The following is a 115343-nucleotide window of genomic DNA, read 5'->3' as shown; positions in this document are numbered from 1 at the left end:
CGGCCTCGGTGCTGGCCGCCTTCGTGATCTTCCTCTATCTGCTGACCGGCTCCTGGACGGCCTGGTTCGCCGCCCAGGAGTCCGGCTGGGCGCGCGGCTTCACCTGGCCCTGGCAGTCCTTCCTCAACACGCTGCCGGCGATCGAGCCGGGGGCGTACGCCGATCATCCGGGCTGGGCCGAGGTGTTCCGATTCGAGATGGCCTCGATGGCGCTCGGGGTCGTGGTCACCGTCTGGTGCCTGGTCCGGCGACTCTGGGCCGAGGCCAGCTGGGTCGCCGTCCAGGTGCTGGCGTTCTCGATGTCGTACTGGTTCTTCTCGGTCAATCGCGCCGTGCTGCTGTGGTTCCCGCTCTGGCTGATGGTGGCGAGCTGGGGCACCTGGCAGCCGCGCCGGGCGGCCCTGGCGATCATGCACAGGGTGCTGGTGGTGACCGCGTTCACGCTGTCGGTGTTGATCATGCTCTGGTGGTGCTGGCTGTTCTTCACCGGCCATTGGGCCAGCTGACGGTCAGGGCAGCAGCACCCACCGGCCGCGGGCACCGCCCTTGGCCAGCCACCGGTGCGCGGTACCGGCCTCGGCCAGCGGCAGCGTGCCGGCGACCCGGACCGAGAGCGTGCCGGCGGCGGCGAGCCGGAGCACCTCGGCCAGGTCGGCCGAGTCCGCCGCGACGCGAACGGCTTCGACCGTGATCGGCCGGTCCGTCGTGGGCAGCGCGGCCGGCGTCAGGCTGGCGTACGTCCCGCCGTCGCGGACCGCGGCCAGCGCGGCGTCGTTCAGCACGGCCGCGTCCAGCACCGCGTCGAAGGCGCCGTCCTCGATCGTGGTGACCGCCTCCGCCGCACCGGCGCCGAGCAGGAACTCGCGGTCCTCGGCCCGGGCGAGACCGGTCACCCGCCAGCCCTGCGCGGCCGCAAGCGGCACCGCATAGCCGCCGACGGCACCGGCGGCCCCGGTGATCAACAACCGGTCCCCGGCCGAGCGGTCGAGCTGGCGGAGCGCCTGGAGGGCCGTGGTCGCGTTCAGCGGGAAGGTGGCCGCGGCGACCGGGCCGAGCCCGTCCGGGACCGGGGCGACGGAGGTGGCCGGCAGCACCAGCTGCTCGGCGTACGTCCCGATCGGGACATCGAGCTTGTCCAGCAGCCCGGCCACCAGCTGCCCGGGCTCGATCCCGGCCACCCCGGGACCGACCCGGTCGACGACGCCGGCCACGTCCCAGCCCAGGCCGACCTGGTCCCCGGTGATCCAGCCGGCGCGGTGGAAGAAGCCGACCCGGGTGTCCAGGTCGACCGGATTGACGCCGGCGGCCAGGACCCGGAGCCGGACCTCGCCGGGCCCCGGCTCCGGCGGGTCCAGCTCGATCAGCTGCAGGGCATCGACGTCGCCGGGTTCGGTGATCACAACGGCCTTCATGGTCTTCCTTTCGTGGGGTTGACGGACTTCAGTGTGGCCACGTAACTTCCCATGGGGAAGTAGGCACCTGAAAGTGCGTAAGTGGGAAGGAAGTGAGCCCGATGGCGACCCGGACCGCCCTACAGCGACGGCGCGAGGCGAAGATCGCCTACGACGCGTACCTCGCCGAGTGCCCCAGCCGGCGCCTGCTGGACAGCCTGAGCAGCAAGTGGGTGACCCTGGTGGTCAGCGCGCTGAGTGAGGGCGATCTGCGCTACTCCGGGCTGTCCCAGCGGCTGGTCGGGGTCAGCCAGAAGATGCTCACCCAGACGCTGCGCACCTTGGAGCGGGACGGCATGATCACCCGCCGGGTGACGGCGGCGGTCCCGGTCCGGGTGGACTACTCGCTGACCCCGCTGGGCCGCTCGCTGGCGGTCCTGGTCAGTCAGTTCAAGGTCTGGGCGGAGGCCCACATGGACCAGGTGGACAGGGCCCAGCGGACGTACGACCGCCGAAGCCGCCGACTAGACTCGCAGGCGTGACGCCGAACTGGATTGATCTTGACGGACTGGTGAACCTGCGTGATGTCGGAGGGATCAGTACCGACGACGGGGACAAGATCAAGACCGGTCGCCTGCTCCGATCCGACAACCTGCAGTCGTTGACCGAGGACGACATCGCCGCTCTGCTCCGGTACGGGCTGACCGACGTGATCGATCTGCGCTCGACGCACGAGGTGGACTCGGAGGGTCCGGGCCCGTTGACCGGACGGGACGACGTGCGGATCCACCACCACTCGATGTTCCGCGAGAGCGACCCGGAGGTCAGCAGCGACCAGCCGCACGAGAAGGTCGAGGCGGCGCCCGCCGAGGCGCTGCCCTGGATCGACCTGGAGCCGAGCGTCCAGGTCTCCGACGCCTCCGCCTCGTTCTACCTGTCCTACCTGGTCGACCGGCCCGACTCGGTGCTCGCCTCCCTGCGCGACATCGCGGAGGCGCCCGGCGCCGCGCTGGTGCACTGCGCCGCCGGCAAGGACCGGACCGGCACCGTCGTCGCGCTCGCCCTGTCCGTCGCCGGCGCCAACCGCGCCCAGATCATCGCCGACTACGCGGCCAGCACGGAGAAGGTCCCCGAGATCGTGGACCGGTTGCGCCGGTCGAAGACGTACGCGGCGAATCTGGAGGGCCGCCCCCTGTCCTCCCACCACACCAGGCCCGAGACGATGGAACACGTGCTGGCCTTCCTGGACCGACAGCATGGCGGCGTGCTGCCGTACCTGACGTCGATCGGGTGGACCGACGCCGACACAGAACGCCTGCGCGCCAAGCTCCTCAACGACTGATCAGGAAGGCGCAGCCTGGGCCACGAAGGTGCTGACGATGTAGATCACCTGGTCCAGGAAGGTGAACCCCGTCGGGGTCACGGCGAAGGCGGATTCCCGAGCGCAACTGACCGCCCGGTCGTTCGAGGGATTCGGCAGTTCGGTGGTGGAGATGTTCCAGATCACCACGGCGAACACGGCACATATCAATCCTGCCCGAGCCCAACCCGGCAGAGCGAGCCTCCTGATCGGTCGCACCAGGATGAAAGACGTGGCGATCAGGAGCGCTCCCGAGGTCACCTTGCCGCCGCCGAGCAACACGATTCCGCTCAATCCGGTGAGGACGATCCCGGTCCACGCCGCGATCTTCTTGACGGTTTCCATCAGGGCCTTCTCCTTGTTCGGTCCGTCGTCCAAGCGCGTGGTCATCGACGGTCCCGAACACGGATTCGCTGTTGGCAGCGGACGACGCCGGTGCAGCCACGCTGCTGCCCCCGACCGGCCGATGGACGATCAGAGTGTGGACTCCGAGGGTGCCGGGCCTGCTTGTGAACCATGCGGGACCTGCTTGTGAATCGCCTGTGAGTCCCGGCGGCTCCTGGCCAGCCCGGCAACGGGTGTGAATTCTCGCCGGTCAGTCGCGGTGGAAATTCACCCAAGTCCGCTGAGCACGAGTGGGTAGCCGGTAGGCGTCCGGCAGCGGGTCAAAGGCGTCAGGACTCCCCACGGCTGTTCACATGGCAATGGCGAGAGGTCGGCGCTGACCTCCGGGTCGATCGTGATCTGGAGTCCGGCACGATCCAACTTGTGGCTGATCTGACGGCACGTCGGAGGTCGGTGAATCGGGTTCGGTAAGAACTTCAAGATCAACAACGGTCGGTGAGCCCTGACCTTCATCGACGGCAACCTGTCGAGTCGTGGCGTTCAGCAACACCAGCTTGCGTTGTGACTCTGGACCCCCTCATCCGGGCCGGTGATCACCGCTATCACTGTGCTCCGCGGTGCAACCACGCCTCGCCGGCAAAGATCGATGACCCCGTACAGCATCTTCGCCACGTACACCCATTCGAAGGGTGTTCCATGATGATCTTCGAACTGGTCGACGAACTCCATCAACTCAGGCGTCCTTCTGCCGAAACCACCGAAGTGAAACCCGGTCTCAATGTCCCAATTCTCGAATGCGGTGCCAAAGGCGACTTCTTGCAGACGCCGAACCTCGTCGCGAAGGAAGTCCCCGCCCTTCAACGCGGAAAAGCCCAAGGCCCGGGAGCCCGGGGGTAGCCCGGCTGCCATGCCAGCGAGCGTGCCGCCGGTACCGCAGGGGGTACAGATCAGGTCGAACGGTTCCTCGATCTCTCGGGTGATCTCCGCGCAGTTGCGGACGGCGAGGGCGTTGGTCCCGCCTTCGGGCACGAGGTAGAAGTCGCCGAACTCCCGATGAAGTTGATCAAGGACCTTGGGTGATCCCTTGTCTCGGTAGGTCTGGCGATCCAGGTAGACAAGGTGCATCCCTCGGGCGACGGCAAAGGTGAGGGTCGGGTTCAGAGGCTGGTGCTCTTCGCCGCGGACGGCACCGACCGTCTGCAGACCGACCAAGTGACCAGCAGCCGCGACGGCTCGAAGGTGATTCGAGTAGGCCCCGCCGAACGTCAAGAGCGTGTCATGTCCGCCCGCAAGGGCCGCCTCAAGATTGGGCTGCAGCTTCCTCCACTTGTTGCCCGAAAGCTGAGGATGGATTCGATCGTCCCGCTTCAAGATCAAACGCGTACCCAACCGGTCCAGTTCAGCCGACCGGACAACCTCAAGCGGCGAGGGCATCCGAACGCCCAACTGAGCTGCGAGATCGTCGGCCACAGGGCCAAGGATGCCAGTGCCGCGACGCGTGATGAACTTCGCCGTTCAGTCGCAACGAAGTTCACCCGCGACCCGCTGGCTCGCCCCTTCGCAGGACCGCCAGCACGGCGATCGGTACCAGGAGGAGGGTCAGGGCGCCGGACAGGGCGAGGCCTCCGGCCACGCCGGCAACCTCGACCAAGGGGCCGCCGAGGGACAGGCCGAGCGGCGCGGCGACCACGGAGCCGGTGGTCCACAGGGTCACCACCTGCTGCTGCTCGTCCGGCTCCAGGCCCGACTGCAGGAAGCTGTACGCGACCGGGGTGAACGGGGCCCAGACCAGGCCGCCGAGCCCGAACACGACCAGGGCCAGGGGCAGCGAGCCGACGAACGCGAGGGCGATCGGGCAGAGGGCCCAGAGGGCGATGATCACGATCAGCAGCCGGCGTTGCGGTAGCCGGCGGAGCTGGTTGACCAGCGCGGCCCCGATCAGCGCCCCGACGCCGAGCGCGCCCCAGAGCAGGCCGAGCGCGGAGGGGTCGGCGGCCAGCCGGTCCCGGACCAGCAGCGGCAGCGCGATCTCGATCGGCATGTAGAGCAGATTGAAGAAGAACACGACCACCAGCAGCCGGGCGGCCGCCGGGCGCCGTCGCAGAATCCGCCAGCCCGACCTGGGCCGCACGGTGTCCACGGGGTCGGGCTGCGGCGGGCGGATCGAGCGGGGGACGAAGATGATCACCGCGGCCAGCAGCACCAGCGCTCCGGCCGCGTCGGCCAGCAGGGCGTACCCGGGTGCGGTGGTCGTCGCGATCACGCCGCCGAGCACCGGGCCGACGATGTAGAGGGCGAAGCTGGAGTTCAGCCCGAGCAGCCCGTTGGCGGCGAACCGACCGGACTCGCCGGCCAGTTCGGTGGCGAGCAGCCGCCGGCTGGACGCCGCGGCCATCCGGAACACGGCACCGACCAGCAGCCCGCCGATCAGCACCGGCAGGGTCAGTCGGCCCGTGATTCCCAGCAGGCCCAGCGTCGCGAACGTCAAGGACCGGAGCACGCAGTCGGCGATCAGCAGCAGCCTCGGCGGCAGCCGGACCCGGCCCAGCCCGATCGCCAGCGCCAACACGGTGGACAGCACGAACGGCGCCGCCTCCACCAGCCCGATCGCGATCGCCCGCGGCAACGAGCCGTGGATGGCGAGGGTCTGGATCGGCATCGCGACGATGATCATCCCGGTGCCGACCCCGGCCAGCAGGTCGCCCAGCAGCAGGCCGGCCACCCGGCGGTCCCGCAGCACCTCCCGGTACGAGAGGTTGGCCGGCGCCTCCATCGTGCTCATGGCACCGAAATCTAGATTCGTCCGATCCCCGCAGGCTTCTTCGAACCTGATCGATCAGGTTCCGAGAGGGTCAGCTGCAGGTGAACGTGACGCCGTCGACCTTGTGCACGCCCGGGCCGAGCTCGTTGCACTTGGCGACGACGTTGCCGAGGTTCACGCCGCCGATGCTCCAGCCGACGGTCGCCAGGATGCCGACGATGATCCCGATTAGCGCCGGGATGTTGGTGAAGCCGGCCTTCCTCGACTTGAGGAACGCGATGATGCTGATCACCAGTCCGACGATGGCGCAGAAGAACGCCAGGATCAGACCGACGATGCCCATCACCATGGCCGGGTCCTTGGCCGGGGGCTGCGCGGCGTACTGCGGAGGAGGTGGTTGCGTCACGCGGCACAGACTGGCACACAACGGTGCCGCACCGGGGGATGTCGGCGGTCAGGCCTCGACGATCTGGTCGACGGTCGCCGTGGTCAGCCGCAACTCCACCGGCACCTCCTCGCCGACGGCCGGCGGGGTCTCCTTGGCGGGCAGGAAGACCAGGCTGGACTGCATGTGCGGCGGTTCCAGGAACCAGCGCTTCTTCCCGTTCACGGTGTACGGGCTCAGGGCGCGACCGGCCGCCGCGAGGGAGCCGGTGGCCACCGAGACCGCGCGCTGCCGGACCGAGGTCGCCGGGGTCGGCGCCTCCATCCCGATCCCGTGCGAGGTGCCGCCGGCGATCACCAGGATCCAACCGTCGGCCCAGACCGGGCGCTGGCGGTAGCCGGCCCGCTGGCCGCGCTTGACCCGGTGCACGTCGAGCACGGTCGCGGTCGAGGTCCGGCTGGACGGGTCGCCGAGCCAGAGCCGGGTGCCCAGCCGGAGCCGGGTCGGCACCGCGGCCGCTCCGGCGCCGCCGAGCTGGCGGGCCACCGCGGCGACGTCCTCGGCCGGCAGGTGGGAGAACCAGAGCGGGCCTTGGGCCGCCTCCAGCGCGGTCCGGCCGAGCCGCTCCGCCTCCGCGTACCTTCCCTCGTCGAGCATCGGCAGGTGAATGGTCCAGCCCTCGAACCGGATGTGTTCCAGCAGCGGCCGGACCCGGCGCAGCTCGTCCGGGAAGATCCCGTGCCGGCACATCGAGGTGAGCACCTCGAGCAGCACCCGGGGATCGCGGTTCAGGTCGGTCAGCGCCTCCAGGTCGGCCACCCGGGACACCGTGGTGATGATCCGCGGGTCGCCGGCCAGCTCGGTCGCCAGCTCGTCGTCCGGCCGCCACGGCGTCAAGATCACGATGTCGCCGCCGAACACGTCGTGCACCTCGGCCACCTCGACGGCGGTGCCGACGGCGATCGTGTCCACCCCGATCGTCTCTTCCGCCTCGGCGGCGAGCCGGCGCAGCCCGTACCCGTAACCGTTGCCCTTGGCGACCGGCACCAGGCCGGGCGTGGCACCGGCCACCGTCTGCAGATGCATCCGCCAGCGAGCCGCGTCCAGACGCAGCGTAAGTCCCGTCACGGCGATCAGGTTACCTGCGCCGTTTCAGGTACAGGTCGAAAGCCTTGTACAGCACGGGATTGAGTGGCAGATCCCACTCGCCCAGATACTCCACCGCGTCGCCGCCGGTGCCGACCTTGAACTGGATCAGGCCGAGATGCGGGTCGTCGGCGTCCACGCTCTCGGTGATCCCGCGGAGGTCGTACACGGTCGCTCCGGCGATCATCGCGTCCGTGATCATGCGCCACTGGATCGCATTGGAGCCGCGGACGTCGCGCTTGGCCGTCGAGCTTGCCCCGTACGAATACCAGGCATGATCACCGACCCGGACCCAGGTCGTCGCGGCGACCAGGTCGCCCTGGTGCTCGGCCAGGTAGAGCCGGATCCGGTCCGGGTCCTCGGCCAGCAGCGCGTCGAACATGGTCCGGAAGTACGACAGCGGCCGCGGCCCGAAATGATCACGCTCCGCCGTCTCCACGTACAAGGTGTGGAAGGCGGGCAGGTCGTCCACGGTGCCCTGCCGGACCGTCACGCCGAGCTTGTCGGCCTTCTTGATGTTGCGCCGCCAGAGCTGGTTCATCCCCTTCAGCACCTCATCGGTGGTGCGGTCGGCGATCGGCAGTTGGAACACGTACTGCGGCTGGCCGGCGGCGAAACCCTGCTCGGAGTCCGGCGGCCGCCAGCCGAGGCTGCGCAGCTGGTTCCGGGTCCGGGTCGCGGCGTGGTTGACCACGTCCGGCGACGCCTGGCTGAGCCGGGCCAGCTTCGGGTCGGCAATCGCCGCCTTGACCGTCTCGGTGTGCCAGCGGCGGGCGACCAGCGGACAGCCGATCCGGATCCCGAACGCCTTCTGCCGGCGGAGGTGGTCGGCCAGCGGGGTCAGCCAGGCGCCGATGTCGTCGGACTCCCAGTCGATCACCGGGCCCTCCGGCAGGTACGCCAGGTAGCGCTTGATCCGGGGCAGCTGGCGATACAGCACCAGCCCGGCCCCGATCTGCTTGCCGCCCTCGTCGAACCAGCCCAGCGACTCGCCCCGCCACTCGGATTTGACCCGTGCCCACGCCGGAGTCTGCAGAAAGCTCACGCTGGGCTGCTCGCGGTTGAACGCGACATGCTCCTCGGTCGTGATGGTGCGCACGGTGATGGCCACGGGGAAAGACCATACTGGCGTTCGTCGTTCCCGCCGAACCGTTCCGGCGACTGTCTTGCCGGTACGAGACTCAGGGCGCCGGTGGCAGCGGGGCGAGCGAGGACCCGAGCACCAGGCCGACCCAGGGCAGCACCAGCGCGGCGGCCAGCGCGATGACGGCGATCAGCAGCGGAACGCGGGACCCGCCCGTGGCCGACGGGCGGCTCCGGACCACGGCGACGACGGCCAGCACGATCGCGATCAGGATCGCGATCACGCAGAGCACGGTGAGAGCGATCCAGCGGATCCCGGAGTCGACGTCCCAGCCGTCCGCGTACGCGGCCGTACGGACATAGCCGCCGACGCCGACCAGCACCGCGACCCCGACGGAGACGATCAGCGCGATCCAGGAGAACCGGCGCCGGCCCGGCTGCTCGGCCGGCTGGTCCTCGAACGGGTTCCCGGCCGGACGGCCCGGTCCCGCGGGCGCCGGGTCGTCGCCGAAGTCGAACGGTCGCGGCGAGCCGGCCGGGTCGTGGCTCATGCCGTCACCCTAGTCACCTCACCAGCCCCACTACCCCAAGTTTCCTGTCGCAATACCAGAGAAGCTTCTGGGGTAGAGCGCCAGTTTTTCACGTAACGTGAAAAACTGACCGGCCGCCAGGAACCGGGCCCACGGGCTTTCCCGACTCGGGTAGCTTTTCACCCTGACGACAGACGGTTGGAGGTGGCGGAGTGCCTGACCCCGACCCGTGGGATTTCTCCGAGTTCGCCGATCCGGATCCTCGCCAGCCTCGGCGGCCGGACGGCTCCGGCGCGGGCGACCAGCGCGGCTCCGGCCTGTTCGGCCCGGGCGGCCAGGACAACGCTGGTGGCGCACCGTCGAATGACCCGTTCGGCGGGAGCGGGGATCAGGGCGGCCTCGCCGGGGCCGACTGGACCGGCTCCGGGACCGTCGGGGTCGCGGCGCTGGAGATCGCCCGGCCGCCGCTGCCGTACCTCGGGCTCGCCGCCGGAATCTCGCTGGTCGCGCTGCTGCTGGCCGCGCTGCTCGGTGCCATCCCGGGGCTGGCGATCACCGCCTGGGTGCTGGCCGGGCCGGTCGCGATCGGCGTGCTGGCGTACTTCATCAAGGCCGATACCGCGGAACGGGCCCGGCCGGTGTACGCGGCGCCGGGCTGGGTGCGGCCGGCCTATGTCGCGGCGCTGGTGCTGTGCGGCGTGGCCGTGGTCGTCGCGGCGCTGCGGATCGCGTTCTGGGTGGGCCGCCTGTGACCAGGATCCGCCGCCGGACCCGCAGGCTGCTGCTGGGCACGCTCGCGTACGCGCTCGCCGTGGTGGGGCTGGTGCTGCTGCCGGCGACGCCCGCGGCGGCGAAGGAGAAGTCGGCGATCGAGGTCTTCGGCGGCTGCCTGATGTCGCAGAAGAAGGGCGACCTGGTGCTGCTGATCGACGAGTCGGGCAGCCTGAAGACGACCGACCCGGACGGCGCCCGGGTGACCGCGGCCGGCTACCTGCTGAACCAGCTCGAGGCGTTCACCGGCAAGGGAAAGGTCGCGCTGGACGTGGCGGTCGCCGGATTCGCGTCCGACTACAACGAGGTCGGCGACTGGACCCGGCTGGCCGGCGACGGCACCCGTACCCTCACCTCGGCGCTGGACTCGTTCCGGGACCGCAACTCCGGCTACGAGACTGACTACTGGAACGGCCTGAACGGCGCCCGGCAGGCACTCGCCGCGCGGACCGCGAAGGACCCGGACCGATGCCAGGCGATCGTCTGGTTCACCGACGGCACCCTCGACCTCGATCTGCGCCGCACCGCCGAGGACCGGGAACGCTACGGCGAGCACAAGCCGTACGCGCCCGACCTCGACCTGGACACCGAGGACCGGGTCCGGGAGGCCGAGGCGACCGCCCGGCGCGACCTGTGCCGGCCCGGCGGGCTGGCCGACCAGCTGCGCGGCAACCGGGTCACCCTGTTCGCGATCGGGCTGCGTGGGGCGGACGCGAAGGCCTCCGACTTCGACACCATGCGGTCCATCGCGACCGGTGCCTCCGGCGACGAGACCTGCGGCAGGATCACCGAACCGCCGCCGGGCGAGTTCACCCTGGCCAGCAACATCGACGACCTGCTGTTCGCGTTCGACCGGCTGCGCGACCCATCCAGCGAGCCGACCCAGACCGAGGCCGGCGTCTGCCAGGGCGAGGTCTGCCGGCAGCGGCACGCGTTCGTGCTGGACAACTCGCTCAACTCGGTGCACATCCTCGGCTCGGCGAACGTCGACGGGCTGACCGTCGTCCTGGTCCGGCCGGACGGGAAGTTGATCACGCTGGAGCGCGGCGACCCGGGCCGGACCACCGAGACGGAGTCCGGTGGCGTCAAGATCAACTACAGCTGGCAGTCCAACCGTACGGTGAGCATCGACCTGACCCGGCCCGGCAACGCCGACTGGACCGGGCAGTGGGCGGTCGTGTTCGTCGATCCGCAGGCGAAGTCGCCGAAGGCCAGGTCGCGCACCAACATCCAGGTCTCCGGCGACATCTTCCCGGCCTGGCCGGACGCGAAGAAGACCGAGCTGCGGGCCGGCGAAACGATCAAGAACGTCAAGTTCGGGCTGGCCGATGCCGACGGCAAGGCGATCGACCCGGGCTCCCTGTTGGGTACGGCGAACTTCGGCGCGGTGCTGACCGTGCCGGGCGGCAAGCAGATCGTGCTGGCCGACCAGGCGAACGCCGGCGAGATCGCGGCGCCGCGGACGATCGACCTGACCAAGGTGACCCCGGGCCGGGCCACCCTGCGGCTCGGCGTCGCGATCACCACGGCCGCGACGGTCGACGCGAGCGGCAAGCGGGTGGCCGGCACCCAGCTCGCCCCGCGGGTAATCGAGATCCCGGTCACGATCGCCCCGGAGAAGGGCTTTCCGGTGCCCGCCGGCAAGATCAACTTCGGCTCGGCCGAGGGGCCGGCCGACCTGACCGCAACCCTGCCGGTGACCGGACCCGGCTGCGTCTGGGTGGAAGCGGACGGCTCGCCGGAGATCCAGTCCGGGCCGGACACGATCGGCGCGGTCAAGATCACGTCCAGCAACGACGGGTCCCGGAACTGCCTCTGGATCGACGAGGGTCGGACGGCCGAACTGCCGCTCCGGCTGACCACGGCTGAAGGCGGCAACGGCAGTCTCAACGGCGCGGTGACGATCAAGCTGTCGCCGGACCGCGAGCCGGGCCGGATCCTGGATGTCAAGATCGACTTCACCGCCGACCTGCACCGGCCGCTGAATCCGATCAACTTCGCCGCCGCGCTGATCGCGGCGCTGATCCTCGGCCCGGGCATCCCGCTCGGCCTGCTCTACCTGGCCAAGTGGCTGACCGCGACGATCCCGAGCCGGGCCCTGCTGGCCCGGCGGATCCCGATCACCGTGGAGGCCGGGCCGACCGGCGGCCGGGTGCTCCGCGACGGCGGCCCGTTCCGGCTCACCGAGGCCGACTTCACCGACATGGTGCGGCTGTCCAACTCCGGGTCCCGGACCGCGGAGGCCGACGGCGCGACCCTGCGTACGACGATCGGCCGGTCGCCGTTCGGGGCCGGCTTCGTCGTGGTCACCTCGCCCGGCCTGATCGGCGCCTCGTCCACCGACCCGAACCCGTACGGTCCCGGCCGGGACGCCCGGCTGCCGCTCGCCGTGCACAACACCTGGGTGGTGCAGCACGACCCCGCCGGACCGCCCGACCGGGCCGAGTTGTTGATCTTCATCGGTGCCGATCTGACCCCGGACCGGTTGCAGGCGATGGCCGAGGAGATCGACCGCAAGGTGCCCGACCTGGTGACCCGGCTGCACGCCGCCGGCACCGCGCCGGACGCACCGCCGCCGGTGCCCGCGGGACCGTTCGACGGGCCGGCTGCGCCGGCCCCGGCCGCGAATCCGTTCCAAGATCAACAACCGCCGCCGGGCCCGCACCACGATCAGCCCGGTCAAGATCAACAACGGCCGGCCGCGCCGCCTCGGCAAGATCAGCCGGCGCCGCCGCAGCGGGCGGGCGAGAACGACTGGTCGTTCGATTTCGACGACCTCGACGACGACGGGTCCGGCACCGGACGGCGGGCCTGACCTCGCCGTGACCAACGGCCCTGGCGCTCCGGGGCGGCGGGAGTAAAGTTCGGCCTACCACATCTCACCGTAGGCGGGGCGCGTATGGCGGGGATCATTGGACGGACTGAGGAACTGGCGGCCCTGGATGCCGCCCTGAACAGCATCGACGAGGGGCCGTCGGTGCTCGCCGTGGTCGGGGATCCGGGCATCGGAAAATCCCGGTTGCTGGCCGAGTTGCGACTCCGGGCCGAGCGGCGCGGGCTGCTGGCGCTGACCGGCTCGGCCGGCGAGTTCGAGCAGTCGCTGCCGTACGGCGTCTTCGTCGAGGCTCTGGACGATCATGTTGCGAGCCTGCCGCGGGCCGAGTTCGACCCGCTCGGGCCGGACCGGCTGGCCCGCTGTGGCGCCGTCCTGCCGTCGCTGGCCGAGCACACCGAGAGCACGGCCGCGCCGGGTGCCCGCTACCGGCTGCACCGGGCGATCGGTGCCCTGCTCGGCCTGCTGGCCGGCGAACGCGGGCTGTTGTTGATCTTGGACGACCTGCACTGGGCCGACGCGGCGTCGCTGGAACTGCTCGACCTGCTCTGCCGGCATCCGCCGGCCGGGCCACTGCTGTTGGCGGCCGCCTACCGGCCGCGCCAGGCGAGCAATCGGTTGGTCGGGATCCTGGCCCGCGGCTCGACCCGGATCAGCCCTACACCGCTGACGCGGGCCGAGGTGGCCGAGCTGGTCGACGAGGATGCCGAAGAGCTGCACCAGGCCAGCGGCGGCAACCCGTTCTATCTGCTCGCGCTGGCCGGTGCCGACCGGCTCGACCCGACGGCCCGGCCCAGCGGAGCCGGACTTCCGCCCGCCGTCGAGGCCGCCTTGCTGGCCGAGCTGGACCGGGCCCGGCCGGCCGCCCGGCGGCTCGCTCAGGCCGCCGCGATCGCCGGCGACCCCTTCGACTTCGAGGTCGCCGCCGCGGCGGCCGGGGAACCCGCCGAGGACCTGCTCGGCCGGCTGGACGAACTGGTCGCGCTGGACCTGGTCCGGGTCACCGAGGGAGCGCGCCGGTTCACCTTCCGGCATCCGCTGGTCCGGCAGTTGATCTACCGCTCGGCACCGGAGGGGTTCCGGCTGCTGGCGCACGAGCGGGCCGCCGCCGCGCTGCAGCGACAGGGCGCCGCGGTGTCCGCCCTGGCCCACCACGTCGAACTGTCCGCCGGCGCCGGTGACCTGCCGGCGATCGACATCCTGACCCGGGCCGCGGAGGAGGCGCTGCCCAAGGCGCCGAGCACGGCGGCCCATTGGTTCGGTACGGCGCTGCGCCTGCTCCCGCACGGCGCGGCCGAACAGCACCGGCGGGTCGCGCTCTCGCTGGCCCGGGCCCGGGCCCTGATCGTCTCGGCCGACGTGATCTCGGCTGCCGAGCTGCTCGACCAGGTGCTCGCCGGGCTGCCGGCCGAGCCGTCGCCGCAGCGATTGGAAGCGCTCGCGCTCTACGCGCTGGTGGCACCGATGCTGGTGTCGGGCCGGGCGCTCGGGCTGCTGCACCGCGAACTGGACCAGCTGCCGGACGACGACAGCCAGGCCGCGGCACGGCTCAAGGTCGCACTGGCGCTGGTGGAGACGAACGCCGGCGCCTTCCGCGGCCGGGAGCTCGCCCTCGAGGCGTATACCACCGCGTGCCGGCACGGCGACCTGCTGCTCCAGGCCGAGTCGGCCGGGCTGCTCGCGGTCCGCGCCGCCGGCCGCGGCGAGACCGAGACCGCTCGGCGCTGGTACGGCGTCGCGACCAGCCTGGTCGACCGCCTGTACGACACCGAGGTCACCTCCGGCATCGACGTACTGCCCGCGCTGGCCTGGGCGGCGCTGCTGCTGGACCGCTACGACGACTGCCTCCGCTATGCCGACCGGTCGGTCGAGGTGGCCCGGGCCGGCGGCCAGGGTTACGTGCTGACGTACCTGCTGAACAGCCGGACCGTCGCGCTGCGGGTGCTCGGCCGGCTGGCCGACGCGGCGGCCGCCGCCGAGACCGCCTCGGACGCGATGGAACTGTCGCCGGACGAGGGGATGCGGGCCACGGTCTGGTGCCAACGCTGCTGGATCGCTGTCTGGCAAGGGAATCTGGACGCCGCCCTGGAGAGCGGGCTGGGCGCGGTCCGGGCCGGCAACCTGGCCGGCGGGCAGGCGCGGCCGCTGGCCGAGGCCGGGCTCTACGTGGCCCGGCAGGCGGCTGGCCAGCCGGACGCGATCGAACGGTTCCTGGCCGCGGTCGGCGGGCCGGAGGCACCGGACCTCGACGTCCTGAACCGGACCACGCTCTACGACTACCTGACCGCCGGCGAGATCGAGCGCGGACAGCTCAAGGCCGCCGACGGCTGGGCCAGCCGGGCCGAGGAGATCTGCCCGGCCGGGCTGCCGCGCCGGTTCGGCCATGCCCTGCTGGCCCGGGCCCGGGTACTGCTGGCCCGGGGCGAGGCGGCGGGGGCGGTCGAGCGGTCGCTGGAGGCCGCCGCGGCCTTCGAGTCGGCCGCGGCCCGCTACGAAGTCGCGCTGGCGAACCTGGTCGGCGGCCGGGCGTACGAGCTGCTGGGGGACCGGCCCCGGGCGGTCGCTGCGCTCGACTTCACCCGGCAGCAGGCGGCCGAGTTCGGTGCCCGCCGACTCGAAGCCGAGGCGGTACGGGAGCTGCGCCGGCTGGGCCGCCGGGTGACCACCGGGACCGCCGCGGACGCCCAGGGCAGCGGGCTGACCAAGCGCGAACGCCAGGTCGCCGAACTGGTCGCGCGCGGCCTGACCAGCCGACTGATCGCGGAGCAACTGTTCCTCAGCCCGCGCACCGTCGACACCCATCTGGCCAACATCTACGCCAAGCTGCAGGTCTCCTCCCGAGCCGCCCTGGCCACCCTCTGGGCCCGCGCCCCCACCAAGTCCGACGTCGGACAGCGTGACGGGCTTGTGTCATGAGTGCAGGGCCGCTCGCGCCCGGGATCGATCCCTGTCCGATCTCGTCACGCGATGCCGCCCTTGTCAGAACTGGAGGCCCAGATCGCGTTGCCGGGGTAGCGGGCGGTGTAGCCGAGGGCCAGTACGGCGGCCAGGGCGTCGGTCAGGGTGCCGCAGCTCGCGACACCGGCCGCGTTCGTGACGGCGCTGCAGCGGACGGTGCTGCCGACCAGGAAGTTGATCTTGCGGCCGGCCAGCGGCTCGCCCTCGGCCCGGTCGGTCAGGGTGGCCCGGAAGGCCGGTAGCAGGCGGAGCAGCACCGGCCGGGCGTCGATCGCGGTCGGGTACGGCGTTCCCGGGGTCATCGCCAGCGACGCCGACACCTCGGAGCCGGTTTCGAAGGTCATGATCACGGCCGAGTCGTTGTCGCCGTCGGTGTTCACGCACTCGGAGTCGGGGGTGCTGATGTCGTATTGATCCCAGACCTCGTACGCACCGAACTCGGCGTAGATCGCGTCCGGCCAGCAGACGTACTGCATCGACTCGACGCCCCCGGTCGCCGTCACGGCGGTAGCCAGGGCCGGCGAGGGGCCGGCGACGTTGTCCTCGTTGTCGACCACGGCGATCCGGGTGGTGTCCGTGAGCAACTTCTCGTTGTTGATCACCGGCGCGTACGGGCTGAACTGGCTGGTGGCGGTCAGCTGTTGTAGCGCCGGGCCGTCGTCCGCGCCGGTCGCGACGTCCCAGATGTACTGCACCTGGAGCTCATCGGCCCGTTCCGGATCAACCGTCGTCGTGACCTCGACTCGCGTGTCCGCCTGGGTCTTGCCGACCACCTCGACCCGCTGGCTGATGGTGCCGAACCAGATGCTCGACCAGTAGCTGACGTAACCCGAATCCAGGGTCTCGGTGTACCAGTAGTACTCGTCCAATGACCGCTCGGTGGCGTGGGTGATCAACTGACCCTGCACCCAGTCGGTGATCTCGCCGTCGTCCGTGGACTGTCTGACGATCATGTAGCTGGTGCCGGGCACACCATCGCCGAAGAGGACGTTGAGCCCTTCCCCGGCCGGGTTGTCCGGGCCGGTGAGAACGGTGAACGTGCCGGGCGCCAGTCCACGTTCGCGCTCGACATGCACTCGGTAGATCCCGTTGCCGGTGCCCTCGTCGGCCGCGAGCGTTCGGGCCCGCGGCTGCAGGACGCGCTGCTTGAGCTGCTCATGCGGGCGCTCCTCGGCCACCGCGGTTGGCGCGCCCAGCAGCGATGCGACGAGCGCTGCGGCAACGGCGGTGATCAACAGTTTGCGCATCGTTGTCCCCATTCGATTCGACCCCTTGCGCCTTGCTCAAGGCGGGGAGCTGGATTAGAGCTGTACGGTGTCGGCATAGACGAGTCGGCGATCATCACCCAGCTCCGGCACCTCGAACTCCTTGATCACCAGCCGGAACGGCTGACTCCCCCGCGGCGCGGGGAGGGTGACGTTGCCGGACCAGGTGCCGGGTGAACCCCCCGCCGTCAGTGGGATCGGGTTGCCGACCGTGGTCCAGGCCAGCTCCCCGGACAGGGCCGGGTTCGCGGTCTGGACCAGGGCCTCGACCCGCGCCGGCTTCGTGTAGCCGCTCTTGGGCGCGTAGGCCCTGCCGCCGGCCACCGTGACAGCGAGCTGGCTGGCCGTGGCCGGACCGGTCACGGTCAGCGTCCGGTCCGGATTCAGTTGGGCGAACTGGGCCAGCGCGACCGTGGACAGTTCGACCTTCGAGATCGATCTTGGCTGATAGCGGGCCAGAGCGAGCCGGATGAACGGCATGTAGGCCGGCGTCGCGGTCAGCGTGATGTCGGCGAACCACAGCCGGCGCTGCTTGTCGTAATGCACCTCGTGCGGCGCGACGGCGACGAACTGATCCCGCAGAGTTTGATCACTGTCGGCTTCGGCGAGGATGATCTTGGTCTTCGGCCGCTGGGCCAGCGGGAAGTCGCTGACCAGCGGCACGGTTTGCAGCGGCTCGGCCGGTGATTGGGTCGCGAACGCGGGGTCGAGACCCCAGGTGGTGACGTAGCGGCCGAGCCGGTCGAACAGCTGCTGCCGCGCCGTCGGATCGGCCGGCGGCAGCTGCCGCAACAAGACCACCGCAAGCTGCTCCCCGACGCCGGAGGAGTACCACGGCCGGTGGAGGAACACTCGCAGCCCATGACCGAGGCGTTTGCTGGTGATCGTGTCGCCGGACTTGGTGTTCTGCCAGCCGAACGTCGGCAGCAGGTAGGCGATCTCCGGAATCCGTGGCCGCGCCGAGCTGGGGATGTCGACCACCGCGGCCGGCTTGGTCTCCGTGCTGGATCGGGTGATCGGCGGTGCCACGAACGCGACCTCGACCGTGCCGCCGGTGAACGCGTCGGTCGGCCGCACCGTGCCGGCGGCGTAGTCGATCGTGTAGTCGACGTTGCGGGCGTAGGTCTTCCTCGGCCCGTCGGTCGAGGTGATCACGTCCGACCCGGGCACGATGCCGGCGGTGGAGATCTTGGTGTCGGTGCCGGCGGTCAGGGTCGTGCGCTTGCGTTCGGTGAAGTACTCGGCGAACCGCGTGCTGGCGATCAGCTCGTAGTTGATCACGCGCCGCAAGGTGTCGTGCAGCTCATGCTGTTGATCAAGAACTACCGGGCCCGCATCGTCCTCCCGTGGATCGAGCTTCACGTCGAAGGCATGATCACTGCCCGTGATCTCTCGGGGTCCCGGCTCGCTGAGCAGATCGACCGGCTCCGTCCAGCGCGCCACCAAGTCGATCTTGCTCGTGCTGGGACGGTCGGCAGTGATCTTGTCGGTGATCTTGGCAAACGTGTCACCGATCCTGCGGACCGCGACCGGCTTGGTGAACGCCGGCGGCGTGTTCGGCTGCCGGACCGCGTGCACCAGGCTGAGCGTCCGATAGGGGGTCAGCTGCCAGAGCCGGCCCTTCGTCGCCAAGGATTCAAGCTCCGCGATCCGCTCCTCGGAGTAGTCATGATCGGCCGCGTACTCCATCAGCCAGTTCCACAGCCCGAGCAGCTCCCGGTCGCCCGCGTCGATCCGGCAGCTGTACCGCACGGTGGCGGCGCGTCCCTTGGGCAGCCGGACGGTGAGCAGGCGCGAGCTCGCCGCCCAGGTCGGCGCCCCGGTGCCCTCGAGCAGCCGGAGCCGGAACGGGCGGGCGTCCGGCCAGCGGTGCAGCAGCGCGAAGTCGAAGTCGACCGTGACGACGTCGTCGGTGCCGGGCAGGCCGGCGAAGGCGGCGCCCCGGGCCAGCACGTCGGGCAGATAGGGAACCTTGAGCTGGTCGGTGTCGTAGTACCGCAGGTCGTGGCCGCTCGGATCGGGTTCGCCCCGGTCGGCCAGCGTTGCCGGATCCCGTTCCTTGATCAATGCGTACGCGGCCTTGCTCATCGAACTGGGGTTGAGGATGTTCGGATTGGTGTCGAACATGCCGTGCTGCTCCGCGGTCAGCTGGGCGGTCTTGTTGGGCACGACGTGGCGTTGCGAGTCGGACTTGGCGGCCGTGTCGTAGTTGCTGCGGATCACCATCAGTTCGGGCGACTCACCCTCGGTGCGGGGTCTGCGGAGCAGCAGATTCGGCGGGGCGACCGGCTCGAACCGGTGATACCTGACGGCCTCGGTCGCGGCCGTGAAGTCGTCGTCGGCGAAGTCGCCGAGATTTCGGCTGTTGCCGGCGATGTCGACCGCTCGCGCCCTCAGTCGGTACGTTCGGCCGTACCGCAGCTTCGGCAGCGATCCCTTGGTCGCGGTGAACGACGTCTTCAGCTTGAACCGTTCATCGGGGTCGCTGTCCGGTCCGGCCAGCTCGGAGTCGTCGTCGCCGGCGGTGCCGAGTCCCGGACGCGGTGCGACCAGGCTGTAACCGACCCAGCGAGCCATCGACTCGTGCAGATAGACGGTGTCGTCGTCGCTCTGCTCGGTGTGCGCGGATTCGATCATGCCCTCGTCATCGAGCGTGATCGTGACGTCGTCGAAGGTGTAGCTACCCTTGCGCCGGCAGAGGCTGTGCCATGTCCCGGTCGCGTCGTCCCAGACGTCCAGCCGATAACCACGCAGCAGGTCCTCGGCGTGCAACGGCTCGTCGGCCAGCGCCCTGGTCTGCAGCCGGGACTGCATTCCGGCCACCTTGCCCAACGTCTGGTACAAGATCTTGGCCTTGTCGGTCCGGTGCAACGCAAGGCCGGTGGCCTCGGTGGACGGTGGCGCCAGCGGCTCGGGCGAGTTTCTGGGCGTCGCCTGAACGGACTGGGCGAAGCCGAGCACCTTGTTGGCGATCGCGTCGGAGTCGATCTCGACCAGTTGGAAGGGCGGTTCGTCGAGCCGGAGCAGGCCATCGGAGATCACCGAGTCGGGTGCGGGCGCGGCGCTGCAGCGATCGGCGCTGATCTCGCACAGCGTTGTGGTGTAATCGTCGTTCGGACCGGCGCCCGCCCAGTCGGCCCGGACCCGAACCGCCACCGGGGTGGCTGGCAGGCCAGCCGGGAGCGGGATCGAGATGTCGCGGACCAGGCCGAGCCTGCGCAACACGGCTGGATACGCGCCGAGATGTCCGACGACGGAGTGGAAGTCCAGTTGGTCGCCCGGGTCGGCGAGGACTCGCACCTTGGGCGGGGTCTGACCCGCGTGGTTGTCCGCCCGGCGGCGTCGGTGGAACTGCTCGACGAGCAGGAAATTGACGGCCGCCGCGCTGTAGGTGGTGCCGTCGATCGTCAGCTCGCCGCCGAGGAAGTAGCCGTGCTGATCAAGTTCGGTCCGGATCCGGTTGCGGATCTTCTCCTTGTCGCCCGGCAACAGGGCCACCCGGTGCAGGTCGAGCACGCCGAACGGAAACCCGCCGCCGTTCTGGGGCGCCAGCCCGTCGCCGCCCGGCTCCTCGTAGGCGTAATAGCCGGGCGGATCGGTGGTGAAGCGTGCCCCGGCGATCTGGTACTGCTGCTTGATGAAGGTACGCACCGCGCCGGTCGGCGCCGACCGTACCTTGGGCACGCCGGCCGCCGCCAGCGCTTGCACGCTCACCGCGTCCGGTGCGTCCACCGGCGTCGAGGGCGGAAACAGCTTCGCCCACAGGTCGGGCCGGCGGTCCGGTCCCTCGGCCCGGGCCTCGATTTCGGCGCCCCCATCGAGGGTGATGAAGAACTTCACGTTCTGCTCCGGCCAGGACATCCAGTGCTCGAAGTCGGCCAGTGTCGCCCCGCCGGTCAATCGCGGCCGGACGAAGATCGAAAAGTGGACGCGACCGGCCCCGGCGCCCTTCGGAACGACGGTCCAGACCACGTTCTGGTCAGCCATGTCTCCCCCTAGCCCGCGAATGCTTCGACGTAGTCGTTCCAGTCGGCTTGGCTCATCAGGTCGCCGAACTCGTGCCGTCCCGCTGCGGCCAATGCGCGCGCCGCGGTGCCGCCCGGCCCGGCGAACTTCTTCCGTACCTCCAGCTCGACGGTCTTGGAGAAGAAGAGGACCTCGACGGTGACCCTGAGGATCGCGATCCCTTCCACCGAGTTGTCGGCGGACTGATACTGCAGCGCCAGGTAGAACTCGGCGGTGATGGTGATCAGACCCAGCACGCTGAGCTTGCCGACCGCTCGCAGGTAGCCGGCGAGCGTGACCTCGTCGTTCTTGGTGGTCTCGTTGTACTCCAGCTTGAAATAGATGCCGGCCATCACCGAGAGGCTGCCGCTGGCGATCACGATGTTCAGCGCGAGGACGCCGCCGAACTCGATCGCCGCTTCGAGCTTGCGCAGTCGTTCGGTGCTGAGTTCGAGGGTGAGATAGCCGCCGCCGCCGAAAATGAACACCGAGACCAGGAATCGGTTCTCCGGGCTGCAGAAGCCGAACCGGCCGATCACCGGTGAGCCGTCGAACGGCAGGGTCAGTCCGGCCGAGAAGCTCATGTTCTGCAGTGAGAACACACCGACCGCGACCGACGGGATCTCCAAGGTGTAGCCGACGCTGACCCCGCTGGGCTGCAGATCGATGCTCGGACCGCCCAGGGAGGCGAGGTACTCCTGCAGGGTGTTGATGAAACTCAGCGGTCCCTTGAACCGCACCTGATCGATCTCGGGATCGAACGTGGGCTTGGCGTCGCCGCGCTGTTCGAACGCGAACCGCTTGAAGCTCAGTGCGATGAAGTCGAGCAGGGCGTGGCCGGGTTCGATCAGGTTGAGCGTGAAGTCGCGCAGCTCGCCCTGGATCACCGAGGTGCTCTCGCCGCCGAAGACGGTACGGAACTCGCCGTGCAGGCGCATCGTCGCGTGCGTCCCGTCCGCACCGTACGGGACCAGGGAGAGGACGTGCTCCGGTTCCTGAGGCGGTGCCGGCCTCTGGTCGGGACCGAACACGCGCGGCGCCCAGTCGAGGGTGGTGAGCGTTGCCGTCGGCGGCGCGTTGTCGCCGTTGCCGTACTCCAGCGTGGTGATGATCGTCGGCCCGCCGCCGCCCTGAGCCAGCGGAAGGCTCTGGATGATGTCCCGCAGTTTGATTCCGCCGAGCAGTTGGGCCGACTCGGGAAAGAAGTCCTTGGGATCGAAGGTCCCGTTCGCCAGGTCGCTGATCGCGCCGACGCTGCCGGACAGCGGACCGAAGGTACGAGACAGGGCGCCGACCTGGAGGTCCGGCAAGGCGACGCCGCCGACCTTGTCACCCGTCGGGTTGGCCGAGGTTCCGCCGAAGGAGACGCTGACCTCCCGGGGGAATTCGGGCAGCGGGTTCGTGGCGTCCTCGAGATGCTTGATCACCTTGCCGAGCGCCGTGAGCTCCCACTGCACCCGGGCGAAGGTGTCCGCCTGATTGGCGGCGGCCGCCTTGGCGGCGGAGGTCGTGGTGAACTGCGGGTCGTAGCCGATGTAGGTGGCCTGGTCGAAGAACTGTTCACCCTGACCGGTGACGGCTTCGATCGCCGCCAGTCGCACCCTGGCCGCGAGCATCGCCGGATAGAAGTTCGGCAGATCCCGCTGGTCGAGCTCGGCTGCGGCGGCCTGTCCGGTGTAGGCGCCGAGGTAGAGCCTGGTGATCGGGTAGGCCGTATCGCCGGGCTGCCGTGGTTCGGCGAAGGCGATCTTCTCACCGGACATGATCACCGTGCGGCGCGCGTTGAGCTTCTTCTCGGCGTCGGTCGGGCTGGACTTGCCGAACGTCTCGTAGTCGGCGTACCTCTGGATCAGGTCGGTCAGGACCGCGTGATCGACTGCTTCCTTCGTGTCGAGGTAGGCCAGCGACGCGTTGAACTTCACCGCGCGCCCTTCCCAGTCCGTCGCGATGATCGGGAACGGGAAATCGTGCACGTCGCCGGTGGCCGGGTCCTTGGTCGGCACCCAGAAGCTGGTGGTGCTGGACCCGACCGGATCCGCCTGGCTCAGCGGAAGGTCCGGGGTCACCGTGGTGGTCAAGCGGACTTCTTGGAACGGCGACCGGCGGCCTTCGTACGTTTCGTCGCCGAAGCCGGGGTATTGCTTCACCGGTTCCTTGACCACGATGAACGACTTCCGGAACAGATAGGCGACGCCGTTGCTCGCGATCCGGCGCTGGGTCTCGCTGACGAGAACGGCTCGGTGCCCGAACGGGAAGAGGTAGCCGCGGGTCTCCACCCGGACGTAGTTGTCCCGGCCCATCGTCGATCGGTGCAGCCACTTCGCGATCGACAGTCCAGGGATCTTGCGCCAGTTGCCCTCGAGGTCCACCGAGGAACCGAGCGAGCTGAGCAGCAGCAGGTCGGCCGTCACCGGCTCGACGTTGTCGCCGCGCGCGTAATCCGTTGTGGCGAGGACGATCTCCTGGGGCGCGAACTCCTGCTGGGGCGGCCGGAGCGCGGTGAACACTTCCTCGCCCGGCTGCAACGCCTTGTCGTCCCGGGAGATGGCCCGGATCGTCGGCGGACGGCGGGACGTGTCGGGTCGGCCGTCCTTGTCGCGGAGCCGCAGCCTGGTGTGCCAGAGCTCGGTGCGGCCGTCCCGGGTGACGGGGCGCGCCGGATGCAGCCAGGTCGCCAACCCGTCGGGAGAGAGGTGCAGCCAGTCGGTCAGCAGCAGGTCGGTCTGCAGTTCTCCGGGATGATCGGTGTCCACCAGCGGCAGGGTCCCGGGAATCTGCGCATCCGGCGCGAGCGCGCGGGCGTGCACTCGCATCACCCAGCGCCACCACTCGAACAAGCCGTCCTCGGTGTACGGGAATGACTTCACCGTCTGCGGGACCAGGAACGCGATGCGCGATGGTCCGACGGCCTTGGTGCGGATCGCGCCGACGGCTGGTAGCGAAGGCTCGGGCTGCTCCCACTCGCCCGGTTGCTCCCACTCGGTCGGCTGCTCCATCAGGTGCTGGGAACCCAGCCTGACCAGGACCAGGGACTCCAAGCCGTCGTCGACCCGGTTCAGCATCGGGGTCGGTCCGTCGGTGTTCAGCGCAAGATTGTGGAACTCGAAGGTCAGCACCGCCATGTCTTCGCGGCGTACCAGGTCGAGCGTGAAGGTCGGCTCGGCCGCCGCGGCGGTGAGGATCGGCTGCAGCTCCGTCGCCAGCCCGGTCGCCGCGACCCCCGCCCCGCCGACGATGAGGAACCGTCGCCGGCTGAGCCCGTTCGGTCGGGTCGTATCGTCCGCAACGTCCACCAGAATCTCCCCCCACCCGCAACCGCGCCCGTGCACCGGTCCCAGGCCAGGGTCTCCTCCGGGGGCTAGGAGCCGGTATCCGCAAAATCACGTACATCCCGAAACCGAATCCCGCGGTAGGTTGCCGATATCCCGAAGCGACCGCCTCACGGACCTCGGGCCCGGCGCCTGGGCCCTGGACCGGTCCAGTCACCGAGCGTGAGTGACCGGCCACCCGAGCCGAGAAGCCCGGGTCGAGGAGCGCCGGCTGGCCATCGCTGCGCCGGGGAGCCCACCGAGTGTGAGGAAACGACCGCTCGAAATCGATTTCAAGCGTCCGTAACCTCACACTCGACGACGAGCGGGTCGGCGAGGTGGCGGAATTGGGGTCGGGGGTCCGGGTGATTCCTGGGGTCCCCGGTTCGCGAGCGTGAAAAACTTGGGGCCCGAACCGACGAAAGGGGCGCGGTAGGCGTGAGACGGTTTCTGGTGGTGGGGTGCGGCGGCTCCGGCGGTGCGACCCTGGCCTACCTGATGGACCAGTTGGCCTCCGACCTGGCCGCGATCGACCGGCGGCTGACACTGCCGGCCGGTTGGCAGTTCGTCCATCTGGACGTGCCGTCGGGCCCCGAACCCGGACCGGACGGGCTGGGCAACGTGCCGCAGCAGGGCGGGCGCTATCTGGGCCTCGGGCCCAAGGGCGGTTCCTATTCCGATCTTGACTACGCGGTCTCGCAGAAGCTGCTCGGCGCGCGGGCGCTGGACGAGCTGGCCGGCTGGGCGCCGCGGCAGCCGCAGTCGGTGGCGACGCCGATCGACGTCGGGGCGGGGCAGTATCGCTCGATCGGCCGGATGATCACGCTGGCCCGGGCGGGCGAGGTGCATCAGGGGCTGCAGTCGGCCTGGGAGCAGCTGGCCCGGGTCGAGACGCTGACCGAGATGGGGCAGCTGGCCGACGCGGTCGGGTCCACGTTCAACGCGAACGAGACGCCGATCGTGCTGGTCGTGACGTCGATGGCCGGCGGCTCCGGCGCTTCGATGGCGCTGGACGTGTGCCGGCTGCTGACCCTGGTCCCCGGCGTGAACCCCAAGCTGACCGCGGTCTTCATGGTCGCTCCGGACATCTTCGACTCGCTGCCGCCGTCCGCGCGGAGTGGCGTCCGGGCCAATGCGCTGGCGATGCTCGGCGAGATCGTCGCCGGCCAGACCGGTGCCGCCCGGCGGCACGACGTGGAGATCCTCTCCGGCCTCGGGTACGGCGACGGCCAGGGCACCGAGATCCCGTTCGCCCGGGTGTTCCCGATCGGCCGGTTCATCGGCGCGCAGCGCACCATGTTCGGCGACGGCAGCCCGAAGGCGGTCTATCGCGGGCTGGCCCGCGGCCTCGGCGGCATGATGATCAGCGAGGTGGCGAGCACCCAGTTCGTCTCGTTCGACCTCGGCAACACCGGCAGCATCCCGCCGGACAGCGACTACCTCGCCTGGGGCGCCCAGCTGGACCCGATCCCCTGGGGTTCGTACGGGTTCGCGAGCCTGAGCATGGGCCGGGAACGCTACGCGGAGTACGCGGCCCAGCGGATCGCCCGCGGCGCCGTGGACCGGCTGCTCGACGGCCACCTGCAACCCGGCAACTCGGCCTCCGGCACCGAGCAGGTCAAGGCCCTGGTGGACAGCCAGTGGGCGCGGCTCTGCGAGCGGCTGCAACTGCCCGTCGGGCTCGGCTCCGGGCAGCAGGCCGGCGCCGAGCTGGGCAGTTGGATGACGACGGTCGCCCTGCCCCGGGCCGACGCCGACGCGGCCGCCCGCCGAGTGGTCGACGCCGAGTACGTACCGCATCTTCCGTCGCCGGGCGGGCAGCAGGCCCGGCAGTGGCTGGAGGCGGTGCAACAGCGGTCGAGGTCCCGCGGCCACGTGCTGGCCGAGGCCGCTGGGAAGGCCGCCTACGACTGGGCGTTCGCCTGGCAGCAGGGCCTGCTGGATCGCCTGGTCGCCGTACTCACCGAAGGGATCAGCCGGCTCGGCCTGCCGTACGCGGCCGCCGTGCTGGAACGCCTCGATGCCCACCTGCGCGGCGTCGTCATCCCCGGCACCGAGGCGCTCGGCCGCACCGATCCGGGCAGCCTGGCCGAGCTGCCGTCCGAGCTGCGGCAGGCGGTCGCGGCGATCAAGGGTGCGATCACCGGCGGCGACACGCTGGTCGAGCGGCTGGTCGACGGTGTCCGGATCAAGGTACGGACGCAGCTCTACACCCGGGCCTCGGCGCTGACCGCGGACGCCCTGGCGACGTTCATCCCGGACGTGCTGACGCCGCTCACCGAGGCGATCCGGGAGGCGCAGCGGGTCCTCGAGCAGGCCCGCGGCTCCCAGGTGAAGCACGACGGCCTGGCTCGGCTGGCCACCGACCAGTACGCGGCCTGGCCGTCCGACGCCGACGTCAAGGTGCCGAGCCGGTTCGACGAGGCCGGCAACGAGGTGCTGCTCACTCCGGCCCGTGACTTCGCTGCCCAGTACGCGGCGGACCTGGCCCGGGCCGTGCCGACCGACGACGCCGGCAACAGCCCGGCCCAGCTGGTCCCGAGCCAGGTGATCGAGGGCGTCTGGGAGACCACCGGCGGCGAGCGCCCGCCGGCCCTGGACCCGCACCAACCGAACCTGATCGTGCAGACCGCGCCCTGGCGGTCCCGGGTCTTCCCGACCAACCCGGCCACCGGCGACGCGCTGATCCCGAGCCGGGCCAGGTTCGGAGTGCACGTCAAACCGGGCGAGGTGCTGGAGCGGGCGCGGGCGTTCGTGGCCCGGTCCGAGCAGTCGTTCCAGCGGTTCTGCGCGGTCTCGCTGCGCGACTTCATCAACGGCCCGGAGGTCGCCGAGTCCGAACGGCACGCCCGGATCCGCGACGTGACCACGAAGTTCACCGAGGCGCTGGCGCTGGCGATGCCGCTGATCGGCGTCGACGAGCAGGTGGTCCGGCTGTTGCACGGCGGCCAGCCGGTCGAGTATCGCTACAAGTTCTCCGACGTGCCGTTCGCCGAGTTGCCGATCGCGGATGATCTTGAGCGGATCCTGGTCGACAACCCGAGCATCGACGCGTCCAGCCGGGACAACCTCGGCTCCGCGCTGACCGACCAGGGCAACCCGCGCCGGATCGACATCTTCGGCTCCTATCCCTTGTATTCGCCGCTGGCGTTCTCCTCGGTGCTGCGGCCGATCGCGGAGCAGTGGGGCGCGACGACGGCGCAGGGCCGGGAGGCGTTCTGGGCGCACCGCCGGTCCCGGCCGCTGGATGCCGCGCTGCCGATGGCGAACGTGGAGCGGCGCACCCTGGTCGCCGGCTGGTATCTCGGCCAGATCGTCGGCGAGCTGGTCATCCCGCCGTCGCCGTACGACAGCGGGGTGCGGATCCTGGATCGCGCGGCCGGCGAGTGGGTCGAGTTCCCGTACCCGATGCTGACGCCGCCACAGCAGTTCGTCGCGCCGTACGACTGGCTGCCGGCGGTGCTGGAGTCCCAACTGCTGGCGATCGCCCGGGTGCACGAGTCGCCGGTCTTGTCCTCCTTGCGGCCGTACCGCCTGCTCCGGGCCCTGTACGACAGCAACCCGCTCCGCCCGGCCGGCGGCATCGTGCCGCTGTCCGGTCGGGAGCGGCTGGCCGCCTGGATCCGTGGCGGCGGCGCCGAGACGGGCGTGGCGTCCCGGGTCCCGGCGCTGGCCGAAGCCGCGACGCCGGAGCAGCGCCGGGACGCCGCGAAGGAATGGCTGAACGGGGCCAAGGGGCCGGGCACGCTGGCCTCGGTGCACTTCATGCCGGCCGGGGTGGACGGGGCGCCGGGCGGCGGCGCGTTCGCCACCATCACCAGCCGCGACCAGGCCAGCCAGACGCCGACCTTCCGCGACCTCGCACCGGACATCCACTGGGCCGCCCGGCAGCTGACCCGGCTGCTGGACGACGCGTACCAGCTCGCGCTGGCCGATCCGAACGCGGCCCGGGGCAGCGCGGACGGCCGGCCCGGCCCGGCGCCGCGGACGACGATCGAATTGCCCGAGGGCGGGGTGTACTGACGCTCATGACGAATCTGGTGCTGCTGGCCGCCCCGGACGGCGTGCTCACCGGCGCCCGGGACGCGCTGCGCGACCTGTCCGCGCTCGGTCTGATCGACGAGTTCTGCTGGGTCCGGCTCGGCCATGATCATGATCAAGTCGGTCATGATCAACTTTCGGTGGCCGCGGAGTTGATCAAGGGCGGCGCCGGTCGTCCGGTGACGGTGCAGCAGGTGCTGGCCGAACACCAGTACGACCGGGTCCGGGTCTGCTCGCTGGCCGCAGTTCTTCCGGGCCCTGAGCCTGGCGAAGGGTCTGTCGAAGGGCAGGAACGTGATCTTGTCGACCTGGTCCGGCGCTCCAGCGGCACCAGCCGGATCGAGCGACTGCGTTGCGTGATCACCCGACCCGGCGGTACGGCAGCCGCCGATGATCTTGGTCGGGACGGCTGGCACACGGTGGTGATCTCGCCGGAGGACGCCCGCGGCCCCGGCCTGGGCCACCAGGTGCTGCAGCCGAGCGACGACCCGGCGCTGATCGGCGGTCCGGCCGCGACCGCGGTGGCCGGGCTGACCGGGCTCTGGTCCGGGGTGCCGGACGCGCCGCTGGACGACGTCGCGGTGCCGCCGGGACGGACGGTCCGGGTCGGCCGGGTGTTCTTCCGGTCGCTGGACGCGTCGGCGGTCGAGCAGGCGATCCGGGACGGCGTCACGTCGACGGCCGGCGGGCTGCCCGCGGTCCGGGTGGCCGGCGCGCAGTCCCTGCGCATCGGCGAAGCCCAGCCCAGCAACGGGATCCGGGGCGCCGGCCACGACGACGTGGAGACCGCGACCCGGACCATGGCGGACGCCCTGTGGCGCAAGCACGGCGCGGTGCTCCGCGGCCCACGGGTGCAGCCGGCGCCGAGCCCGGTCAAGGACATCGGCGCGCTGGCCGCGCTGCGGATGCTGTTCTCGTTCATCTGGGCGGCGATCAAGAACACCCCGATGCGGTGGCGCGCCGCGATCACCAACAAGCTCGCCTCGTCCGCGGCGGCCGCCGTGCACGGCAGCGTGTTCGGTCGCGCCCCGTCGGCGTACGCGGTGGTCGTCCGTGGCATCCGGCCGGACGGCACCGGCGCCGACTGGCGGGACTGGGCCCGGGCGTCCAACGAACTGGCCGGCGTGATCGGCGAGTCCGGCGGTTCGGGCGAACTGTCCGCGGGCCGGCACGACCTGTCCACGCTCTGGCAGGACTACCTCGCGGGCGCGTACACGTTGGCCGACGGCGGCGAGCGGATCTCCGACCTGCCGCCGCTCCAGGTCGGCGCGGACCGGGCAGTGCTGGCCGACCCGGCGCAGGTGGTGCCGGGGCCGCAGCACCGCTGGAAGGCGCCGGGCCAGTTGGGCGGTGCCGACCTCGCGCCGTACGACCTGCTCGGGATGCACGCCGCGCAGGCCCGGCTGAACCCGCCCGAGGGCCAGCTCACCCCCGAGCTGGATCGGGCCCGGGCCGGGCTGGACGGCTGGCTGGGTCGCTATCGCTCGGCATACGCGGTCAAGGTGGGGCAGCGGCTCGGCCGCGCGGTCTCCGACGCCCGCGACGAGGCGCAGGCGATCCTCAGCTCGCTGGCCCAGGCCGGCCAGGACGACGAACCGTCGGACGACCTGCGGCGGAAGATGAGGCGGCTCACCTGGTGGATGCGCGGCCTGCTGATCGGGCTTGCCGTGGTGATCGGCATCCTGCTGCTTCTCGGCGGCTTCGAGGCGCTGACCTGGGAGACCGTGACCATCGCCATCGTCGCGGCTGTGGTGGTCTGGCTGCTCGGCAGTTGCGCGGTGTTCTTCGTCAGCCAGCGGGAGCTGTTCCGCGAACTGAACCGGCGCCGCGACGCCGCCTCCCAGACCGACGCCAACCGGGTCAATCTCGGCCACGTGCTGCGCGACCTGAACCGGCTCACCGCGGCGTACGAGCAGTTCCTGGCCTGGTCCCGGATCGCCGGCGTGGTGCTGGCCGCCCCGTTCGGCGGGCCCGCGGCGACCGGCCCGGAGCGGCGGCTGCCGGCCTCCGGACTGCCGCTGTCGGCTCGGATCGGGGTGGCCGAGCTGCAGCCGGAGGCGGTCGCGAAGGCGGCCACGGTGATCCGACGCGAGGTGTTCCGGGCCGGCTGGCTGAGCCGGCCCTGGCAGGCGCTGCTCGAATCGGCACCGGGTCGGCTGGGGCCGGAGGCGATCGACCTGGCCCAGAGCCCGGAGCGGATGTACGCCGAGCAGGCCGGCGAGGGCAGCCTGCTGGTCCGCTGGGCCGACCTGCTCGAGTTCGGCGAGGACGGAGACCCGCTGAGCGACGGCGGCCGCGCGTTGTGGCAGGCCGTCGGCCGGTCCCTGCCGGAGAGTGAGCTGGGCCGGTCTCTCGTCGCATCGGTCCGGATCGCCGGCCAGGAGCAGACTCCGCGCTCGTACCCGGAATTCATGGCCGGACTGGACCAACCCGCCGAAGCCTGGCACGGCCAGCAACTCGACCCGGTCGGGTTCGGCGCCGAGGCCCGGGTGGCCGGTCGGCACCGGATCGTCAGCAACTGGTTCCGCGGCACCGGTCACGAGTTGAGTCGGGCCGCCGTCCTGGTCCAGCTGACCGAGGCCTTCGCCGCGTACGAGCTCGCGGCGGTGCCCGGCTCCGGCACGCCGGACGCGGACCCGGACCGGACCCGGTGGCCGATGCCCGAGATCGACGAGGTGTACTGATGGACGACCACACCCTGGGCGGCGCGCCGGTCGACCCGACGTTCGAGCGGCTCAAGGCCTGGCGGGACCGCGAGGTGCTGGAGAGCCGGCTGCAACTGGGCGAGATCAAGGACACCTATCTGCGCGCCGTCGCCCGGTCCGGCCAGCGCCGGGCCGCCGAGATCGCCGCCATGCTGCCGGCCGCCCTGCGCAAGTACGCGCCCGACCTGGAACGCCTGGTCGCCACACCCGCGGCCGGCCCGTCGACGCCGACGATGCCGGCCGACCCGACCGACACCCCGGTCACCGCGGTCCAGCACCCGACCACGCCCTCGTTCCCTGAGCCTGTCGAAGGGCCGAGCCCCGAGCACTCGCAACCCACGCCCCCCGAGCAGCAACCCACGCGCCCTGAGCCTGTCGAACGGCCATGCCCGAGCACCACCCCCAGCGCTTCGACAAGCTCAGCGCGCGTTGAAGTCCCGCCCACGGAGCCGGACGGCTACGGCCTCGAGCAGCCCGGCCCGCGCCGCGCCGCCGAGCAGCACCAACCGGCGGGCGTGCAGCCACCGGACCTCGCGGCCGGCTTCGCCCCGTACGAGTTCGGTTCCGACCTGGACGCGGCCGGATTCGGCGGCGGCGCCGTACCGTCGACCGTTGCGCTGCGGTCGCTGACCGGCTCCGACGGGGTACGGCTTGCCTGGGACCAGCCGGACGGGCTGGCCGGCGCGACCGCGTACCGCGTGGTGGCCAGCGACGAGCACCGGCCGTACTCCCCGGACCGGGCCGACCTGGTCGCGGTCGTCCTCGGCGACGCCGAACGCAGCACGCTGGACACCCGCCCGTTCACGGCGGCGATCCGCTACTACCAGGTCTGGTGCAACACCGGCCCGACGCTGGCACTGGCCCGGCGCGGCCAGCCGCGGCTGATCGCCGAGAAGGCCGTGGTCAGCCGGGTCGTCGACGTCGAACTGCGCGAGGACGAGGGACGGGTGATCGGCCAGTGGTCGGTCTGGTACGGAATCGACCGGGTGCACATCTACCGGACGCCGGTGGAACGGGCCCGGCCCGGCCAGCCCGATCCGCAGTACCGGATCCTGGCCGCCGAGCCCAACCTGGGCGGCTTCGTCGACAACGACGCCGAACGCGGCCGCCGCTACCTCTACCAGTTCTGCACCGAGGCGACCGTCGACGGCGTACCGCAACTGTCCGGCGCGGTCACCGTCGAGGTCGGCGTCTCGGCGGTCGTCGACCCGATCGATGATCTCGAGGTCTCCCAGCACGGGAACGATGACGACTGGCAGTTCGATCTGCTCTGGTCGCCGCAGCCGGCCGGCCGGGTGTTCGTCTACCGCACCGAGAACCGGCCGCTGGCCGGCGCCGAGCACGGCAGCCACCCGGAGTCGGCGCTGCCGCAGATGAACCTGGCCGACGCCGACCGGCTGGCGCACCCGATCAGCCCGCAGCCGGACGGCCGGGTCGGCATGCGCAACGTGCCCTGGCCGCGCCGCTGGGACCGCGCCTACTTCACCCCGGTCGTCGTACTGGACGGCATCGCCCGGGTCGGCCGGACGGTGCCCGCGGTCCGGGTCCGGCCGGTGCACGACCCGGTGATCGTCGAACGGTGCGACCAGCAGGTGCTCAAGTTCGGCTGGCCGCCGGGCGCCGCGACCGTACTCGCCGAGATCCTGCAGGGCGGTGACGTGACCGGCACCGTTGAGTGCTCGACCGATCTCTACAACCAGCTCGGCGGGGTCCAGTTCGCCCGGCCGCTGCCGAACCGCGGCGCGACGGTCCGGATCACCGGCGTCTCCTTCGTCGGCGGCGAACGGCGGGAGAGCGTGCCAGTCGAGGTGCGCTATCCGGGCCTGATGCGGATCCGGTACGGGCTCGAGCTGCGCCGCACCCTGCTACTGAAGCCGGACCGGGTGCTGATCCGGTTGTCCAGCGAGTCCGACATCACCAACTGCCCGCCGCTGGTGCTGGTGCACCACCCGACCCGGCTGCCGCTGCACCCCGGCGACGGCCAGCAACTGGAGGTCACCGAGGACATCGAGGAGGTGACCCGGCCGGTGCTCCGGTTCCGGCCGGACGGCATCGGCACCCGGCCCGGCGCGGTGGCCTGGAAGGCGTCGGTCCGCGGCCGCACCGGCTACGTCCGGCTGTTCGCCGACCTGCCGCCGGAGCGGACCTCGCTGGTCGCGATCCTCGATCCGCCGGTCGACTCGCTGCGGCTGGGCTGACCCGTGCTTGACACTCTGCCGCGGTACGGGCGGCTGACGTACACCTCGCTGCACGGGGTCAACGCCGCCGGCACCCGGATCAGCGCCGGCGGCTGGCAGATCGTCCAGGAGGACGGCGGGCTGAGCCGGGACGAGCGGGAGCAGCTGCGGGCCCGGGTGGCCACCCAGTTCGATGCCGGGGTGGAGATCCCGCGGTTCCCGACCCCGGAACAGATCGCCGAACTGCCGCGCCGGCTGGTCTACGCGCCGGTCGACCCCGGCGCGGCCGGCGGCGCGACGGCCTGGTGGCACGCCGGTCCCGCGGGCCCGGACGCGACCGGCCGGCCCGGCAACGTCTTCACCCACGTCGTGCTGGACCGGACTCCCGGAGCCGACGAGCCGGCGGCGGTCCGGCCGATTCAGCTCTGGCGCTCGCCGGACTGGCTCGCCCCGTACGGTGCCGACCAGGTCAGCCGGGCTCGGCTCGGCGACCGGCCGCGCCCGGAACCCGGGACCATGATCACCGCCGACTCGGTGATCAGGTTCCTGCTCGACCCGACCCAGTTCCGGTTCGGCGTGCTGGCCGCGCTGCTCGACGCGACCGCCGCGGCCCTGGCCGGCGGGCCGCGGATCGTGTTGATCACCGAGTCCACCGACCGGGCCGCGCTGTGGACCGGGGCGGTCTCGCTGCTGATGGCGGCACACCAGGCCGCCGGCTTCTCCTTCTCAACCCTGGAACGGATCTCGTCCGTCCCGAATGCCTTCGATCAGGGTGTCCAGCTGGCCTGCGTACCGGTCGTCGACCAAGATCAGATCGCCGCGGCCGCGGCCGATCCGCGCAGCCCGCTGCGGGCCCAGGCGCCGGTGGTGATCATCGACGAGGCGGAACCGCTGGCGATCGGTGATCTTGACGGCGAGCCGCACCGGACCGCGGCCGGTGACCGGATCACCGTCACCGAATGGTCGGTGCTGGCCCAGGTGATCTTCGGCGACGAAGCCGGTGCGGCCTGGGCGCTGGCCGAACTGGACCGGGTCGCCGCCCGGCTCGACGGTGCCGAGCTGCCCGCTGCGGCGGTGGCCTGGCCGCTGGCGATGGCGGTCGGCCGGGCCGGGGACCGGTTCGCCGACGCGGTCCGGGAGGCGGCCGCCGTGGTGACCCGGACCGGCCCGAACGGGTTGCCGGCCGACGAGGAGCTGCACCGGACCGCGCGGGAGTTGATCGGGCGCGGCCTGGGCCGGACCACCGCCGACGCCTGGCAGATCGCCGGCAACCCCGAGGCGCTGGCCCGGGTCGGTGCCCAGACCGCCCAGTTGATCATGGAGGCCTACGTCCGCCGGGCGGTGGCGGAACCGGACTGGCTGGCCCGGCCCGGTGCGGTCCCGCTGCCCGACCCGGCACCGCGGCTGTCCATGATCACCGAACGCGAACTGATCGCCGCGGTCGGCGACGCCTGCGCCGCGATCGCCGGGGCCGAGCTGACCGAGGCGGACCGGGCGGTGGCGGTGCTGCACCTGATCGACCTGCTGGCCCGCAGCGGGCTGGATCACCTGGAGCCGCCGGAGCCGTTGGTCGACGCCCTGGAACGCTGCTGCCACCTGCTCGGTGTCGATCAACCCGCGGCGCCTCTGATCGAGCGGGCCGGCCCGGTGTCGGAGCGGGCCCTGCGCTGGGTGATCCGGCCGGTGCTGGCCGGTCAGGAGTGGGTGGTCCGCGGCACCATCGGCCGCCGGCTGGCCGCGCCGGTCGCCGAGTGGCTGTATCCGGACGAGGGCGCGCCGCCGCCGTTGGGCCGGCTGGCCGTCGGCGACGACGACCCGTTGCGGGCCGAGCTGGCGTACCACCGGTGGACGACGGACCCGGACCGGCATCCGGCCGAACGGCCGCTGGTCGCCTGGTCGGCGCTGCGGGCGCTGGCGCCGTACGAGTCGCCGCCGCCCGAGTTGGAACGCGCGTTCGAGGGCGGCGCCTGGCCGGCCGGTGACCTGCTGCTGATCCGGCGCCGCTGGCCGGCCGCGGTCGGCGTTCGGCAGTGGGCGCCGACCGTGAAGTCGGCTCCGCCGAGCGACGACCTGACCCGGCTGATCGACGACCTCCGGGATCCGCTGCTGCGCGGACTGGACCATGATCGCCAGGTCGGCGCCGACCTGCTGGTGCTGCGGCTGCTGGCCCGGGACCAGTACTGGCTGCAGAACCGGCGCAACCCGCCCGACGCCGAGGTGCAGGCGGTGATCTCCGGTGCGCTCTGGGCCTGGGACCTGCCCGGCCGGCTGGCCGAGGACGCGTCCGACGCGCTGCTCTGCGCTCTCGTCCTCGATGCCGTACGGGAGCTCGGCCTGCCTGGCGCGAAACGGCTCCGGAGCAAGATCAACTCCGGTCGCGGCTTCGAACTCAAGCTGGACTCGGCGGTGTTGATCAAGAACCTGTTCTCGGCCGAACGCAAGGAGCCCTGGCTGCGCGCGGCACTGCTGGCCGACCGGGGCTTCGCGCTCGGCGGGGTGGACCGGACGGCGCAGCAGTGGCTCGGCTCGCTGACCTCGAGCCGGAAGTCGCTGCTGAACACCCTGGTGCAGGACTGGGCCGGGAATCAGATCGGGAACCGGTGGGACCAGGCGCGCCGGGTCACCGCGGAGCGGACGGCCCAGCGGTATGCCCGGATGGATGTCGACCGGCGAGCCCTGGAACGGCAGGCCGACGCCCGACTGCGCGCGATCGCCCGAGGTCAGTCAGGCTCGAGTGACCGGCCCGGCTTCCTCCGGGGAAGGAGCAATGGATCATGACCACCTATCTGTTACGCGAGGGTCACTCGGTCCGGGTGGACGCGCTGCCGATCGCGATCCGGGTGCAGCCGGTCGGCGGCGGCCCCTTCGGGCACCGGGTCGAGGTCGCCGGCCAGCACGGGCCGGTGCGCACCGTACGCCGGCCGGACCAGGTGATCGTGCCGGTGATCGACCAGCCGGTCCAGGTCAGCCTGCTGCCGGAGGGCGAGGCGTTCGGGCCGCAGAGCGTGGTCACGGTGGCGCTCGGGCCGGACAGCCCGGCCGGCGGCGACGCGGACCGGGCGGTGCTGGACCAGGTCGACCTGTCCGGGCTGCACCGGCGGGACATCGTGATCATGGAACCCGACGCCGGCCGGATCAAGATCAGCACCGTCGGAGTGGTCAACGACGAGGCACTGCCGCCGACCGCCGAGATGGCCCGGGACGCAGCCCGCGGCGTGCTCGGCCTGCCGCGGCTGCCGGCCGAGCGACGGGTGCGGCTGGCGGTCGGCCTGGACACGTCGGCCTCGATGCGGCGACTGCCGCCGGACCGGCTGGTCCGGCCCTGCCTGGAGCTCTTCGCCGGCCTGAGCGTGGTGATCGCCGGGGACCAGACCGGGCACGGCACGCTGGTCGGCTGGCAGTCCGTTCCGGTGCCGACCGGCCCGGCCGCCGAGTTCGCCTCGTCCATGATCACCGGGCTGGCCGACCGGCCGCTCGACATCGGCTGCCGGTCCGGCCTGTTCGAGCAGAGCACGGCCGGTCCGGGTGCCGACCGAACGGCCCGGTTCTTGATCACCGACGCCGTGCCGCCCGGTCTGGCGGGCCGTACGCTGACCGGCGTCGTGGTGATCGGCGAGGCCCAGCCGCCCGGACCCCTCGGCGGCGGGGCCACCGGCGTGCCCGTACTCTCGGATGATCAACCGCTGGATCGCGACCAGGTGGGGCGGATCGTCGCCTCGCTGCTGGCCGCCGCCGGCCCGTTGATCGGTGCCGGAAACCTGATCGGAACACCATGATCATGACGAAGTGCCCGCGCTGCTTCCGGCGACTGCCGGACGGCGAGTGGGTGTTCGCCTGCCGGTCCGGCCGCTGCCAGGAGTACGAGGATCCGGTCGGCTCCGCGCACACCGGCATCGCGGTCCGGAGCGGGCCGATGCACAGCGTCCGGCGCAACCCCGAGGTGAAGCACTGGCGGCTGCCCGACGACGCCCAGCTGTGCCCGTCCTGCCAGCAGCCCGGCGTCGAGGTCTGCCCGCACTGCCACTACGGCCTGCCGCCGGAGTGGCGGCTCGGCACAGCGACCTGCATCGCGCTGGCCGGTGCCCGCGCGACCGGCAAGAGCGTCTACATCGGCGTCATGATCAAACAGCTCGACTACCTGCTGTCCCGGATGGGCTCGTCGCTGAAGTTCGCCACCGACACCTCGCGGCGGATCTACAACGACGTGTACCAGCGGCCCCTGTTCGAGGCCCGCGGCATCATGCCCCCGACGGCCGCGGCCGGTGTCGCGGACGCGTACCAGCGGGAGCCGTTGATCTTGAGCCTCGGCGTGATCGACGGCCAGCGCCGCTACCTGGTGATCCGCGACGTGGCCGGCGAGGACCTGGAGGCGAGCACAGTCGGCGTCGAGCACCTGAGCTACTTCGCCCAGGCCGACTCGGTCTTCTTCATGTTCGACCCGACCGCGGTCAACCAGGTCCGGGAGATGCTGAAGGACCTGCTGCCGCCGCAGCTGCACGAGGCGGGCAGCCCCGAGACCGTACTCGAGAACCTGATCCTGCTGCTCGGCTCGGCCACCCCGCCGATCGCGATGATCTTGTCGAAGTTCGACACCATGCAGGCCCTGCGCCTGGTCCAGGGCACCGAGTGGAGCCGGATCATGTCCAACCCCGGCGCCGCCTTCCAGCGCGACCCCGGCCTGGCCGCCCTCCGCTACGACGAGGACGACGGCGCCCTGCTCGACGCCGAGGTCCGCAGCCTGCTGATCCGCCTCGGCGCCGAACGCTTCCTCAACACCATGACCGCCCCCCACCACGGCCGCCCCTTCGCCCACCGCCTGTTCGCCGTCTCGGCCCTCGGCGAAGCCGCGGAAGGCGAACGCATCCACCACCGAGGCATCGCCTCCTTCCGCTGCCTCGACCCCATCCGCTGGACCCTAGCCCTCTAAAAAACCCGCCGACCAGACTGGGCTCGGCCCGCTCGCGGCCCCCGACCCGGGACCTTCCCGCGGCAGGCCGCCGACAGGCGAGGATGGTGGCCGAGGACCGACCGGAGTACGAGGGGAGCCGCGCATGCCGTACGTCGAGGTGGAGGGGATCCGGGTACACCACGTGATCACCGGGCCGGACGATCCGGCCGCGCCGACGCTGGTGCTGGTGCACGGGTTCACGGTGGATCACCGGGTGCTGTCCGGTCCGTTCGAGCCCGTCTTCGCCGACCACCCGCAGTGGCGCCGGATCTACCTCGACCTGCCCGGCCACGGCCGGACCGCGGCGCCCGAGGTGGCGAGCAGCGATGACGTGTTCCAGGTGCTCCGGGCCGCGGTCGAAGCCTTGGCCCCGGGCCGGTACGCCCTCGTCGGCCAGTCCTACGGCGGCTATCTGGCCCGCGGCCTGGCCGCCGTACACGCCGATCGGCTGGACGGCCTGGCGATCATCGTTCCGGTCATCCTGCCGCGGCACGAGGAGCGCGACCTGCCGCCGCGCCAGGTACTGATCCGCGACCCGGAGTTCGCGGCGCGGCTCGGTGCCGAGCTGGACGCCGAGGACCTGCTTGTCGTCCAGGCCGAGGAGACCTGGCGCGCGCTGCGGACGTACGTCCAGCCGGGACTCGACCTGGCCGACCCGGACGTCACGGCTCGGATCGCGACGGCGTACCAGGGCAGCTTCCCGGTCGACGTCGCCGACTTCATCCGGCCGTGCCTGATCATGGTGGGCCGGCAGGACCACATCACCGGCTACCGGGACGCCTGGACCCTACTGGAGCGCTATCCCCGGGCGACGTTCGCGGTGCTCGACCAGGCCGGGCACGGTCTCGACGCCGAGCAGCCGGTGCTGGCGCGGGCGCTGTTCGGCGAGTGGCTGGACCGCGTGACCGCCGCAACGACAGCATTGGGCTAGTTTCCGCCGCAACGAGAACCTGTTGCGGAATGGTGCGGTCGGCTCGGCGCCCGGAACTGGCCTGCCCCGGTCGCGGAGCCGCGCAGGCCTGGGCAGAGGTTCAGGCTCCGTGCAGCGCACTCGACCTCAGCGAGTGGATCCAAGGGCATTTCCTGGGTACTTCGGTTGCCCTTGCCGACCGCTGTGGATTTTCGCCGCGTCTGACCGGCTGAAATTCACTCCGGTCGGGCGGCTCGAGGAGAGGCAGGGCCCGCGTCGGGCTGGACAGCGGACCGGACCTACGACCGGGCAGTCCTGACTCGGCGGGCCAGCTCGGCCACGTCGACCGGACGGGTGGTGTCGACCCGGATCACCGGCCCGAGCCCCAGCGGTTCGGCGTGCCGCTCGACCCCGGTGCGCTCCGGCTCGGTCATCGGGGCGCCGTGGATCGGGTGCCGGGACGGCCAACGTTCCTTGTTGCGGCACCGGGCCACCTCCGCCGGAACGTCGCACCAGACCTCCACCACACGATCCACACCGGCGCGGGCCAGGCCGGCGACGACCAGCTCCCGGACGTCGGCGCGCCAGGAGCTCTCCAGCACAGCACCCGGCGTCGCCGCGGCCAGCAGCGCCCACACCGTCTCCGAAGCGGCGGCGCCGAGCGCCCGGTTCCAGTCCCGCTGCGGCCGATCGTCCGGCGGCTCGGAGCCGAGGACGTCGGCGTGGGCCTCCTTGATCACGTCCTTGCTGATCAACGGCAGCCCGAGCGCCGCGGCCAGGGGCGGAGCCAGCGTCGACTTCCCTGCTGCCGGGACCCCGTTCACCAGCACCACGAGTTGATCACTGCGCACGCCGGAGCCGATTCGATCAAGCGGCCGCGAGCGGCCGGGTGGACCGGATGATCGCCAACTGCCGCCAGCCCGCCTTCCGCTCCACGGTATGGATGCCGATCTGGTCCAACTCGGCCAGCTCCGCCTCGACCTCGGCGAGTTGTGCGGGCGTGATGCCGTGGCCGGGCCGCTTGAGCAGCCGTTCCGCGATCAGCATCCGGCCGCCGGGGGCGAGCTTGGTGATGAGGGTGGCCAATCCGGCGGCCCGGTCGTCCCAGTGGTGCATCGAGGCGACGCTGAAGATCACGGTGAATCGTTGATCATCAAACGGTACGTCCTCGGCGCCGGCCACCCGGATGTCGGCGCCGGGCACCCGCCGGGACACCATCTCGACGAAGGTCGGCGACGGATCGACCGCGGCGACCCGATCGGGCCCGAGCGCCTGCGCGGCCAGGTCGACGGCGCCACCGGCACCGCAGCCCACCTCGAGGACGCGGTCATTCGGTTGCAGCCGGGCCTGTTCGACCACGACCCGGGCCGTCGACGGATTCCTCGTGAACAGCGCGTACAGCCGGGAGGCCACGCGAGAGAAGCCTGCCATGACCCGAGCCTAGGGGTACGGCCGCCGGAACGGGGTCGGGGACGCCCCTGAGTCGTCCCTTTCTCGACGCCCACAGCACGCCGCCGATCACCGCGAGACCCGCGATGATCACCACCGGCTCGACCCGCTCGCCGAACGCGACCCAGGACGAGGCGACGCCGACGATCGGCACCAGCATGGAGAACGGGGCCACCTCGCTGGACGGGTGTCGGGCCAGCAGACCGTTCCAGAGGCCGTACCCGATCAAGGTCGCAATCAGCACGATGTAGAGCAGCCCGAACACGGCCGGCACCGCCTCCGGAGTGATCACGGTGATCATGGTCTGACCGATCCGGGCCGGCCCTTCGAAGATCAACGACATGATCAACAACGGGATCGGTGGCACCACCGACATCCACAGGGTGAGCCGGAACGGCGAGGGTGCGCCCGCCTGCCGGCTGCAGATGTTGCCGATCGCCCAGCCGAGCGCCGCACACAGGGTCAAGATCACCGGCAACAGGCTGGCGTACTGCGCCCGGTGTACGGCGATCACCGCGAGCCCGCCGACCGCGACGAGGATCCCGGCGACCTGCCGCCCGGACAGCCGCTCCCGGAGCGCGACAGCGGCGATGATCACCGTGAACGGCGCCGAAGCCTGCAGCACCAGCGAGGCGAGTCCGCTCGGCATCCCGGCCGCCATGCCGACGTAGAGGAACGCGAACTGCAGCACGCCGAGGCCGAGCCCGGTGCCGATCAGCCAACGCAGCGGCACCTTCGGCCGCGGCACCAGCAGCAGGGTCGGGATCGCGATCAGGGTGAACCGGAGAGCACCCATCAGGAACGGCGGGAAGTGATGCAGCGCGATCGCGGTGGCCGGGAAGTTGAGGCCCCAGCAGACGGCGACGAACACGGCGAGCAGGCGATCACGGACGGACACCCGGCCAGTCTGCGCCTCGATGATCTTGAAGGACAATCACAATTCTCTGTCGAATAGTTGTAGGTTGCCTTCATGAACGGGTCGTGGCGCGGGTTGGACCGGGCGCACCTGGTGTTGCTCCGCGAGCTGGCCGATCGGGGCTCGGTCAGTGCCGTGGCGCGAGCGACCGACCGAACCCCGTCCGCGGTTTCCCAACAGTTGAAGGTGATCCAGCGGCAGGTGGGTGCCGAGCTGGTGCAGCGCTCCGGCCGCGGAGTACGGCTCACGGACGCCGGCCGGGCCCTCGCCGACGGCGCGGTCTCGGTGCTGACCGCCTGGGCGGAGGCCGAGGCGGCTTGGCTGGCGTACCGGACCGAGGCGAGCGGCCGGGTCCGGATCGCGTTCTTCCACTCGGCCTCGGAGCTACTGCTGCCCGGGCTGCTGGACCGGCTCCGGGCGTTCCCGCAGATCGCCCTCGAGTTCGGCGACGAGGACGTCGGGCAGACCGAGTTCGCGCCGCTGACCAGGGATTACGACATCGTCGTCGCGCACCGGTCGGACCAGCGACGGACGGCGCGAGGTGGCCTTCGGGTGGTCCAGTTGCTGCGCGAGCCGATGGACGTCGCCGTACCGCTGGACCACCGGATGGCCGGCCGCCGCAGCGTCGCGCCGGCCGACGTGATCGACGAGGACTGGATCGCACCACCGGAGGGCTTCCCGATCGACCGGGTGCTGACCGCGATCGCCGGGCAGACCGGAGCGACACCGCGGGTGCTGCTGCGCACCACCCACCTGCCGCTGATGGAGCGACTGGTCGCCGGCGGCCACGGGATCGCGCTGCTGCCGCGCTACACCACCCGCGATCGCAGCGCCGGCCGGTTCGCCCTGGTCCCGTTGCGCGACGAGCGGGCGGCCCGCTACCTCGGCGCGCTGGCCCGGCCCGACCGGGCCGCCCGGCAAGCCGTCCGGGTCGTGCTGGAGGAACTGACCGCGGTCGCCGAGGCCGTCGCCGATCCCGCCGAGGAAGGATGATCATGGAAGGCAAGCCGTTGCGCCGCTCCAGCCGGGTCCTGCTCTTCGGACCGGCGCACGAGTTGATCTTGATCAGGCGGACCCGACCGGGGCGGGCGCCGTATCTGACCACGCCCGGCGGCGGTGTCGAGCCGGGCGAGACCTGGGACCAGGCGGCCGTCCGCGAGTGCCGCGAGGAGGTCGGCGCCGAGGTGATCATCGGGCCCACCGCCTACATCGCGTACGTGAGCACGCCACGACGGGCGATCCAGCGCTACGCCCTGGCGAAGTTGATCACGTTGGACGACGACGTCCGACACGGCCCGGAGTTCGAGAACCCGGCCCGTGGCCGCTACCAGACGGTCCGGATCGCCCTGGATGATCAAGAACTCGACCTGCTCCGCCCCGCCGAGCTGGTCCCGATCCTCCGTGACTTCGGCGGCGAGTTGGCCGCGGAAGCCCGCGGGCTGAACCCGACCGTTCCCTGAGCCTGTCGAAGGGAAATGCCCGAGGCCCAGCTTCTTCGGCGTTACCCCGTGATCTTGCCGGGGTTGAAGTTCCCCTTCGGATCGAACGACGTGAACAGCCCGGACATCAGCTCGGCCCCGGCCGGTGACAGGTCCTCGGCCAGCCACGGCGCGTGCTCGACGCCGACCGCGTGGTGGTGGGACAGGGTGCCGCCGTTGTCCACGAAGGCCTGCTGGATGGCCTGCTTGACGACGTCGTACTCCTTGAGCGGATCGTCCTGGGAGAACTTGAAGGCGAAGGTGAAGTAGAGGCAGGCGCCGGAATGCTCGGAGTGCGAGAGGTGGCACATGATCCACCCCTTCACGCCGATCTCGTCGAACGCGGAGTTCGCGGCAGCGACCACGGCGTAGTAGAGCGTCTTCAGTTGCGACCAGGGCGCGGCGGTCTCGGACACGTCGCCGGCGGCACCGCGGTCGAGCAGGAAGTCCCGGATGTACGGGGTGTCGAACTTCTTCTGGTCGTACAGCTCGCCGGGTCCCTTGCCGAGGACGATCGCGCCGTGCTTGCTCACGATGTCCTTGACCAGCTTCTTCTGCCGGGCCACGTGCTCCTTGCTGCCCTCGTACCCGATGAAGGAGAGGCAGACTTGATCAAGATCCCAGCCGCGCTTCTCCAGCACCGACATCAGACCCTTGCTGATCATCGACGACAGCGAGAACCCCGGCTTCTTCTTCCTGGTGGCGAAGGAGAATCCGGTCTCGCGCGAGTCGGAGACGCGGGTGATCGACGGAGTCGCGTCGCTGACCGAGATCGCGTGCATGGCGTCCAGCCCGGATTCCCAGCTCGGGAACAGATAGCCGAGCACGACGCGCTCCTCGGGCAGCCGGTGCACCTGCACGGTGACCTCGGTGATCACGCCGAGCCGGCCCTCGCTGCCCAAGATCATCTCGCGCACGCTGGGGCCGGTCGAGTAGCCCGGCAGCGGCCGCAGCACCAGCAGCTTGCCCGGCTGGACGACCCGCAGGCCGCGGGCGATCTGTGCGATGTCGCCGTACTTGTCCGACTGCATGCCGGAGGAGCGGGTGGCCACCCAGCCGCCGAGGGTGCTGTGGGTGAAGCTGTCCGGGAAGTGGCCGAGGGTCCAGCCGCGCTGCCCGAGCTGTTCTTCAAGATCAGGACCGAGGGCACCGGCCTGGATCCGGGCCAGGCCCGAGGTCTCGTCGACGTCGATCACCTTGTTGAGCCGGCCCAGGTCGAGCGAGATCACCGGCCGGGTCTCGCCGGGCGGCGCCTCGAGGGAGCCGGCGATGTTGCTGCCGCCGCCGAACGGGATCAGCACCGCGTCCGCGTCCACGGCCGCGTCGACGATCTGCTGGACCTCGTCCTCGTCGGCCGGGTAGAGCACGATGTCGGGCACCCGCGGGATGTCGCCGTTCCGCAGTCGGACCAGGTCCCGCATGCTCTTCCCGTACGTGTGCACGATCCGGTCCATCGGCTCCGAGATCGCGTTGTCGGCGCCGACGATGTCGGTCAGCAGCGCCAGCAGGTCCGGACCGATCTTGGGCTCCGGGATGTCCAGCGCGTCGAAGTCGACGCTCAGCTCGGGGGCCTCGTTGAGATCGAGGTCGATGGCCTTGATCACGAACGGCGCCATGCCCGGCTTGTCCTCGTGGTGGAAGCCGACCCCCTCGACTCCCCAGCCCCACCACTTCATGTGCTTGACGTTCGGCATCCCACTTCCCTTCCCTTGGCCGCCCCTCGGCGCGCCGGTGATGATCAGCGGCCGCGCGCGGCCCGGTGCTCTTCGGCCTCGTCGATCAGGCCGCGGACCTCCTTGGCCATCCGGGCCGCGAACTCCGGCACGGTCTCGTCGTCCTCGGCCGTCATCGGTGCGCCGAAGTTGACGAACACCGGCGGCCGGCCACGCTTCGGCCAGTTCGCACCGTACGGCATCGCGTCGAAGGCACCGACCAGCCCGACCGGCAGGCACGGCACACCGCGACTCCGGCACAGGGCCGCCGGCCCGGCGGTGAACGGCGCCATTTCTCCGGTACGGGAGCGGGTGGCCTCCGGATACAGCAGCAGGGGTACGCCCTCGTCGAGCAGCGTGCTGGCCATGCCGCGTCGCTCGTTCTTGCCCTTCTGGCCGGCCCGGTTGATCGGGAACAGGTTGAAGAACAGCGAGGTCACGCCGCGGCGCCACTTCACGTCGAAGAAGTAGTCGCCGGCCGCGCCGACCGCCATCCAGCGGGACAGCTTGCGCGGCAGCGCACCGAGGATCAGCGGCGTGTCCAGGTGACTGGCGTGGTTGGACACGACGATCACCGGCGAGCCGACACCCTTGAGCCGCTCCCGGCCGAGCACGGTGACGTCCGTGATCGACCAGACCAGGGACTTCATCAGCAGCCGTTGAGTGACGAACCGTGCTCCCGCCCGGATCGGTGAGGTGTAGCTGCTCGTGCTCGACACGAGGTCAACTGTATTCCCGCGCTGTCGGATCTGTTATTCCGCCTGACCAAAGTCAGGTTCGCGGGCCCCTGCCCGAAGCGTGGTTTAGGGGGTCAGCGACCAGAGCTGTTCGCCGGGCAGCGGCTCCATGCCGTCCGCCACGTCGCGATCGAGAGTGACTCGCAGGCCAGGGAAGCGCCGGCCGATGGCCCGGGCGTATTCCTCGGCAGCGCCGGACTCGGCCCGGTAGGTCCGCAGCACGTGCGGGCCGAACCAGAGCTGCACCCGCTGCTCGGCGGCAGCGGCGTGTTCGGTGCTCCATTCCTGGAGTTCGGGGGTCGTGGTCGCCATGGCGGCGCGGTCGAGCACGGATCGTGGGTCCGCAGAAGTCATGCTTCAAACCTTCTCGTCAGCGAAGGGGACGCCGCTACCACAGTTTGAGGACGTTTGGGACGTTTTTGAGGTATTTTTGAGGAAACACGAACATTCGAGACTTGCGGGGTCGGCATGACGAACGAGCAGTTGCGGGCTGCCATGGCGCGGGCAGGCGTCTCCATTCATGATCTTGCTGCCATGACCGGCCGCGACCCGAAGACGGTGAGCCGCTGGATCGGCGGCCGGGTGCCGCACCCGCGGCAGCGCTACCTGGTCGCGAAGCACCTCGGCACCGACGAGGGCCGACTCTGGCCGCAGTCCCGCCCGACGAGTACGGACGGCTCGCCGACCGGCGATCTGGTGGCCGCGTATCCGTACCGGTCGAACGTGCCGGCCGAGGACTGGTGGTCGATGATCACCGGCGCCGAACGGCAGATCGACCTGCTCGGGTACACGCTCTATTTCCTGCCACTCGACCATCCGGAACTGTTGCCAACGCTGGCGGAGAAATGTGCGCAAGGCTGTCGGGTACGGCTGGTGATCGCCGATCCGAGATCGGACCATGTCGCGAATCGGGATCGGGAGGAGCAGCATCCGATCACGCTCGTCGCGCGGATCGGCACGACGTTGAAGTATTTCGGCAAACTGCGGACCCAGGCGAATCTGGAATTTCGTTATCAGGATGTCCCGCTCTATAACTCGATCTTCCGCTTTGATGATCACATGCTGGTCACCCCACACCTGTACGGCACGCCAGGCGTCCAGGCGCCGACGCTGCGGCTGCGCTGGAACGGCCACAACGGCTTGTTCTCAAGGTTTGCCGACCACTTCGAGAGCATCTGGCTGACCACGGTCCCGGTGCCGGACGAGGACTGGGGCTGACCATGGCGCGGGTCGACTACGACAACGGCGAGGGTCCCGCGCCGAATGCGCTGGTTGTCGCGTCGTCAGCCGTGGTCACGGACGAGCACGGTCGCATTGTGCTCCATCGCCGCGTCGACAATTCACTCTGGGCGCTTCCCGGCGGGGCGATCGAATTGGGTGAATCGGTGCGGGACGGCACCGTACGTGAAGTGCGTGAGGAAACCGGGCTGGAAGTCGTCGCCGACTATGTGATCGCCGTCTATTCCGATCCCGCCCACGTCATGGCGTACGACGACGGAGAGGTGCGCCAGGAATTCTCGATCTGCGTCAAATGCCACGCGGTCGGCGGTGCACTGCGCGTCAGCGAGGAGTCGCACGAGGTGCGCTGGTTCCGCCCGGCGGCGATCGGCGCACTCCGGATCCACCCGCGGATCCTGGTCCGGATCACCGACTATCTCGACGGCACCCGGGCCGCGCTCAGTCCTTGATCAATCAACGCCGGCCAGAGGAGATCCGAGCCGAGACGGCGCCGATCACCCGCCGCGGCAGGTGCCGGGCGAGGAAGATCAACACCTGGTAGCGCTTGGACGGGATCGAGACCGGTCGGCCCCGGGCGGCGTCGGCCAGGCACTCCTCGACGACCCGGTCGGCGTCCAGCCAGAGCGGGTCGGGGATCCTGGACGTTTTCAGGTTCGCCCGCTCGTGGAACTCGGTCCGGACCCAGCCGGGGCAGAGGGCGGTGACGGTGACCCCGGTGCTGCGCAGTTCGACCGCCAGGCCTTCCGAGTAGGAGGTCACCCAGGCCTTGATCGCGGAGTAGTTGCCGAGGACGACGAAGCCGGCGGTGCTGGAGACGTTGATGATCTGGCCGTGGCCGCGGTCGGCCATGGCGCGCCCGGCCGCGCCGCCCAGGGTCAGCACCGCCTTGCACATGACGTCGATCGCGTGCTCGTGCGGCGACGGGTCCTCGGCGGTCAGCTTGGTGTGGATGCCGAAACCGGCGTTGTTGACCAGGATCTCGATCGGCCGCTCGGTGTCCGTCAGCCGCTCGGCGACCCGGAACACGTCCTCGCGGACACCGAGATCGGCCGGCAGCACCTCGACGGCGACGGCGTACCGCTCGGAGAGTTCGTCGGCCGCCCGCTTCAGCCGATCGACGTTCCGGGCCACCAGGACGAGGTCGGTGCCGCGCGCGGCCAGGGCCCGCGCGAACGCGGCGCCGATGCCGGAGGTGCCGCCGGTGATCAGAGCTGTCGCCATGGCAGACACCCTAATGTCGGCCGTCCGCTGCCCAAATCCGTAGCCCAAGAAATGACAAATCGATGGATTTATATCAGGCTTGACGGGTGACGCCGAATCTCGTGGCCGAGGCACTGCCGGCCGTACTCCTGGACGACCTGGTCAGCTCGGTGACGGAACGCACCGGCAGCGAGCGGATCGGGCAGGCGTTCCGGCGCAGCTTCGGCAACACGATCGAGACGACGATCCAGGCCGACGACGAGGGCCGGCCGTTCGTGATCACCGGCGACATCCCGGCGATGTGGCTGCGGGACTCCTCGGCCCAGCTCGCGCCCTATCTCGGGCTGGCCCGTGATCATGCTCCGATGGCGGACCTGATCGCCGGCGTGATCGGCACCCAGTTCCGGTTGATCACCGTCGACTCGTACGCGAACGCCTTCAACCGCGCGCCGACCGGCTCCGGGCATCCGGGCGACCTGTGCGACGACCCGCGGATCTGGGAGCAGAAGTACGAGATCGACAGCTTCGCGTTCCCGCTCTGGCTGGCCCACCGGTTCTGGCGGCTGACCGGCCGGACCGACTTCGCGGGCGACGAGTTCCGGGCGGCGGCGCGCATCATCGTCGATCAACTCCGACTCGAACAGGACCATGAGGCGCGCTCCGCGTACCGCTTCGTGCGGGAGGTCGGCATCGAGACCGAGACCCTGTCCCGGGGCGGCCTCGGCGCACCGGTCGGCTTCACCGGGATGACCTGGTCCGGCTTCCGGCCGAGCGACGACGCCTGCACCTACGGCTACAACGTGCCCGGCAACCTGTTCGCGGCGACCGCGCTGCGGCACCTGGCCGAGCTGGCCACCAAGATCATCGGCGATCAGCGACTGGCCGACGACGCGGAGCAGTTGGCCGGCGAGTTGGCCGACGGTGTCCGGCGGCACGGCATCGTGCGGCATCCCGATCATGGTGACGTCTACGCGTACGAGGTGGACGGGCTCGGCAACACCCTGCTGATGGACGACGCCAACATGCCCAGCCTGCTGTCGCTGCCCTGGCTCGGCTGCGTCGAACTGACCGACCCGGTCTACCGGGCCACCCGGGCGTTGATCCTGAGCCCCGAGAATCCCTTCTATTACGAGGGTTCCGCGGCCGCCGGCATCGGCAGCCCGCACACGCCGCCGCGCTACGTCTGGCCGATTGCGCTCGCCGTGCAGGGCCTGACCAGCGCCGAGCCCGCCGAGCAGCGCCGACTGATCGACTTGTTGATCGACACCGACGGCGGCACCGGGCTGATGCATGAAGGCTTCGACGTGGACGACCCGACCCGGTTCACCCGGCCGTGGTTCTCCTGGGCCAACGCGATGTTCTGCCAGTTGATCTTGGAGCACACCGAGCTCGCCTGACCGAGGAAAACCAGTGGTGGTGTGCCCAGCGGCGCGCCTAGTCTGCAGCTGTCTCACTGCCGAGTGGTTGGAGCCGATCATGCGTCGCGACAACAAGGGCCGGACGGCCCGCTAACTCCTCCACCGTCGGTGCACCGAGAGTGCACCCGGCGTCCGAGCACGCGCGCCGCCGGTGTCGATGTCGACCCTTTCCCGGGTCCGTCGGCCGCTGCCCGCGGGCACCTCTCCGCTTGTCGCCGATGGGCCCACCCCGGCCCTCGGAGACGCATGCCTGCTCACCCCTACCCGCTCGACCCCGACCTTGATCAACATCTGCTCGACCCGGGTCTGGCCGCCGACCTGGTCGCCGGTGCCGAGCTCACCCGCGACGATGTGGTGCTCGACATCGGTGCCGGAACCGGCGCCCTGACCGCCGCGATCCTGCGCCAGCGGCCACGGGCGGTGATCGCCGTCGAGCCCGATCCCCGCTGCCTGGCCAGCCTCGCCAACCTGCCATGCCTCGACCTGCGTGCGGGCCGGATCCAGGACATCGACCCAGCGAGCCTGACCGCCGTGACGATGGTCATCGCCAACCCGCCGTTCTCGGCCCTGCACCACGTGATCGGACTGGCCCGCCGGCTGCCCCGCCTGCGCGCCGTGGAACTCTGCGTCGGTCGCCGCTGGGCCGAGGCCGCGACGGCGGGCCCGGCCGATCCGCACTACTCGGCGATCACGCTCGACGTGTCCGCCCGGTTCTCGATCGCGGTGGCCCGCAGGGTCCCGGGCTCGGCGTTCACCCCGCCGATCGCGACTCCGGCGGCCTGGCTCCGGCTCGTGCCGCTGGCCCGGCCGGACCCGCTGCTGTTGTCCCTCGCCGATGCCGTACGGGCGCGAGCCGGACTGAGGCTGAAGGATTGGCTCCGGTCCCCGGCCGCGAACCGGCAGCCGCAACGGGACCGGATGCTGAAGCTCCGGGCCGACCCGTTCGTCCGCGGACTGCAGCAGCGGCGGCTGTCGGCCCTGACCAAAGCCGAATTGGCGCGACTGGTGCGGCACCTGCAGGAAGGTCAATGCTGACCGATCCACCTGTGGCTCGGCCCGCCTGATCGCGCGCCCGTCTTGAGCCTGTTGCAGATTCGCGTGGCGAAGTGCTCCCAGGGTTGTGCCACCGGCCGGGTCCGGACCGTGGGTGCGGTCCCGGCTGGCCGATCCCGGGCTGAACAGCGCTGGCTGAGCGGGCCCGAACTTCGGGCGGCGGAGTCACACCGAAGATCTTGCGGTCCGGGTCCGGCAGCCCGGCTCCTGCCGCCAGTGACCTTTGACCGCGCTCGGACGTCGCGCAGAGGCCCTGTCGTCCGCTCGCTGCGGCCGGATCACGGACGGCAAGAGACCTTGCGATCTGGCCTGCTGGATCGCCGGCGGGTCGGTCCGGGCATTTCGGACCCGCCACCGGGTCGGGGTGGGAATGGGTGAGGTCGATGGGGTCGGGTCGGTGGGCCGGGGCAGCCCCGATTTGTGGGTGACTTCCGGCTGCGAACACCCGGCCGGATATGACCCACTCAGGCTGCGGGTCGGGCCGGGGGATTGGGTGAGGTCGTGACGCGGGGCGGCTGGGCCGGGGTCAGTGGGGCCCGAGCCGTTGGCCAGAGTCGATGTGGCCGACGCGACACCCGGTTGTGGGTGACTTCCGGCCGCGATCTTCCCCACACTTCTTGTCGCTTTACTCGAGATACTTCTCGCGGGAAGTGCCAGTTTTTCACGTTACGTGAAAAACTTGTGGCCAGAGGGACGGCTGGGACGAGCGCCCCTCGCAAGCTAACCCTCGTCGAGGAGGGGCGGGGCCCAGGTTGGCCGGGGGATCAGGCAGAAGGGGTGGCCGGCGGGGTCGGCGAAGACGCTGTCGCCGTCCAGTTCCCGGGCGCCAAGGGCCAGCACGCTCGCTTTGGCGGCGTCCACGTCCTCGACCATGACGTCGAAGTGCACCTGCTGCGGCACGGTCGAGTCCGGCCAAGTCGGTGGCCGATGGCCGGGCGCGAGTTGAAACGCCAGCCCGGAGGCCTCGGAGTTGGTCGAGACCACCACGAAGTCGTCGCTGTCGTAGGTGATCGGCTGACCCAGGAGCTGCGCATAGAACCGTGCCAGCGACCGCGGGTCGGGGCAGTCGAGGATCGCATGATGCAAGCGTCCGATCACCCGTCCGATGGTGTCACGCCGGGCCCCTGCTGTACGACAGCGATCGTGCTTCGGCTGACCAGGCGCGTACTGGCCACCGAATCCGGGCGGAGGTCAGACCGGCGTCAGCGGGAACCACGGCTCCGGCGGCCGTTCGACGGCGATCGGGTCGCCGGCGCGTACGGCGCCGCCGCGGGACACGATGCTCATCACGCCGGCCAGCCGTTCGACCTCGCCGGTCTCCGTACGACGCAGAACCTGTTTCAGCAGTCCGGGCTGGAACCGGTTGATCTGCTCGCAGGGGTTGCGCAGTCCGGTCACGGTGAGCACGACCGGACCGATCCGGAGCCGGGTGCCGACCGGGAGTCCGAGCAGGTCGAGACCGGCGGTGGTGATGTTCTCGCCCAGCTGGCCCGGGGCGACCCGGTAGCCGGCGAGCGCGACCAGGTCGAACAGTTCGCGATGGATCAGGTGGACCTGACGCAGGTTCGGCGTGGACGGGTTCTTCGCCACCCGAGACCTGTGCTTCACCGTCACGCCGGCGTGCGCGTCACCGGCAACACCGAGGCCCTCGATCAGGTCGATCACGTCCCGACTCGGCTTGCCGAACGTGTGACCGTCGCTGCGATGGACGGAGACGACAGTGGGGCCATGGATTCGTTCTCACGGGTGCCCCGGTGTCTCCCGCCAGTCAACTGGGGTGAACGAGACGTCCGTCGTGGATGTGATGATCTCCACCTCGTCGCCGAGGGCCCACTCGGCGACCCGGGAGGCCATCGCGGCGGGCACGCCTTCGCTGTCGCCCGGTGCCGGTCCGATGTCGAACGTGGCATGGCCGTTGTGCGGAAGGACGACCCCGAACCCCCGCTCGATTGCGGAGCGGGCGGTGGCCAGCACGCACATCTCGGACATCAAGCCGACCACGCATAGCCGGTCGACGCCGTGCCGCCGCAGCGTCTCCTCGAGCGGGGTCCCGTCGAATCCGTCGTCCGCCGACTTCCGGATCACAGTCTCGCGGTCCGATGCCCCCGCCTCGAAGTACAGCTGCCAGCCCTCTCCGCCGGGCTCGTCGACGGCTCCCGGCGGGCCGTCGTTCTGCAGCTGGACGACGAGGGCGCCGGCGTCCCGGGCCCGTTCCAGCAGAGCGCCCACGTTCCCCAGCAACGGCCCACTGGCCGGAGCCGCCCCGGGGCCGGTCACGAACGCCCGCTGAACGTCGATGATCAGGAGCGCGTGGACCGGGTCAGTCATCGGCGGCGAGGGCGGCGGTCTGGCGGGCGATGGCGAGTTCCTCGTCGGTCGGTACGACGAGCACCGCGACCGCGGAATCGTCGGCGGAGATCAGCCTGGCCTCGCTTGCCGCGGTCGCATTGCGGTCGGGATCCACCGCGAGACCGAGACCGGCCAGCCCGTCGGCGACGGCGGCGCGCAGATCGGGGCTGTTCTCGCCGATGCCACCGGTGAAGATCACCTGGTCGAGGCCGCCGAGGATCGCCCAGTAGGCGCCGAGGTAGTGCTTGAGCCGGTGTACGACGACGTCGAACGCCAGTGCGGCGTCATGATCATCGTCGGCTCGCCGCTGCAGCACCTCGCGGAAGTCGTTGACGCCGGCCAGGCCCTTCAGCCCGGATTCCTTGTTCAACAGCGTGTCCACGTCGTCGGGACCGAGACCGGCCTCGCGGTGCAGGTAGCTGTGCAGGCCCGGGTCGACGTCGCCCGACCGGGTCCCCATCACCAGCCCCTGCAACGGGGTCAGGCCCATCGAGGTCTCGACCGGCCGACCGTCCAGGATCGCCGCGGCCGAGCAACCGTTGCCGAGATGGAACGTGATCTGCCGCACCGGGCCAGCGGCCTTGATCGACTCGCGGGCGACACCGGCGACGTAGTCGTGCGAGGTGCCGTGGAAGCCGTACCGGCGGATCCGGTGCCTGGCGGCCAACTCGCGCGGGATCGCGTACGTGCGGGCAACCTCGGGCAGCTCGGCGAAGAACGCGGTGTCGAAGACCGCGACGTGCGGCACGTCGCCGAACCGCTGCCGGGCCGCCTCGATGCCGGCGACGGCGGCCGGATTGTGCAGCGGCGCCAGCCCGGACAGGTCCCGGATCGTCGCCAGTACGTCGTCGGTGATCTTGGTCGGCCGGGCGAAGTCCGGTCCGCCGTGGACGACGCGGTGGCCCACCGCGAGCAGGTCCAGCTGACCAAGATCGGGGCCGTACGTCGCGAACTGCTCGGTGATCAACTCCAGCGCGGCACCGATGTCCTCGGCCGTGTGATCACCGGAGTGGGTCTCGCCGCCGGTCTCGTGACTGACCTCGCCGCCGTGCTCGCCGATCCGCTCGATCGTCCCGTCCGCCAGCACTTCGGCGGAAGCCGGAATGATCAAGCGGTACTTGACTGACGAGGATCCCGCGTTGATCACCAACACCGGAGCTGATGTGGTCATCGGGCCACCGCCTGGGCCTGGATCGCGGTGATCGCCACCGTGTTGACGATGTCGTCGACGGTGGCGCCGCGGGAAAGATCATTGACCGGCTTCTTCAGCCCTTGCAGGACCGGGCCGACCGCGACGGCGCCGGCACTGCGCTGCACCGCCTTGTACGTGTTGTTGCCGGTGTTCAGGTCCGGGAAGATGAACACGGTCGCCTTGCCCGCCACGTCGGAGTCGGGCAGCTTGGTCGCGGCGACGCCGGGGTCGATCGCGGCGTCGTACTGGATCGGTCCCTCCAGCGGCAGGTCCGGCTCCCGTTGCGCGACCAGTTCGGTCGCGGCCCGGACCCGGTCCACCTCGGAGCCCGTACCCGAACTCCCCGTCGAGTACGACAGCATGGCGACCCGCGGCTCGACGTCGAACTGGCGCGCGGTCTCGGCCGAGGCGATCGCGATGTCGGCCAGTTGATCAACGGTCGGCTCGGGGATCACCGCGCAGTCCCCGTACACCAGCACCCGGTCGGCCAGGCACATCAGGAACACGCTGGACACGACGTCGACACCGGGCCTGGTCTTGATGAACTCCAGCGCCGGCCGGATCGTGTGCGCGGTGGTGTTGATCGCGCCGGACACCATCCCGTCGGCCAGGCCGAGATGGACCATCATGGTGCCGAAGTACGCGCCGTCGGTGATCACCTCGCGGGCCTTCTCCGGCGTCACGCCCTTGTGCGCGCGAGCTTCGGCGTAAGCGGCCGCGAACCGCTCGACGAGTTCCGGGTCGTTCGGCGAGATGATCTTGGCCTGGTCCAGCTGCAGACCGAGGCTGGAGGCCCGGGAACCGATCTTGGTCGCGTCGCCGAGCAGGGTCAGCTCGGCGACGCCGCGGCGCAGGATGATCGCCGCTGCTTCGAGGATCCGATCGTCGGTGCTCTCCGGCAGCACGATGTGCATCCGCTGGGCCCGGGCCCGCTCCATCACCTGATGTTCGAACATGATCGGGGTCCGGACCGGCGACGCGGAGACCTCGATGGCCCGCAGCAGCGAGGCCTGGTCGACGTTCTCGGCGAACAGCCGGCGGGCGGTCTCGATCTTGGTCGTGGAGTCCTTCGTCATCGGCCCGCGGACCCGGGACAGCCGCTCCGCGGTGTCGAACGTGCCGAGCTCGGTCAGCAGCACCGGCAGGTCCTGCTCGATGCCGCGGGCCAGCCGGCGGATGGAGTCCGGCAGCGGGTAGCCGCCGGTCAACACGATCGCCGCCAGGGCGGGGAAGGTCCCGGACTGGTGGGCGAGCACCAGCCCGGGAATCAGGTCGGCCCGGTCGCTGGCGGTGATCACGGTCGCGTCCGGGGTGAGCCGGTCCAGCACGTTGGGCAGGGTCATCGCCGCGACGATGATGCCCTGCGACTCGCGGTCCTGCCAGGCATCGACGCCCTGCACGAGGCTGCCGCCGACGGCCCGGCCCAGCATCCGTACGGTCGGCGCGGAGAGCATCGGGCTCTCCGGCAGCGCGGCGACCATCGGCGCCTCCGGGTGCCCGGTCAGGGCCGCGACAACCTCGGTAAGGGCACCCGGATCGACCCGGTTCGCGATCACGGCGACCGACTGGGCGTGCTGGGCGCGGAACTCGGCCAGCGCACCGTCGGCGGCCGCCCGGATCTGTTCCGGCGTACGGTTCCGGCCGTGCACGACGAGCACCACCGGGGCGCCGAGATTGGCCGCGATCTTGGCGTTGAACGACAGCTCGGTCGCGGTCGTGATGTCGGTGTAGTCGGAGCCGAGCACGAGCACCACCTCGAACCGCTCCCGCAGCGTCGCGCACCGCTGCACGATCTGGTGCAGTGCCTCGTCCGGATCGGCCCGGGCGGCCTCGTAGCCGACGCCGACAGCCTCCTCGTACGTCTGCTCGATGCCCGGCCGGCTGACCAGCAGGTCCAAGATCACGTCGCGGCCCTGCTCGCCGGCGGCGCTGATGAGCGGCCGGAAGACACCGACCGATCCGACCTCCCGGATCAACGCGTCGAGCAGGCCGAGCGCGACGGCGGACTTACCGGTCTGCCCCTCGACGGAGGCGACATAGACGGTTCGGTTCACCGGTCGAGCGTATCCGCCAGCCCCCGACGCAGCAGATCGACCAGCTCCGCGGCGTTGCGGGCCAGCCACCGCTCGGCCGTCCGGGACGCCTCGATCCGCTCGGCCACGTCCTCGAGCGAGTCGTGCCCGGCGAGCCAGCGCCCGGTCCGCCAGCCGACCGTGCCGAGCGTCCGCTCCATGATCAACAACGGCTGCTCGGCGATCTCCGCGTCGTCGAGCCGCAGCGCCTCGCCGTAGCCGGTGGCGAGTGCGCGGGACTTCTCCCGCCAGTCCGGCCCGTCCAGCGCGCCGGACTGGTCGAGCGCGATGGCCAGTTCGTTGGCGCGGAGATCACGGCCGGCCACCTCGAAATCGATCACGCCGGTGATCACGGTCGGCGGCCCGGCCGCGAGCAGGTTGGACGCGCCGAAGTCCTCGTGGATGACCTGCAGCGGCAACCCGTCCCGCCGCGGCGGCGGCCCGGAGTGGTCACGCAGCCAGGCGACCTGCTCGGCGGCCAGACCCGCAGCGACGAGGGCGTCGATCCGGTCGTCGTCGATCCCGGCCAGGGCGAGGTCGGGGGTCGTCCAGTCGAACGGCGCCGCCTCCGCGGGTACGTCAGCGAGGGCGGCATCCAGTCGGCCGAGGGCCCGGCCGGCCGCCCGCAGCGCCTCGGGCCGGTCCAGGTCCGGCCGGGAACCGTCGATCCAGTCGATCAGGCTGACCGGCCCGGCCTCGGTCTCGATCACCGTCCGGCCGTCCGCGGCGGGCCGCGGCCGCGGCACCCGGAACGGCAGCCCGGCGCCGGCCAGCCGGTCCAGCAGCCGGTGCTCCCGGATCACCCGGTCATGATCAAGATTCTGGTAGACGCGGATCAGGCCGAGCGGCCGGCCGGTCGGTTCGCCGGCGTCGTGCACGATCCGCATCAGGTTGTTGGTGCCGCGGGCCGGCGCGGTCAGCACGGCCTCGATCGACCAGTTCCGGGCCAGCAGCGCCGAGAGCTCCCGTTCGAGGTCAATCATGATCAGAGCCGGACGAACTCGACGCCGGTGAAATGGTCGGTGAACGTCAGCCGGGCCCCTTCGCAGCAGCCGAACCGTGGTCCCCAGGCGGTGTAGTCGGCGTCGGGCAGGCAGGCCACCAGGGTTGCCTCCAGCTCACCGGAATGGCCGACGACCAGGACCGATCCGGTCGCCGGGAGCGGAGTCATCAGGTCTCGCCAGAGCGCGGCGATGGAGTGGGCGTAGCGGTGGTAGGCGCCGCCGGACCTGATCAACTCGGCCAGGACCGGGAACGGGTTCTCCGCCTGGGCGAGCCCGCCCTCCTCGCCCTCGGCGTAGAGCCCCGGATCGCTGCCGAGCGTCACCACCTCATGATCGACGGCGAACCCCATCGCCAGCGCGGTCTCCCGCGCCCGCGGCACCACGCTGGTCGCGACGAGGTCGTACGGTCCCATCGACTGACCGATCCTGCGCGCCAGATCGACCCCTGCCTGGGAGAGCTGCGACCCGCCGCCGGTCTTGCGCAGACTGTGCCTTCTGATCTCCAGGGTCGCCACGATCATGGAGGCTATCGGCGGTGTCGAGCGGTTTACCCCGCCGCGTTCCGGCGGTTCAGGCCTGGGGGAGCCGCTCCCGCAGCCAGGCGATGTCGGCGCCCTGACCCTCCCGGCCGCCCGGCGTCTCGACGATCACCGGCGCCCCGGCGGTCGTGACCACATGCAGCAGCGACTCGCCGGCGATCTCGCCGTCGGCGAAGTTCGCGTGCCGGTCCGCGCCGGAGTCGAACGTGTCGCGGGAGTTGTTGGCGTGCACCAGGTCGACCCGACCGGTGATCGCCTTCACCCGATCGACCACCCCGGCCAGGTCCTCGCCGCCGGCGTGCGCATGGCAGGTATCGAGACAGAAGCCGACCCGGTCGCCGCCCTCGGCCTGCCCGATCGCGTCCCAGAGCCGGGCAATCCGGTCCAGCCGCCGGGCCATCGCGTTGTCGCCGCCCGCGGTGTTCTCGATCAGGATCGGCACCGGCGCGTCCAGCCGGTCGACGCACTTGCGCCAGTTGTCGAAGCCGGCCTCGGGATCGTCGTCCTTCAGCCCGTGGCCGCCGTGCACGATCACCCCGGCGGCGCCGACCTCGGCCGCCAGCGTGACCGTCTGCTGCAGCAGCTTCCGGCTCGGGATCCGGATCCGGTTGTTCGAGGTCGCGACATTCAGCACGTACGGCGCGTGCACGTACAACGTGATCTTCGCGGCCTCGGCCGCCTCCCCGCAGCGCCACGGCACCGCCGGCGTAGGCGACCTTCGGCGCCTTCCAACCCTGCGGATCGCCGAGGAAGAACTGCGCCAGGTTCGCCTGCCGGGCGACCGCTTCCGCGATCGGATCCTGCTGCTCCCCGTGGCCGCCGATGGCCAGGGTCTCTGCTGTCAGCGTGTCAGTCACCCGGCCGACCTTAGTGGCGGCCACCGACAGCCGCATCGCGGGCCGCAAAGCTCAATCGAGGCTGGACGGGAGCTTCCGCTCCGGGCTCACGATCCTGATCTCCAGCTCCTCGTCGGCGCAGGGCTCCTCGAAGCGCGGATCGGACCGCCCGGCCCGGCCGGGGAGCAGGTGCACGACAGCCCGGAAGCCGGCGATCCGGGCCCGATCCCGCCAGGCCGTGCGCTCCGACCGGCTCCACAGGTTCCAGTCCAGCACCGCGTCGGTACCGGCGCCGAGCACCTGGCCGGCGGTGTCCCAGATCAGGGCCGTGCAGCGGTCGGCGAACTCGCGGTAGCCAGGATCGTCGTCCGGCAGCCGGTAGAGCTGCTGCATCCACTCATCAAGGGTGAATCGGACCGCAGGATGGCTCCGCTCCAGCTCCCGGGCGAGGTCGGAGGTGCCGGAGCCGTCGGGGCTGGCGAGCAGGTGGAGGGTCGGCGCCGTCGCCCGCCGAACCGGGTACTGCTTCATGATCATGATTCTGCACCCACCGGGCCGCCGGATCCGGCAGATCGGAGGATGTCGTCGTTCAAGATCGCAACGATCCTCGTACGAGCAGCTGGTTCAGCCGATCGGCGGCGGCGTCGACGGCGTCGCGATCCCCGGTCAGCAGCAGGTCGAACAGCAGCCCGCGGGCCGCAGCCAGGGCGAGCCGCGCTGTCGCCGCACAGTCCTCTTCCGGTACGTCGAGCTTCCGGCACAGCCGTTCCATGGGCGGCAGCCAGGGATCGATCAACCCGCGCTGCAACGGCCGCGCGTGCTCCCGGTCCTGCATCGCGTGCGCGGCCAGCTCGAAGAACAGTCGGCCGTGCCGCTCGGCAGCCGTCGCGACCGCCTGCCAATAGCGTCGGCCCTGTTCCAGCGTCGGCCGCTCGGGATCCATCGCGGCGTCGAGCAGGTCCCGCTGCTGCCGCTCCACCTCGGCGACGACCGCGGTCAACAGGCCGTCCCTCGACCCGAAGTGATAGATCACCATCCGGTGGCTGGTGCCGAGCTCCTCGGCCAGGCGGCGCAGGCTGATGTCGCCGATGCCGGCCCGGGACAGGTAGTCGACGGCGCGGTCCAACAGCGCCTGCCGACCCGTCACCGAGTGGCCTCGGACCGTTCCTTGAGGCCGGCCATCTCCATCGCGACGTAGTCCCGGGCCAGCTTGCCGAGCAGCAGCCCGAACAGCCCGGCCAGCGGGCCGGTCTGCTCGAAGCCCAGCTTCGCCCGGGAACCGGTCGCGCTCGGTTCGACCGAGTGGCGGCCGACCGTCGTCAGCCCGGTCGAGTGGGCGGTCCAGTCGAACCGGCTGCCCTCGTCGAGTCGGCTCACGGTCCAGACCGCCTTCGGCAGCTTCGGCTGGACGACCTCGACGCGGGCCCCGACCCGGAGTTCGCCGTCGAGCAGCCGGATCGACTTCATGGACGCCGTCCACTCCGGCCAGCGCTCGACGTCGGCGAGGATCGACCACACGGTCGAGGACGGTGCAGCGATCGCGGCCTCTTGTTCCAGGTTCATGTACCAAATGGTACACGCGGCTTCGGTGTCGATTTCCGGGAGGCTCGGACGTGGTAGAGGTGAAACTTCGAGGAAGGGAGTGCGGATGTTCAAGGAGTCGTTTCCGATCATCGCGGTGCCGGAGGTGGACCGCGCGCTGCGGTTCTACCGTGACCTGGTGGGAGCGGAGGTGATCTACCAGTTCCCCGACTCGGGCCCGCCGGACTACGTCTCCTTGACGATCGGTGGGACCAAGCTCGGCATCGGCCGCGACCCCGAGGCGACCGAACCGTCGCGCCGGTTCGCCCTCTGGTTGTACGTGGACGACTGCGACGCCGCCGTTGATCAACTCCGGGCGGCCGGGGTGACGGTCGACGTCGAGCCGGCGGATCAACCGTGGGGCGAACGGACCGCGCAGGTCAAGGATTTCGACGGCAACGTGGTCCACCTCGGCGCGGCGCCGAGTTGATCATGACCCGGCGGCGCGCAGGATGCCGGTTGCACCCTCGGTGGCCCAGTCCTGGAAGATCGGCGCGGTGAACTCCGGGAAGAAGTCGTGCGCGGCCACCACGGCCCAGCGCAGATGGAGGAAGTGGGCGATGCCGTAGTCGGCCGGATCGACGTACGGGAAGGCATCCACGCCGCCGTGGGCGAGCAGCCAGACCAGGTCGGTCCGGGCCGGTGCTACGGCCGGATGCTGCCAGTCGATCACTCGGTAGCCGTCCTCGCCGAGGAGGATGTGCTCAGGTTTCAGGTCCCGGTGCACTACCCGGGACTCAGTAGCGATCTTGTCGATCACCGGCGCCGATGAGGTCCAGTCCGCGATTGCGTTGATCACCTCTGGTCCGGGTTCGGTGAACCGTCCGTCCATGATTAAGCGGCGGAGCTTGTCGAGGGTACGGGCCACCTCGGCGGTCCACAGGTGCGGCGACCCGACGTCGAGGCACACCGGCAGCCCCCGACTCAACCGGCCGAGTTGATCAAGGACCGCCTCGCCGTGTCGCCGCAGCTGATCATGGTCGACCGACAGCTCGCCGACTGACGGTGCGTCTATCCAGTCGATCACCATCGTCGAGCACCCGGCCAGCCGGCCGAGATAACGGTGGCCCGGCAGCAACGGCGACTTCGCCGCGGCGTAGAACTCCGGCTCGATCAGCGGCGGCAGGGTCGACTTGTAGGCGTACCTCCGGCCGTCGGACAGCTCGACACGCTCGGTCAGCGACAGTGGCCAATCGCGGATCGGCTCCCGGTTCACGAGCTCCCCGCCGAGCACAGCGGCGAGTTCGTCGTCGCTGTGCACGACCAACGGCTGCACCATCGGCCGTGGGCTAGCGATCGCCGTCCGGCCGGGCGCCCGGGCCGCTCTTCCACCAGTCGCGGACCCGGTTCGCCGCACTGCCGCTGACTCCGCTGACCACCGACCCGGCCTTGTTGAGCACCTTGAACAGCGGGTCGGCCGAGGTCTCGAAGTCCTTCCGGTATGAGGCTGCGGCGGCCTTCACGTCCTCGCTCAACGGGGCGTCCTTGTCGGCCGAGCGGCGCGGATAGTTGCCGGCCAGCACGTCCTCGTAGCCGGCATGGATCCACTTCTGCAGCTCCGCGGCCCGCAGCGCCGCCATCGGATGAGTCAGGTCGGCGGTCTGCAGGATCTTCAGGAAGCTGTCTCGGATGTCGCCACCGGACTCGTACTCCTTCGCCTGATCGAGGAACGCGGTGGTGTCCATCTCGTCCGGCTCCTTGGCCCCGGCCAGCGCCGCGTGCACCCGCAGCGCCGCCTTCGGGTCCTGGCCGCAGAGCAGCCCGGCCCGGTCGCAGGACAGCTCGGACTTCCGGAACCACTCGTTCAGGCCGAGGATGATCGCCCGCAGGCCCCAGGCGCCGATCGGCATCCACTGGATCGAATTCGCGACGGCGATCAGCTGCAGCAGCATCGTCCGGTAGAGCGCGTGGCCGGACAGCACGTGGCCGACCTCGTGCCCGACGATAAAGCGCAGCCCTTCATGATCAACGATGTCCAGCATCCCGGTGGTGATCACGATGATCGGCTTGTCCAGGCCGATCGCCATCGCGTTGGGCATCGGGTCGCGCTGCACGTACAACTCCGGCACCGGCTGCAGGTCCAGCGTCGTCGCGCATTCGGTGAGCACCTGGTGCAGATCCGGGAACTGGCGCGGCGACACCCGGATCGAGGTGGCCAGGAAGGCGAGCCGGACGCTGCGTTCACCGATCGCCCCGGAGATCGCCTTGAGCACCTGGTCGAAGCCGGGGATCGCTCGGAGCGCCACCAGGGCACCGCGATCGGCAGGGTGTTCGTACGCGCGCGGGCTGATGTCCGGGAACCGGATGCGCCCCGGCCGCGAGGTGTCTTCCGTCATGGCACCGAGGGTAGTCCGCGGCGGAAGCAGTGGGCGGCGATCAGCTGACGTCGAGGTCGACCCGGGCCACGAACCGGCGTTGCCACGGCGTCTCCACGGCTCGCGGGTGATAGTGCCGGCGGGTCCAGGCGACGGCTTCGGCGGCCGGAACGCCGCTCAGCCGGGCCAGGATCGCGACCGCGGTCCCGGTGCGGCCGATCCCGCCGCCGCAGGCCAACTCGACCCGGCGGGTCGCTGTTTGATCATGAACGCGGCGCAGGACCCGGACCGCCTCGGACCGGGAATGGGGCAGCCGGAAGTCCGGCCAGCGGACCCAGATCGACTCCCAGCCGTCCTCCCGGTGCGGCTTCGCGGTCAGGTAGACGCCGAGCTGCGGCCGTTCCGAGCCGTCCGGCCAGCCGTGCCGAAGCCCGCGCCCACGTAGCCGGCGCCCGTCCGGCAGCACGACCAGCCCCCGGGTCCCCTCACTCCACGACTCCATGCGTCCAAGGATGACGGACCGTCGCGACAACCCATTGACCGACTCCACGTCGGCCTTTTAAGATCAAGATCACGAATTCCGTAGTGCGGAGTAGTGATGTTGCACAGCGGATTCAAGGCATCTCAGGTTCAGGGCCGCTGAGTGGTGGGCGGGGTGATCACTGTCGACAGCGCGCAGCTCCTGGCGCTGCCGGAACCGAAGGAGTCCTGATCATGGAAACCCGTCCCACACCGGTCGTTCTCGAGGTCGACGGCTCGGTCGCCGGACCACCGGTCGACTGGGCCGGCGGGATCCTCGCCGATCAGCTGGCCCGGAGCGGAGCGGAGTTGATCACCGCGGGCGACGACCCGGCGGTGCGAGTGGTCGCGGCGGATGATCAAGGTCCGGAGGACTTCGCCTACGAGGCCGGCGACGGCCGGTTGACCGTCCGGGCCGGCTCGGCCGTCGGAGCTTCGTACGCGCTGATCGGGCTGGCCGACCAGGTCGCCCTGGACGGCTCGCTGGATGCGGCGATCGGTCATTTGGACGGGCGGCGGGCCGTCGCTGCCGTACCGACGCGGGGGATCATGCGGTCCTTCTCCAGCGTCGACGAGGACCTGCCCTGGTTCCATGATCGACAGTTCTGGACCGATTACCTGGACTGGATCGCCCGGTGCCGGTTCAGCCGGTTCCACCTGGCCCTCGGCATGCAGTACAACTACGGTGCTGACCGGCACGGCGCGACCGACAACTACCTCTGCTTCGCCTACCCGTTCCTGTTCGACGTGGACGGCTGGGACGTCAAGGCGGAAGGGGTCTCGGCGGAGGAGCGGCGGGCCAACCTGGAGATGATCAAGTTCGTCGCGGCCGAGGCGACCCGGCGCGGCCTGAAGTTCCAGCTCGGCCTGTGGAACCACGCGTACGACTACGGCCGCGACTCCGAGCACCGATTCCCGATCACCGGCCTCACCCCGGAGACCCACGCCGACTACTGTGCCGCGGCGATCACCCGGCTGGTGGCCGAGGTGCCGGAACTGAGCGGGTTCACGTTCCGGGTGCATTACGAGGGCGGGATTCATGATCAAGGCCATGAGGCGTTCTGGGGCACGGTGTTCGACGCGCTGGCGGCGACCGGGCGGGAGCTCGAGGTCGACCTGCACGCCAAGGGAGTTGATCAAGCTCTGCTGGATGCGGTCGACCAGCCCACGCTGCACCCGGTGCTGTCCGCCAAGTATTGGGCGGAGCACCAGGGGCTGCCGTACCACCAGACGTCGATCCGCCGGCGGGAGGAGGCCAAGCCGGTGCCGCCGGGCAAGGAGATGACGGCGATCACCGAGTTCTCCCGCCGGTTCACCCGCTATGGGTACGGCGACTTCCTCAACGAAGATCGCCAGGCGGATTTGATCTTCCGGGTCTGGCCGGGCACCCAGAAGGTGCTGCTCTGGGGCGACCCGGCGCTCGCGGCCGGCTACGGGCGGCTGTCCACCTTCGCCGGCGCCCGCGGCGTGGACGTCTGTGAGCCGCTGTTCTTCAAGGGGCGCAAGGGATCCGGCCGGCCCGGCGGCCGTGAGCTGTACGTCGATCCGGAGTTGAAACTCGGGCTGCAGGACTGGACCAAGTACCGGTACACCTATCTGCTCTGGGGCCGGCTGCTCTACAACCCGGACGCGCCGGCCGACGAGTGGGTGGGCCATCTGCGCGAGGCGTACGGGGACGCCGCCGGCGCTGTGGCGGACGCGCTGGCCCCGCTCAGCCGGATCCTGCCGTTGATCACCGTCGTGCACGGCGTCGGCGGCTCCAACAACGGCTACTGGCCCGAGGTCTACACGAATCTGCCGGTCACCGACGGGGTCCATCCCGGGCACTACCGCGACACCGACGACCCGCCGTGCTGGGGCACCGTCAGCCCGTTCGACCCGACCCAGTTCTACGTGATCGACCAGTACGCGGACGACCTGGCGGCCGGGCGGCTGGACGGCCGCCACACCCCGGCGGAGGTGGCCGGGTGGCTCGACGGCATGACCGACGCTGCGGCCGGGCCGTTGGAATCGCTGCGCTCCGTGGCCGACCCGTCGCCGCAGCTGCGCCGGGCCCTGGTCGACCTGGAGGTCCAGCACCGGTTGGGCCGCTACTTCGCCGGCAAGTTCCGCTCCGCCGCCGACTATGCGGTGTGGCGCCGGACCGGCAACGTCGGCTCGCTGCGGCGGGCCGTCGACCAGCACCGGGCGGCCCTGCGCGCGTACGCCGAGATCCTGCCGATCGTCGACGGCGTCTACACGATCGACCTGCGCTTCGGCCCGGAACGCAACGAGCACGGCCACTGGGCCGACCGGCTGCCGGCGCTGGAGCAGGACGTCATCTCGATGGAGGCCGAACTGGCCGAGGCCACCGGACCCGACCACATCACCGCCGACGAGCCGGCCCCGCTCGAGCATCCGCTCCGGCCTGCCCGGACCGGGCTGCGCCATGAGCCGCCGAAGACGTACGCGCGGGGCGAGCACCTGGTCATTTCTGTGCAGGCCGACCCCGGGGTGACCGCCGTCCGGCTGAACTACCGGCACGTCAATCAGGCCGAGTCCTTCGAGCAGGTCGACCTGGAGCCCGCGAACGGCGGCTACCAGGGCACCATCCCGGCCGCCTACACCGCGTCGACGTACCCGCTGATGTACTTCTTCACCGTCGACCAAGCCGAGCAGGGCGTCACCGTCCACCCCGGCTTCAAGCCCGATCTCGCGAACCAGCCGTACCACCTGGTCACGAGCGACCAGTTCACCGGCGGCCCCCAAGCCCGTGCCACCACCTAACCCCATCCTGAGCTCCGCCTCCGCGACCGTTCCTCCGATCCGCGACTGTTGCATTGGTCGCGGGTGCGTGGAACGGTCGCGGATTGGTCAGCGGGGAGCGGGCTCCGCCTCCGGCCGCCGGGCCCTCCCGCGATCGTCGCCGCCTCCGTTCCGCATCCGCGACCGTTCCTCCGATCCGCGACCGTTGCACCGGTCGCATTTGCGTGGAACGGTCGCGGATTGTCAGCGGGGAGCGGCTCCGCCTCCGGCCGCCGGCCCTCCCGCGATCGTCGTCGCCTCCGCTCCGCAGTCGCGACCGTTCCTCCGTTCCGCGAATGTTGCATGGTCGCGGGTGCGAGGAACGGTCGCGGATGTGGCGATCGAGCGGTTGTCCACAGTTGGCCGCAGCCAATTTCGCGTATCCACAGATTCTCTGCGGCGGTGGCGACGGTGCGGTGGGGTGGTGGAGTTCGAAGGGTGAGCGAGGTTGTGATGGCGCGGCAGTTGGTCGCAGCCGGGTTTCGACCCTCGGAGATCGCGCGGCTGGTCCGGCGGCGGGAGCTGATCCGGATCCGGCGTGGTGGATACGTGACCGACGAGCCTGAAGATGAACGGGAGCGGCACCGACAGCTGATCGACGCGACGCTGCGACTGAGCAGGACCGATGTGGTCGTCAGTCACCTCTCGGCTGCGGCGCTGCACGGATTGCCGATCGTGAGGAACACGCTGGACCGGGTCGAGCTGAGTCGGCACGGCAGGTCGGGTGGCTACGTCAGGAAGGCCGTCCATCTTCACGCGGTACCGCTGACGGACGCGGATCGGGAGGTCCTCGATGGGCGTCCCGTGACGACGCTCGCCCGTACCGCCGTCGATGTGGCCCGCCGACTGCCGGAGCGTCGCGCGGTGTCCGTGGCCGACGCTGCACTTGCCTACGGCATGACGGTGGAGCAGGCCGCGGCCGCGGTCGGCAGACTCGGCAGATGCACCGGGATCGGCCGGGCTCGTCGGGTGTTGGATTTCGCCGACGGGCGGAGCGAGAGCGTGGGCGAGTCGGAAGGTCGGTTCGTCATGGCTGTGGCGGGTCTGCCGCCGCCGACTCTGCAGTACGAGGTGTACGACGAGCGCGGTGAGTTCGTCGCTCGGTGTGACTATGCCTGGCCGGAACAGCGGACCCTCGGCGAGTTCGACGGGCTGATCAAGTACGGCCGGCTGCTGAAGCCGGGCGAGACGAGCTCGGACATCATCGTGGCCGAGAAGCTCCGCGAGGACGCATTGCGCGACCTCGGGTGGGAGGTCGTCCGGCTGATCTGGGCCGACCTCTCCCGTCCTGCCGACCTCACCGCCCGCGTCCGCCGAGCCTTCGCCCGCGCCAGGACCTGACTCGGCGCCCACGGGCCCCAAACCCCGCATCCGCGACCGTTCCACTCATCCGCGACTGCTGCAGCGGTCGCGGATAGACGTAACGGTCGCGGTTGCGCTTGGGCTCGGGTGCGATCGCGCGTCTCGGGGCCGGTTCGGGACTGAGCTTGGCAACCCGTGGACCCGCCGAGATCCGCGACCGTTCCACTCATATGCGACCGCTGCATCAGTCGCGGATCGGTGCAACAGTCCCGGATAGGTGCGGGGCGGCGCGGATTGGCGCGGAGTGGGGACGGGCGGGTAGTCTGCGGGGTCGGTGTCGCTTCGGCGCCGCCGTGCGGGCTGCTCGCGGAACGAGTGGCTCGCTGCATTCGCCCTCCTGCCACGGGGCCGTCCCGTGGCCGCTGAGACCAGAGGAGGTGGAGTTCGCGCATGCGCAAGTACGAGATCATGGTCATCCTCGACCCCGATACTGAAGAGCGTTCCGTTCAGCCGACGCTCGAGCAGTACCTGAAGATCATCACCAACGGTGGCGGATCGGTCGAGAATCTTGACATCTGGGGCCGTCGCCGGCTGGCGTACGACATCCGGAAGAAGTCCGAAGGCATCTACGCGGTGATCGACCTGACCGCGGCCCCGGACGACGTGAAGGAGCTGACCCGTCAGTTCTCGATCAACGAAACGGTCATGCGGACCAAGGTCATCCGGCCCGAACTGCACTGAGCGTCCGGGCACGTACCCGCGATGACGGTCGGGGGACTTGTCCACAAGATTGCGGCCGCAGAGGTGCCGATGTCAGTCGATGCTGGCACCCTGGTGACCGACCGCAGACCGTACTAGCTTGACGGAGACCTCAACGATGGCAGGCGAAACCCAGATCACGCTCGTCGGCAACCTCACCGCCGACCCGGAGCTTCGCTTCACCCCCTCGGGTGCGGCGGTGGCCAACTTCACCGTCGCGTCCACGCCGCGCACGTTCGACCGGCAGACCGGCGAGTGGCGAGACGGCGAGGCGATGTTCCTCAACTGCGCCGTCTGGCGGCAGGCGGCGGAGAACGTCGCCGAGTCGCTGCAGAAGGGCATGCGCGTGATCGTCCAGGGACGTCTGAAGTCGCGGACGTACGACACTCGCGAGGGTGAGCGGCGCACCGTCTTCGAGATCGACGTCGACGAGATCGGTCCCGCTTTGCGGTACGCCTCGGCCAAGGTGACCCGGAACCCTGCCGGTCAGGGTCGCCAGGGTGGCGGCGGCGGAGGCGGTTACAGCAGCAACAGCGGCGGTGGCGGCGGCTACGGCGGCAACACCGGCGGCGAGGACCCGTGGGCCACCGGTGCCCCGGCAGCGCCGCGCGGCGGCCAGCCGTCCGGCGGCGGCGATCCGTGGGCGTCGCCGCAGAGCGACGAACCCCCGTTCTGATCCATTCCCACTATTCACAGGCACATTCCGGCCGGGGAGACAGGCCCTGGCCGGGCTCAGTAAAGGAGAGCACCACAATGGCCACATCACCGCCTGTTCAGCGCAAGCCGAAGAAGAAGTCGAACCCGCTGAAGGCCGGCCAGAACATCGACTACAAGGACGTCAACACCCTGCGCAAGTTCATCTCCGAGCGTGGCAAGATCCGCGCCCGGCGGGTGACCGGACTGAGTGTCCAGGAGCAGCGCAAGGTCGCGATCGCGATCAAGAACGCCCGCGAGGTGGCCCTGCTGCCGTACGCCTCGACGGCGCGCTGAGTCGAAGGAGTCTGACCAGATGAAGCTCATTCTGACTGCCGCCGTGGACAACCTCGGGGTTGCCGGCGACATCGTCGAGGTGAAGGACGGCTACGGCCGGAACTACCTGATCCCGCGCAACTTCGCGATCCGTTGGACCAAGGGTGGCGAGAAGCAGATCGAGGGCATCAAGCGGAGCCGGGACGCCCGGGAGATCCGTGGCCTCGACCACGCCCAGGAGGTCCGGGCCCAGATCGAGGGCCTGACCGTTCAGCTCGAGCGGCGGGCCGGCGACACCGGCAAGCTGTTCGGCGCGATTACGGCCGCTGACGTCGTCAGCGCGATCAAGAAGTCCGGCGGTCCCGCGGTGGACAAGCGGACCGTCGAGATCGGCAAGCCGATCAAGACCGTCGGCGCGCACACCGTCGGCGTGAAGCTGCACGACGCCGTCACCGCGCATCTGCCGGTCACGGTCGTCGCGGCTAGCTGAACCGAAGCACCGCAGCGGCCCCGCACCCGGTCAGGGTGCGGGGCCGTTGTCGTTCCCGGGGCCCGGAGTGAACTGGCCGCGTGGCCAACGCCGCTGGCCGCGCGGCCGATGTGGCGGCGCGTGCGGGTGGCGAGGCTGAACGCATGACAACCCTGCAGACCCCTCCCTCGCTGAATCGAGCGACCCGGCCGCTGAGCCGGCGCCTGTCCGCACTGGGCCTGATCGGCTACCTCGCCGTGGCCGCCACCGCGCTGCTGCGGCCCTGGTTGCCGGCGCTCAGCCCGGAGCACGACTACGCCTCCCACTACGGCTACGCGACTCCGGCCTGGGTCTCGCTGACGGCGGTCACGGCCGGGTTCCTGACCTTGCTGGTACGGCAGCGACGCCCGACCGGCCGTGCCACGCTGGCGGCGGGCGGCGGGACGGTCGTCCTGCTCCTCTGGGCCTCCGCCGGTGTGGTGCTCGACCTATTCCGGGCGTTCTTCTGGTTCACCGGCATCCCGGCCGGCGAGTTCGGGCTGGTCGACTGGCGCGGCGCGGCGGGCCGAATCGCGGCCGCCGCGGCCATGGTTCCGACCGCCCTGATCATGCTGCGCGCCGACGCCGCCCGGCCTGCGGACCGGGAGCCGGCGCGCTGGGCGGCGCTGGTGGCCGCCGGGCTCGCCCTGGTCTATCCAGGGGTGAAGTTCTACTGGTTCCTCGGCGGTACGTTCGCCCGGCCGAACCCCTATCCGGAGGGCTTTCCGGCCGCCGAGTCGGTGATCCTGGTCGGCGGCGTGGCGCTATCGTTGCTGCTCATGCGCGGCATGCGGACCAGGCTCCTGCAGGCCGGCCTGGTCGCCTCCGGCTGGCTGGTGAGTCTGGTCACCCTGAACCAGGGCCTGCTGCCCGTCTTCGGCATGATCAACTACGGCCTGGGCGGACCGCGTCCCGCCGCTGTCGGGGCGTTCGCGGGCGCCAGCTGGATGACCGCAGTTCTGTACGGGAGCTGGGCGGCGCTCGGTGTCTTCCTGGTGATCGCGACCCGTAACTGCCGCCGCCGGAACCGGGCCTGATCATGAACCGCTGGTCGTCCTGGCCGGACCGGCACCCGGCGGCCTGGGATCTCGTGATCACCGCCGCGCTGGCCCTACTGCTCGGGATCCCGTCGCTGGTGATCATGGTCGTCTCGGTGCCGTGGCCGGCCGGCCTGGTGATGGCGGCCGGCCTGCTGGCCGGCCATGCCGCGCCCCTGTGGCGGCGCCGGTCACCGGTGCTCGCGTTGATCATGGTCGCCGTGGGGGTGGTGCTCATGGCGGCCGGCAGCCCGTACTTCCTGTTGTTGCCCTCGGTACTGTTGCTGCCGCTCGCGCTGTGCGACTTCAGCACCCGCAGTCCGGCCCGTCGGTCGCTCGTCGCGGCCGGGGCGGCGGTGCTCGGCCCGGCCTTGATCGGGTTGCGGGCGATCGTCCAGCCGGCCCCCGGACTGGCCGGCCCGACCGCCTGGCTCGTCGCCGGCCTGCTCGCGGTGATCATGGTGGCGGCCTGGCTGATCGGCGCCTATCGCCGGTCCCGGCTGGAGCAGACGGCGTTGCTGGCCGACCGTGCCGCGGCCCGGGAACGCGACCGGATCGCGACCGAGTTCCACGACATTGTCGGCCACTCGCTGGCGGTGATCGTGGCCCAGGCGCGCGGCGCCGGGTTCGCGATCGGCCACGACCCACCGGCCGCCCGGGCCGCGCTCGGCGCGATCGAGGACACCGGCCGGGCCGCGCTCGGCGAGCTGCGGGCCCTGGTCGGCGTGCTCGGCGGGCGGGACGGCCACCTCGGCCCGGTGCCCCGCTTGGACGGGCTGCCGGACCTGCTGCGCCGGACCCGCGACGCGGGCCTGACCGTCGAGGAGACCAGCAGTGGCCGTCCCCGGCGGCTGGGCGACGGGGCCGAACTGGCCGCGTACCGGGTGGTGCAGGAGGGCCTGACCAACGTGATCAAGCACGCCGGTCCGGCGGCGCGGGCCACCGTCGAGCTCGCCTGGCATGATCATGAACTGGTCGTGTCGGTGCACAACCAGGCCGACACGATGCCGCGCCCGGGACAGCCCGGCGGTACCGGGCTGGTGGGGCTCCGGACGAGGGTCGAGGCGGTCGGCGGCCGGGTCGAGGCGGGGCCGGAGCCGGGCGGCGGCTTCCGGGTGCGGGCGCGCTTTCCGTACCAGGGAAGGGATCCGGCATGATCAAGGTCTATCTGGTCGACGACACCGAGCTGATCAGGACCGGCTGTGCGATGGTGATCAACGCTCAGCCCGACCTGACCGTCGTCGGTCAGGCGGGCTCCGGTGCCGAGGCGCTGCGGGAGCTGGCCGAGACGCCGGCGGACGTGGTGCTGCTCGACATCAGGATGCCCGGCCTGGACGGCATCGAGGTGGTCCGCCGGCTGGTGGCCGCGCCCGGTCCGACGCCCAAGATCATCGTGCTGACCACGTTCGACCTCGACGAGTACGCCCTCGCCGCGCTGACCGCCGGAGCCCAGGGCTTCCTGCTCAAGGATGCACCGGCCGCCGACCTGCTGGCCGCGATCAGGTCCGTACACGAGGGCAGTTCGGTGCTGGCCCCGGCGACCGCGCGGCGGCTGTTCGACCTGCTCGCCGATCGGGTCGACCACGGCGGCCCGGATGTGGCCGCTCAACTGACCGAACGGGAGCGCGAGGTGGTCATCCTGGTCGCGACCGGTGCCGGCAACGCGGAGATCGCGGCACAGCTGTTCGTGTCCACCAGTACGGTCAAGGCCCACATCGCGAGCATTCTGCGCAAACTCGACCTGCGGGATCGGATCCACATCGTGATCTGGGCCTACGAGCACCGCTTCGTGCGTCCCTCCTGACTCAAGGGCTTGCCTCCGCAAGGAGCTGCCAGGCACGATCGGCGAGGTCGGCCGGGCCGCGCTCGCCGACCTCGAGATCGATCATGGTCCAGCCGGTCCGCCGCAGCGCCCGCCGGGTCAGCTCGGCCTCGGCTCGAAGGTGGTCGGCGGCGGAGTCTAGGTCCGTCACGTGACCCGTTCCGGGCGAGCGCCGCAGCTTGCTCACGTACCAGTCGAGCCAGGCGGGACCCTCCCGGTCGGCCGCGCGGACCAGGGTGGCCCGCGGGTCGTCGGCCAGCCGGACGATGATCACCTCGGTCGGCGGCGCCACCCGGCCGAGTTCGGCGACGATCGCGTCGATCGCCGGCTCGTCGTAGCCCCAGGCCAGCAGGGAGGGGATGTACGGCAGCAGCGCATCGGTGATCAACACCTCGATGCCGTCGAGCTCGGCCTGGCGGAGGTAGCGCCGAGTGGCCGCGATCAGGGTCGCCGGCCGGACACTGCCGGCGCCACCGGCGAACTCCGTCGCCACATCGGCGAACGCGGGCCGGGTCAGGATGTCCTCTTCGGCGAAATGATCAACCGAGCGGCCCGCCGCGACGAACCGCTCGGCCAGCGCGCCGCAGAGCGTCGACTTGCCGCTGCCCGGGCTGCCGATGACGGAGATCAGGGTGGTGGGCACGACTCCACCCTGTCAGAGTTCGAGTCGGCCCCGGCCACGGTCCGTCGGTGGTCCGAGACCGCAGCCGGCGGCGCAGCGTCGAGTCGACCACGGGCCCCGCCTTGATCAACGACGTCGAGCGCGGCCGCCGCCGGGCTACTGGATGCGGGCGGTGGCTCAGGAACGGCGGCCGGGGCAGGTTCGGCCAGGATGATCAAGTGGGCGCCGCCCGCCCGGCGGGCGGGAGCCATGGAGTTGATCACCGCGAAGGTGGCCAATCCGGCCACGGCGACCGAGGGCGGCTCCGGCGAGAACACGGTCTGGTCGCTGACCCGGCATCCGTTGGTGTGGGCGTCGTTATCCCTTGTCTGGGTGAGGACCCGCGGAGTCCGGCGCTGCGCGAGGGATCTGGGCCGGTGCGAAGAACGGACGGCTGGACCACTCGACCGACGCCGGCGCGCTTCAGGTGAGCTCTCGCCGGTCAGTGAGCCAGTCGCGGATTCGGCGCCCTCGGCGGGGCATCGGTTGCGGCTCGTGGGCGGAGGGTGCGGCGATGCACCTCAATCCGCTGGTGGCACAGAATTGCACTGGCTGTCGCTCAACGGCCGGGGAACCGGTACCCCAATGCGGCAAAGGGCAAAATCGTGCCACAGCCTGCCTGACGGGTGCGAACCGGACGGGACGCGCAGGAAAGGAAGTCGCTCGCGTTGAGGGCTCAGGTCGGCGCCGTCGCTGTCACCATCGGCGAGGCCCGGGTCAGTTCGGCCAGGACGGGGAGCGGCCGAGCAGGGCGACGATCTTGTCCAGCGAGCTCGCGTCGTCGGCGTACGGGACGGCCGGGCCGAACGGGGAGCCGGGGGCGGTGCGGGACGCGTCGTCGGGAATCTGCTCGGACAGGTCGAGCACCGGCTGCAGGATCTCGTCGTCGAACTCGAGCGGCAGGTCAAGAGTCCGGGCCAGGTCCCAGGCGTGCACGACGGAGTCGACGTGCTGCATCAGCACCGCCTGTGCGCCGGGGAACTCGCGCTCCCGGGTCAGCAGCGGCAGGGCGAACGAGCGCTCCAGCACGCCGGGCTCGGCGAACGCCTCGAGCAGCGTCTTGGTGGCCGCCGCGTAGTCGGCCACCGGGTCGGCCCGGTTCGGGTCGCCGGCCCATGGCTCGAGGTCGTTGCCCCGGCCGCGGGCGGCGGCCGCGAAGCCGAGGTTCTCGGTGGTCATGTGGTCGAGCACTTGGCGCAGGTTCCAGCCGGCGCACGGGGTCGGGGCGTCCAGCTGCTGGGGCGTGGCCTGCTCGGCCAGTTCCACGGTACGGCGGGCGGCCACGGCATGCTGGGCGATCAAGGAATCAGTAGGCATGCGTAGATCATAAGCATGCGCGTATCATTTGTTCAAGGGTACCGTCGGATCATGGCGATGAGCGATCGGCCCGATCTCGCGGCGATGCTGTTTCCGTTCGTCCGTGAGCTAATGGCGATGGAGCGGCCGATCCTCGAGGCGAACGGCCTCACCATGTGGGGCTACTCCATCCTGATCACCCTCGGCTCCGAGCCGGTCCGGACCCAGGCCGCGCTGGCCGAGATGATCGGCGCGGACAAGACCCGGATCATTGCGGATCTGGACGCGCTGCAGGAGGCGGGCATGATCACCCGGGACGTCGACCCGGACGACCGCCGGGTCCGGCTGGTGGCCATCACCGCGAAGGGCCGGCGGGCCCGGGATCGGGCCCAGGCAGCGATCCAGCGGGAAGAGGAGCGCATCCTGGCCCCGCTCCCCGCCGCCGATCGCCGGACCTTCCTCCGGGTGGCCCAGTCGCTGGCCGACCTCACCCGGTCCAGCTGACACCCGGTTCCTTGTGCCTGTCCAAGGGCAGGCGGGGTCGGGCTCGGCACTTCGACAAGCTCAGTGCGCGTTCGGTGCCACCGGCTCGGTGTGCTGGAGGGTGGCACGATCACCCGGGAAGGTCGAACCGGAGGGCCGGCGGGTTCGGCTGGTGGCGATCACCGCGTAGGGCCGGTGGGCTCGGATCGTGCTCGGGTAGCGATCATGCGGGAAGAGGAGTGAGCGCATCCTGGCCCGCGCTTCCTGCCGCAGTTCGCCGGACCTCCGGGTGGCCCGGTCGCTGGCCGAACTCCGCGGGCCCGACGACGATCCCGTTCCTGAGCCTGTCGAAGGGCAAGGACACGGTCGGGCTCGGCGCTTCGACGGTGCTCATTGCGCGGTGGGCGCGTTCATCTCGGTCCGGCGGTGCAGGACGTACCCCCAGACGGCGAGCGACAGCATCGGGCCCCAGAACCAGAACGGGAAGATCACTGCGCTGACCAGGCCGTCGACAACACCTTCGGTCGCGAAGGCGCGGATCATCGGGATCGCCGACACCAGCAGGATCGCGGCGACGAAGGAGCCGGGGCCGGCTGCCGCCCAGACCGGGACCGGGCGCCCCGCAAAGAAGGGCACCCAGCGCGGGAACACCTCGCCCCACCGCGCGATCAGGCCGAGGGTCAGGATGAGGCCGGCCCAGCCGCCGGACGAGAGCAGCACACCCCAGATCCGGGTGTCGGGCGTCAACCCCTCCGCGCCGCCGTACGGCCACGGGGTCAGCCAGGTCAGCCGGATCAGGCAGTACGGCAGCGGGCCGAGCGCGGCCAGGATCGTGATCACCCGGCGGTGCCGCAGCACCCAGGCCGCGGGCCGGTCCAGCAGCCGACTCCGCTGGGCGGTGCGCGCGGCGACCAGCAGCCAGAGCAGGGTCGTGGCGGCGAGCGCGAAGACGATCGCGATGTCGCCGAGCCTTCCGCCCAGTCCGGCGACCCGTCCGGCCAGCACCAGCAGCGACTCGGCCGGCATCAGTCCGGTGGCGAAGATCGACACGATCACCGCGACCGCGGCCAGCGCGAGCCAGCGTCCGATCTTGAACTTGCGGACCAGCTGGACGACCAGCAGCACGCTGCCGGCGACCACGGCCAGGGCCATCAGATAGCCGGCCATCATGATCGCGGTCTCGTTGAGGATCCCGATGCCGATCACCGCGGACACCGCGATGCCGATCATGATCACCACCGAGGACGGCAGCGAGCCGGGCCCGCGGAACAGGAGGATCGCGGCCGTGAGGACGCCGATCAGACCGGTCCCGAGCAGGGTGCCGGTAGCGGCCGCGGGCCCGAACAGCCCATTCAGCAAGGAAGGTGCGGCGTTGAACTGGCCGGACGTGTTGGCCATAAGGTTGGTCGCGGGTACGGCGAGCCAGACCGCCGCGAGCACCGTACAGAACAGGCCGGCCAGGCCGGCCAGCAAGATCAGCGGCCGGTCCGTCACGCGGGCAGACCGTCCCGGCTGCGGCCTGCCGCGCTGCTGCAGTTCGTTGATCATGGTGACCCCTTCGACTCGTTCTCGAGTCGACCTTCTCGCCGAGCGGCGGGCCGCGGGATCACCCCCGCGGGTGAGCCGCCGGAGTGTCCGGGGGACTGCGGTGCCCGGACCGGGTGAGGTCGCGTCAGACGGTCGCGCCGGTACGGAGCCAGGCCGTCCCGCGGGCGCGCACCAGCAGGGTGATCACCCGGGCCGCCATGTAGCCGCCCCAGGCGATCCACAGCCAGACCAGGCCGGCCCTGTTGCTGCCGACCAGGAACGCCAGCGGCAGGTACGCGGCCAGCGCGACCAGGCCGGCCAGGGCCAGGTAGCGGCCGTCACCGGCGCCGATGAGAATCCCGTCCAGCACGTACGTGACGCCGGCGATCGGCGTGATGATCACGACGACGACCAGCACGGCCGTGATCAGCCGGACCACCTCCGGGTCCGGCGTGAACAGCCCGACATAGAGCGGTCGGGCCACCAGGGCGATGATGCCGAAGGCGATGCCGGAGACGACGCCCCAGCCGATCATGCGGCGCATCGCCGCCCGGCCGCGCTCGGTATCGCCGGCGCCGAGCGCGGTCCCGATGATCGCCTGGGCCGCGATCGCGATCGAGTCGAGGGCGAACGCGAGCAGGGTCCACAGCGACCCGACCACCTGGTGCGCGGCCAGCGCGGTCGCCCCGCCGGTCGCCGCGACCATCACGGTGATCGTGTAGCCCGCCTGCAAGGCGGCGGTACGGATCACCAGCCAGACCCCGGTCCGGGCGGCGGACAGGATGCCCAGCGGCCGGAACCGCAGCCGGGCCCCGTTCCGCCGGGCCGCTCGGATGACGAACACGGCGAGCACGACCGCCGCGCCGGTCTGGGCGATCAAGGTCCCGAGCGCGGCGCCGGCGATGCCGAACCCGAGGCCGTACACGAACAGCACGTTGAGACCGATGTTGGCCAGATTGGTCGCGATCACGACGAAGAGCGGCGTCTTGGTGTCGTGCAGCCCGCGCAGCACGCCGGTGCTGGCGAGGACGAGCAGTACCGACGGCAGCCCGAGGGCGGCGATCCGGAGGTAGCTGGTGGCCGCGGCCGTGACCTCCGCATCGGCGCGATAGATGCCGAGCACGGCCGGCATGGCCAGCTGCAGGGCGACGCAGAGCAGCACGCCGAGCAGGACCGCCAGCACCATGCCGTCCAGGCCGCCGGTCATCGCGCCGGCCCGGTCGCCGGCGCCCAGGCGGCGAGCGACGGTGCCGGTGGTGCCGTAGGCGAGGAAGATCGCCAACCCGACAAGGAAGGCGAGCACGTTCGCGGCGAGCCCGAGCCCGGCCAGTTGGGTGGTGCCGAGGTGACCGACGATCGCGGAGTCGGCGAGCAGCAGCAGGGGCTCGGAGAGCAGGGTGGCGAAGGCCGGTACGGCCAGCGCGAAGATCTCCCGGTCCTGCTTGGAGAGGAGACGGCCGAGGCCACGGGAGCCGGCCGGACGCGAACGAGGCATCACCGCCATTCTCCCAGGCGTCGCCCGGCGCCGAGCCGTGGGTTCACCAATCGCGCCTGACCAGGGAACACGCCAGCGGAATCAACCGTGAGTCAGGGCTTGCGGCTGACACCATGGGTGCTGGTGGTCCCCTGCCCGCGCGCCCCCACGTCCGTCCGGCCTCTTCCCTATCTGCCGGCGGAACGCCGCTGCGCGGCAGGGGACCCACTCAGGTCAGGAACCCGCAGAAGTTGTCCACAGGGTTACCCCCAACTGTGGAGAATCACACCGGTGTGATTCCTCGGTGTCAGCGCCAGAGGGTGGCGATGACGAAGGCGGCGGCCAGGCCGCCCATGCCGATCAGGATGTTCCAGTTGCCCAGCTCGGACATCACCGGGATGTTCTGGCCGGCCACGTAGTAGACGATCAGCCAGGCGACGCCGAGCAACCCGACCGTGATGAAGGTCGGCGGGACCCAACGCCGGCTGCTCGGCGGCTTGACCCGCCTGGTCGGTGTCGGCTTCGGCTCCGTCGGCTTCTTCGGCTTCTTCTTCTCGACGGATTTCCGGGTTTTGGACTCGGGCACGCGTACTCCTCGCTCGTTGCTGCCCAGGGTAGTCAGTGACCCCGGACCGGCGCCATTCTCCGGGCACGGCCCGGGGGCCTCGTCCGGGGGCACTACTGTCGGAGCATGGCGTCGCGACATCCGGTCGGAGACCTGCTGAACCGGGTCAACCGGGTGCTCGGCCGCGCCCGCGACCGGCAGCAGATCACCGGCCCGAAGCGGCTGCTCGGACGCACCGCGACGACCGTACTCTGCCTGCTGGCCGGGCTGATGATCGTGGTCGGTGGGTTGAGCGCCCGCGGCACCGATCTCCGGCCCGACCGGAACACCGACCTGGTCGGGCTGGTCCGGTCGGAGGCCCGGAACAGCGAGGAACTCCGGGGCCGGGCCGACGAACTGCGCCGCGAGGTCGACGAACTGGCGGAGCAGGGGACCGGGATCGATCCGGAACGGGTCGCCGAACTGGTCCGACAGTCCGATGCCGCCGGGCTGCGAGGGGTCGCGGGTCCGGCCGTCTCGGTCACCCTGGACGACGCGCCCGAGACCGTGGCCGCCGACGGCATCGACGCCGACCTGCTCGTCGTGCACCAGCAGGACATCCAGGCGATCGTCAACATCCTCTGGCAGTCCGGGGCCGAGGCCATGACGATCCAGGGTCAGCGGGTGATCTCGACGACAGGGATCAAGTGCGTCGGCAACACGGTCGTGCTGCACGGCATTCCGTACGCTCCGCCGTACGAGATCAAGGCGATCGGCGACCGTCGGCGGCTGGAGGAGGGCCTGGCGAACTCCGAGTTCGTGAACGTCTTCCAGCGTTACGTCGACGCGTACGGTCTCGTCTACCGGACGGGCTTCGACGCCAACGCGAAGTTCCCGGCCTACCCCGGCACCGAACTCCGCTACGCCCGCTCGCTCGGCGGCGACACCCGGACCCCGGGAACCCGCTGATCCCGCCGTGGGCAGCAGCCCGGCCCACGGGGCACAATGGTCCGGTGCCCGTGAAGATCCTCGTCGTCGACAACTACGACTCCTTCGTCTACAACCTCGTGCAGTACCTCGCTCAGATCGGGGCCGAGGTCGAGGTCTGGCGTAACGACGACCGTCGCTTCGACGATCCGGACTTCGCGGCCGAGTTCGCCGGCATCCTGCTGTCGCCCGGCCCGGGCGTGCCCGAACAGGCCGGAGTGTGCGTCCGGCTGGTCACCGAATACGGCGGGCGGCTGCCGATCTTCGGCGTCTGCCTGGGCCTGCAGGCGATCGGCGTCGCGTACAGCGGCGTCGTCGACCGGGCTCCCGAACTGCTGCACGGCAAGACGTCGAGCGTGCTGCACGACGGCGCCGGTGTGCTGGCCGGGTTGCCGTCACCGTTCACCGCGACGCGTTACCACTCGCTGGCGATCATGCCGGAGACGCTGCCGGACGTCCTCGAGGTGACCGCGCGGACCGACGAGAACGTGATCATGGCCGTCCGGCACCGCGAGCTGGCGGTCGAGGCCGTGCAGTTCCATCCGGAGTCGGTGCTCACCGAGGGCGGCTACCAACTGCTGGCCAACTGGCTCGCGGTCTGCGGTGACACGGGGGCGCCCGCGCGTGCGGTCGGCCTGGCTCCGCTGATGTCTGCGCACTGAACCGCGCAGGCCTCAGAGAGAATCCGGCAGCCGTCGCTCCGGGGCCGCCGGCCGGACCATGAAGGTCTCGTCCGGCTCGGCGAAGCCGTACGAACGGTAGAGCTCGTGCGCGTCCTTGGTGGCGAGCGTCCAGCGGAACCGGGCGCCCGGCCCGTTGTCCACCATCGTCGAGACGAGGCGGCGGCCGAGTCCTTGGCCGCGATGGTCCGGGTGCACGTAGACGTCGGCGAGGTAGGCGTCCGACACTCCGTCGGAGACGGCGCGGGCGAACGCCACCTGGGCTCCGGTGTGGCTGACGTACCCCCCGACGACGCGCCACGCGGTGGCGAGCTGCCGGTCGAAGTCCGCCCGGGTCCGCCAGCGGCCCCAGTACGCGTCGGTGGAGAGATAGGCCCAGATCGCGTCGGCGTCGAGCCGTGCCGGGTCGTCATCGAACTCATAGGTCACTCCCGAATCCTCACAGGACGAACTGCTCAGTGAAAGGTCCGGCCGCACCCGGGTGAATATCGAACACAGTAGCGAATCTTCCGCTATGCTGCAACCATGGCTGGACAACAGGCACTCGCTCCGGACCCGCGCAACTGGGAGCCGGAGCCGATTCAGGGATCCCTGTTCGACGAGGGGACGATCGGGCTGACCCCGCTGCTCGGGCTGATCACCCGCGAGGACCTGGGCCGCGGCGCCTGGGTCGACGTGCTGCCCGGCTGGCTGAGCGGCGCCGACCTGCTCTACCGGAGCCTGGTCACCGACGTCCCGTGGTACGCGGAGCGTCGCCAGATGTATGAGCGGGTGGTCGACGTGCCCCGGCTGCTCTGCTTCTACGACGAACGCGACGAGCTGCCGCATCCGGTGCTGACGGAGGCGCGGGACGCCTTGTCGGCCCATTACGCGCAGGAGCTGGGCGAGCCGTTCCGGACCGCCGGCCTCTGCCTCTACCGGGACGGCCGCGATTCGGTGGCCTGGCACGGCGACACGATCGGCCGCGGCCGGAACGAGGACACGATGGTGGCGATCCTCTCGGTCGGCTCGGCCCGCTCGCTGCTGCTGCGACCGCGCGGCGGCGGCGTGACGATCCGGAAGAGCCTGGCGCCGGGCGACCTGATCGTGATGGGCGGCAGCTGCCAGCGGACCTGGGAGCACGCGATCCCCAAGACCGCCCGCCCGGTCGGACCCCGGATCAGCATCCAGTTCCGGCCCCGCGGCGTACGGTGAGGTCCGGCGGCTTACGGTGAGGTCGGCGGGCGGCGGGCCCGCTCGCAGGATCCGCCGAGGAGGACGCCGATGTGGCCGTTCACGCCGAGTTGCCCGGTGACTCCGGAGGAGCAGGCCTGGATCGAGGAGTCGTCGGACTGGCTGGTCGGAGAGTTCGGCAGCGAGCCGCTGCGGCGGCCGCCGGTGTTGCCGGAGCGGACCTTCTTCCCGGCCGACTACACCGCGGACGAGTCGTCGATCGCGGCCGTGTTCGACCGGGTCCGGCAGCACCTCGGCGTGCCGGCGGACCGGATCGTGCTGGAGTACGAACCGGAGGAGCTGGACCCGGAGTTGCTGGCGACCGTCCCGCTCGCTTTCGAATCGAACGGCGCGGCCGGTCATTGGAGCCGCCGGGACGGCCGGACGGTGATCACGGTCCGGCTCGATCAGGCCCGGCAGCCGATCTCGCTGGTCGCGACCCTGGCCCACGAACTCGCCCACGAGCGCCTGCTCGGAGAGGACCGGATCGACCCGGAGCGGCGCGACGGCGAACCGCTGACCGACCTGACCACGATCTTCTTCGGGTTCGGCATCTTCAGCGCGAACGCCGCGTTCGAGTTCAGCTCGTCACCGTCGGGCTGGCGGACATCGTCGCTCGGCTACCTCACCGAGCGGGCGTACGGCTACGCACTCGCCTACTGGTCCTGGTCGCGCGGCGAAGTCCGGCCAGCCCCCTGGACTCGCCACCTCGACACCAACCCACGGACCTGGATGAAACAGGGCCTCCGCTATCTCGGCGAGCGGCGCCGCGGCTGACCGATCAGCCGCCGTAGCGCCAGCCGAACCAGCCGAAGAAGCCGTTGTTGTTCCCGTTCGCGTTGCCGTTCCCGTTGGCGTTGCCGCCGCCGTTGGCGTTGGCGTTGCCCTCGCCGTCGTCGTCGGCGTCGGCGTCACCGCCTCCCGGCGGGGACTGCGAGTTGGTCGGCGGGCCGAACGACCCGGTCGGCGGCGGGCTGCTCGACGGCGGCGGTGACGAAGAAGTCGGGTCCGGATCCGGTTCAGGCGCCACCGCGCGGTAGGCGGTGATCTTCGAGCCACGCTTGAGCATGGTGCCCTCTTCGGGATCCTGCTCGACCACGGTGTCCGGCGTGGCGTCGGGGTCCTCCTTGGTCTTCCAGACGATCTCGAAGCCGCGCTCGTCCGCGAGTTCCTTCGCTCGGTCGACGGTGCTGCCGATCAGCCGCGGCACCTCGGACTTCCCGGTGGCGACGGTCAGCCTCACCTTGCTGCCGGCCGGTTGGGTCGAGCCCTCCCTCGGCTCGATCGCCAGCACGTCGCCCTCGTTGTCGTCCAGGTCCTCCTCGGTGGCGTCCACGGTCTCGACCTCGAAGTCGAGGTCCTCGAGTTCCTCGCGGACGTCGTCGACGTGCTTGCCGAGCAGGTCGTCCGGGATCTGCACCTGCTTCGGGCCGACGTTGATGTCGAGCTTGATCACCGTACCCTCGGGGACCTCTCCGTCCTCCGGGTTCTGCTTGACCACCGTGTTGACGGTGGCGTCGTCCTTGCCGTTGACGGTCCGTGCGTCCACCTTGAGCCCGGCGTTGGCCAGCTGGCTCTCGGCCGCCTCCTTGTTGTAGCCGATCACCCGCGGCACCTTGACCATCACCACGGACGGAGTCGGCGAGACCGACGGAGTCGGCGAGTTCACCGGATTCTGCCCAGCCAGGGACATCTGGTAGAACGCGAACGCGCCGCCGGCGACCAGCAGCACCGCCAGGCCGACGATGAAGACGATCAGGCCGGCCCGGTTCTTCGGCCGGTCGTCCTCGTCGTCCCAGTCGTCCTCGGGGTCCGGCTCGGCCTCCGCCTGGTAGGCCGGGACGACGGGCACCGGTGGGACCACCCGGGTCGCGTTGTCGTCAGCGGTCGGCACCGGCGGCACGACGGCGGTCGCCTGCTGCCCGGACAGCACCCGGGCGATGTCGCGCCACATCTCACGCGCCGACTGGTAACGGTCATCGGGGCTCTTGGCCAGCGCCTTCAGCGTGATCGCGTCGATGTCCGGCGTGATCACCGGGTCCAGCTCGCTCGGCGCCATCGGCATCTCGCGGACGTGCTGGTACGCGACGCTGACCGGCGACTCGCCGACGAACGGCGGCCGGCCGACCAGCAGCTCGAACAGCAGGCAGCCGGCCGAGTAGATGTCGCTGCGGGCGTCCACGGTCTCGCCGCGGGCCTGCTCCGGCGACAGATACTGCGCGGTGCCGATCACGGCCGCGGTCTGCGTCATCGTGGCCGACGTGTCGGCGACCGCGCGGGCGATGCCGAAGTCCATCACCTTGACCTGACCGGTCCGGGTCAGCATCACGTTGGCCGGCTTGATGTCGCGGTGGATGATCCCGGCCTTGTGGCTGTAGCTCAGCGCGTCCAGCACACCCTGGGTCAGCTCCAACGCCCGCTCGGGCAGGATCTTGCGCCCGTCCCGCAGCACGTCGCGCAGGGTCTGGCCCTCGACCAGCTCCATCACGATGTACGGCACCGAGACGCCGGTGTGCGGATCCGGCTCCTCGCCGGTGTCGTACACGGCGACGATGGTGGGATGGTTCAGGCCGGCCGCGGACTGTGCCTCGCGCCGGAACCTGGCCTGGAAGGTGGGATCTGTGGCCAGATCGGCCCGCAGTTGCTTCACCGCCACCGGTCGGCCGAGCCGGGTGTCGACGGCACGCCAGACCTCGGCCATGCCGCCACGCCCCAGCAGACCCTCCATCTGGTAGCGCCCGCCGACCATCCCTTGGTCGCCTGTCATCGCAATCCTTTCTCGACCCCGTGCCATTCTGGCCAACCGGGAGCCGCAGCGCTATTCAGCGCCGTCACCCTGGACGTGGTCATGCGAGAGCCGCCTTCATCACGTCTCTCGCGATAGGAGCGGCCAGTCGGCCGCCACTGATGTCGTTCCGTTCGATGTCCGCGTCCTCGATCATCACCGCGACCGCGACCTGCTTGCCGTCCACCTCGGCGAACGACGTGAACCAGGCGAAAGGTTTCCGCTTCGGGTCCGACTGCGCGGTTCCGGTCTTGCCGCCGACCGTGAAGCCGTCGATCGCGGCCCGGCCGCCGGTGCCGTCGGTGACCACGCCGACCATCATCTGCTTCAGCAGCCGCGCGTTCTCCGGGCTCATCGTCGCGCCGACCTCGGTCGGCCTGTGCGTGCTGATCGGCTGCAAGTCCGGACCGCGCACCGTGTTGACCAGGTACGGGTCCATCAGCACCCCGTCGTTCGCGATGGCGGCGGTGACCATCGCCATCTGCAGCGGGCTGGCCGCGACGTCGAACTGGCCGATCGAGCTGAGCGCCAGCTCTGCCCCGTTCAGATCGTCCGGGAACTGGCTCGCCGCGGCGCCCAGATCGGACAGATGGCGCTGGTTGAACCCGAACTTCTGCGCCTGCGCCCGCAGCTTGTCCTGCCCCAGTTGCAGGCCGAGGTTCGCGAACGCCGTGTTGCAGGACACGTTCAGCGCCTGGCTGATGGTGATCTGGGTGCCGCCACAGTTCGAGTCGTTGCCGAGATCGGTCTGGGTGCCGGGCAGCCGCAGCTTGTCCGGCGAGGCCACCTTGCTGTCCGGCTTCAGGCCGGCCTCCAACGCGGCGGCCGCGGTGACCAGCTTGAACGTCGAGCCGGGCGGGTAGATCTCGCGAGCGGCCCGGTTGGACAGCGGCCGCTGCTTGTCCGCGTTGAGTTCCTGGTACGCCTTGTCGGCCTTGCTGATGTCGTGGCTGGCGATCTCGTTCGGGTCGAACGTCGGACTGGTGACCAGCCCCAGCACGGCGCCCGTCTTCGGGTCGAGGGCGACGACCGCGCCCTTCTGGCCGTCCAGCGCCTCGGCGGCCGCCTGCTGCACCTCGGGCAGGATCGTCGTCTCGATGCTGGCGCCCTGCGGGGTCCGGTTCGTGATCATGTCGATCAGTCGCCGGACGAACAGCGAGTCGTCGGTGCCGGCCAGCTCGGTGTTGTAGCTGTTCTCCAGGCCGGTCCGGGCATGATCGTAGGAGTAGTAGCCGGTCAGCGCCGCGTACAGCTCGCCGTCCGGATAGGTGCGCTGGTACTTGAACCGGTCCCTGACCTCGGTGGTCTCGGCCAGCACCGTCTTGTTCTCGTCGCCGGCCACGATCGCTCCGCGGTCCTGGGCGAACTCGGCGTCCCGGGCCCGTCGGTTCCGCGGGTTCTCGTTGAGTTCCTGGGTACGGAACATCGCCGCATAGGACCCGTTCGCCAGCAGCAGCGCGAACATGATCATGGCCACCACGGCGACCCGGCGGATCGGCTTGTTCATCAGCGCAGCACCGCCCCGCCGCCGGCCGGTGCCAGCGGAATCAGCTGCGTGGTCTCGTCGTCCGAGCCGCGCTCGGCGATGGTCGGCACCGGCTTGCGTACCTGATGCGAAATGATCATCAACAGGCCGAGCACGATCCAGTTGCAGACCATCGACGACCCGCCCTGCGACATGAACGGCGTGGTCAGGCCGGTCAGCGGGACCAGCCGGGTGACGCCGCCGATGATCGTGAACACCTGCAGCGCAAAGGCGAACGAGAGACCGGCGGCGAGCAGCTTGCCGAACGGCTCCCGGCACTGCAGCGCGGTCCGCAGGCCGCGAGCGACGATCAGCCCGTAGATCATGATCACCGCCATCAACCCGGTCAGGCCCAGTTCCTCGCCGACCGCCGCAGAGATGAAATCGCTCCGGGCCAGCGGCACCAGCCCCGGCCGGCCGAGCCCGAGCCCGGTGCCGAGCAGCCCGCCCCAGGCCATCCCGAACTGGGCCACGATCACCTGGTAGTTCTGGTCGTAGTTGGAGAACGGGTCCAGCCAGGAGCTGACCCGGATCTTCACGTGGTTGAAGTTGAGGTACCCGAGCCAGGCGCCGCCGGCGAACAGGAGGGTGCCGAGCACCGGCCAGCCGGCCCGCTCGGTGGACACGTACAACATCATCACGAACAGGCCGAAGAACAGCAGTGAGGTGCCCAGGTCGCGCTGGAAGATCAAGATCGCCAGGCTGACCAGCCACATCAGCAGGATCGGACCAAGATCACGAAGCCGCGGCAGATCGAGCCCGACGACCCGCCAGCCGGCCAGCGCCAGCACGTCCCGCTTCTCCACCAGATAGGACGCGAACGCCAACGACAGCAGGATCTTGGCCGCCTCGGCCGGTTGGAACGAGTACGGTCCGATACCGATCCAGATCTGCGCGCCGTACACCTCGCGGCCCAGCCCTGGCACCAGCGGCAGCAGCAACAGGATCAGGCCGACCAGGAACAACGTGTACGTGAAGCCCTGCAGCGGCCGGTGATCACGGATGATCACCGCGCACAGGATGAAGAGGATCAGCCCGATCGCGGTCCAGATCAGCTGGGTCCGGGCGCCGAAGATCGGCGGGTCGTTGGCCAGGTCGATCCGGTGGATCACGGCCAGCCCGAGCCCGTTCAGAACGATGCCGCAGGGCAGGATCACGGGGTCCGCGTACGGCAGCCGCCAGCGCACCACCACGTGAGCGGCGACGGCGAGCACGGCCAGCACCCCGGCGTGGACGGCGAAGAAGTCGTCCAGCCGGCCGTTGATGTTGTAGTCGACCATCGCATAGCCGCCGATCCCGATCCCCAGCGCGAGGATGATCAGCATCAACTCGACGCCGCGCCGCTTCCGCGGGACGACGGTTTGGGCCGGTGCCGCCGCACTCATCGGTCGGGAGCCCGGGTCAGCATGGCTGCCCCGGTCCAGCGTTGGGGGAGGCCGTCCCGCCCGGCGTCTTGCACGATGACGAGGCGGGCGGCGACGCGGGCGGCGCGCTGCTCGACGGAGTGGCCGACGGCGTGCCGTTGGGCGGCGTGGTCGGCGGCTCCGGGTCCTCCGTCTTGCCCTGCCCGGCCGCCTCGCTCAACCGCGCCACGGTCTGCCGCGCGGCGGTCAGATCGGCCACCTCGATGTTGGATCGCACCTGGTCCTGGTACGCCGACGGCAGCGCGGACAGGGCCAGCGGCTGCACCTCGTACACGGTGGAGAGGGAGAGGCCGGGCACCGGGTCCGGCAGGCCCTGGAAGATCGCCACCTGATCATCGGCGGCGCCGACGAAGAACTGGGTCCGGGTCCAGGCGTAGCCGGCGGCGACCGCGCCGGCCAGCAGCACCACCAGGGCGAGGATCCCGATCAAGGGACGAAGCAGCCGGCGCCGGCTCGGCGCCTGCGGTGCGTAGCGGGCCTCGTCGTCGCTGTCGTCGGCCTCGACGGCGTCCTCCGACATCGGGTCGACAAGATCATCTTCGTCACCGAAGTCGCGCTCCGCCCGGTCCGGGCGCGGCGGGATCGCCGGGATCTCACGTTCCGCGGCGGCGCCCAGGACCAGCACCCGGTCGTCCGGGTCGCTGTCCACGACGTCGGCGACCACCACGGTGATGTTGTCGATGCCGCCCTCGGTCAGCGCAGCCTCGACCATCCGCTCCATGCTGGTGTGCAGATCCGGCTCGGCCAATGCGATCGCGAGTTGATCATCTTCGACCAGGCCGCACAGCCCGTCACTGCAGAGCAGCAGTCGATCACCGAGCCGCAGTTCGACCGTGGTCAGGTCCGGGTCGGCGGCCGGCTGACCGTTCAACACCTTGACCAGCAGGGAGCGGTGCGGATGGACCGCCGCCTCCGCCTCGCTGATCTTGCCCTCGTCGACCAGCGACTGCACCCAGCTGTGATCATGGGTGAGCCGTTCCAGGGCGCCGTCGCGGAACAGGTAGGCGCGGCTGTCGCCGATGTGGGCCAGGGCCAGTGAGTGCCCGTCGAACAGCCCGCCGGTGACCGTGGTGCCCATGCCCTCCAGCGAGAAGTCGGCGGCGATGAAGTCGGAGATCCGGTCGTTGGCGGCCCGGATCGCCTCGGCCAAGGCGGTCAGCTCGCGCTCCGGCTGGACCTCGGCGTCGGCATGCCGTACCGAATCGACGGCGATCGCCGAAGCAAGATCACCGGCGGCGGCCCCGCCCATCCCGTCCGCGACCAGCAGCAGCCGCGGGCTGACGTACCCGGAATCCTGGTTGTTCTTCCGGATCAGGCCGATCTCGGAGTGCGCGACGTAGCGGAGCCCGTACGGTTCCGCCGGCTCCGTCGCCGGCTGCTCGGCCAGGTCGGGCAGCACGATCGTCTCGGTCGGCAGGTCCGACTCGACGACGTCCTCGTCCGGCTCCACCGGATCGGCCGCATCGACCGGTTCGGTGGGCTCGGTGGGCGACTTGGCCCGGCGGGCGGACGCGGTGGTCTCCGAGTCCGTGGGCTTGCGCGTCATTGCGGCGATCACGGCTCCAGTTTCATGGCGGTCTTGCCGATGCGGATCCCGTCGGCCAGGGTCACCGTCGTCGGCGCGGTGATCCGCTGGCCGTTGACGTACGTCCCGTTGGTCGAGCCGAGATCCTCGATGTAATAGCCGTCCGTGGTGGCCACCACCCGGGCATGCCGGGTCGACACGTAGTCGTCGTCCAAGATCAACTGACAGTCGGCGCCGCGGCCGATCATCACGACGCCGTCGGACAGGCTGGCCTGCTGGCCGGCCTGTGCGCCCGCGCTGATCGCCAACACTCGGGGGGATCCCTTCGCCTTCTTGCGCTTCTTCGGCGGCGCGGGCTGGTCGAGTTCCTGCCGCCGTCCACCGTCCGGGTTCGGCACCGGCCGGCCGAACAGATCGCTGCGGATGACCGACACCGCCGAGAGAATGAAGAGCCACAGTAGCGCCAGGAACAGCACCTTGAGAATGGTGACAGCGATCTCAGACATCGCCGTCCTCAGCGCCCGGCGGGTGCATGCACCAGCATCCGGGTCTGTCCGATCTCGATCCGGGAACCGTCGCCCAGCTGGGCCTGCCGGACCCGGCGGCCGTCGACGACGATGCCGTTGGTCGAACCGAGGTCGACGATCTCCACCCGGATCGTCGCGCCGTGGTGGACGACCCGGATCTCGGCGTGCTTGCGGGAGATGCCCGGATCGTTGATCCGCAGGTCCGCCTCGCTGCCCCGGCCGATGATCAGGCCCGGCGGCTGCAGCGGATGCCGCATCCCGTTCACCTCGAGCACCAGCTGGGCCCGATTGATCGCGGTGATGCTGGCCGGGCTGTCGCCCACCCCGGAGACGGCCTGCGACGCCACCGTGAACCGGCCCACCGGCAGTGACTCGTTGAGCTCCAGATGGATCCGGATCGGGCCGTTGAACTGGTAGCCCATGTCGCGGGCGTGCGACTTCAGCTCGGTGGACAGCTCGGCCGAGAGCGTCTTGCTGTACGGGGCCAGCTTGTCGTGGTCGTGCTGGGACAGCCCGACGACGAACTCGTTGGGGACCAGCCGCTTGTCCCGCGACAGCAGCTTCGCCTCCGAGTCGAGTTCCCGGAGCAGCCGGGCCGCGATCTCGACGGGCTGGACATCCCCCTTGAAGGCGCGCGCGAACACGCCGTTCACTGCGCCCTCGACCTTCTTCTCGAAGCGCTGGAAGATTCCCACCCGTCCTCCTTTCGGTCTCACCGGCGACCCCTCATGCCGCCCTGGACGACCGCCGCGTCCGGCTGCGAGCGACCCAGCCTGTGGCGCATCCGGTCCGGATGCAAGGTCGATGGTATCCGCCGTCCAACGGTCGGCGGATCACCTCCACGCCGTACGTATCCTCGGCCCGCGGTCGTGCACCACAACCGATGCGGAGTTCCCGGGACATCCGTGCTAGCCTTGCTCGGCGTTCGCATCTCACCGATGTGAACCTGCGCGAGTGGCGGAACGGCAGACGCGCTGGCTTCAGGTGCCAGTGTCCGCAAGGACGTGGGGGTTCAAATCCCCCCTCGCGCACGCAGGCGGCCGACTATGTTCGGTCGCCTTTTGGCGTCCTCCCGGGGGCCTGCGTGCCTTCTTTGCGGGGGCCGAGCCCCCGCAGGCCCCGCGGCGGTGGTGGGGTTGGTTGGGCGGGTTGCGTTGGCGGTGAGTTGGGTTGAGGGGTGCGGGGCCGAGCCCCCGCTGGCCCGCGGCGTCGGTGCGGTTGGGTTGTTGCGGGTCGTCGGTGGAGATGCGAGTGGCATGCGCGACGTGTCCGGGGATGCCAAGTTCGCGATGGTTCGCTTCTAGTTCGCGCTCGGAAGTGTGGTTCAGTTACACCTTGTACGTGAACATGGAAGTGGATCGGGCGAGAACTTGCTAGTTTTCCGTCGCGGATCCTTCTCGCTTTACGGCGGTCGAGTTCGGCCGGGCAGTCCGCGAGCCTGGCAACAAGTGGGCCTTCTGGTACTTCAGGCCCGCGCCGATCCAGCGGGAGTTGGCGCTGACGCCGCGCACGGTGAGGGCTCTATCGGATGCCGACGCCTCGCTCGGTCGACTCCAGGGGCTGGGCACTCTCATCCGAGACCCGGAGCTGCTCCTGGGGCCCTATCTCACCCGCGAGGCTGTGGCGAGTTCGCGGATCGAAGGGACGCAGGCATCGCTGTCGGACGTGCTCCAGGCTGAGCTGTCAGGCTCGCCCATCGCAGACGAGGACATCGCCGAGGTGGAGCGCTATGTCGCCGCTCTCAAGCAAGCTATGAGTTGGTCAAGGCGCTGCCGATCACTCAGAGGTTGATCCTGCAGTTGCACAACACCCTGCTGTCCGGAACGCGAGGGGCCGAGCGCCTGCCGGGGGAGCTCCGGCGTAGTCCGGTGTGGGTCGGCTCGCCCACCGACAGTCCGGACTCGGCGGCCTACGTCCCTCCACTTCCTGACGAGTTGCCAGCGTTGATCAAGGACTGGGAGGAGTTCGTCAACACCCCTGGTGATCTTCCGATCCTGATCCGTTGCGGGCTGATGCACTACCAATTCGAGACGATCCACCCGTTCCTGGACGGCAACGGGCGTATCGGTCGTTTGCTGATCAACCTGATGCTCATGGAGGAGGGACGTCTCGGAACGCCGCTCCTCTATCTCTCCGGCTACCTGGAACAGCATCGCCGCGAGTACTACGAGCGTCTCCAGGAGGTTCGTGAGCGAGGTGCCATCCAGGAGTGGCTGCAGTTCTTCCTCACTGCGGTCAGGCGCACCGCCGATGACGCCGTCCGGCGTGCCGAGCTCCTCGTCGAGACTCGTGAGCGGTACCTGGCGGTGAGCACGGCACGCCCAAGGCTCACGACCGTGGTCGAGTTGATCTTCAGCAATCCGTACATGACGGTGGCCCGGCTCCAAGGCAAGACGGGATTGACGCATCAGGCGACCCGCAACGTGATCAAGGACGCCGTGTCACGCGGCTGGTTGGAGGAGGTCGGCCGAAGAGATCGTGGAGGCCGGGTCTACTGGGTTGCTCGCGAACTGTTCGACATCATCGAAGCCCCCTGGACGTACACGACTTAAGCCCGCGGAGGCTTAGGTGTCGTTCGCCCGAGCCAGCAGGGCGGCGAGGCGGGAGCGGGGGAGGGTGATCGGGCGGGTTTCTCGGAGCTCGGCCGGGAGTTCCGCGGCGGTACGGTCTCGGGCGGCGTCTCGGTCCAGCGGAGCGCCGGCCCGCCGGGACGCCTTGACCAGGCCGTCCCGCCAGGCGTTCTCCAGCGAGCGATGGGCGCCGTCCAGGATCGCGCGGCGGAAGGTGTCGGCGGGGGACAGGTCGGCCGGGTCGACCCGGATCGCTTCGACGATCGCCAGCCGCGGGCCGGGCGTGCTGCGGCGGAACCGGAGCTCCCACTTCGCCGCGACCAGGGCGCGCAGGGCCTGTTGGCCGGCCTGGTCGGCCAGGTCCGGATGACCGTTCGGTACGGCGACGGCGATCCGCGGGCCGGACTGGGCGAGCAGGATCCGGGCCAGCCACGGCCCGGGATCGGCCGTCGCGTCCACGGCGACGGCGGCGGACCGGGCGTCCCGGATCACGCCCGGGCCGGCGAGCACCTCGGCCAGGTCCACCCGCGGCGGCTCCGTCCGGACGGCGGGGCGGGATCGCTCCGGCGTGACCAGGGCGGCGACCGGCAGCGGGTCCGGGCCGGCGCCCGCGGCGATCAGCTCGGCGGCCTCGACGCCCGGTCCCGACGACTCGACGGAGTTCTCGCCGTGGGTGTAGATCGCCAGCGGCGCCCGGCCGCCGCGGTCGACGGCGGCCCAGCTGCCGCGGGTGGGCCGCAGCTGATAGAGGTCGGCGGCGCTGCCCACCGCCTGGGCGCCGTGGTAGCGGTTGAAGTGCGGCAGGATCGCCTCGTACGCCAGCGCCAGCGAGGTGAGCTCCCGCTGCACGGCCAGACCTAGGGCGGGCTGATGGCTGCCGAAGCCGTACGCCAGCAGCAGCCGGCCGAGCCGCCGGTCGCGCAGCCCGGCCAGGCCGCGGAGCAGGAACAGGCGCACCCCGTCCGGCGTGTACGGCGGGTCGGTGAAGATCAGGTCCGCCGTTGCGCGCAGGTCGTCCGGCAGGCCGAACCGGAGATCCGCCCAGCGGCAATGGATCGGACCCGGCTGCTGCTCCAGGAAGGCGAGCAGACGTTCGTCGAGGTCGACCACCACCGGCCGGGCGGCCGGGGCGACCAGGGTCAGCCCGACCGAGGTCAGGTCATGATCACCGACGAACAGCACGGTCGCGCCGGCCAGGTCGAAGGTCCGGTCCAGCCAGCGGGCCCGCCGCAGCACGGTCTCCGCGGTCGCCGGTACGTGGTCGAAGGAACGGACCGGAGCCGGCGCGGCGTCGATGATCGTCTGCATCCTGATGATCAACTCGGCCGGTGGACGATCATGATCATCGGGCAACAGTCCGGCCAGCCCGAACCGCTCCCGATAGGCCGGGGCAGTGGCGGGCGTCAACCCGAGCCGCTCATGATCACGTACGAGATCGTCGGCGAGCCGCTCCAGCAGCTCCTCGACCCCCCGCCGCGGCAGCGCCGTCTCCCTGATCAACTCGGCCAGCGTGACGCCGCCCCGGTCCAGCAGGGCCAGCGCAACCCGGTGCGGCCGGGCATACGCGCCGAACTCCGTGATCAGGTCGGCAACGTCGGACAGACCGGTCACGGCGCCTCACCCGGAATCGCCGCATACGCCTCGCTCAACCGCCGCAGCACCGGATGATCATGATCGAAGCCGTCGTCGTCGATCGCCGCGATCGGCCGGACGCCGAAGCCGCTGTTGGTCGCGAACGCGGCCGCGAACCCGCCGAGCTCATCCACCCGCACCGGCTGAGTCACCGAGGCCGGGCCGGCCGCCTGCAGCAGCAGTTGCGTCACACCGGGCAGCACCGCCGCCGCCGGCCAGACGATCTCATGATCACGGACGAAGCCGACGTTCCAGCTCGGCCCCTCGGTGATCATGGTCCGGTCGATCAGCAGGGCGTCGTCGGCACCGGCCTGGCGCGCCTCGCGCCGGGCCCAGAGGGTGCCGAAGAGCCCGACGTGCTTCACCTCGGGGAGTTCGCGCCGCACCGGCACCGTGCGCAGCCGGAGCGGCGGCAGCGGCGACTTGCCGGCCGGGCGGGTGGTGATCAACACGGCCGGCTCGCCGTCCGGGTGCAGCAGGTCGGCGGCCGGGTCGAACACGGTGACCCGGACCATCCGGGTTCCGGGTTCGGCGACGACCGGTCGCAGATACTCCCGCACGCGCTCCGCGGGCAGGTCGACGCCGAACAGGCGGCGGCAGTCTCGGGTCAGGCGGTCACAGTGCGCGGTGAGTCCCTTGATCAGTCCGTTCTCCGCCAGCATCGAGGTGAAGTGGCCGTAGTTGATCAAGGCCAGGGCCGCCAACTGGTCCCGGGTCGCCGGCTCCCCGTTCAGCACTGCCATGCGGCAACCTTCTCATTGAGCACCCTGCGCCCGACCTACGCCACCTGTGGCAGCGCGCTGAAGCGGCGATCTGCTGCGTTGTCGTCGGTCGACGTAGGCACCACTACGCCTCCCTCCTCCGCCTTGCAGCTCACCACTTCATCCCACTGCCACAGGCAACGTAGGTCGGGCGCAGGGTGCTACCAGCCGAGCCAGGAACGACGGCCGGGTCAGCGCCGCGGGCGGGTCGAGCAGGGCCATCACCCGGACGAACTGGCGGGCCACGGCGGCGTCGACGGTGGCGACCCGCTGGATCCGGCCGGTCAGCGCCGCCGTGATCCGGCTGCTCGCGGTCCGCCGTTCCCGGTGCTCGGGCAGGGCGAGGTCGCTGCCGACCGCCATCGCCCAGGGTGCCTCGGTGACGGCCGCGGCGGCCCGGAAGTAGCGCTGCGGCAGCGTCTCCGGGTCGCCGTCGAGTTCGTCCGCCAGGGCCGCGGCCTGCTGGGCGGCCACGGTCAGGCCCTGCGCATAGACCGGATTGAGCCCGCACAGGGCGTCGCCGATCGCGATCACGCCGCCCGGCAGCCGGGTCGCCCGGTCGTACCGAAGCCGGCGCACGGCCGGGATCCGGTAGCCGTGGACGCCGCCGTCCGCCTGGCCGGCCAGCAGGACCTCGGCCAGCTCCGGCGGCGCGACGGTACGGATCACGGCGTGCAGCCCGGCCTCGTCGCGCGGCGCCCGGTGACCGCCGGTGGCGACCGTGGTGACCAGGTGCCGGCCGCCTTCGACGGCCAGCAGTGCGAGCCCGTACGGACACTCGGCGGTCGGCGCGATCAGGGCCCCGCGCACCTGGCCGGGCAGCCCGGACGGCAGCCGGGTGGCCATGCTGGCGTACCGGATCTCGACCGGCAGCCGGTCCGCCGGAACCGTCGTGCCCCACTCGGCGGCGAGCCAGTGGTCCAGCCGGGAGCCGCGGCCGGTGGCGTCGACGACCAGGTCGGCCGGGACCACCTCCGCCGGGCTACCCGGCTCCCGGCGCACGGTCCGTACGCCGGCGCAGCGGGCGCCGATCCCGGCCGGCACCAGGCCGACCACGTCCCGGCCGGTCACCAGTTCGACGCCCGGCCGGGACAGCACCCGGTCCCGCAGCCGGTCGTCCAGCAGGGACCGGCTGGCCTGCAGCGTGGTCGCGCCGATCGGGCCGGGAAGCAGCCGGTGCCCGCCGAGCACGAGCAGCAAATCGGAGCCCGGATCGGCGGTCAGGGCCCCCTCGGAGACCAGCTCGGCCGACAGTCCGGGAACGAGCCGGTCCAGTTCGATCAGGCCGCGGCAGAGCAGGGTGTGGGTGTGCGGGGCCTGCGGCACCCCGCGCCGCGGGCCGGGCCCGTGCGGGTCCCGGTCGATCAGCGTCACGCGCTCGTACCGCTCGGACAGCACGCGAGCCGCCAGCAGTCCGGCGAATCCGGCGCCCAGGATGACGGCATGTCCGTCCATGGCGAACCTCCTTCGGTGAGGTTCGACGATCCGCCGACGCGCTGGTCAGCCGCCAGGCCGGGCGCTGTCCATCCGCTGCCCGATCACTGCCCAGGGCCGGCGACCTCGGGCTGCCGGAGCGGCGTCCGGGTCGCGGTCCGACCCAGCCTCCGCACCTTGCCGGCGAAGCGGACGGCGTCGCGGAGGGCCGCCCCGCCCGGATCGTTGTTGAAGTACGTGAACACGTCCGCGTCGTCCGGCCAGGCGTCGGCCAGCCGCCCGGCCCAGCTGCGCAGCGCCCGATCGCCGTAGCTCGGCCAGGGGGCAGCGGCTCCCTGGTGCAACCTCAGATAGCCCCAGTCGGCGGTACGCCACAGCGGCGCGCGCAGCCGGCCCCGGACGTCGGCCCAGCACAGCGCGGCGCCGCGGTCGGTCAGGACGGCGCGCAGGTCCGGCGTCCACCAGGAGTCGTGCCGCGGTTCCACCGCCACCCGGACGCCGGCCGGAAACAGGGCGAGGCAGCGGTCCAGCCGCTCGGGATCGGCGCGCAGGGTCGGCGGCAGCTGGATCAGCACCGGCCCGAGCCGATCGCCCAGCCCGGCCGCCGCGTCGAGGAAACGACGGACCGGCTCATCCGGTTCGGCGAGCCGCTTGATGTGAGTGAGGTAGCGGCTGGCCTTGACCGCCATGACGAAGCCGTCCGGCGTCCGGGACCTCCAGGACTCGAACGTCTCCCCCGTCGGCAGCCGGTAGAAGGCGCTGTTGTTCTCGACCGTGGCGAAGGCGTCGACATAATGCTCGAGCCACAGCCGCTGGGCCAGCCCGGCCGGGTAGAACCGGCCGCGCCAGTCGGCGTACTGCCATCCGGAGGTGCCGATGTGGACCGGCATCCCTCCATTCAACTACACCGGCGCGGTGCCTCAGGCCGAGCCGGTGGACCCGTCCAGTTCGCGCTGCCAGAGCCGCTCGGTCACGGCCTCGACGGCCCGGTCCCGGTGCCGGCGATAGGTGCTGAACGGCAGGCCGAGCAGTTCGGCCGCCTTCTCCTGCGACGGTGCGGGCCGGACGAAGGTCCGGTCCAGCACCCGGTGCAGCGGCTCCGACCGCGGATCGTCGCGCAACTCGGCGACGGCGTCGCGGAGCAGCCCGGCCAGTGCCTGTTCCGGCGGCAGGTCCGGCTCCCCGGCCCGGCGGACCAGGGCCGAACCGACCAGCGGATTGCCGGCCAGCTCCGCCGGCCGGTGCAGCGCCCGCAGCGCGTCCCGGACCGCGGCGCCGAACTCCTCGTGGGACAGCACCAGCTCGGTGCCGCGCCGGTGCGGCTGCTCGACCGGCTCGCCCAGTTCGCGGGCCGCGGTGAGGTCGATCCACTCCGCGATCCCGATCCGGCGCCAGTCGTGCCCGAACACCTCGTACGCGGTGCCGCCGATCCGGTAGCCCGCCTCCGGCAGGTGATGGAAGTCCAGATGGCCGAGGAACGCGCGCCAGTGGTCGAGGTCCGTGTACGTACCGACGAAATCCCAGGCAGTGCGGGGACGTAACAGGATGTCCTGCGTGTGGAACGCGCCGAGCATCGTCCCGCTCGCCTGCAGTTGCCGCTCGTCGACGGTGTCCCGGTCGACCAGGAACCGCCACGCCTTGACCAGCTCGCCCGGCCGCGGCCGACCGTACCGCTGCGCGTAGTCCCACATCGCCCGGGTGCCCGGATCGGCGTCCCGGTCGGCCGGCGCGGCCCGGTCCAGCGACAGGTAGCCGGCGAACCCGAGCATCGAGCCGTCCTCGCCGCGGAAGACGAGGAACGCCTCCGGCTGCCGGTCCAGCCAGTGCTCGACCCAGCGGGCCTGCTCCCGGCCCTGCTGCCGTTCCGTCAACGCGATCAAGGCCGGTCGGTCGGCGTCGGTGACCGGATCGGTGTAGCCGCTGCCGAGCAGCCCCCAGTCCCAGTGCGCGCCGGCCACCGGGTGGTGCCGGAGCAGGAACAGCAGGTCGGCCATCACGGTGCGCCGGTCGGCCGGCGAGATCTCCCGGGCCCGCAGCCGCTCCACGAGCGAGGCCCGGATCCGGCGGTGCAGCGCCCCGTACCGCTCCTGGTCGCGCCAGCGCAGGTCGGCGTCGAGCAGGTCCCGGACCAGGTCGTGACAGCGCAGACCGGCGGCGGTCTCGTCGACGAACGTCTGCCCCCGCAGCCAACCGAACAGCGCCGGCACCGGCACCGCCGGCTCCTCGAGCACGGCCCGGAGCAGGGCCTCGGTGACGTGCCGGGCGTGGCCGCAGACCTGCAGCGCCGCCAGGTGGTCGGTGCTCGGCGCGGTGTCGATCAGCCGGTTCAGCAGCGCCCGGACCAGGTCCGGGTCCTCGGCCAGGCTGGCCGGCAGCTCGGCGTCCGGGCCGGCCCGGTGGATCGCGTCGACCAGCAGCGACAAGGCCAGCGGGTGGCCGTGGGTCAGTCCGGCGACCCGCTGGTGCAGGGCGGGCGGCACCTGCTCGATCTCCAGGTACTGCCGGGTGCCGTCCGGCGGCAGGCCGCGCAGTGAGATCACCCGGAGCAGGTCGCGCCAGCCCGGATCGGCCAGCCAGCGCGCCGACGGCGGCAGCCGGCCGGCCAGGACGACGATCAGCTCGGCCGGCAGCTGGGGCAGCAGTCGGTCGGTGAACCAGGACTCGATCGGGGCCAGCAGTTCGAACGTGTCGATCAGCAGCACCCAGCGGCTGCCGTCGCCGAGCCGATCCAGGAACCCGTTCGGTACGTGCTCGTCGGCGGGCAGCCCGAGCGCCTCGGTGATCGCGTCGGCCAGCGCGGCCCGGAAGCCTTCGGGGGTGGGCGGCGAGACTCCGTACCCGTCGATCCGGAGCGGGGTCCGGCCGGCCCGGGCGGCGTGGTCGGCGTACGCGTCGAGCAGGGTGGACTTGCCGATCCCGCCGGGTCCGTACACGAAGAGCACGTTGAACGTCTGGTCCGGCTCGGCCAGCGCGGACTCGAACAGTTCGAGTTCCGCGGACCGCCCGACGAACCGCCGGCGGCGGCCCCGGTCGATCCGGTTGGCCAGTCGCCGTTCCGGCTGGGGCGTGGTCGCACCGCTGCTCATTGCTGCGTCCTCCCTGTCCCTGACGTCCTGCGCCCGACAGTATCGACCGGCTCGACCGCGGCCCGGGGGCCGAACGGGGACGGCTGCGCCGATCTTGCGCAAATGCAAGGCCGATGGTGCGCCCGGGGACGGTGGGCAGCGGTTGGTCTGGCGGATGAGCAGTCAGTACGGGAAGCATCCCGGTCATGCCCGAGATCGAACTGAGCGCCGGAACGCTCGACTACTCCGACACCGGGGGCACCGGACCCCTGCCTGGTCCGGCTGCACGGGCCCCTGATCGGCCGGAGCGTGTGGCGGAAGGTGGTCGCCGAACTCGGGCCCGACTACCGCTGCCTGGCGCCGCCGCTGCCGCTCGGATCGACCTGACCGACGTCACGGTAGGAGGGTGGTGTCGAGCGGTGACCTACTGCGCGGCACCCGGGCACGCGCCTCGCGGCACGCGAGTCGCTCGCGTTACGCCCAGTAGCCCCTTCGCGCCTCGTGCGCCCCGAGGCACGCACCCGTGCACCTGCTCGCTACGGCCACCGCTCGACACCACCCTCCTGGTGATCGACGACTGGGCCGTGCGCAACTGATCGTCGAACGCGGCCGGGCCGAGCGGGTGGGCCGGCTGGTGCTGAAGCCGTGCGAGGCGTTCGACAACTTCCCGCCCGGGCGGCCGGGCCGGCTGCTCGGCGTACTGTCCCGGATCCCCGGCGGCCTCGGCCTGCCGGCGCTGGTGATCTGGGCGCCGGAGGACAGAATGATGCCGCCCGACGAGCTGCGAGCCTTCATCCCTTGTTGATCTTGGGATAGGTCCACTGCCGGAGCAGATGTTCGGCCGGGCCGCGGCGTCCGGTTCGGCGGAGCAGCTCGGCGAGCGCGATCGAGACCAGCCAGGTGATCACGGCGACCACGGTCGCGCCGGTCAACCCGAGGTGGTCCTGCAGGTCGAAGCCGGCGAAGACGACGAGGAAGATCACCGACTGCGCCAGATAGAACGTCAGGGAACGTTGGCCGAGGGCCTGCACCGCCACGGTGATCGGCCCCGGCCGCCGACCGACGGTGACCGCGATCAAGGCCAGGATCGCGGCCAGGGCGACGCCCCCGACGTAGCCGGTCAACGGCTGCAGCAGCGAGGCGACCATGATCAACTCCGGGCCGCGCGCCAGCCAGCCGGTCTCGATCAAGATCGCCGGCAGGGCGCCCGCGGCCGAGATCGCGGTGCCGATCACCGCGAACCTCGCGAGCGTCGCCCGATGGTCGACCGGCCGATCGAGGAAGCCCTTTCGGGCGGCCCAGATGCCGAAGATCATCGGCGGCAGCACCATCAGCGTGCCGAAGACCAGGCCGAACGGCAGCCCGGGGAGGCGGTCCAGCAGATACTGCAGCAGGTCCCGGTCGCCGACGGCGATGCTGCCGCTGGCGTACGAGGAGACACCGTTGGTGAGCGGGAGCCACAGGCTCATCGCGGTCACCGCCGTGGCTGGCAGCAGCGAGATCCCGGCCGCGATCAGCAGGGTCCGATCCTTCGCGCGGAGCAGGCCGGCGATCAGGATCCCGGCGAGACCGTACGCGGCGAGGATGTCGATCGGCACCAGCAACAGGAAGTGCGCCAGGCCGAGCCCGACCAGGAGCCAGCCGCGGCGCCGGATCAGCTTCCGCGGCCCCGGCCAGTCGTTGCCTCTGGCCAGTTGCCGGGAGGTCAGCTGGACGAGGGCGTACCCGAAGAGGAAGGCGAACAGCGGCCGGGCGTGATTGTGGACGAAGATCAGGTGGAAGACGCCGAGCGTCTCGTTGACGGCCGCCGGGCCGCGCTCGACGTCGGTCACGAACAGCGGTGCGTGCGCGATCGCGATCAGCAGGAGCATCCCGCCGCGAGCAAGATCCGGCGCGAGCGCGCGGCCGGTGCTGACGGGAATTCTCGGGGCGGCCAGGTCGGTCATGGTTCCGGTTCCTCCTCCGGTCTCGGATCGCGGGCATGTTCGGCGATCTGTTCCAGCACTGCGGCCGGGCCCTGCCAGTTGGTGATCAGACGGTCGAGCGTGGCCAGCGCGAGGCCCTGGGCCGGGTCGCCGAGGACCAGCAGTTTGTCGCCCGGCCGGATGTTCAGATCGCGTCTGGCTTGGGCGGGAATGACGATCTGACCCCGCTCACTCACCGTCACCGCGCCGTAGAACCCGCGTCCGCCCGGTCCGTAGGTGGTGGCACCGGTTTCCTCGGCCATGAAGCCTCCTGCAGTAGATACAAAGAATAACATGTAAATCATGCGGAACCTGGCGGTACGCCAGCGCACCGGGAACGCTACGGTTGTTCGGGTGCGCCCGGAAACCGTTGCCGAATTCGGCACTTGGCGGATCGTTGTGCCCACGGTCCGGGTGGTCGAGTCCCATCTGGTCCTGGTCCGATCCGTAGGTCGAGTCGACTCCCTGAACGAGCGCGAGGCGGCCGACCTGATCGACGCCTACCGCGCTGCGACCTCGGTGCTGCACCGGATCTTCGGTTCCTCCGGCTTCATGATCAGCTTTTCGGTGCTCTGGCAGCCGGATTCGGAAGGGATCGGCGAACCCGACCCGGTTCCGGGTGCCGGCTGCGCGATCCACGTGTTCGGCCGCCGGCCTGGCGAGTTGATCAGCCCGGTCCGGGCGATGGCCCTGCCCCGGCGGGTCCGGCTGCCCGCCCGGCCCGACCCGGAACTCGTCGAACGGCTCCGCCACGAACTGTCCCTGCCGCCGGAACCGCTGACCATCGAGGCCCCGGAGGGCAACCTCTGCGACGGCTGTACGGGCTCGGTGCTCACCGATCAGGAACGCTGGCGCAGCCGCGACGTCCGGGTGATCCGGCCGCGCCGGGTGCTGATCGATCCGCACGTGCTGGTGCTGCCGCTCCGGCACGTGGTCAGCCTGCGCGACCTGGAACCCTCCGAGGTCGTCTCCCTGTCCGCCCGGCTGATCGAATCACTGGCCCAGTTCCGCCTCGGCTCCGGCTCGACCGGCCTCAGCGGCTTCGCCAACGACGGCATCCACGCCCGCCAGGAGACCCCGCACGTCCACCTGCACGTCTACGGCCGCTCGGCCACCGAGCCCGTGAACCCGTACCAGCGCCTAGCCGCCTACCTCTCCCCCAACCGCCCCTGAAAGAACCGCCGACCGGTCACAAAAGCAGGCGTTTGGGCGGCGTGTCGCTGCAGACGTGACCGGTCGGTGGGTGAGGGCAAGGCGGAAGGGTCGGGACCAAGGATGGCAAGCTCAGGCGTCTCGGACCCATTCGGCCGGGTCGGGCAGGGTGAAGGGAGGCTGAGCCGCGAGTTGAGCCTGTTGCAGATTCGCGCGGCGACAGGCTGCATCGGCCGGACGGCGCCGACCTGAGCCCTCAACGCGAGCGGCTTCCGACCCTGCGTTTCCTGTCCGGTTCGTGCCCGTCCAGGCAGGTGGTGGTGTCACAAATCTGCAATGCAACCACTGCCCGTAGGCCGTGGAATCGATTGCAAGACCTGTTCCATTGCCGATTTGTGTCACCTGGGCCAGGACGAGACCTTGACCATCCACACGCTCGACGGCGGACCGCCCGGCACCGGGCCCGATCCGACCTGCAACGCCCTTGCGCACCACTCCGCAACAGGCTCAGTTCGCGGCGGGATCCTCCCCGGTGACCTCGGGCACCGTGACCAGGTGATCCGGACCGCAGCGTCGAACCGGGCCGGCGCCTGCGGACCCGACCGCTCGGCGCGGGATGCCGGTGCGGGCCCTGGCCGGAGTCCGCCAACTGGACTGAGGCACTGAGCGGACGCCTTGACCGGCAGATCCGGCCGAAATCGAGGTCAAGACGTCCGGTCGATGCTCGTGCGCGATGGCGTGGCCCGGGTTCGCGCCGCATGCGGCGTAGCAGCGCTCGGCCGGTGCAGCCGCGCCGCATCCCGCTCAACATCGGACGCAACGGCGATCTCGTGGCCGGATCGGCCCCAGCTCGCCGGCTGCTCCCGCTTCGAGCAGATCGTCGCGGGTGATCCGCGGTCAGCGGCCGGTGTAGCCGGCGCGGCGGAAGGCGTCGGCGATCGCGCCCTGTGGCTCGCGCTCCTCACGCCGCTGGTTCGGCCGGCCACCGCGGCCCTGCCGCCCGTTCCGGTCGCCGCCGGACTTCCGGTCTCCCCGCGCCGCCCCGCCGGGTTTGCCCTCGCCCGGCTTGCCGTCGCGCGACTTGCCGTCGGCCGGCTTGCCCTCGGCCGGCTTGCCCTCGCGCGGCTTGCGCTCGCCCTGCCCGGCTCGGACGCGCTTCGCGCCGCCCGGCCTCGCGCTGCCGCCCGGCTTGGCGCTGCCGCCCGGCTTGGCGCCGCCGCCCGCCTTGGCCTCGCCCGGCTCGGCGTCCAGGTCGTCGTCCAGGCGCAGGGTGAGGGAGATCCGCTTCCGGTCGTGGTCGACGTCGAGCACCTTCACCTTGACCAGGTCGCCCGGCTTGACCACCTCGCGCGGGTCCTTGACGAAGTTCTTCGACAGCGCGGAGACGTGGGCCAGGCCGTCCTGGTGCACGCCGATATCGATGAACGCGCCGAACGCGGCGACGTTGGTCACCTGTCCCTCGAGGATCATGCCGCGGGTCAGGTCGGCCAGGGTCTCCACACCGTCGGCGAACTCGGCGGTCTGGAACGCGGGCCGCGGGTCCCGGCCGGGCTTCTCCAGCTCGGCCAGGATGTCGGTCACCGTGGGCAGGCCGAACCGCTCGTCGGTGAAGTCGGCGGCCTTGACCGACTTCAGCGCGGAGCCGTTGCCGATCAGGGTCTTCAGCTCGGTCCCGGTCGCGGTGAGGATTCGCCGCACCACCGGGTACGACTCCGGATGCACGCCGGACGAGTCGAGCGGGTCGTCGCCGTCGCTGATCCTCAAGAACCCGGCCGCCTGCTCGTACGCCTTCGGACCCAGCCGGGCCACCTCGAGGAGCGCCGCCCGGGACCGGAACGGCCCGTGTTGATCACGGTGCGCGGCGATGTTCTCGGCCAGCCCGGAGGTGATCCCGGAGACCCGGGTCAGCAGCGGCACCGAGGCCGTGTTGAGATCGACGCCGACCGCGTTCACGCAATCCTCGACCACCGCGTCCAAGGACCGGGACAGGGCCAGCTCACCAAGATCATGTTGATACTGGCCGACGCCGATCGACTTCGGGTCGATCTTGACCAACTCGGCCAGCGGGTCCTGCAGCCGGCGGGCGATCGACACCGCGCCGCGCAGCGACACGTCCAGCTCGGGCAGCTCAGCCGACGCGTACGCCGACGCCGAATAGACCGATGCACCGGCCTCGGAGACGACCGCCTTGGTCAGTTCGAGTTCCGGGTGCTTCTTGATCAACTCGGCGGCCAGCTTCTCGGTCTCCCGAGACGCCGTGCCGTTGCCGATCGCGATCAGCTCGACCTGATGCGCCTTGGCCAGCCCGGCCAGCGTGGCGATCGACTGATCCCACTGGTGCTTCGGCACGTGCGGATAGATCACGTCGGTGGCGACGACCTTGCCGGTCCGGTCCACCACGGCCACCTTGACGCCGGTCCGGAATCCCGGATCGAGGCCCAGCGTGGCCCGGGTGCCGGCCGGTGCGGCGAGCAGCAGGTCCTTCACGTTGGCGGCGAAGACCCGGACCGCCTCCTCCTCGGCGTGCTGCCGCAGCCGCATCCGCATGTCGATGCCGAGCGTGATCATGATCTTGGTCCGCCAGGCCCAGCGGACCACGCCGACCAGCCAGGCGTCCGCCGCGCGACCTTGATCACCGATGCCGAACCGACCCGCGATGATCTTCTCGTACCGGCTCTGAGCTTGATCATCGCCGCCCTCGTCCTGGGCGATCTGGATCGCCAGCACGTCCTCGGCCTCGCCCCGGTAGAGGGCCAGGATCCGGTGCGACGGCAGTGTGGTGAACGACTCCGAGAAGTCGAAGTAGTCGGAGAACTTGGCGCCCTCCTTGGCCTTGCCGTCCCGCACGGTCGAGACCAGCCGGCCGTTCTGCCAGAGCAGCTCCCGCAGCTCGCCGATCAGGTCGCCGTCGTCGGCGAACCGCTCGATCAGGATCGCCCGGGCCCCGTCCAACGCGGCCTTGGTGTCGGCCACCTCCTTCGCCGGATCGACGTACGCCTCCGCGGTCGCCACCGGCTCCAGCGTCGGGTCGCCGAGCAGCGCGTCGGCCAGCGGCTCCAGCCCGGCCTCGCGGGCGATCATCGCCTTGGTCCGCCGCTTCGGCTTGTACGGCAGGTAGAGGTCCTCCAGCCGGGCCTTCGTGTCGGCCGCCTGGATCCGCTGCCGGAGGTCGTCGTCCAGCTTGCCCTGGGCCTCGATCGACTCCAGGATCGCCTGCCGCCGGTCGTCCAGCTCGCGCAGGTAGCGCAGCCGTTCCTCCAGCGTCCGCAGCTGGGTGTCGTCCAGCCCGCCGGTGACCTCCTTGCGGTACCGGGCGATGAACGGCACCGTCGACCCCTCGTCGAGCAACGCCACCGCCGCCCGAACCTGGCCCACCCCGACCCCGAGCTCCTCGGCGATCCGCTCCTCGACCGACACAACCGAACCCTGCACGCTGAACCCCTCACTCAACCGGCGAAAATCCAGAGCGACACTAGTCGATCAGCTGTCGGCCCAGGCCACGTGCCCAGCGGAGCCGGTGATGGTGAAGCCGGAGCGTTCCAGCAGGGCGGGTGCGGTTCCGTTCGGGCCGGGCTCGGCCAGGGTGACGATCAGCCGGCCGCCGTCGACCAGGACGTGATCACGAAGGTGCTCGAGCAGCGCGGTTCGGCGGTTCGGCAGGACGGCGTCGGGCCGGACCTGCAAGGTGTCGAAGCGGAGTCCGGCCGGCGGGGTCCAGGTCTGCATGTTGCCGACCCAGAGCCGGTCCGCCCACCCTGGCAGCCGGGCCCGAGCGAGCTTGATCAACTCCGGCCCAAGATCCACGCCGTACGGCTCGACGGCGAGCCCTCGCTCGGCACACCACTTCTGCACCGACTCCATCAGGAAACCGTTGGCGCAGCCGACGTCGAGGAACGTCCCGTCCCGCTCGATCGCGTCGGCGACCGGCCGCCGGCTGCGCTCCCAGTCCTCGATCGTGCCGCCGTTCCCGGACTGGCCCCACGGCGTGTCCGCCCGCAGGTAGGCCGCCTGCAGCAGGCGCAGGTTGTCGGCCGCGGTGCTCTCGTCGGTCTGGGTCCGCCGTGCCTCGGCGGCGTCGACGACGAACCGGGCCGCGGTCGCGTCGCCGGCCGCCGCCAGCCGCGCGGCCAGCCGGTCCGGCGTCAGCTGTTCCAGCGGCACCTCGCGAAACTCCCGCTGTCCTCGGTACGGTGCTCCGACCGCGAATCCGTACAGCTGCAGGCCGGCGGCCGGATCGGCCGGGTCGAGCTCGCTGACGGCCACGGTGTGCAGGCCTTGGGTCCGGACGCCGTGGGTCAGCAGCGGCACCCGCAGCGCGGTGTCGAGCAGCCAGTGCTCGCCGTCGGCGACGTCGCCGGTGCACAGGGCCGGGCTGCCGTCGAGGGGAACGAGGCAGTCGCCGTCGGGTACCAGCAGGAGCAGGGTGATCCGGCGGACCAGTTCGGGTTCGGGGTCGGTGGGCACCAGTCGATAGGGCATCCCGTGATCTTCATCCGGTCCCGCAGCGGCCGCACGTTCCGCGGCGCGCCGCCACGCCCGGGAACCCGTGACCCGTCTGCTTAATTCGTTGCCGTAAGCAGACTCCGTTTGACATGGTGGCCCGGTGGCGTCCGACGAGGGTCCGCTGGTCGATGTCGTCGGCCTGGTCAAGGAGTTCCGCCGGGTCCGCCGGGTGCCGGGTCGGCTGAGCGCGATCCGTACCTTCCTCAACCGGGAGCAGGACGTGATCCGGGCCGTGGACGACATCTCGTTCTCGATCATGGAAGGCGAGCTGATCGGGTTCCTCGGCCCGAACGGGGCGGGCAAGTCGACCACGATCAAGATGCTCACCGGCATCCTCACTCCCACCGCCGGTACGGTCTCGGTCGCCGGCCGCGACCCGTCCCGGGAGCGCCGGGCCAATGCCGCGACGATCGGGGTCGTGTTCGGTCAGCGCAGCCAGCTCTGGTGGGACCTGCCGTTGCGGGAGTCGTTCCGCGCCGTCCGTGACCTCTACGGCGTGCCGAACGGAGAAGGCGACCGGCGCCAGGCGGAGCTGGTCGAACTGCTCGAGATGGACGACTTCCTGGACGCTCCGGTACGTCAGCTGTCGCTCGGCCAGCGGATGCGCGGGGACCTGGCCGCGGCGATGCTCTACCGGCCCCGGCTGCTGTTCCTGGACGAGCCGACGGTCGGCCTGGATGTCGTCGCGAAGCAGCGGATCCGCGAGTTCGTTGGTCACACCAACACCGAGAGCGGCACCACGATCCTGATCACCACCCACGACCTCGAGGACGTCGAGCGGCTCTGCCGCCGGATCGTCGTGATCGACCACGGCCGGGTGCTCTACGACGGTGGGCTGGCCGAGCTGATGGCCCACTACGCGCCCTACCGGGACCTGGTCGTCACGCTCGCCGAGCCGCACGACGTCGACGTCCCGTCGCTGGAACAGGTCGACCGGAACGACCGCCGGGTCACGCTCCGCTTCCGCTCCGACAAGATCAAGGCGCCGGAGGCGATCGCGGCCGTCACCGCAACCCACGCGGTGGTCGACCTGTCCGTCGTCGAGCCCCGGCTGGAGGACGTGATCGCCCGGATCTACACCGAGCGCGGCCTGCCGGACGGCCCGCCATGACCGCTCACCGGATCCGGGCCACCCTGAGCCAGGTCCGGATCGGCTATCTGACGCCGTGGTCCTACCGCGGCTCGATGCTGTTGTCGCTGGTCGTGGTCGCCGTCCAGGTGATCTTGTACGCGGTCGTCTGGCGGGCCATCTACGCTGGCCACGACGGGCCGGTCGCCGGGGCCGACGTCCGGCAGGCGGTCGGCTATGCGGTGCTCGGCATCACCGTGGCGGCGGTGCTGGACACCTGGCCAGGCCAGTCCATCGAGTCCCGGGTCCGGGAGGGCCTGATCGGGATCGACCTGACCCGCCCGCTCGGCCTGCTGACCCAGACTCTCGCGGTCCAGACCGGGTTCGTCATCGCCGCCCTGCCGACGGTCCTGGTCGGCCTTGGTGCCGGCCTGCTGGTCGGCGGCCTGCAGCCACCGGCCGACCCGTTCGCCGCGCTCGCCTTCATGATCAGCCTGGTACTGGCGTTCGGCGTCTCGCAGTTGATCACGCTGCTGATGGGACTGACCTCGTTCTGGACGCTCGAGGTGGGCGGCATCCAGATGGCGTTCGCGGTGGTCCGCACGTTCCTGTCCGGTTCGGTGCTGCCGCTCTGGTTCATGCCGGGCTGGCTGCAGGCGGTCGCGGCGGCGCTGCCGTTCCAGGCGGCCACGTTCACCCCGGTCGCGATCTACTTCGGCCGGCCGCCCGGCGGGCTCGCCCAGGCCCTCGGCGTGCAAGCGTTCTGGGTCGTCGCGCTGGCCCTGCTGGCCGTCCTGGTCTGGTCCCGGGCCCGGCACCGGGTGGTGGTCCAGGGTGGCTGACGTCGCCGCCGCCCGGCCGCCGTCCCTGCTCCGGCAGAGCACCGTGCTGCTGCGGATCGGGTTGTCCTCGGCCCTGCAATACCGGGCCGACTTCGTGCTGACCGCGATCGGGGCGATCTGCTATGAGGCGGTGTCGCTGGCGTTCGTCGGCGTGATCGTGTTCGCGTTCGGCGGGATCGGTGGCTGGGGCCTGGTCGAGGTCGCCTTCGTGTACGGGATCCGCTCGATGGGCCACGCCCTGCACAGCTTCCTGTCCGGCCAGCTCTGGGGCACCGACCGGGTGGTCCGCGACGGCGAGTTCGACCGCTACCTGCTCCGCCCGGTCAACCCGCTGGTGCAACTGCTGACCCGCCGGTTCACCGTGACCGCGTTCGGTGATCTTGCGTTCGGCCTGGTCGTGTTGGTGATCACCGCGGCCGCGGCGCCGATCGCCTGGTCGGGCTGGACGGTGACGTACTTGATCATGGCCGTGATCGGCAGCGCCTTCCTCGAGTCGGCAGTGATGCTGGCCCTGTCCGCGTTGTCGTTCCGGCTGCTGGTCAGCATGCCGCTGCTGCAGGTCGTCGACCGGGTGTTCGTCACGTTCGGCCCGTACCCGCTCAGTGTCTTTCCGCGCGCCGTCGCCTACCTGCTGACGTTCCTGCTGCCGCTGGCGTACGCGGCGTTCTTCCCGGCCGCCGTCCTGCTCGGGCGTACCGACGAACTGTTCGTCCCGCTTTGGCTGGCCCTCGCCTCACCGGCCGTCGGTGCCGCCCTCTACGTCCTCGCGGTGATCTTCTTCCACCGGCAGCTGCGTCACTACGCCAGCCCCGGACACTGAACGCTCGGCGACCCGGCGGAGCCGGTCCAGCGTCTGCTCCATGCCCCGCCGCAGGTCCGCCCGGCGGTCCTTGCCGCCGAACAGGGTCCCGATGATGAACCAGCCGAACCGGGTGATCGGCTCCGTCACCCGGTAGCTCTCGATCACCCGGGTGCCGTCGCCCTCCGGTTGGAAGTCGAACGTCCACTCGACCGTGCCGGCGAACTTCTCGGTCCGGGCCCAGGCGAGCCGCCGGCCCGGCTCGACCACGGTCAGCACCGGCTGGTTCGTCCAGGACGGTCCTCGGGTGACCTTGTTCCGGGCGACGAACCGGGCGCCGACCTCGGGCTCGGTCGCGCCGTCCAGCCAGCGGCAGTCGATGATCTCCGGACTGAACTCCGGCATCCGGGTGACGTCGGCGACGAGCGCGTAGACGTCGTCCGGCCTGGCGTTGATCATGATCTCGACGTGATCATGATCGAGGGTCTGGGTCATGTCGGTTCCTTCGTTCGCGGCCGGTAGGCCTCGGTGAACAACGCAAGGACCCTGCCGAGCAGCCGGGTGAACCGGCCCTTCTCGAAGGCGGCCGACGGTTCGTTCGCGAGCTGCTGCGAGATCACGCCGGAGACCAGCACGGACAGCAGGGCCAGGCCGTCGTCGGTCGCGGCACCGCGGCCGAGGTCCCCGTTGCGGATCGCGGCCCGGACCTGGTCCCGGATCGCGGCCAGGAACTCGCGGCTGGGCGCGTAGGCCCGTTCGGACGGCTCGAAGCCGGGCACCGGGCGCCAGGTGATCAACTGGGCCAGGACCGGGTGCTCGAGGGCGAGCCGCGTGCTGGCCTCGAGTCCGGCGGCCAGTGCCCGGAGCCCGGCCGGCTCGGCCGCCGCTGCCGTACGGAACGCCGCCAGGGCCCCGTTGGACGCGCGCTCGAACAACGCGTCGTACACGGCCAGCTTGGACGGGAAGTACTTGTAGAGCGACGGCGGCCGGATCCCCATCCGCCGCGCGACCTCCGACAGGCTCAACCCGGCCACGCCCTCGGCGGCCATCAGCTCGACGGCCACGTCGAGGATCTCGTCGATGGTCTGCTGGCGGCGCCGTTGGCGTCGGTCCAGGGCAGGAGCATCCTTGCTCATGCCATTAACTTTAGCTACAGGTATTAGCCTGTCAAGCGATTCACGCGGACTTCCGCCGGAAGCCGAAGATCGGCCGCTCCGCCGCCGGCTCGTCCGGCGTCGCGCTGATCAGGGCGCTGAACCAACGGGTCCGGTCGGACATGTCGATCAGGATCGCCTTCACGAACAGGGTGGCCGGCACGGCCAGCAGGGCGCCCAGGCCACCGAGGATGAACGACCAGAAGATCAACGACAGGAACGCCACGGTCGGTGTGATGCCGACCGCGTCACCGGTGAACTTGGGTTGGATCAGTGTCTGGATCACGAAGTTGATCACACAGAACGAGATGATCACCGCGAGCATGTCGCGCGGCCCGTTGTCGCCGCCGCTGAGCAGCGCCAGCAGGGCCGGCGGGATCATGCCGACCACGAAGCCGACGTTCGGGATGTAGTTGGTGACGAACGCGAACACGCCCCAGGTAACGGCCAGCGGGACGCCGATGATCGACAACGCGATCACGTCGAAGACCGACACGATGAAGCCGAACAGCGACGTCACGATCCAGTACTTGCGGACGTTCCGGGCGAAGTTCTCCAAGGCCTCGGCGACCCGCGGCCGGGCCTTCCGGATGATCTCGAGCCGTGGCCCGACCCCGGAGGCGTCGAAGGCCAGGAAGACCACCACGGTGACCATCAGCGCGCCCAGGGACAGCCAGTTGGTGATGCTGCTGAGCAGGCTCTGCGCGATCCCGGTCAGCGAGCTGGGGTCGAAGTTGTCCAGGAAGGACTGGAACTGCTCGGTCCCCACCCCGAACCCGGCCAGGGTGTCCAGCAACAGGTTGTAGAGCCGGACGAACGCCTCGCCGTACTTGGGCAGCGTGGTGGCCAGCTGGGTGATCGACAGGGCGATCGAGCCGAGGATGATCACCAGGATGCCGTAGATGGTGAACAGGGCGATCGTGCTGGCCAGCCAGGCCGGTACGCCGACCCGGCGCAACCAGACCCGGAACGGGTGCACGGTGATCACCAGCGTCAGCACCAGGAACACCGGCCCGGCGATGCCCTGGATCTCGCGGATCCCCATCGCGGCGATGACGATTCCGGCCGCCACCAGCACGCCCCAGAGCGGCGGTGCCCAGCCGTTGTCCGGAGGCCCGGACCGGGTCGAGCGGTCGAGGCTGCGGCGAAGCGAACGTGGTCCCGGCATCTGTTCCTCCCGCTTGCTGACTGGCGCTCGCGAGTGTAGTTCTCGCCGGCGTCGTCCGTCCGAACGAGCGGGACACCGCGACCAGGGTCCGACGTCCGGCTCCTAGGGTGAGACTCATGACAGACATTCCGTATGCCGACCGCCCGTTCCGGGTGGGCGTCCAGCTCCAGCCGCAGCACGCCGAATACTCCGCTCTGCGCGAGGCGGCCGCGGCGGCCGAGGAGGCCGGGGTCGACGTGATCTTCAACTGGGACCACTTCTTCCCGCTCTCCGGCGAGCCGGACGGCCTGCACTACGAGTGCTGGACGATGCTCGGCGCCTGGGCCGAGCAGACCAGCCGGGTCGAGATCGGCGCCCTGGTCACCTGCAACTCGTACCGCAATCCCGAGCTGCTCGCCGACATGGCCCGGACCGTCGACCACATCAGCAACGGCCGGCTGATCCTCGGCATCGGCGCCGGCTGGTTCGAACGCGACTACGACGAGTACGGCTACGAGTTCGGCACCGCCGGCTCCCGGCTGGCCGACCTGAAGCAGGCGCTGCCCCGGATCAAGGACCGCTGGTCGAAGCTCAACCCGGCGCCGACCCGGGACATCCCGGTGCTGATCGGCGGCGGCGGCGAGAAGAAGACGCTGCGCTACACGGCCGAGCACGCCACCATCTGGCACGGCTTCGGCGACGCCGAGACGATCAAGCACAAGAACGAGGTGCTGGACGACTGGTGCGCGAAGCTCGGCCGCGACCCCGGCGAGATCGAGCGGTCGACCGGCGTCAACGGCAGCCCGGACGAGCAGGCCCAGGGCCTGATCGACGTCGGGGTACGGATGGTGACGATCACGACCGACGGCCGGGTCGACTACGACCTGAGCCGGGTCAAGGAGTGGGTGGCCTTCCGCGACGAGTTCAACGCGGCGTAGGCTGCGCGGGTCAGGTAAAAACTGAAGGGCCGGCGGATTCGAAAATCCGCCGGCCCTTAGCGCATTCGCCGACCCCCCTGAGTGCCGGCGAATCAGTCTGTGGTTTGGTACCCCTCCCCGTGCTGGGTACCGATCCAACTGCCCCCTACGCCAAGAATGATGACCCGGCAGCCTCTGCAGGTCCGCCAGGATCCCTCAAGAGTTACGCAAGGTCTGCACAAAACTGACATGAGCCGGTGCCGCGCTGCTCAGGACCCGTGCCACCGAGGTCCGATACCCCGACGACCAGCGCCGTCGTCGACGTACCCCCAACTCCGGACCGGCGACCGATGGCGGATTAGGCACCGCGAGCGATTCTTGAGGCATGGAAGCGATACAGGTACTCATCACGGTGCTGGCGATCCTCGGCATCGTTGTCGTCGGCGTGCTGGCGATCGTGCCCACCATGTTCGACGTCTCGGCCCGCGCGGCCAAGGCTCCGCGCAGCCGCAGTCACGTCGACCTGGCAGCCTGACCCGCTCCGTTTGAGCGGTACGGCAGAATCCAGGACGTGGTGTGCTTCGAGCGGTACGTCGCCATCGGTGATTCCGCCACCGAGGGGCTGGAAGATCCCGACGGCAACGGCGGCTACCGCGGCTGGGCCGACCGGCTCGCGCAGCACATCGCCGACGGTCAGGACGAACCGCTCGACTACGCGAACCTCGCCGTCCGGGGCCTGCGGCTGGACGAGATCCGCAACACCCAGTTCGACGACGCACTGGCCATGAAACCCGATCTGATGACGATCTTCGGCGGCGTCAACGACGTCCTCTCCTTCGGCTGCGACTACGACCAGCTCGCCGCGACGTTCGCCGAGATGTACAGCGAGGCCCGCGGCAACGACATCACCGTCCTCACCTTCACGATGCCCGACCCGACCGCGATCAACCCGTTCGGGCGGCGGCTCCGGGACCGGATGTTCCGGCTGAACGACCTGGTCCGGGCCGAGGCCGCGCGGTACGGCGTGATCGTGCTCGACCTGCAGGCCTACCCGATGGCCGGCGATCCCCGGCTCTGGTACGAGGACAAACTGCACGGCAACCCGCTGGGCCACGAACGGGTCGCCCGCGGGCTGGCCTGGCGGCTCGGGATCGCCCGGATGGACGAGTCCTGGGCCGAACCGCTGCCGCCGGTGTCCACCCGGTCGGTCCGGGAGCAACTCACCGAGGAACTCGACTGGGCGGTGACCCACCTGGCGCCGTGGCTCGGCAAGGGGATCCGCGGCGTTCCGCACGGTGATGGGATCGTCGCCAAGCGCCCGGCGCTCACGCTCGTGTCGAAGACGCGCCCCGACGTGCCGAGGAGCCTGGATCAGTCGACCGGCTCCGGCAAGCTGATGCCCCGCTCCGCCGCCCGCCGAGCCCCTTAGTGCCGTATCGCCCCCGAATCACGGCGCCTGGCGACGCCCGGGCACGCACATCGCCGCGTTCTCCTCGGTCGCGTTGCGACCCGGCAGCGACGCCCTCCCTCGTCGGCCGAGCCCCGCTTGTTCATCCGTTCACCGAGCCTCCACGCACCGGAAAGTGCGTACTTGCGGATCCGTTCCGCCTCGACTCTAGTTTCTGTACGTGATCACCGAATACATCCGCTACCGCATCCCGGCCGAGCGGGCCGACGCGTTCGAGGACGCCTACCGCCGGGCCGCCGAGCAGCTGGCGGCGGCGCCGCAGTGCGTCGACTACGACCTGGCCCGGTGCGAGGAGGAGCCGGAGAGCTACATCCTGCGGATCGGCTGGACGTCGACCGATGATCATCTTCGCGGCTTCCGGGGCGGCGAGCAGTTCGGTCCGTTCCTGGCCGCGATCCGCGAGTACGTACCGCTGATCGAGGAGATGCGGCACTACCGGGCGACCGGGATCGCCGGGGCCGGCGGTTCGGTGCCGAGCCTGTACGCGTGGGCCGGCGGTCTCGAGGCGCTGGAACGGTTGACCGAGGAGTTCTACCGCGAGGTGATCAAGGACGAACTGCTGGCGCCGGTGTTCGCCGGGATGTCGGCCGATCACCCGAAGCATGTCGCGGCCTGGCTCGCCGAGGTGTTCGGCGGGCCGACGGCGTACACCCGTGATCATGGTGGCCACGCGGGCATGGTCCGGCATCACCTGGGCCGGGCGATCACCGAACAGCAGCGGCGCCGCTGGGTGACGTTGCTGCTGGAGGCCGCCGACCGGGTCGGCCTGCCCGACGACCCCGAGTTCCGCGCGTCGTTCGTCGGCTATCTCGAGTGGGGCAGCCGGATGGCCGTCGTCCTCTCGGCCCCGGACGCCCGCCCCGACTTCAAGGAACCGATGCCCACCTGGACCTGGGCCCGCCCGCCCTGGGTCCCCAAGCCCTGAACACTCCGGCTCCCAGCCGCGACCGTTCCTCTCGTCCGCGACCGGTGCAACAGCCGCGGCTGCGAGCATCGGTCGCGGATAGCGCCGTCTGGGTGCGGCGAGTCAGTGGGAGACGACGGCGGGGTGGTGGGCCGGATCACCGGGGCGGCGGCCGGTGGGGCGGAGTTCGACCGGGCCGGACGTGGCCGTCCCGGCTGTCTGCTCGGCCGCCGGGAGTGCAAGCTGGGCGGTGACCCCGCCGCCGGAGTCGGCGCGGACGGTGAGGGTGGCGTCGAGGGAGCGGGCCAGGTTCTGTGTGATGGCGAGGCCGAAACCGTGGGCGGCCGCACCGGTCCGGGTCTCGGGGGTGGGGTTCAGCGCGTGCTCGACCTCCCGCTGGCTCATCACCTCACCCGTGTTGGAGATCGTGATCGTCGGCCGGCCCCAGCCGCGACTGGTGCCGACCCAGACGGTCCCGTGCCGCCGGTTGTAGCGGATCGCGTTGTCCAGCAGCTGATCGACGATGCCGCGCAGGATGGTCCGGTCGGTCGCCGCCCGGGCGTCGTCGATGTCGAAGATGATCTTGACCTGGTGGTGCTGCCGCAACGGCTCCAGCGCGACCGCCGACTCCACGATGATGTCGTCCAGGTTGTGCGCGGTGATCATGGGTTGGACGGTGCCGGACCGGGACAGGGCCATCAGGCCGTCGACCAGGTCGAGTGATCGTTGGTTGGCGTACGACAGCTGTTCGATGAGCCGTTGCGTCCGGGCCGTGATCAGCCAGTCGTCGGCGGCGGCGTCGAGCAGCTGCCGGGTCGTCGCCAGCTGGGTCGGCAGCTCGGTCGCGGCGATCGCGGTGAACCGGCGCCGCGCCTCGAGCTGGTGGTCCAGCCGGGCCAGCATCCGGTTGAAACTGCCGGCCAGGGCGGCGAGCTCGTCGCGGCTGGAGACCTTCGCGGGCTCACGGACCTCGAGCCGCCCGGCCGGCGGACCCTGCGCGGCCCGGGTCGCCGCCGCGTTGAGATCGTTGAGCGGTCGGAGTACGCCGCCGGTGATCGTCCAGGTGACCAGGCTGGTGCCGGCGATCAAGGTGACCAGCGCGACGGCCGAGACGATCATGAGCGCGTCCAGCAGGCGTCCGGTGCCGCCGGTCAGCAGCGGGTCGGGCACCAGCCGGACGGCGAGATTGACCGCGACCAGCGCCGTGGTGGCGGCGATCGCAGCCAGGATCCCGTACACGATCGTCAGTTGGGCGCGCGTGCCGACTCGGCGGCGCAGACGTCGCCAGCTGAACAGGAAGGCCCGGCCGAGCGTGACGTGTTGCGCGGTCATGACCGTCGTTCCGCGATGATCACGTGGCGCATATCAATCCCCCGATCGACAGTGTCGATTATGCGCAGGATCCCGCCGCAGCGGGCGCAATCGGGGTCATCGAGCGCGGCGTGTCCTGAGCCCGTCGAGGGGTCCGGCCGATCGGACCTCGCCCTTCGACAGGCTCAGGGAGTCGATCAGCCGGCCGGGCTGAGTTCGGTACGGACCTGCTTCGCGGCCGCGACCAGGTGCCGCAGCGACTGCTCCACCTCGGCGTAGCCGCGGGTCT

The 115343-nt window shown here is 70.7% G+C and carries 103 protein-coding genes, 1 tRNA gene and 1 pseudogene (2 of these 105 cut by a window edge); 46 read left to right on the top strand and 59 right to left on the bottom strand.

The annotated features are described in order from the left end of the window. Positions 1-506 carry the 3' portion of a hypothetical protein gene (locus tag BKA15_RS16840; protein ID WP_246322361.1) on the top strand. The gene continues 712 nt to the left of window position 1, outside the view, so 506 of the gene's 1218 nt are visible here — the last part of the coding sequence; its start codon lies beyond the left edge, outside the window; its stop codon occupies positions 504-506. 3 nt (positions 507-509) lie between these two features. Here the strand turns inward: BKA15_RS16840 and BKA15_RS16835 are convergent, their stop codons facing one another. Next, the gene (locus BKA15_RS16835; RefSeq protein WP_179752648.1) at positions 510-1412 is read right to left on the bottom strand and encodes an NADP-dependent oxidoreductase; all 903 of its coding nucleotides are present in this window, start codon (positions 1410-1412) and stop codon (positions 510-512) included. A 101-nt stretch (positions 1413-1513) separates the two neighbouring features. Here BKA15_RS16835 and BKA15_RS16830 point away from each other — a divergent pair, with 101 nt between their 5' ends. Together BKA15_RS16830 and BKA15_RS16825 are read left to right on the top strand one after the other, a co-directional pair. Further along, complete coding sequence (locus BKA15_RS16830) at positions 1514-1933, top strand: winged helix-turn-helix transcriptional regulator (RefSeq protein WP_179752646.1); 420 nt, start codon at positions 1514-1516, stop codon at positions 1931-1933. Further along, positions 1930-2733 carry a tyrosine-protein phosphatase gene (locus BKA15_RS16825; protein WP_179752644.1) on the top strand — a complete coding sequence of 268 codons (804 nt, stop codon included), beginning with the start codon at positions 1930-1932 and terminating at the stop codon, positions 2731-2733. The genes BKA15_RS16830 and BKA15_RS16825 overlap by 4 nt, the downstream gene beginning before the upstream one ends. Here BKA15_RS16825 and BKA15_RS16820 read toward each other — a convergent pair whose 3' ends face one another. The 7 genes from BKA15_RS16820 to BKA15_RS16790 all read right to left on the bottom strand — a co-directional run bounded on the left by BKA15_RS16820 (position 2734) and on the right by BKA15_RS16790 (position 9022). After that, positions 2734-3141, bottom strand: a complete 408-nt coding sequence (locus tag BKA15_RS16820; RefSeq protein WP_218871387.1) for a hypothetical protein — start codon at positions 3139-3141, stop codon at positions 2734-2736. 495 nt (positions 3142-3636) lie between these two features. Continuing rightward, on the bottom strand, positions 3637-4566 hold the full coding sequence (locus BKA15_RS16815) for a 1-aminocyclopropane-1-carboxylate deaminase/D-cysteine desulfhydrase (RefSeq protein ID WP_312879077.1): 930 nt from the start codon (positions 4564-4566) through the stop codon (positions 3637-3639). Between the two features lie 61 nt (positions 4567-4627). Continuing rightward, positions 4628-5878 carry an MFS transporter gene (locus BKA15_RS16810; RefSeq protein ID WP_218871385.1) on the bottom strand — a complete coding sequence of 417 codons (1251 nt, stop codon included), beginning with the start codon at positions 5876-5878 and terminating at the stop codon, positions 4628-4630. A gap of 70 nt (positions 5879-5948) precedes the next feature. After that, positions 5949-6263 (bottom strand): hypothetical protein, encoded by a 315-nt coding sequence (locus BKA15_RS16805; protein ID WP_179752642.1) that lies wholly within the window; start codon positions 6261-6263, stop codon positions 5949-5951. Positions 6264-6311: 48 nt separating this feature from the next. Continuing rightward, entirely contained in the window at positions 6312-7370 is a 1059-nt protein-coding gene (locus tag BKA15_RS16800) for an alanine racemase (protein WP_312879075.1), read from the bottom strand. A gap of 10 nt (positions 7371-7380) precedes the next feature. Further along, positions 7381-8499 (bottom strand): lipid II:glycine glycyltransferase FemX, encoded by a 1119-nt coding sequence (locus BKA15_RS16795; RefSeq protein ID WP_179752640.1) that lies wholly within the window; start codon positions 8497-8499, stop codon positions 7381-7383. 70 nt (positions 8500-8569) lie between these two features. Next, positions 8570-9022, bottom strand: a complete 453-nt coding sequence (locus tag BKA15_RS16790) for a hypothetical protein (protein ID WP_179752638.1) — start codon at positions 9020-9022, stop codon at positions 8570-8572. Positions 9023-9213: 191 nt separating this feature from the next. Here BKA15_RS16790 and BKA15_RS16785 point away from each other — a divergent pair, with 191 nt between their 5' ends. The 3 genes from BKA15_RS16785 (at position 9214) to BKA15_RS16775 (ending at position 15521) form a co-directional block, all read left to right on the top strand. After that, complete coding sequence (locus tag BKA15_RS16785) at positions 9214-9753, top strand: hypothetical protein (protein WP_179752636.1); 540 nt, start codon at positions 9214-9216, stop codon at positions 9751-9753. Beyond that, on the top strand, positions 9750-12587 hold the full coding sequence (locus tag BKA15_RS16780; RefSeq protein WP_179752634.1) for a vWA domain-containing protein: 2838 nt from the start codon (positions 9750-9752) through the stop codon (positions 12585-12587). The genes BKA15_RS16785 and BKA15_RS16780 overlap by 4 nt, the downstream gene beginning before the upstream one ends. Before the next feature lie 84 nt (positions 12588-12671). Beyond that, entirely contained in the window at positions 12672-15521 is a 2850-nt protein-coding gene (locus BKA15_RS16775; RefSeq protein WP_179752632.1) for an ATP-binding protein, read from the top strand. Between the two features lie 44 nt (positions 15522-15565). Here the strand turns inward: BKA15_RS16775 and BKA15_RS16770 are convergent, their stop codons facing one another. The 3 genes from BKA15_RS16770 to BKA15_RS16760 are packed head-to-tail and all read right to left on the bottom strand — an operon-like array spanning position 15566 to position 24126. Then, on the bottom strand, positions 15566-16810 hold the full coding sequence (locus BKA15_RS16770) for a hypothetical protein (protein ID WP_179752630.1): 1245 nt from the start codon (positions 16808-16810) through the stop codon (positions 15566-15568). 54 nt (positions 16811-16864) lie between these two features. Continuing rightward, complete coding sequence (locus BKA15_RS16765; RefSeq protein WP_179752628.1) at positions 16865-20815, bottom strand: hypothetical protein; 3951 nt, start codon at positions 20813-20815, stop codon at positions 16865-16867. Positions 20816-20823: 8 nt separating this feature from the next. Then, entirely contained in the window at positions 20824-24126 is a 3303-nt protein-coding gene (locus BKA15_RS16760; protein WP_179752627.1) for a hypothetical protein, read from the bottom strand. A gap of 453 nt (positions 24127-24579) precedes the next feature. Between BKA15_RS16760 and BKA15_RS16755 the strand changes: the two genes are divergently transcribed. The 7 genes from BKA15_RS16755 (at position 24580) to BKA15_RS16725 (ending at position 38943) form a co-directional block, all read left to right on the top strand. After that, on the top strand, positions 24580-28164 hold the full coding sequence (locus tag BKA15_RS16755; RefSeq protein ID WP_179752624.1) for a tubulin-like doman-containing protein: 3585 nt from the start codon (positions 24580-24582) through the stop codon (positions 28162-28164). A 5-nt stretch (positions 28165-28169) separates the two neighbouring features. Beyond that, entirely contained in the window at positions 28170-30866 is a 2697-nt protein-coding gene (locus BKA15_RS16750) for a hypothetical protein (RefSeq protein WP_179752623.1), read from the top strand. Further along, the gene (locus BKA15_RS16745) at positions 30866-33085 is read left to right on the top strand and encodes a SaeA-related protein (protein WP_179752621.1); all 2220 of its coding nucleotides are present in this window, start codon (positions 30866-30868) and stop codon (positions 33083-33085) included. Before BKA15_RS16750 ends, BKA15_RS16745 begins: the two co-directional genes overlap by 1 nt. Positions 33086-33088: 3 nt before the next feature. After that, positions 33089-35842: a GAP1-N2 domain-containing protein gene (locus tag BKA15_RS16740; protein ID WP_179752619.1), complete on the top strand. Its 2754-nt coding sequence runs from the start codon at positions 33089-33091 to the stop codon at positions 35840-35842. Further along, a complete protein-coding gene (locus BKA15_RS16735; RefSeq protein ID WP_179752617.1) occupies positions 35839-36840 on the top strand; it encodes a hypothetical protein in 1002 nt (333 codons plus the stop codon). Before BKA15_RS16740 ends, BKA15_RS16735 begins: the two co-directional genes overlap by 4 nt. Next, positions 36837-37991 (top strand): zinc ribbon domain-containing protein, encoded by a 1155-nt coding sequence (locus tag BKA15_RS16730; protein ID WP_179752615.1) that lies wholly within the window; start codon positions 36837-36839, stop codon positions 37989-37991. Before BKA15_RS16735 ends, BKA15_RS16730 begins: the two co-directional genes overlap by 4 nt. A gap of 124 nt (positions 37992-38115) precedes the next feature. Continuing rightward, the gene (locus BKA15_RS16725) at positions 38116-38943 is read left to right on the top strand and encodes an alpha/beta fold hydrolase (RefSeq protein ID WP_179752614.1); all 828 of its coding nucleotides are present in this window, start codon (positions 38116-38118) and stop codon (positions 38941-38943) included. 278 nt (positions 38944-39221) lie between these two features. Here BKA15_RS16725 and BKA15_RS16720 read toward each other — a convergent pair whose 3' ends face one another. The 3 genes from BKA15_RS16720 to BKA15_RS16710 are packed head-to-tail and all read right to left on the bottom strand — an operon-like array spanning position 39222 to position 41269. Further along, a complete protein-coding gene (locus BKA15_RS16720) occupies positions 39222-39773 on the bottom strand; it encodes a P-loop nucleotide/nucleoside kinase family protein (RefSeq protein WP_218871384.1) in 552 nt (183 codons plus the stop codon). Positions 39774-39789: 16 nt separating this feature from the next. After that, the gene (locus BKA15_RS16715; RefSeq protein ID WP_179752612.1) at positions 39790-40353 is read right to left on the bottom strand and encodes a class I SAM-dependent methyltransferase; all 564 of its coding nucleotides are present in this window, start codon (positions 40351-40353) and stop codon (positions 39790-39792) included. Next, entirely contained in the window at positions 40250-41269 is a 1020-nt protein-coding gene (locus BKA15_RS16710; RefSeq protein WP_179752610.1) for an EamA family transporter, read from the bottom strand. The genes BKA15_RS16715 and BKA15_RS16710 overlap by 104 nt, the downstream gene beginning before the upstream one ends. Positions 41270-41341: 72 nt before the next feature. Here BKA15_RS16710 and BKA15_RS16705 point away from each other — a divergent pair, with 72 nt between their 5' ends. Then, the gene (locus BKA15_RS16705) at positions 41342-42280 is read left to right on the top strand and encodes a LysR family transcriptional regulator (protein ID WP_179752608.1); all 939 of its coding nucleotides are present in this window, start codon (positions 41342-41344) and stop codon (positions 42278-42280) included. Then, the gene (locus BKA15_RS16700; RefSeq protein ID WP_179752606.1) at positions 42277-42747 is read left to right on the top strand and encodes an NUDIX domain-containing protein; all 471 of its coding nucleotides are present in this window, start codon (positions 42277-42279) and stop codon (positions 42745-42747) included. Before BKA15_RS16705 ends, BKA15_RS16700 begins: the two co-directional genes overlap by 4 nt. Positions 42748-42788: 41 nt before the next feature. Here BKA15_RS16700 and BKA15_RS16695 read toward each other — a convergent pair whose 3' ends face one another. From BKA15_RS16695 to BKA15_RS16685, 3 genes are all read right to left on the bottom strand, one after another. Beyond that, positions 42789-44459, bottom strand: a complete 1671-nt coding sequence (locus tag BKA15_RS16695; protein WP_179752603.1) for an FAD-binding oxidoreductase — start codon at positions 44457-44459, stop codon at positions 42789-42791. 44 nt (positions 44460-44503) lie between these two features. Continuing rightward, positions 44504-45196, bottom strand: coding sequence for a lysophospholipid acyltransferase family protein (locus BKA15_RS16690; RefSeq protein ID WP_179752602.1), 693 nt, complete (start codon positions 45194-45196; stop codon positions 44504-44506). 84 nt (positions 45197-45280) lie between these two features. Continuing rightward, positions 45281-45568 (bottom strand): hypothetical protein, encoded by a 288-nt coding sequence (locus tag BKA15_RS16685; protein ID WP_246322360.1) that lies wholly within the window; start codon positions 45566-45568, stop codon positions 45281-45283. A 114-nt stretch (positions 45569-45682) separates the two neighbouring features. Here BKA15_RS16685 and BKA15_RS16680 point away from each other — a divergent pair, with 114 nt between their 5' ends. Both BKA15_RS16680 and BKA15_RS16675 read left to right on the top strand, forming a co-directional pair. Then, positions 45683-46432: a helix-turn-helix domain-containing protein gene (locus tag BKA15_RS16680; protein ID WP_179752600.1), complete on the top strand. Its 750-nt coding sequence runs from the start codon at positions 45683-45685 to the stop codon at positions 46430-46432. A 2-nt stretch (positions 46433-46434) separates the two neighbouring features. Next, entirely contained in the window at positions 46435-46902 is a 468-nt protein-coding gene (locus BKA15_RS16675) for an NUDIX domain-containing protein (protein WP_179752598.1), read from the top strand. Positions 46903-46906: 4 nt separating this feature from the next. Here the strand turns inward: BKA15_RS16675 and BKA15_RS16670 are convergent, their stop codons facing one another. Then, positions 46907-47674, bottom strand: coding sequence for an SDR family NAD(P)-dependent oxidoreductase (locus tag BKA15_RS16670; RefSeq protein WP_179752596.1), 768 nt, complete (start codon positions 47672-47674; stop codon positions 46907-46909). A gap of 86 nt (positions 47675-47760) precedes the next feature. Between BKA15_RS16670 and BKA15_RS16665 the strand changes: the two genes are divergently transcribed. Both BKA15_RS16665 and BKA15_RS16660 read left to right on the top strand, forming a co-directional pair. Then, positions 47761-49050 (top strand): glycoside hydrolase family 125 protein, encoded by a 1290-nt coding sequence (locus tag BKA15_RS16665; RefSeq protein WP_312879074.1) that lies wholly within the window; start codon positions 47761-47763, stop codon positions 49048-49050. A 267-nt stretch (positions 49051-49317) separates the two neighbouring features. Then, on the top strand, positions 49318-50106 hold the full coding sequence (locus tag BKA15_RS16660; RefSeq protein ID WP_179752594.1) for an rRNA adenine N-6-methyltransferase family protein: 789 nt from the start codon (positions 49318-49320) through the stop codon (positions 50104-50106). 738 nt (positions 50107-50844) lie between these two features. On the opposite strand, the gene BKA15_RS16655 is transcribed toward BKA15_RS16660, so the two are convergent. The 11 genes and pseudogenes from BKA15_RS16655 to BKA15_RS16605 form a co-directional block, all read right to left on the bottom strand. Continuing rightward, the gene (locus BKA15_RS16655; protein ID WP_179752592.1) at positions 50845-51222 is read right to left on the bottom strand and encodes a VOC family protein; all 378 of its coding nucleotides are present in this window, start codon (positions 51220-51222) and stop codon (positions 50845-50847) included. Between the two features lie 93 nt (positions 51223-51315). Further along, positions 51316-51789, bottom strand: coding sequence for an MOSC domain-containing protein (locus BKA15_RS16650; protein WP_312879073.1), 474 nt, complete (start codon positions 51787-51789; stop codon positions 51316-51318). A gap of 75 nt (positions 51790-51864) precedes the next feature. After that, positions 51865-52452 (bottom strand): isochorismatase family protein, encoded by a 588-nt coding sequence (locus BKA15_RS16645; RefSeq protein ID WP_179752590.1) that lies wholly within the window; start codon positions 52450-52452, stop codon positions 51865-51867. Next, on the bottom strand, positions 52445-53644 hold the full coding sequence (locus BKA15_RS16640; protein WP_179752588.1) for an acetate/propionate family kinase: 1200 nt from the start codon (positions 53642-53644) through the stop codon (positions 52445-52447). Before BKA15_RS16640 ends, BKA15_RS16645 begins: the two co-directional genes overlap by 8 nt. Beyond that, complete coding sequence (gene pta / locus BKA15_RS16635) at positions 53641-55719, bottom strand: phosphate acetyltransferase (protein ID WP_179752586.1); 2079 nt, start codon at positions 55717-55719, stop codon at positions 53641-53643. Before pta ends, BKA15_RS16640 begins: the two co-directional genes overlap by 4 nt. Next, entirely contained in the window at positions 55716-56720 is a 1005-nt protein-coding gene (locus tag BKA15_RS35590; protein ID WP_179752583.1) for a phosphotransferase enzyme family protein, read from the bottom strand. Before BKA15_RS35590 ends, pta begins: the two co-directional genes overlap by 4 nt. Before the next feature lie 2 nt (positions 56721-56722). Further along, the gene (locus BKA15_RS16625; protein ID WP_179752581.1) at positions 56723-57256 is read right to left on the bottom strand and encodes a histidine phosphatase family protein; all 534 of its coding nucleotides are present in this window, start codon (positions 57254-57256) and stop codon (positions 56723-56725) included. Positions 57257-57311: 55 nt separating this feature from the next. Then, a pseudogene (locus BKA15_RS16620) lies at positions 57312-58110 on the bottom strand (deoxyribonuclease IV). 78 nt (positions 58111-58188) lie between these two features. Then, complete coding sequence (locus BKA15_RS16615) at positions 58189-58653, bottom strand: P-loop nucleotide/nucleoside kinase family protein (protein ID WP_179752580.1); 465 nt, start codon at positions 58651-58653, stop codon at positions 58189-58191. 52 nt (positions 58654-58705) lie between these two features. Next, the gene (locus BKA15_RS16610) at positions 58706-59263 is read right to left on the bottom strand and encodes a TetR/AcrR family transcriptional regulator (protein WP_179752578.1); all 558 of its coding nucleotides are present in this window, start codon (positions 59261-59263) and stop codon (positions 58706-58708) included. Continuing rightward, on the bottom strand, positions 59260-59679 hold the full coding sequence (locus BKA15_RS16605) for an SRPBCC family protein (RefSeq protein ID WP_179752576.1): 420 nt from the start codon (positions 59677-59679) through the stop codon (positions 59260-59262). Before BKA15_RS16605 ends, BKA15_RS16610 begins: the two co-directional genes overlap by 4 nt. A gap of 85 nt (positions 59680-59764) precedes the next feature. On the opposite strand from BKA15_RS16605, the gene BKA15_RS16600 reads away from it, so the two are divergent. Next, entirely contained in the window at positions 59765-60127 is a 363-nt protein-coding gene (locus BKA15_RS16600) for a VOC family protein (RefSeq protein WP_179752574.1), read from the top strand. Here BKA15_RS16600 and BKA15_RS16595 read toward each other — a convergent pair whose 3' ends face one another. From BKA15_RS16595 to BKA15_RS16585, 3 genes are read right to left on the bottom strand one after another with little or no spacing between them, the layout of a single operon-like run. Then, positions 60128-60976, bottom strand: coding sequence for a phosphotransferase (locus tag BKA15_RS16595; protein ID WP_179752572.1), 849 nt, complete (start codon positions 60974-60976; stop codon positions 60128-60130). Positions 60977-60986: 10 nt separating this feature from the next. After that, positions 60987-62033, bottom strand: a complete 1047-nt coding sequence (locus BKA15_RS16590) for a M48 family metallopeptidase (RefSeq protein WP_179752570.1) — start codon at positions 62031-62033, stop codon at positions 60987-60989. A gap of 40 nt (positions 62034-62073) precedes the next feature. After that, on the bottom strand, positions 62074-62514 hold the full coding sequence (locus BKA15_RS16585; RefSeq protein WP_179752568.1) for a protein-tyrosine phosphatase family protein: 441 nt from the start codon (positions 62512-62514) through the stop codon (positions 62074-62076). A gap of 212 nt (positions 62515-62726) precedes the next feature. On the opposite strand from BKA15_RS16585, the gene BKA15_RS16580 reads away from it, so the two are divergent. From BKA15_RS16580 to BKA15_RS16540, 9 genes are all read left to right on the top strand, one after another. Next, positions 62727-65297, top strand: a complete 2571-nt coding sequence (locus BKA15_RS16580; RefSeq protein ID WP_179752566.1) for a hypothetical protein — start codon at positions 62727-62729, stop codon at positions 65295-65297. A 456-nt stretch (positions 65298-65753) separates the two neighbouring features. Beyond that, entirely contained in the window at positions 65754-66656 is a 903-nt protein-coding gene (locus BKA15_RS16575; RefSeq protein ID WP_179752564.1) for a hypothetical protein, read from the top strand. 411 nt (positions 66657-67067) lie between these two features. Continuing rightward, the gene (rpsF, locus tag BKA15_RS16570; RefSeq protein WP_179752563.1) at positions 67068-67358 is read left to right on the top strand and encodes a 30S ribosomal protein S6; all 291 of its coding nucleotides are present in this window, start codon (positions 67068-67070) and stop codon (positions 67356-67358) included. Positions 67359-67494: 136 nt separating this feature from the next. Continuing rightward, positions 67495-68052, top strand: a complete 558-nt coding sequence (locus BKA15_RS16565; RefSeq protein ID WP_179752561.1) for a single-stranded DNA-binding protein — start codon at positions 67495-67497, stop codon at positions 68050-68052. A gap of 77 nt (positions 68053-68129) precedes the next feature. After that, positions 68130-68366, top strand: coding sequence for a 30S ribosomal protein S18 (gene rpsR, locus BKA15_RS16560; protein WP_179752559.1), 237 nt, complete (start codon positions 68130-68132; stop codon positions 68364-68366). Between the two features lie 19 nt (positions 68367-68385). After that, positions 68386-68835, top strand: coding sequence for a 50S ribosomal protein L9 (gene rplI / locus BKA15_RS16555; RefSeq protein WP_179752557.1), 450 nt, complete (start codon positions 68386-68388; stop codon positions 68833-68835). A 143-nt stretch (positions 68836-68978) separates the two neighbouring features. Beyond that, entirely contained in the window at positions 68979-69890 is a 912-nt protein-coding gene (locus BKA15_RS16550) for a hypothetical protein (RefSeq protein ID WP_179752555.1), read from the top strand. Positions 69891-69892: 2 nt separating this feature from the next. Continuing rightward, entirely contained in the window at positions 69893-71047 is a 1155-nt protein-coding gene (locus BKA15_RS16545; protein WP_179752553.1) for a sensor histidine kinase, read from the top strand. Continuing rightward, a complete protein-coding gene (locus BKA15_RS16540) occupies positions 71044-71694 on the top strand; it encodes a response regulator (protein ID WP_179752551.1) in 651 nt (216 codons plus the stop codon). Before BKA15_RS16545 ends, BKA15_RS16540 begins: the two co-directional genes overlap by 4 nt. A 1-nt stretch (position 71695) precedes the next feature. Here BKA15_RS16540 and BKA15_RS16535 read toward each other — a convergent pair whose 3' ends face one another. Both BKA15_RS16535 and BKA15_RS16530 read right to left on the bottom strand, forming a co-directional pair. Beyond that, a complete protein-coding gene (locus BKA15_RS16535) occupies positions 71696-72355 on the bottom strand; it encodes a hypothetical protein (RefSeq protein WP_179752549.1) in 660 nt (219 codons plus the stop codon). A 735-nt stretch (positions 72356-73090) separates the two neighbouring features. Next, on the bottom strand, positions 73091-73690 hold the full coding sequence (locus BKA15_RS16530) for a TIGR03086 family metal-binding protein (protein WP_179752547.1): 600 nt from the start codon (positions 73688-73690) through the stop codon (positions 73091-73093). A 51-nt stretch (positions 73691-73741) separates the two neighbouring features. On the opposite strand from BKA15_RS16530, the gene BKA15_RS16525 reads away from it, so the two are divergent. Then, positions 73742-74173 carry a MarR family winged helix-turn-helix transcriptional regulator gene (locus BKA15_RS16525; protein ID WP_179752546.1) on the top strand — a complete coding sequence of 144 codons (432 nt, stop codon included), beginning with the start codon at positions 73742-73744 and terminating at the stop codon, positions 74171-74173. A gap of 60 nt (positions 74174-74233) precedes the next feature. Here BKA15_RS16525 and BKA15_RS16520 read toward each other — a convergent pair whose 3' ends face one another. The 4 genes from BKA15_RS16520 to BKA15_RS16505 form a co-directional block, all read right to left on the bottom strand. Beyond that, complete coding sequence (locus BKA15_RS16520) at positions 74234-74401, bottom strand: hypothetical protein (protein WP_179752544.1); 168 nt, start codon at positions 74399-74401, stop codon at positions 74234-74236. Positions 74402-74542: 141 nt separating this feature from the next. Then, the gene (locus BKA15_RS16515) at positions 74543-75700 is read right to left on the bottom strand and encodes a hypothetical protein (protein WP_179752542.1); all 1158 of its coding nucleotides are present in this window, start codon (positions 75698-75700) and stop codon (positions 74543-74545) included. 124 nt (positions 75701-75824) lie between these two features. Then, the gene (locus tag BKA15_RS16510; RefSeq protein WP_179752540.1) at positions 75825-77174 is read right to left on the bottom strand and encodes an MATE family efflux transporter; all 1350 of its coding nucleotides are present in this window, start codon (positions 77172-77174) and stop codon (positions 75825-75827) included. A gap of 286 nt (positions 77175-77460) precedes the next feature. Further along, a complete protein-coding gene (locus BKA15_RS16505) occupies positions 77461-77739 on the bottom strand; it encodes a cell division protein CrgA (protein ID WP_312879070.1) in 279 nt (92 codons plus the stop codon). 105 nt (positions 77740-77844) lie between these two features. Here BKA15_RS16505 and BKA15_RS16500 point away from each other — a divergent pair, with 105 nt between their 5' ends. Then, on the top strand, positions 77845-78666 hold the full coding sequence (locus tag BKA15_RS16500) for a DUF881 domain-containing protein (RefSeq protein ID WP_179752536.1): 822 nt from the start codon (positions 77845-77847) through the stop codon (positions 78664-78666). 44 nt (positions 78667-78710) lie between these two features. Continuing rightward, on the top strand, positions 78711-79346 hold the full coding sequence (locus BKA15_RS16495; RefSeq protein WP_179752534.1) for an aminodeoxychorismate/anthranilate synthase component II: 636 nt from the start codon (positions 78711-78713) through the stop codon (positions 79344-79346). 12 nt (positions 79347-79358) lie between these two features. Here BKA15_RS16495 and BKA15_RS16490 read toward each other — a convergent pair whose 3' ends face one another. Continuing rightward, complete coding sequence (locus tag BKA15_RS16490) at positions 79359-79793, bottom strand: GNAT family N-acetyltransferase (RefSeq protein ID WP_179752532.1); 435 nt, start codon at positions 79791-79793, stop codon at positions 79359-79361. 96 nt (positions 79794-79889) lie between these two features. On the opposite strand from BKA15_RS16490, the gene BKA15_RS16485 reads away from it, so the two are divergent. Continuing rightward, positions 79890-80558: an alpha-ketoglutarate-dependent dioxygenase AlkB gene (locus BKA15_RS16485; protein ID WP_179752530.1), complete on the top strand. Its 669-nt coding sequence runs from the start codon at positions 79890-79892 to the stop codon at positions 80556-80558. Between the two features lie 69 nt (positions 80559-80627). Beyond that, a complete protein-coding gene (locus BKA15_RS16480; protein WP_179752527.1) occupies positions 80628-81353 on the top strand; it encodes a hypothetical protein in 726 nt (241 codons plus the stop codon). Between the two features lie 4 nt (positions 81354-81357). On the opposite strand, the gene pknB is transcribed toward BKA15_RS16480, so the two are convergent. The 6 genes from pknB to BKA15_RS16450 all read right to left on the bottom strand — a co-directional run bounded on the left by pknB (position 81358) and on the right by BKA15_RS16450 (position 89057). Further along, complete coding sequence (gene pknB, locus BKA15_RS16475) at positions 81358-83343, bottom strand: Stk1 family PASTA domain-containing Ser/Thr kinase (protein ID WP_218871380.1); 1986 nt, start codon at positions 83341-83343, stop codon at positions 81358-81360. Between the two features lie 79 nt (positions 83344-83422). Then, positions 83423-84868, bottom strand: a complete 1446-nt coding sequence (locus BKA15_RS16470) for a peptidoglycan D,D-transpeptidase FtsI family protein (RefSeq protein ID WP_179752525.1) — start codon at positions 84866-84868, stop codon at positions 83423-83425. Next, positions 84868-86271 carry an FtsW/RodA/SpoVE family cell cycle protein gene (locus BKA15_RS16465; RefSeq protein ID WP_179752523.1) on the bottom strand — a complete coding sequence of 468 codons (1404 nt, stop codon included), beginning with the start codon at positions 86269-86271 and terminating at the stop codon, positions 84868-84870. Before BKA15_RS16465 ends, BKA15_RS16470 begins: the two co-directional genes overlap by 1 nt. Positions 86272-86287: 16 nt before the next feature. Beyond that, a complete protein-coding gene (locus BKA15_RS16460; RefSeq protein ID WP_179752521.1) occupies positions 86288-87856 on the bottom strand; it encodes a protein phosphatase 2C domain-containing protein in 1569 nt (522 codons plus the stop codon). Between the two features lie 8 nt (positions 87857-87864). Next, positions 87865-88341, bottom strand: coding sequence for an FHA domain-containing protein FhaB/FipA (locus tag BKA15_RS16455; RefSeq protein WP_179752519.1), 477 nt, complete (start codon positions 88339-88341; stop codon positions 87865-87867). An 8-nt stretch (positions 88342-88349) separates the two neighbouring features. Beyond that, complete coding sequence (locus BKA15_RS16450; protein ID WP_179752518.1) at positions 88350-89057, bottom strand: FHA domain-containing protein; 708 nt, start codon at positions 89055-89057, stop codon at positions 88350-88352. Positions 89058-89310: 253 nt separating this feature from the next. Between BKA15_RS16450 and BKA15_RS16445 the strand changes: the two genes are divergently transcribed. The 3 genes from BKA15_RS16445 (at position 89311) to BKA15_RS16440 (ending at position 90914) form a co-directional block, all read left to right on the top strand. Next, positions 89311-89393: transfer RNA gene (locus tag BKA15_RS16445), tRNA-Leu, on the top strand. Positions 89394-89874: 481 nt separating this feature from the next. Beyond that, positions 89875-90153 carry a Fic/DOC family N-terminal domain-containing protein gene (locus BKA15_RS37300; protein ID WP_376766830.1) on the top strand — a complete coding sequence of 93 codons (279 nt, stop codon included), beginning with the start codon at positions 89875-89877 and terminating at the stop codon, positions 90151-90153. After that, positions 90150-90914: a Fic family protein gene (locus tag BKA15_RS16440; protein WP_218871377.1), complete on the top strand. Its 765-nt coding sequence runs from the start codon at positions 90150-90152 to the stop codon at positions 90912-90914. Before BKA15_RS37300 ends, BKA15_RS16440 begins: the two co-directional genes overlap by 4 nt. 12 nt (positions 90915-90926) lie before the next feature. Here the strand turns inward: BKA15_RS16440 and BKA15_RS16435 are convergent, their stop codons facing one another. The 5 genes from BKA15_RS16435 to BKA15_RS16415 form a co-directional block, all read right to left on the bottom strand. Next, complete coding sequence (locus BKA15_RS16435) at positions 90927-92543, bottom strand: bis-aminopropyl spermidine synthase family protein (RefSeq protein WP_179752516.1); 1617 nt, start codon at positions 92541-92543, stop codon at positions 90927-90929. Then, on the bottom strand, positions 92540-93307 hold the full coding sequence (locus BKA15_RS16430) for an aminotransferase class IV (RefSeq protein ID WP_179752514.1): 768 nt from the start codon (positions 93305-93307) through the stop codon (positions 92540-92542). The genes BKA15_RS16435 and BKA15_RS16430 overlap by 4 nt, the downstream gene beginning before the upstream one ends. A 138-nt stretch (positions 93308-93445) precedes the next feature. Then, on the bottom strand, positions 93446-94780 hold the full coding sequence (locus BKA15_RS16425) for an NAD(P)/FAD-dependent oxidoreductase (protein WP_179752512.1): 1335 nt from the start codon (positions 94778-94780) through the stop codon (positions 93446-93448). A gap of 83 nt (positions 94781-94863) precedes the next feature. Continuing rightward, entirely contained in the window at positions 94864-95649 is a 786-nt protein-coding gene (locus tag BKA15_RS16420) for a DUF72 domain-containing protein (protein ID WP_179752510.1), read from the bottom strand. A gap of 30 nt (positions 95650-95679) precedes the next feature. After that, positions 95680-97845 carry an AAA family ATPase gene (locus BKA15_RS16415; protein WP_179752509.1) on the bottom strand — a complete coding sequence of 722 codons (2166 nt, stop codon included), beginning with the start codon at positions 97843-97845 and terminating at the stop codon, positions 95680-95682. A 502-nt stretch (positions 97846-98347) separates the two neighbouring features. Between BKA15_RS16415 and BKA15_RS16410 the strand changes: the two genes are divergently transcribed. Next, positions 98348-98629: a hypothetical protein gene (locus BKA15_RS16410; RefSeq protein WP_179752507.1), complete on the top strand. Its 282-nt coding sequence runs from the start codon at positions 98348-98350 to the stop codon at positions 98627-98629. Here the strand turns inward: BKA15_RS16410 and BKA15_RS16405 are convergent. Together BKA15_RS16405 and BKA15_RS16400 are read right to left on the bottom strand one after the other, a co-directional pair. Then, entirely contained in the window at positions 98616-99770 is a 1155-nt protein-coding gene (locus BKA15_RS16405; protein WP_179752505.1) for a DUF418 domain-containing protein, read from the bottom strand. The two genes, BKA15_RS16410 and BKA15_RS16405, sit on opposite strands and share 14 nt — an antisense overlap. After that, positions 99767-100051 carry an AbrB/MazE/SpoVT family DNA-binding domain-containing protein gene (locus BKA15_RS16400; protein ID WP_179752503.1) on the bottom strand — a complete coding sequence of 95 codons (285 nt, stop codon included), beginning with the start codon at positions 100049-100051 and terminating at the stop codon, positions 99767-99769. The genes BKA15_RS16405 and BKA15_RS16400 overlap by 4 nt, the downstream gene beginning before the upstream one ends. Positions 100052-100142: 91 nt before the next feature. Here BKA15_RS16400 and BKA15_RS36895 point away from each other — a divergent pair, with 91 nt between their 5' ends. Then, positions 100143-100961, top strand: a complete 819-nt coding sequence (locus tag BKA15_RS36895) for an HIT domain-containing protein (protein ID WP_179752501.1) — start codon at positions 100143-100145, stop codon at positions 100959-100961. An 876-nt stretch (positions 100962-101837) separates the two neighbouring features. On the opposite strand, the gene BKA15_RS16390 is transcribed toward BKA15_RS36895, so the two are convergent. Together BKA15_RS16390 and BKA15_RS16385 are read right to left on the bottom strand one after the other, a co-directional pair. Continuing rightward, positions 101838-104372, bottom strand: coding sequence for a Tex family protein (locus BKA15_RS16390; protein ID WP_312879067.1), 2535 nt, complete (start codon positions 104370-104372; stop codon positions 101838-101840). A 48-nt stretch (positions 104373-104420) separates the two neighbouring features. Continuing rightward, the gene (locus BKA15_RS16385; RefSeq protein ID WP_179752499.1) at positions 104421-105419 is read right to left on the bottom strand and encodes a class I SAM-dependent methyltransferase; all 999 of its coding nucleotides are present in this window, start codon (positions 105417-105419) and stop codon (positions 104421-104423) included. 124 nt (positions 105420-105543) lie between these two features. Here BKA15_RS16385 and BKA15_RS16380 point away from each other — a divergent pair, with 124 nt between their 5' ends. From BKA15_RS16380 to BKA15_RS16370, 3 genes are read left to right on the top strand one after another with little or no spacing between them, the layout of a single operon-like run. Continuing rightward, positions 105544-106554 (top strand): ABC transporter ATP-binding protein, encoded by a 1011-nt coding sequence (locus BKA15_RS16380; protein ID WP_179752497.1) that lies wholly within the window; start codon positions 105544-105546, stop codon positions 106552-106554. After that, positions 106551-107354 (top strand): ABC transporter permease, encoded by an 804-nt coding sequence (locus BKA15_RS16375; RefSeq protein ID WP_179752494.1) that lies wholly within the window; start codon positions 106551-106553, stop codon positions 107352-107354. The genes BKA15_RS16380 and BKA15_RS16375 overlap by 4 nt, the downstream gene beginning before the upstream one ends. Then, positions 107347-108174, top strand: a complete 828-nt coding sequence (locus BKA15_RS16370; protein WP_179752492.1) for an ABC transporter permease — start codon at positions 107347-107349, stop codon at positions 108172-108174. The genes BKA15_RS16375 and BKA15_RS16370 overlap by 8 nt, the downstream gene beginning before the upstream one ends. Here the strand turns inward: BKA15_RS16370 and BKA15_RS16365 are convergent. Genes BKA15_RS16365 through BKA15_RS16355 form a run of 3 tightly spaced genes read right to left on the bottom strand, consistent with a single transcriptional unit; the run spans position 108088 to position 110475 of the window. Further along, on the bottom strand, positions 108088-108648 hold the full coding sequence (locus BKA15_RS16365) for an SRPBCC family protein (RefSeq protein WP_179752490.1): 561 nt from the start codon (positions 108646-108648) through the stop codon (positions 108088-108090). The two genes, BKA15_RS16370 and BKA15_RS16365, sit on opposite strands and share 87 nt — an antisense overlap. Further along, the gene (locus BKA15_RS16360) at positions 108645-109289 is read right to left on the bottom strand and encodes a TetR/AcrR family transcriptional regulator (protein ID WP_179752489.1); all 645 of its coding nucleotides are present in this window, start codon (positions 109287-109289) and stop codon (positions 108645-108647) included. Before BKA15_RS16360 ends, BKA15_RS16365 begins: the two co-directional genes overlap by 4 nt. 40 nt (positions 109290-109329) lie before the next feature. Next, the gene (locus BKA15_RS16355; RefSeq protein ID WP_179752487.1) at positions 109330-110475 is read right to left on the bottom strand and encodes an AI-2E family transporter; all 1146 of its coding nucleotides are present in this window, start codon (positions 110473-110475) and stop codon (positions 109330-109332) included. Positions 110476-110591: 116 nt separating this feature from the next. On the opposite strand from BKA15_RS16355, the gene BKA15_RS16350 reads away from it, so the two are divergent. The 4 genes from BKA15_RS16350 (at position 110592) to BKA15_RS16335 (ending at position 113764) form a co-directional block, all read left to right on the top strand. After that, positions 110592-111392 (top strand): LLM class F420-dependent oxidoreductase, encoded by an 801-nt coding sequence (locus tag BKA15_RS16350; protein ID WP_179752485.1) that lies wholly within the window; start codon positions 110592-110594, stop codon positions 111390-111392. 364 nt (positions 111393-111756) lie between these two features. Beyond that, positions 111757-111906 (top strand): hypothetical protein, encoded by a 150-nt coding sequence (locus BKA15_RS16345; protein WP_179752483.1) that lies wholly within the window; start codon positions 111757-111759, stop codon positions 111904-111906. A 36-nt stretch (positions 111907-111942) separates the two neighbouring features. Next, positions 111943-112800: an SGNH/GDSL hydrolase family protein gene (locus BKA15_RS16340; protein WP_218871375.1), complete on the top strand. Its 858-nt coding sequence runs from the start codon at positions 111943-111945 to the stop codon at positions 112798-112800. A gap of 199 nt (positions 112801-112999) precedes the next feature. After that, a complete protein-coding gene (locus BKA15_RS16335) occupies positions 113000-113764 on the top strand; it encodes a group II truncated hemoglobin (protein ID WP_179752481.1) in 765 nt (254 codons plus the stop codon). A gap of 102 nt (positions 113765-113866) precedes the next feature. On the opposite strand, the gene BKA15_RS16330 is transcribed toward BKA15_RS16335, so the two are convergent. Together BKA15_RS16330 and metE are read right to left on the bottom strand one after the other, a co-directional pair. Continuing rightward, positions 113867-115075, bottom strand: coding sequence for a sensor histidine kinase (locus tag BKA15_RS16330; RefSeq protein ID WP_179752479.1), 1209 nt, complete (start codon positions 115073-115075; stop codon positions 113867-113869). A gap of 176 nt (positions 115076-115251) precedes the next feature. Next, positions 115252-115343: the end of a 5-methyltetrahydropteroyltriglutamate--homocysteine S-methyltransferase gene (gene metE, locus BKA15_RS16325; protein ID WP_179752477.1), read on the bottom strand. 2218 nt of this gene lie beyond the right edge of the window; only the last 92 of its 2310 coding nucleotides appear in the window; the start codon falls outside the window, past its right edge; it ends in the stop codon at positions 115252-115254.

The sequence above is a fragment of the Microlunatus parietis genome (assembly GCF_013407955.1).
GTDB classification, from domain to species: domain Bacteria; phylum Actinomycetota; class Actinomycetes; order Propionibacteriales; family Propionibacteriaceae; genus Microlunatus; species Microlunatus parietis.
This window is presented reverse-complemented; position numbering and strand designations above follow the sequence as displayed.

Bases quoted from the DNA above. Each gene is read 5' to 3' on its own strand.
- BKA15_RS16405 (WP_179752505.1), bottom strand. From the start codon at position 99,770: ATGACCGACCTGGCCGCCCCGAGAATTCCCGTCAGCACCGGCCGCGCG.
- BKA15_RS35590 (WP_179752583.1), bottom strand. From the start codon at position 56,720: ATGATTGACCTCGAACGGGAGCTCTCGGCGCTGCTGGCCCGGAACTGG.
- BKA15_RS16400 (WP_179752503.1), bottom strand. From the start codon at position 100,051: ATGGCCGAGGAAACCGGTGCCACCACCTACGGACCGGGCGGACGCGGG.
- BKA15_RS16790 (WP_179752638.1), bottom strand. From the start codon at position 9,022: ATGAGCCACGACCCGGCCGGCTCGCCGCGACCGTTCGACTTCGGCGAC.
- BKA15_RS16615 (WP_179752580.1), bottom strand. From the start codon at position 58,653: ATGATCATGAAGCAGTACCCGGTTCGGCGGGCGACGGCGCCGACCCTC.
- BKA15_RS16765 (WP_179752628.1), bottom strand. From the start codon at position 20,815: ATGGCTGACCAGAACGTGGTCTGGACCGTCGTTCCGAAGGGCGCCGGG.
- BKA15_RS16715 (WP_179752612.1), bottom strand. From the start codon at position 40,353: ATGGCAGGCTTCTCTCGCGTGGCCTCCCGGCTGTACGCGCTGTTCACG.
- BKA15_RS16830 (WP_179752646.1), top strand. From the start codon at position 1,514: ATGGCGACCCGGACCGCCCTACAGCGACGGCGCGAGGCGAAGATCGCC.
- BKA15_RS16585 (WP_179752568.1), bottom strand. From the start codon at position 62,514: ATGGAGTCGTGGAGTGAGGGGACCCGGGGGCTGGTCGTGCTGCCGGAC.
- BKA15_RS16425 (WP_179752512.1), bottom strand. From the start codon at position 94,780: ATGGACGGACATGCCGTCATCCTGGGCGCCGGATTCGCCGGACTGCTG.
- BKA15_RS16455 (WP_179752519.1), bottom strand. From the start codon at position 88,341: ATGTCTGAGATCGCTGTCACCATTCTCAAGGTGCTGTTCCTGGCGCTA.
- BKA15_RS16750 (WP_179752623.1), top strand. From the start codon at position 28,170: ATGACGAATCTGGTGCTGCTGGCCGCCCCGGACGGCGTGCTCACCGGC.
- BKA15_RS16485 (WP_179752530.1), top strand. From the start codon at position 79,890: ATGGCTGGACAACAGGCACTCGCTCCGGACCCGCGCAACTGGGAGCCG.
- BKA15_RS16695 (WP_179752603.1), bottom strand. From the start codon at position 44,459: ATGCCGAACGTCAAGCACATGAAGTGGTGGGGCTGGGGAGTCGAGGGG.
- BKA15_RS16730 (WP_179752615.1), top strand. From the start codon at position 36,837: ATGATCATGACGAAGTGCCCGCGCTGCTTCCGGCGACTGCCGGACGGC.
- BKA15_RS16330 (WP_179752479.1), bottom strand. From the start codon at position 115,075: ATGACCGCGCAACACGTCACGCTCGGCCGGGCCTTCCTGTTCAGCTGG.
- BKA15_RS16810 (WP_218871385.1), bottom strand. From the start codon at position 5,878: ATGAGCACGATGGAGGCGCCGGCCAACCTCTCGTACCGGGAGGTGCTG.
- rpsR (WP_179752559.1), top strand. From the start codon at position 68,130: ATGGCCACATCACCGCCTGTTCAGCGCAAGCCGAAGAAGAAGTCGAAC.
- BKA15_RS16640 (WP_179752588.1), bottom strand. From the start codon at position 53,644: ATGACCACATCAGCTCCGGTGTTGGTGATCAACGCGGGATCCTCGTCA.
- BKA15_RS16605 (WP_179752576.1), bottom strand. From the start codon at position 59,679: ATGAACCTGGAACAAGAGGCCGCGATCGCTGCACCGTCCTCGACCGTG.
- BKA15_RS16565 (WP_179752561.1), top strand. From the start codon at position 67,495: ATGGCAGGCGAAACCCAGATCACGCTCGTCGGCAACCTCACCGCCGAC.
- BKA15_RS16480 (WP_179752527.1), top strand. From the start codon at position 80,628: ATGTGGCCGTTCACGCCGAGTTGCCCGGTGACTCCGGAGGAGCAGGCC.
- BKA15_RS16735 (WP_179752617.1), top strand. From the start codon at position 35,839: ATGACCACCTATCTGTTACGCGAGGGTCACTCGGTCCGGGTGGACGCG.
- BKA15_RS16500 (WP_179752536.1), top strand. From the start codon at position 77,845: ATGGCGTCGCGACATCCGGTCGGAGACCTGCTGAACCGGGTCAACCGG.
- BKA15_RS16525 (WP_179752546.1), top strand. From the start codon at position 73,742: ATGGCGATGAGCGATCGGCCCGATCTCGCGGCGATGCTGTTTCCGTTC.
- BKA15_RS16685 (WP_246322360.1), bottom strand. From the start codon at position 45,568: ATGACTTCTGCGGACCCACGATCCGTGCTCGACCGCGCCGCCATGGCG.
- BKA15_RS16420 (WP_179752510.1), bottom strand. From the start codon at position 95,649: ATGCCGGTCCACATCGGCACCTCCGGATGGCAGTACGCCGACTGGCGC.
- pknB (WP_218871380.1), bottom strand. From the start codon at position 83,343: ATGACAGGCGACCAAGGGATGGTCGGCGGGCGCTACCAGATGGAGGGT.
- BKA15_RS16430 (WP_179752514.1), bottom strand. From the start codon at position 93,307: ATGGCAGTGCTGAACGGGGAGCCGGCGACCCGGGACCAGTTGGCGGCC.
- rplI (WP_179752557.1), top strand. From the start codon at position 68,386: ATGAAGCTCATTCTGACTGCCGCCGTGGACAACCTCGGGGTTGCCGGC.
- BKA15_RS16375 (WP_179752494.1), top strand. From the start codon at position 106,551: ATGACCGCTCACCGGATCCGGGCCACCCTGAGCCAGGTCCGGATCGGC.
- BKA15_RS16365 (WP_179752490.1), bottom strand. From the start codon at position 108,648: ATGACCCAGACCCTCGATCATGATCACGTCGAGATCATGATCAACGCC.
- BKA15_RS16360 (WP_179752489.1), bottom strand. From the start codon at position 109,289: ATGAGCAAGGATGCTCCTGCCCTGGACCGACGCCAACGGCGCCGCCAG.
- BKA15_RS16600 (WP_179752574.1), top strand. From the start codon at position 59,765: ATGTTCAAGGAGTCGTTTCCGATCATCGCGGTGCCGGAGGTGGACCGC.
- BKA15_RS16460 (WP_179752521.1), bottom strand. From the start codon at position 87,856: ATGACGCGCAAGCCCACGGACTCGGAGACCACCGCGTCCGCCCGCCGG.
- BKA15_RS16705 (WP_179752608.1), top strand. From the start codon at position 41,342: ATGAACGGGTCGTGGCGCGGGTTGGACCGGGCGCACCTGGTGTTGCTC.
- BKA15_RS16465 (WP_179752523.1), bottom strand. From the start codon at position 86,271: ATGAGTGCGGCGGCACCGGCCCAAACCGTCGTCCCGCGGAAGCGGCGC.
- BKA15_RS16540 (WP_179752551.1), top strand. From the start codon at position 71,044: ATGATCAAGGTCTATCTGGTCGACGACACCGAGCTGATCAGGACCGGC.
- BKA15_RS16530 (WP_179752547.1), bottom strand. From the start codon at position 73,690: ATGCCTACTGATTCCTTGATCGCCCAGCATGCCGTGGCCGCCCGCCGT.
- BKA15_RS16670 (WP_179752596.1), bottom strand. From the start codon at position 47,674: ATGGCGACAGCTCTGATCACCGGCGGCACCTCCGGCATCGGCGCCGCG.
- BKA15_RS16590 (WP_179752570.1), bottom strand. From the start codon at position 62,033: ATGACGGAAGACACCTCGCGGCCGGGGCGCATCCGGTTCCCGGACATC.
- BKA15_RS16550 (WP_179752555.1), top strand. From the start codon at position 68,979: ATGACAACCCTGCAGACCCCTCCCTCGCTGAATCGAGCGACCCGGCCG.
- BKA15_RS16770 (WP_179752630.1), bottom strand. From the start codon at position 16,810: ATGCGCAAACTGTTGATCACCGCCGTTGCCGCAGCGCTCGTCGCATCG.
- BKA15_RS16470 (WP_179752525.1), bottom strand. From the start codon at position 84,868: ATGAACAAGCCGATCCGCCGGGTCGCCGTGGTGGCCATGATCATGTTC.
- BKA15_RS16700 (WP_179752606.1), top strand. From the start codon at position 42,277: ATGATCATGGAAGGCAAGCCGTTGCGCCGCTCCAGCCGGGTCCTGCTC.
- BKA15_RS16680 (WP_179752600.1), top strand. From the start codon at position 45,683: ATGACGAACGAGCAGTTGCGGGCTGCCATGGCGCGGGCAGGCGTCTCC.
- BKA15_RS16415 (WP_179752509.1), bottom strand. From the start codon at position 97,845: ATGAGCAGCGGTGCGACCACGCCCCAGCCGGAACGGCGACTGGCCAAC.
- BKA15_RS16510 (WP_179752540.1), bottom strand. From the start codon at position 77,174: ATGCCTCGTTCGCGTCCGGCCGGCTCCCGTGGCCTCGGCCGTCTCCTC.
- BKA15_RS16775 (WP_179752632.1), top strand. From the start codon at position 12,672: ATGGCGGGGATCATTGGACGGACTGAGGAACTGGCGGCCCTGGATGCC.
- BKA15_RS16355 (WP_179752487.1), bottom strand. From the start codon at position 110,475: ATGCCGGGACCACGTTCGCTTCGCCGCAGCCTCGACCGCTCGACCCGG.
- BKA15_RS16350 (WP_179752485.1), top strand. From the start codon at position 110,592: ATGACAGACATTCCGTATGCCGACCGCCCGTTCCGGGTGGGCGTCCAG.
- BKA15_RS16660 (WP_179752594.1), top strand. From the start codon at position 49,318: ATGCCTGCTCACCCCTACCCGCTCGACCCCGACCTTGATCAACATCTG.
- BKA15_RS16520 (WP_179752544.1), bottom strand. From the start codon at position 74,401: ATGCGCTCACTCCTCTTCCCGCATGATCGCTACCCGAGCACGATCCGA.
- rpsF (WP_179752563.1), top strand. From the start codon at position 67,068: ATGCGCAAGTACGAGATCATGGTCATCCTCGACCCCGATACTGAAGAG.
- BKA15_RS16595 (WP_179752572.1), bottom strand. From the start codon at position 60,976: ATGGTGCAGCCGTTGGTCGTGCACAGCGACGACGAACTCGCCGCTGTG.
- BKA15_RS16820 (WP_218871387.1), bottom strand. From the start codon at position 3,141: ATGACCACGCGCTTGGACGACGGACCGAACAAGGAGAAGGCCCTGATG.
- BKA15_RS16385 (WP_179752499.1), bottom strand. From the start codon at position 105,419: ATGCCCTATCGACTGGTGCCCACCGACCCCGAACCCGAACTGGTCCGC.
- BKA15_RS16675 (WP_179752598.1), top strand. From the start codon at position 46,435: ATGGCGCGGGTCGACTACGACAACGGCGAGGGTCCCGCGCCGAATGCG.
- BKA15_RS16545 (WP_179752553.1), top strand. From the start codon at position 69,893: ATGAACCGCTGGTCGTCCTGGCCGGACCGGCACCCGGCGGCCTGGGAT.
- BKA15_RS16725 (WP_179752614.1), top strand. From the start codon at position 38,116: ATGCCGTACGTCGAGGTGGAGGGGATCCGGGTACACCACGTGATCACC.
- BKA15_RS16580 (WP_179752566.1), top strand. From the start codon at position 62,727: ATGGAAACCCGTCCCACACCGGTCGTTCTCGAGGTCGACGGCTCGGTC.
- BKA15_RS16345 (WP_179752483.1), top strand. From the start codon at position 111,757: ATGGAAGCGATACAGGTACTCATCACGGTGCTGGCGATCCTCGGCATC.
- BKA15_RS16835 (WP_179752648.1), bottom strand. From the start codon at position 1,412: ATGAAGGCCGTTGTGATCACCGAACCCGGCGACGTCGATGCCCTGCAG.
- BKA15_RS16645 (WP_179752590.1), bottom strand. From the start codon at position 52,452: ATGACTGACCCGGTCCACGCGCTCCTGATCATCGACGTTCAGCGGGCG.
- BKA15_RS16515 (WP_179752542.1), bottom strand. From the start codon at position 75,700: ATGATCAACGAACTGCAGCAGCGCGGCAGGCCGCAGCCGGGACGGTCT.
- BKA15_RS16745 (WP_179752621.1), top strand. From the start codon at position 30,866: ATGGACGACCACACCCTGGGCGGCGCGCCGGTCGACCCGACGTTCGAG.